Origin of the sequence: Alteromonas sp. 5E99-2, assembly GCF_017368475.1 — a bacterium.
Classification (GTDB): domain Bacteria; phylum Pseudomonadota; class Gammaproteobacteria; order Enterobacterales; family Alteromonadaceae; genus Alteromonas_F.
Map to the genome: position 1 here is coordinate 115,344 of NZ_JAFNJE010000001.1, position 115,343 is coordinate 230,686.

General features: G+C 40.3%; 103 protein-coding genes and 1 tRNA gene (1 of these 104 only partly in view). 37 read left to right on the forward strand and 67 right to left on the reverse strand.

What is annotated here, in order from left to right; genetic code table 11:
* From mutS to J3L16_RS00595, 9 genes are all read left to right on the forward strand, one after another.
* Window positions 1–2,290, forward strand: partial view of a DNA mismatch repair protein MutS gene (gene mutS / locus J3L16_RS00555; protein ID WP_242698580.1) — the 3' portion only. It extends 299 nt beyond the left edge of the window; only the last 2,290 of its 2,589 coding nucleotides appear in the window; its start codon lies beyond the left edge, outside the window; it ends in the stop codon at window positions 2,288–2,290.
* A 126-nt stretch (window positions 2,291–2,416) separates the two neighbouring features.
* Complete coding sequence (locus tag J3L16_RS00560) at window positions 2,417–4,048, forward strand: CTP synthase (RefSeq protein ID WP_207610920.1); 1,632 nt, start codon at window positions 2,417–2,419, stop codon at window positions 4,046–4,048.
* Between the two features lie 25 nt (window positions 4,049–4,073).
* Window positions 4,074–5,366: a phosphopyruvate hydratase gene (eno, locus tag J3L16_RS00565; protein WP_207610921.1), complete on the forward strand. Its 1,293-nt coding sequence runs from the start codon at window positions 4,074–4,076 to the stop codon at window positions 5,364–5,366.
* A gap of 15 nt (window positions 5,367–5,381) precedes the next feature.
* A complete protein-coding gene (locus J3L16_RS00570; RefSeq protein ID WP_207610922.1) occupies window positions 5,382–6,038 on the forward strand; it encodes a hypothetical protein in 657 nt (218 codons plus the stop codon).
* A gap of 459 nt (window positions 6,039–6,497) precedes the next feature.
* Entirely contained in the window at window positions 6,498–8,054 is a 1,557-nt protein-coding gene (leuA, locus tag J3L16_RS00575) for a 2-isopropylmalate synthase (protein ID WP_207610923.1), read from the forward strand.
* Between the two features lie 2 nt (window positions 8,055–8,056).
* A complete protein-coding gene (gene leuB / locus J3L16_RS00580; RefSeq protein ID WP_207610924.1) occupies window positions 8,057–9,151 on the forward strand; it encodes a 3-isopropylmalate dehydrogenase in 1,095 nt (364 codons plus the stop codon).
* Between the two features lie 3 nt (window positions 9,152–9,154).
* Entirely contained in the window at window positions 9,155–10,555 is a 1,401-nt protein-coding gene (gene leuC / locus J3L16_RS00585) for a 3-isopropylmalate dehydratase large subunit (RefSeq protein ID WP_207610925.1), read from the forward strand.
* Window positions 10,556–10,570: 15 nt separating this feature from the next.
* Window positions 10,571–11,182, forward strand: a complete 612-nt coding sequence (leuD, locus tag J3L16_RS00590) for a 3-isopropylmalate dehydratase small subunit (RefSeq protein ID WP_207610926.1) — start codon at window positions 10,571–10,573, stop codon at window positions 11,180–11,182.
* Between the two features lie 76 nt (window positions 11,183–11,258).
* Window positions 11,259–12,440 (forward strand): HD domain-containing phosphohydrolase, encoded by a 1,182-nt coding sequence (locus J3L16_RS00595; protein WP_207610927.1) that lies wholly within the window; start codon window positions 11,259–11,261, stop codon window positions 12,438–12,440.
* Window positions 12,441–12,495: 55 nt separating this feature from the next.
* On the opposite strand, the gene J3L16_RS00600 is transcribed toward J3L16_RS00595, so the two are convergent.
* Together J3L16_RS00600 and J3L16_RS00605 are read right to left on the reverse strand one after the other, a co-directional pair.
* Window positions 12,496–13,512, reverse strand: a complete 1,017-nt coding sequence (locus J3L16_RS00600; protein ID WP_207610928.1) for a general secretion pathway protein GspB — start codon at window positions 13,510–13,512, stop codon at window positions 12,496–12,498.
* A complete protein-coding gene (locus J3L16_RS00605; RefSeq protein ID WP_207610929.1) occupies window positions 13,505–14,416 on the reverse strand; it encodes an AAA family ATPase in 912 nt (303 codons plus the stop codon). Before J3L16_RS00605 ends, J3L16_RS00600 begins: the two co-directional genes overlap by 8 nt.
* A gap of 118 nt (window positions 14,417–14,534) precedes the next feature.
* Here J3L16_RS00605 and J3L16_RS16375 point away from each other — a divergent pair, with 118 nt between their 5' ends.
* From J3L16_RS16375 to hemW, 4 genes are read left to right on the forward strand one after another with little or no spacing between them, the layout of a single operon-like run.
* A complete protein-coding gene (locus J3L16_RS16375) occupies window positions 14,535–15,680 on the forward strand; it encodes a CCA tRNA nucleotidyltransferase (RefSeq protein ID WP_207610930.1) in 1,146 nt (381 codons plus the stop codon).
* 32 nt (window positions 15,681–15,712) lie between these two features.
* Window positions 15,713–16,900, forward strand: a complete 1,188-nt coding sequence (srmB, locus tag J3L16_RS00615; RefSeq protein ID WP_207610931.1) for an ATP-dependent RNA helicase SrmB — start codon at window positions 15,713–15,715, stop codon at window positions 16,898–16,900.
* The gene (gene rdgB / locus J3L16_RS00620; protein WP_207610932.1) at window positions 16,897–17,496 is read left to right on the forward strand and encodes an RdgB/HAM1 family non-canonical purine NTP pyrophosphatase; all 600 of its coding nucleotides are present in this window, start codon (window positions 16,897–16,899) and stop codon (window positions 17,494–17,496) included. Before srmB ends, rdgB begins: the two co-directional genes overlap by 4 nt.
* On the forward strand, window positions 17,489–18,640 hold the full coding sequence (gene hemW / locus J3L16_RS00625; protein ID WP_207610933.1) for a radical SAM family heme chaperone HemW: 1,152 nt from the start codon (window positions 17,489–17,491) through the stop codon (window positions 18,638–18,640). Before rdgB ends, hemW begins: the two co-directional genes overlap by 8 nt.
* Window positions 18,641–18,689: 49 nt before the next feature.
* Here hemW and J3L16_RS00630 read toward each other — a convergent pair whose 3' ends face one another.
* The 6 genes from J3L16_RS00630 to J3L16_RS00655 form a co-directional block, all read right to left on the reverse strand.
* Complete coding sequence (locus J3L16_RS00630; RefSeq protein ID WP_207610934.1) at window positions 18,690–19,397, reverse strand: DUF2884 family protein; 708 nt, start codon at window positions 19,395–19,397, stop codon at window positions 18,690–18,692.
* Between the two features lie 67 nt (window positions 19,398–19,464).
* A complete protein-coding gene (locus tag J3L16_RS00635) occupies window positions 19,465–19,947 on the reverse strand; it encodes a hypothetical protein (protein WP_207610935.1) in 483 nt (160 codons plus the stop codon).
* Window positions 19,948–19,949: 2 nt separating this feature from the next.
* Window positions 19,950–20,948: a response regulator gene (locus J3L16_RS00640; RefSeq protein WP_207610936.1), complete on the reverse strand. Its 999-nt coding sequence runs from the start codon at window positions 20,946–20,948 to the stop codon at window positions 19,950–19,952.
* A gap of 227 nt (window positions 20,949–21,175) precedes the next feature.
* Window positions 21,176–21,505, reverse strand: coding sequence for a hypothetical protein (locus J3L16_RS00645; protein WP_207610937.1), 330 nt, complete (start codon window positions 21,503–21,505; stop codon window positions 21,176–21,178).
* 150 nt (window positions 21,506–21,655) lie between these two features.
* Complete coding sequence (locus tag J3L16_RS00650; RefSeq protein WP_207610938.1) at window positions 21,656–21,913, reverse strand: DUF3081 family protein; 258 nt, start codon at window positions 21,911–21,913, stop codon at window positions 21,656–21,658.
* Between the two features lie 62 nt (window positions 21,914–21,975).
* Complete coding sequence (locus tag J3L16_RS00655; RefSeq protein WP_207610939.1) at window positions 21,976–22,560, reverse strand: outer membrane beta-barrel protein; 585 nt, start codon at window positions 22,558–22,560, stop codon at window positions 21,976–21,978.
* 286 nt (window positions 22,561–22,846) lie between these two features.
* Between J3L16_RS00655 and J3L16_RS00660 the strand changes: the two genes are divergently transcribed.
* From J3L16_RS00660 to J3L16_RS00715, 12 genes are all read left to right on the forward strand, one after another.
* Window positions 22,847–25,111 carry an acyl-CoA dehydrogenase gene (locus tag J3L16_RS00660; protein ID WP_207610940.1) on the forward strand — a complete coding sequence of 755 codons (2,265 nt, stop codon included), beginning with the start codon at window positions 22,847–22,849 and terminating at the stop codon, window positions 25,109–25,111.
* Between the two features lie 71 nt (window positions 25,112–25,182).
* Entirely contained in the window at window positions 25,183–27,207 is a 2,025-nt protein-coding gene (locus tag J3L16_RS00665) for an EAL domain-containing protein (protein WP_207610941.1), read from the forward strand.
* Window positions 27,208–27,789, forward strand: a complete 582-nt coding sequence (locus J3L16_RS00670) for a thymidine kinase (RefSeq protein ID WP_207610942.1) — start codon at window positions 27,208–27,210, stop codon at window positions 27,787–27,789. It abuts the gene before it with no gap.
* Between the two features lie 123 nt (window positions 27,790–27,912).
* Window positions 27,913–27,989 (forward strand) — tRNA-Ile (locus J3L16_RS00675).
* Between the two features lie 613 nt (window positions 27,990–28,602).
* Complete coding sequence (cyoA, locus tag J3L16_RS00680; RefSeq protein ID WP_207610943.1) at window positions 28,603–29,454, forward strand: ubiquinol oxidase subunit II; 852 nt, start codon at window positions 28,603–28,605, stop codon at window positions 29,452–29,454.
* Window positions 29,441–31,528 (forward strand): cbb3-type cytochrome c oxidase subunit I, encoded by a 2,088-nt coding sequence (locus J3L16_RS00685; protein WP_207610944.1) that lies wholly within the window; start codon window positions 29,441–29,443, stop codon window positions 31,526–31,528. The genes cyoA and J3L16_RS00685 overlap by 14 nt, the downstream gene beginning before the upstream one ends.
* Before the next feature lie 85 nt (window positions 31,529–31,613).
* Window positions 31,614–32,228: a cytochrome o ubiquinol oxidase subunit III gene (gene cyoC, locus J3L16_RS00690; protein ID WP_207610945.1), complete on the forward strand. Its 615-nt coding sequence runs from the start codon at window positions 31,614–31,616 to the stop codon at window positions 32,226–32,228.
* The gene (cyoD, locus tag J3L16_RS00695) at window positions 32,228–32,563 is read left to right on the forward strand and encodes a cytochrome o ubiquinol oxidase subunit IV (protein ID WP_207610946.1); all 336 of its coding nucleotides are present in this window, start codon (window positions 32,228–32,230) and stop codon (window positions 32,561–32,563) included. The genes cyoC and cyoD overlap by 1 nt, the downstream gene beginning before the upstream one ends.
* Window positions 32,564–32,580: 17 nt before the next feature.
* Window positions 32,581–33,459, forward strand: a complete 879-nt coding sequence (cyoE, locus tag J3L16_RS00700) for a heme o synthase (protein WP_207611213.1) — start codon at window positions 32,581–32,583, stop codon at window positions 33,457–33,459.
* Window positions 33,460–33,469: 10 nt separating this feature from the next.
* On the forward strand, window positions 33,470–34,093 hold the full coding sequence (locus J3L16_RS00705; protein ID WP_207610947.1) for an SCO family protein: 624 nt from the start codon (window positions 33,470–33,472) through the stop codon (window positions 34,091–34,093).
* 38 nt (window positions 34,094–34,131) lie between these two features.
* Window positions 34,132–34,632, forward strand: coding sequence for a hypothetical protein (locus J3L16_RS00710; RefSeq protein WP_207610948.1), 501 nt, complete (start codon window positions 34,132–34,134; stop codon window positions 34,630–34,632).
* Between the two features lie 11 nt (window positions 34,633–34,643).
* On the forward strand, window positions 34,644–35,075 hold the full coding sequence (locus J3L16_RS00715; protein WP_207610949.1) for a copper chaperone PCu(A)C: 432 nt from the start codon (window positions 34,644–34,646) through the stop codon (window positions 35,073–35,075).
* Here the strand turns inward: J3L16_RS00715 and J3L16_RS00720 are convergent.
* On the reverse strand, window positions 35,072–35,485 hold the full coding sequence (locus J3L16_RS00720; protein WP_207610950.1) for a TlpA disulfide reductase family protein: 414 nt from the start codon (window positions 35,483–35,485) through the stop codon (window positions 35,072–35,074). The genes J3L16_RS00715 and J3L16_RS00720 overlap by 4 nt on opposite strands.
* Window positions 35,486–35,636: 151 nt before the next feature.
* On the opposite strand from J3L16_RS00720, the gene J3L16_RS00725 reads away from it, so the two are divergent.
* Entirely contained in the window at window positions 35,637–36,074 is a 438-nt protein-coding gene (locus J3L16_RS00725; protein ID WP_207610951.1) for a hypothetical protein, read from the forward strand.
* Here J3L16_RS00725 and J3L16_RS00730 read toward each other — a convergent pair.
* From J3L16_RS00730 to J3L16_RS00740, 3 genes are all read right to left on the reverse strand, one after another.
* Window positions 36,064–37,167, reverse strand: a complete 1,104-nt coding sequence (locus tag J3L16_RS00730; RefSeq protein ID WP_207610952.1) for a pyridoxal phosphate-dependent aminotransferase — start codon at window positions 37,165–37,167, stop codon at window positions 36,064–36,066. The genes J3L16_RS00725 and J3L16_RS00730 overlap by 11 nt on opposite strands.
* A 26-nt stretch (window positions 37,168–37,193) precedes the next feature.
* Entirely contained in the window at window positions 37,194–39,314 is a 2,121-nt protein-coding gene (ovoA, locus tag J3L16_RS00735; protein WP_207611214.1) for a 5-histidylcysteine sulfoxide synthase, read from the reverse strand.
* Between the two features lie 311 nt (window positions 39,315–39,625).
* A complete protein-coding gene (locus J3L16_RS00740) occupies window positions 39,626–42,688 on the reverse strand; it encodes a TonB-dependent receptor (RefSeq protein WP_207610953.1) in 3,063 nt (1,020 codons plus the stop codon).
* 339 nt (window positions 42,689–43,027) lie between these two features.
* Here J3L16_RS00740 and modA point away from each other — a divergent pair, with 339 nt between their 5' ends.
* From modA to modC, 3 genes are read left to right on the forward strand one after another with little or no spacing between them, the layout of a single operon-like run.
* Window positions 43,028–43,741 carry a molybdate ABC transporter substrate-binding protein gene (gene modA, locus J3L16_RS00745; RefSeq protein WP_242698603.1) on the forward strand — a complete coding sequence of 238 codons (714 nt, stop codon included), beginning with the start codon at window positions 43,028–43,030 and terminating at the stop codon, window positions 43,739–43,741.
* Window positions 43,742–43,755: 14 nt separating this feature from the next.
* Window positions 43,756–44,454, forward strand: a complete 699-nt coding sequence (modB, locus tag J3L16_RS00750) for a molybdate ABC transporter permease subunit (RefSeq protein ID WP_207610955.1) — start codon at window positions 43,756–43,758, stop codon at window positions 44,452–44,454.
* Window positions 44,451–45,533 carry a molybdenum ABC transporter ATP-binding protein gene (modC, locus tag J3L16_RS00755; protein WP_207610956.1) on the forward strand — a complete coding sequence of 361 codons (1,083 nt, stop codon included), beginning with the start codon at window positions 44,451–44,453 and terminating at the stop codon, window positions 45,531–45,533. Before modB ends, modC begins: the two co-directional genes overlap by 4 nt.
* Before the next feature lie 9 nt (window positions 45,534–45,542).
* Here the strand turns inward: modC and J3L16_RS00760 are convergent, their stop codons facing one another.
* From J3L16_RS00760 to gpmA, 6 genes are all read right to left on the reverse strand, one after another.
* On the reverse strand, window positions 45,543–46,883 hold the full coding sequence (locus J3L16_RS00760; RefSeq protein WP_207610957.1) for a sigma 54-interacting transcriptional regulator: 1,341 nt from the start codon (window positions 46,881–46,883) through the stop codon (window positions 45,543–45,545).
* On the reverse strand, window positions 46,883–47,476 hold the full coding sequence (locus J3L16_RS00765; protein ID WP_207610958.1) for a hypothetical protein: 594 nt from the start codon (window positions 47,474–47,476) through the stop codon (window positions 46,883–46,885). The genes J3L16_RS00760 and J3L16_RS00765 overlap by 1 nt, the downstream gene beginning before the upstream one ends.
* Window positions 47,477–47,485: 9 nt before the next feature.
* Window positions 47,486–48,883, reverse strand: a complete 1,398-nt coding sequence (locus tag J3L16_RS16505) for a HAMP domain-containing sensor histidine kinase (RefSeq protein ID WP_207610959.1) — start codon at window positions 48,881–48,883, stop codon at window positions 47,486–47,488.
* Window positions 48,884–49,025: 142 nt separating this feature from the next.
* Window positions 49,026–49,247: a hypothetical protein gene (locus J3L16_RS00775; protein ID WP_207610960.1), complete on the reverse strand. Its 222-nt coding sequence runs from the start codon at window positions 49,245–49,247 to the stop codon at window positions 49,026–49,028.
* A 348-nt stretch (window positions 49,248–49,595) separates the two neighbouring features.
* Complete coding sequence (locus tag J3L16_RS00780) at window positions 49,596–49,901, reverse strand: hypothetical protein (RefSeq protein ID WP_207610961.1); 306 nt, start codon at window positions 49,899–49,901, stop codon at window positions 49,596–49,598.
* A 75-nt stretch (window positions 49,902–49,976) separates the two neighbouring features.
* Window positions 49,977–50,723 carry a 2,3-diphosphoglycerate-dependent phosphoglycerate mutase gene (gene gpmA, locus J3L16_RS00785; RefSeq protein ID WP_207610962.1) on the reverse strand — a complete coding sequence of 249 codons (747 nt, stop codon included), beginning with the start codon at window positions 50,721–50,723 and terminating at the stop codon, window positions 49,977–49,979.
* A 249-nt stretch (window positions 50,724–50,972) separates the two neighbouring features.
* Here gpmA and J3L16_RS00790 point away from each other — a divergent pair, with 249 nt between their 5' ends.
* Window positions 50,973–53,054: a TonB-dependent receptor gene (locus J3L16_RS00790; protein ID WP_207610963.1), complete on the forward strand. Its 2,082-nt coding sequence runs from the start codon at window positions 50,973–50,975 to the stop codon at window positions 53,052–53,054.
* A 169-nt stretch (window positions 53,055–53,223) separates the two neighbouring features.
* Here the strand turns inward: J3L16_RS00790 and J3L16_RS00795 are convergent, their stop codons facing one another.
* The 18 genes from J3L16_RS00795 to rfbA form a co-directional block, all read right to left on the reverse strand.
* The gene (locus J3L16_RS00795) at window positions 53,224–55,422 is read right to left on the reverse strand and encodes an acylase (protein ID WP_207610964.1); all 2,199 of its coding nucleotides are present in this window, start codon (window positions 55,420–55,422) and stop codon (window positions 53,224–53,226) included.
* Between the two features lie 95 nt (window positions 55,423–55,517).
* The gene (locus tag J3L16_RS00800; protein WP_207610965.1) at window positions 55,518–56,060 is read right to left on the reverse strand and encodes an NTP transferase domain-containing protein; all 543 of its coding nucleotides are present in this window, start codon (window positions 56,058–56,060) and stop codon (window positions 55,518–55,520) included.
* The gene (locus J3L16_RS00805; protein ID WP_207610966.1) at window positions 56,060–57,070 is read right to left on the reverse strand and encodes a glycosyl transferase family protein; all 1,011 of its coding nucleotides are present in this window, start codon (window positions 57,068–57,070) and stop codon (window positions 56,060–56,062) included. The genes J3L16_RS00800 and J3L16_RS00805 overlap by 1 nt, the downstream gene beginning before the upstream one ends.
* A gap of 43 nt (window positions 57,071–57,113) precedes the next feature.
* Window positions 57,114–57,959 (reverse strand): uroporphyrinogen-III C-methyltransferase, encoded by an 846-nt coding sequence (cobA, locus tag J3L16_RS00810; protein WP_207610967.1) that lies wholly within the window; start codon window positions 57,957–57,959, stop codon window positions 57,114–57,116.
* A gap of 26 nt (window positions 57,960–57,985) precedes the next feature.
* Window positions 57,986–60,688 (reverse strand): nitrate reductase, encoded by a 2,703-nt coding sequence (locus J3L16_RS00815; protein ID WP_347564621.1) that lies wholly within the window; start codon window positions 60,686–60,688, stop codon window positions 57,986–57,988.
* A complete protein-coding gene (gene nirD / locus J3L16_RS00820; RefSeq protein ID WP_207610968.1) occupies window positions 60,685–61,035 on the reverse strand; it encodes a nitrite reductase small subunit NirD in 351 nt (116 codons plus the stop codon). The genes J3L16_RS00815 and nirD overlap by 4 nt, the downstream gene beginning before the upstream one ends.
* On the reverse strand, window positions 61,032–63,581 hold the full coding sequence (nirB, locus tag J3L16_RS00825) for a nitrite reductase large subunit NirB (RefSeq protein WP_207610969.1): 2,550 nt from the start codon (window positions 63,579–63,581) through the stop codon (window positions 61,032–61,034). The genes nirD and nirB overlap by 4 nt, the downstream gene beginning before the upstream one ends.
* A gap of 11 nt (window positions 63,582–63,592) precedes the next feature.
* Window positions 63,593–64,786, reverse strand: a complete 1,194-nt coding sequence (locus tag J3L16_RS00830; protein WP_207610970.1) for an alginate export family protein — start codon at window positions 64,784–64,786, stop codon at window positions 63,593–63,595.
* Window positions 64,787–64,831: 45 nt separating this feature from the next.
* Complete coding sequence (locus tag J3L16_RS00835) at window positions 64,832–65,674, reverse strand: ABC transporter ATP-binding protein (protein ID WP_207610971.1); 843 nt, start codon at window positions 65,672–65,674, stop codon at window positions 64,832–64,834.
* A 38-nt stretch (window positions 65,675–65,712) separates the two neighbouring features.
* Entirely contained in the window at window positions 65,713–66,702 is a 990-nt protein-coding gene (locus tag J3L16_RS00840; protein WP_207610972.1) for an ABC transporter permease, read from the reverse strand.
* Window positions 66,699–68,057: a CmpA/NrtA family ABC transporter substrate-binding protein gene (locus J3L16_RS00845; protein ID WP_207610973.1), complete on the reverse strand. Its 1,359-nt coding sequence runs from the start codon at window positions 68,055–68,057 to the stop codon at window positions 66,699–66,701. The genes J3L16_RS00840 and J3L16_RS00845 overlap by 4 nt, the downstream gene beginning before the upstream one ends.
* A gap of 201 nt (window positions 68,058–68,258) precedes the next feature.
* Window positions 68,259–69,350, reverse strand: a complete 1,092-nt coding sequence (locus J3L16_RS00850; RefSeq protein WP_207610974.1) for a CmpA/NrtA family ABC transporter substrate-binding protein — start codon at window positions 69,348–69,350, stop codon at window positions 68,259–68,261.
* A 1-nt stretch (window position 69,351) separates the two neighbouring features.
* Window positions 69,352–69,945, reverse strand: coding sequence for an ANTAR domain-containing protein (locus tag J3L16_RS00855; RefSeq protein WP_207610975.1), 594 nt, complete (start codon window positions 69,943–69,945; stop codon window positions 69,352–69,354).
* 298 nt (window positions 69,946–70,243) lie between these two features.
* Window positions 70,244–70,735, reverse strand: a complete 492-nt coding sequence (locus tag J3L16_RS00860) for a low molecular weight protein-tyrosine-phosphatase (protein ID WP_347564623.1) — start codon at window positions 70,733–70,735, stop codon at window positions 70,244–70,246.
* 12 nt (window positions 70,736–70,747) lie between these two features.
* A complete protein-coding gene (gene rfbB, locus J3L16_RS00865; RefSeq protein WP_207610976.1) occupies window positions 70,748–71,836 on the reverse strand; it encodes a dTDP-glucose 4,6-dehydratase in 1,089 nt (362 codons plus the stop codon).
* A 19-nt stretch (window positions 71,837–71,855) separates the two neighbouring features.
* Entirely contained in the window at window positions 71,856–72,725 is an 870-nt protein-coding gene (rfbD, locus tag J3L16_RS00870) for a dTDP-4-dehydrorhamnose reductase (protein ID WP_207610977.1), read from the reverse strand.
* 14 nt (window positions 72,726–72,739) lie between these two features.
* Window positions 72,740–73,285, reverse strand: a complete 546-nt coding sequence (rfbC, locus tag J3L16_RS00875; protein ID WP_207610978.1) for a dTDP-4-dehydrorhamnose 3,5-epimerase — start codon at window positions 73,283–73,285, stop codon at window positions 72,740–72,742.
* Window positions 73,286–73,297: 12 nt separating this feature from the next.
* Complete coding sequence (gene rfbA / locus J3L16_RS00880; RefSeq protein ID WP_207610979.1) at window positions 73,298–74,176, reverse strand: glucose-1-phosphate thymidylyltransferase RfbA; 879 nt, start codon at window positions 74,174–74,176, stop codon at window positions 73,298–73,300.
* Between the two features lie 203 nt (window positions 74,177–74,379).
* Between rfbA and J3L16_RS00885 the strand changes: the two genes are divergently transcribed.
* Genes J3L16_RS00885 through J3L16_RS00905 form a run of 5 tightly spaced genes read left to right on the forward strand, consistent with a single transcriptional unit; the run spans window position 74,380 to window position 79,817 of the window.
* Window positions 74,380–74,790 (forward strand): 3-phosphoshikimate 1-carboxyvinyltransferase, encoded by a 411-nt coding sequence (locus tag J3L16_RS00885; RefSeq protein WP_207610980.1) that lies wholly within the window; start codon window positions 74,380–74,382, stop codon window positions 74,788–74,790.
* 23 nt (window positions 74,791–74,813) lie between these two features.
* Window positions 74,814–76,001, forward strand: a complete 1,188-nt coding sequence (locus J3L16_RS00890) for an outer membrane beta-barrel protein (protein WP_207610981.1) — start codon at window positions 74,814–74,816, stop codon at window positions 75,999–76,001.
* Between the two features lie 13 nt (window positions 76,002–76,014).
* Complete coding sequence (locus J3L16_RS00895; protein ID WP_207610982.1) at window positions 76,015–76,554, forward strand: polysaccharide biosynthesis/export family protein; 540 nt, start codon at window positions 76,015–76,017, stop codon at window positions 76,552–76,554.
* A gap of 15 nt (window positions 76,555–76,569) precedes the next feature.
* Window positions 76,570–78,768, forward strand: coding sequence for a polysaccharide biosynthesis tyrosine autokinase (locus J3L16_RS00900; RefSeq protein WP_207610983.1), 2,199 nt, complete (start codon window positions 76,570–76,572; stop codon window positions 78,766–78,768).
* A gap of 32 nt (window positions 78,769–78,800) precedes the next feature.
* Window positions 78,801–79,817 (forward strand): nucleotidyltransferase family protein, encoded by a 1,017-nt coding sequence (locus J3L16_RS00905; protein WP_207610984.1) that lies wholly within the window; start codon window positions 78,801–78,803, stop codon window positions 79,815–79,817.
* Here J3L16_RS00905 and J3L16_RS00910 read toward each other — a convergent pair.
* The 11 genes from J3L16_RS00910 to J3L16_RS00960 form a co-directional block, all read right to left on the reverse strand.
* Window positions 79,814–80,557 carry a WecB/TagA/CpsF family glycosyltransferase gene (locus J3L16_RS00910; protein WP_207610985.1) on the reverse strand — a complete coding sequence of 248 codons (744 nt, stop codon included), beginning with the start codon at window positions 80,555–80,557 and terminating at the stop codon, window positions 79,814–79,816. The two genes, J3L16_RS00905 and J3L16_RS00910, sit on opposite strands and share 4 nt — an antisense overlap.
* 15 nt (window positions 80,558–80,572) lie before the next feature.
* Complete coding sequence (locus tag J3L16_RS00915; protein ID WP_207610986.1) at window positions 80,573–81,874, reverse strand: oligosaccharide flippase family protein; 1,302 nt, start codon at window positions 81,872–81,874, stop codon at window positions 80,573–80,575.
* A gap of 41 nt (window positions 81,875–81,915) precedes the next feature.
* Window positions 81,916–83,022, reverse strand: a complete 1,107-nt coding sequence (locus tag J3L16_RS00920; protein WP_207610987.1) for a DUF1972 domain-containing protein — start codon at window positions 83,020–83,022, stop codon at window positions 81,916–81,918.
* Window positions 83,012–84,013 carry a sulfotransferase gene (locus tag J3L16_RS00925; RefSeq protein WP_207610988.1) on the reverse strand — a complete coding sequence of 334 codons (1,002 nt, stop codon included), beginning with the start codon at window positions 84,011–84,013 and terminating at the stop codon, window positions 83,012–83,014. The genes J3L16_RS00920 and J3L16_RS00925 overlap by 11 nt, the downstream gene beginning before the upstream one ends.
* 13 nt (window positions 84,014–84,026) lie before the next feature.
* Entirely contained in the window at window positions 84,027–85,238 is a 1,212-nt protein-coding gene (locus J3L16_RS00930; protein WP_207610989.1) for a glycosyltransferase family 4 protein, read from the reverse strand.
* Window positions 85,235–86,557: a hypothetical protein gene (locus J3L16_RS00935; protein ID WP_207610990.1), complete on the reverse strand. Its 1,323-nt coding sequence runs from the start codon at window positions 86,555–86,557 to the stop codon at window positions 85,235–85,237. Before J3L16_RS00935 ends, J3L16_RS00930 begins: the two co-directional genes overlap by 4 nt.
* Window positions 86,551–87,462 (reverse strand): sulfotransferase domain-containing protein, encoded by a 912-nt coding sequence (locus J3L16_RS00940; protein ID WP_207610991.1) that lies wholly within the window; start codon window positions 87,460–87,462, stop codon window positions 86,551–86,553. The genes J3L16_RS00935 and J3L16_RS00940 overlap by 7 nt, the downstream gene beginning before the upstream one ends.
* Window positions 87,452–88,855, reverse strand: a complete 1,404-nt coding sequence (locus J3L16_RS00945; RefSeq protein ID WP_207610992.1) for an undecaprenyl-phosphate glucose phosphotransferase — start codon at window positions 88,853–88,855, stop codon at window positions 87,452–87,454. The genes J3L16_RS00940 and J3L16_RS00945 overlap by 11 nt, the downstream gene beginning before the upstream one ends.
* A 172-nt stretch (window positions 88,856–89,027) precedes the next feature.
* Window positions 89,028–89,993 carry a hypothetical protein gene (locus J3L16_RS00950; RefSeq protein ID WP_207610993.1) on the reverse strand — a complete coding sequence of 322 codons (966 nt, stop codon included), beginning with the start codon at window positions 89,991–89,993 and terminating at the stop codon, window positions 89,028–89,030.
* A 43-nt stretch (window positions 89,994–90,036) separates the two neighbouring features.
* Window positions 90,037–90,183: a lasso RiPP family leader peptide-containing protein gene (locus tag J3L16_RS00955; protein ID WP_207610994.1), complete on the reverse strand. Its 147-nt coding sequence runs from the start codon at window positions 90,181–90,183 to the stop codon at window positions 90,037–90,039.
* A gap of 19 nt (window positions 90,184–90,202) precedes the next feature.
* Window positions 90,203–90,799, reverse strand: coding sequence for a hypothetical protein (locus J3L16_RS00960; RefSeq protein WP_207610995.1), 597 nt, complete (start codon window positions 90,797–90,799; stop codon window positions 90,203–90,205).
* A 405-nt stretch (window positions 90,800–91,204) separates the two neighbouring features.
* Here J3L16_RS00960 and J3L16_RS16510 point away from each other — a divergent pair, with 405 nt between their 5' ends.
* Window positions 91,205–92,992 (forward strand): asparagine synthetase B family protein, encoded by a 1,788-nt coding sequence (locus J3L16_RS16510; RefSeq protein ID WP_207610996.1) that lies wholly within the window; start codon window positions 91,205–91,207, stop codon window positions 92,990–92,992.
* Here J3L16_RS16510 and J3L16_RS00970 read toward each other — a convergent pair.
* From J3L16_RS00970 to J3L16_RS01010, 9 genes are all read right to left on the reverse strand, one after another.
* Complete coding sequence (locus J3L16_RS00970) at window positions 92,989–93,381, reverse strand: lasso peptide biosynthesis B2 protein (protein WP_207610997.1); 393 nt, start codon at window positions 93,379–93,381, stop codon at window positions 92,989–92,991. The genes J3L16_RS16510 and J3L16_RS00970 overlap by 4 nt on opposite strands.
* 55 nt (window positions 93,382–93,436) lie before the next feature.
* A complete protein-coding gene (locus tag J3L16_RS00975) occupies window positions 93,437–93,700 on the reverse strand; it encodes a PqqD family protein (protein ID WP_207610998.1) in 264 nt (87 codons plus the stop codon).
* A 31-nt stretch (window positions 93,701–93,731) separates the two neighbouring features.
* A complete protein-coding gene (locus tag J3L16_RS00980) occupies window positions 93,732–95,393 on the reverse strand; it encodes an ABC transporter ATP-binding protein (RefSeq protein ID WP_207610999.1) in 1,662 nt (553 codons plus the stop codon).
* A gap of 16 nt (window positions 95,394–95,409) precedes the next feature.
* Entirely contained in the window at window positions 95,410–96,318 is a 909-nt protein-coding gene (locus tag J3L16_RS00985) for a hydrogen peroxide-inducible genes activator (protein WP_207611000.1), read from the reverse strand.
* 7 nt (window positions 96,319–96,325) lie between these two features.
* Window positions 96,326–97,597 carry an inorganic phosphate transporter gene (locus J3L16_RS00990; protein WP_207611001.1) on the reverse strand — a complete coding sequence of 424 codons (1,272 nt, stop codon included), beginning with the start codon at window positions 97,595–97,597 and terminating at the stop codon, window positions 96,326–96,328.
* 95 nt (window positions 97,598–97,692) lie between these two features.
* Window positions 97,693–98,412: a phosphate signaling complex protein PhoU gene (phoU, locus tag J3L16_RS00995; RefSeq protein WP_207611002.1), complete on the reverse strand. Its 720-nt coding sequence runs from the start codon at window positions 98,410–98,412 to the stop codon at window positions 97,693–97,695.
* 15 nt (window positions 98,413–98,427) lie between these two features.
* Window positions 98,428–99,234: a phosphate ABC transporter ATP-binding protein PstB gene (gene pstB, locus J3L16_RS01000; RefSeq protein WP_207611003.1), complete on the reverse strand. Its 807-nt coding sequence runs from the start codon at window positions 99,232–99,234 to the stop codon at window positions 98,428–98,430.
* Window positions 99,235–99,253: 19 nt separating this feature from the next.
* The gene (gene pstA, locus J3L16_RS01005; protein WP_207611004.1) at window positions 99,254–100,795 is read right to left on the reverse strand and encodes a phosphate ABC transporter permease PstA; all 1,542 of its coding nucleotides are present in this window, start codon (window positions 100,793–100,795) and stop codon (window positions 99,254–99,256) included.
* Entirely contained in the window at window positions 100,788–102,872 is a 2,085-nt protein-coding gene (locus J3L16_RS01010; RefSeq protein WP_207611005.1) for an ABC transporter permease subunit, read from the reverse strand. Before J3L16_RS01010 ends, pstA begins: the two co-directional genes overlap by 8 nt.
* 103 nt (window positions 102,873–102,975) lie before the next feature.
* On the opposite strand from J3L16_RS01010, the gene J3L16_RS01015 reads away from it, so the two are divergent.
* Window positions 102,976–103,485 (forward strand): ACT domain-containing protein, encoded by a 510-nt coding sequence (locus tag J3L16_RS01015; protein ID WP_207611006.1) that lies wholly within the window; start codon window positions 102,976–102,978, stop codon window positions 103,483–103,485.
* A 30-nt stretch (window positions 103,486–103,515) separates the two neighbouring features.
* Here J3L16_RS01015 and J3L16_RS01020 read toward each other — a convergent pair whose 3' ends face one another.
* From J3L16_RS01020 to J3L16_RS01070, 11 genes are all read right to left on the reverse strand, one after another.
* Complete coding sequence (locus tag J3L16_RS01020) at window positions 103,516–103,806, reverse strand: S24 family peptidase (protein ID WP_278252729.1); 291 nt, start codon at window positions 103,804–103,806, stop codon at window positions 103,516–103,518.
* Between the two features lie 7 nt (window positions 103,807–103,813).
* A complete protein-coding gene (gene sodN / locus J3L16_RS01025; protein ID WP_207611008.1) occupies window positions 103,814–104,314 on the reverse strand; it encodes a superoxide dismutase, Ni in 501 nt (166 codons plus the stop codon).
* A complete protein-coding gene (locus tag J3L16_RS01030; RefSeq protein WP_207611009.1) occupies window positions 104,314–104,523 on the reverse strand; it encodes a hypothetical protein in 210 nt (69 codons plus the stop codon). The genes sodN and J3L16_RS01030 overlap by 1 nt, the downstream gene beginning before the upstream one ends.
* Before the next feature lie 274 nt (window positions 104,524–104,797).
* Window positions 104,798–105,160 (reverse strand): hypothetical protein, encoded by a 363-nt coding sequence (locus J3L16_RS01035; RefSeq protein ID WP_207611010.1) that lies wholly within the window; start codon window positions 105,158–105,160, stop codon window positions 104,798–104,800.
* Entirely contained in the window at window positions 105,157–105,609 is a 453-nt protein-coding gene (locus J3L16_RS01040) for a hypothetical protein (protein ID WP_207611011.1), read from the reverse strand. The genes J3L16_RS01035 and J3L16_RS01040 overlap by 4 nt, the downstream gene beginning before the upstream one ends.
* 163 nt (window positions 105,610–105,772) lie before the next feature.
* Window positions 105,773–106,876, reverse strand: coding sequence for a DUF1513 domain-containing protein (locus J3L16_RS01045; protein ID WP_207611012.1), 1,104 nt, complete (start codon window positions 106,874–106,876; stop codon window positions 105,773–105,775).
* Window positions 106,866–109,049, reverse strand: coding sequence for a TonB-dependent receptor (locus tag J3L16_RS01050; RefSeq protein WP_207611013.1), 2,184 nt, complete (start codon window positions 109,047–109,049; stop codon window positions 106,866–106,868). The genes J3L16_RS01045 and J3L16_RS01050 overlap by 11 nt, the downstream gene beginning before the upstream one ends.
* 1 nt (window position 109,050) lies before the next feature.
* Window positions 109,051–110,244, reverse strand: coding sequence for an imelysin family protein (locus tag J3L16_RS01055; protein WP_207611014.1), 1,194 nt, complete (start codon window positions 110,242–110,244; stop codon window positions 109,051–109,053).
* An 11-nt stretch (window positions 110,245–110,255) separates the two neighbouring features.
* Window positions 110,256–111,668 carry a di-heme oxidoredictase family protein gene (locus tag J3L16_RS01060; RefSeq protein WP_207611015.1) on the reverse strand — a complete coding sequence of 471 codons (1,413 nt, stop codon included), beginning with the start codon at window positions 111,666–111,668 and terminating at the stop codon, window positions 110,256–110,258.
* On the reverse strand, window positions 111,668–113,350 hold the full coding sequence (locus J3L16_RS01065; RefSeq protein ID WP_207611016.1) for a di-heme oxidoredictase family protein: 1,683 nt from the start codon (window positions 113,348–113,350) through the stop codon (window positions 111,668–111,670). Before J3L16_RS01065 ends, J3L16_RS01060 begins: the two co-directional genes overlap by 1 nt.
* 47 nt (window positions 113,351–113,397) lie before the next feature.
* Window positions 113,398–114,813, reverse strand: a complete 1,416-nt coding sequence (locus J3L16_RS01070) for an imelysin family protein (protein ID WP_207611017.1) — start codon at window positions 114,811–114,813, stop codon at window positions 113,398–113,400.
* Between the last annotated feature and the right edge of the window lie 530 nt (window positions 114,814–115,343).

Below are 115,343 nucleotides of genomic sequence, written 5' to 3' on the forward strand. Positions count from 1 at the left end.
AAGTAAAGGCCCAGTAGAACGCAAAGTACAACGTATTGTTACCCCAGGTACAGTCACTGACGAAGCGCTCTTAGAAGAAACAAAAGAATCATTATTGTGTGCTTTTAATTATTCTGGATCACAGTTTGGTATTGCATCGTTAGATATTTCATCGGGCCGTTTTACTATTACAGAATGCCGTGATACTGATAGTTTCCTAACGGAAATTCAGCGCTTAAACCCGGCAGAATTGTTATACCCAGACGACTTCGCCGATGTGTCATTAGTTAATCACGTAAACGGCTTAAGGCGACGACCACAATGGGAATTTGATGCTGACACATCCTCTACCCAACTTTGTAACCAATTTAATGTTGCGTCACTAGATGGTTTCGGTGTTACCAATGAAGTCCTCTCCATTGGCGCAGCAGGTTGCATTTTACAATACGTTAAAGATACTCAACGAGCGAATTTACCCCACCTGCGCTCGCTAACCGTGGAACGCTCTGAACAACGTATCCACTTAGATGCAGCAACCCGCAGAAATTTAGAACTCACGCAGAATTTGTCAGGCTCACAAAGTCATACGCTGTTTTCAGTATTAGATGAGACGAAAACGGCTATGGGCAGCCGTTTACTGCAAAGAAAAATCCACAACCCCACTACTAGCCACGAAAAATTGAATCAGCAATACGATGCTATTCAATGCTTGATGGACCAAAATTACCCTGACTTGCAAGAACAGCTTCGTCATATTGGCGATATTGAACGGGTCATGGCTAGACTTGCTTTGCGCTCTGCCCGCCCAAGAGATTTCGCAAAACTCAAGTTTGCTCTGTCCCATTTACCTCAATTACAAGTATTGCTGGGTGAATTAATAGAAAATCACAACATTCCCGTTCTGCGCCAAAGCAAACTCGAGATTGCTGAATACCCTGATTTATGCGAGTTATTGCAGCGGGCGATTATCGACAACCCTCCCGTAGTGCTGCGCGATGGTGGAGTGATTGCTGATGGTTACAGCAGCGAGCTAGATGAGTTAAGAGATTTAGCTACAGGGGCAACGGATTATTTAAAAGAACTGGAAGAAAGAGAGCGCACCCGTACAGGTATTTCATCGTTGAAAGTAGGCTATAACAAAGTCCATGGTTTTTATATTGAAACCAGCCGCGCCAGCGCCGACCAGATCCCAGTGGAATACATACGCAGACAAACCCTAAAAAATGTCGAGCGCTACATTTTACCTGAACTTAAAGAACACGAAGACAAAGTTTTAAATAGCCAAGGCCGCGCATTAGCGTTAGAAAAAAGACTCTATGACGAATTGTTCGACGTATTTCTGCCTCAGTTAAGTAATCTAATTCAAACCGCCAGTGCGCTAGCTGAGCTCGATGTTTTACTTTGTTTTACCGAAAATGCTGAAACCTTAAATTTATCTAGGCCCATACTCACCAATACGCCACAGTTGAGTTTTGAAAACGGACGTCACCTTGTAGTGGAGTCCGCCCTCGACAGTCCGTTTATTGCGAATCCACTAACCTTAAATGATCAGCGAAAAATGCTGGTTATTACTGGCCCAAACATGGGTGGTAAATCTACGTATATGCGACAAACTGCACTGATTGTACTCATGGCTCACATTGGCGCCTTTGTACCTGCTGACAATGCGTTTATTGGTCCCTTTGATAGTATATTCACCCGTATTGGTGCGTCTGATGATTTGGCTTCAGGTCGCTCTACGTTTATGGTAGAAATGACCGAAACCGCAACCATTTTGAACAACGCCAGTGAAAATGCCTTAGTACTGATGGACGAAATAGGACGAGGTACCAGTACCTATGACGGTTTATCTCTCGCTTGGGCGTGTGCAGACTATTTAGCGAGTCATTTACGTGCCTTTACCCTGTTCGCAACGCACTATTTCGAATTAACTGCATTACCGGAAAAGCTCGATAAAGTCGCAAACGTACATGTAAATGCGAAAGAATATAAAGATACAGTAAAATTCATGCATACCATTACTGATGGCGCAGCCAATAAAAGTTATGGATTGCAAGTGGCAAAACTTGCCGGTGTTCCCGACGTCGTGATCCGTTCAGCGAAGCAACAATTACAAAAACTTGAAACAACTCAAGGGGCTAGCGGAGAAAGTGCACAACTTGATTTACTTCAAACAACAGAAGAAATACCGTCACTTCCACCTCATTGGCAAGCACTACAAGCGCAGCTAGACGTGTTAGATCCCGACAGTTTAACGCCCAAAGCCGCATTAGACTGGGTTTATGAAATTAAGCGATTGTTTCAAGGCTGACACTTGCGTATACTTATGCGCCGTCCAAACGCCAAATTTTTACCTCTAAATCAGAGTGATTGTTCTATACTCTTTTACACAGAGGCATATTGCGTTATTGCCGTTCAATCATAGCCTAGGTTTTGCATGACACATTATATTTTTGTCACCGGTGGTGTTGTTTCATCATTGGGTAAAGGCATTGCAGCAGCTTCGCTTGCAGCCATTCTTGAAGCACGTGGTCTTTCAGTTACCATGTTGAAGCTCGACCCTTACATTAACGTAGATCCCGGCACCATGAGCCCGATCCAACACGGAGAAGTGTTTGTCACCGACGACGGTGCAGAAACTGACTTGGATCTCGGTCACTACGAGCGTTTTATTCGCACGCACATGACTCGCCGTAATAACTTTACCACAGGTAGAGTATACGAAGAGGTATTAAAAAGAGAACGTCGAGGCGACTATTTAGGCGCCACAATTCAAGTAATCCCTCATATTACCAATGAAATCAAACGCCGTGTTATCGATGGTGCTGAAGGTCATGATGTTGCTATTGTTGAAATTGGCGGCACTGTAGGTGATATCGAATCTCAACCTTTCTTAGAAGCCATTCGACAACTAGGTACAGAGTTAGGCCGTGATGCAGCAATGTACATGCACCTTACGCTAGTTCCTTATATGGCGGCATCAGGCGAAGTCAAAACCAAGCCGACGCAACACTCAGTAAAAGAGCTGCGTTCTATTGGTATACAGCCTGACATACTTGTTTGTCGTTCATCAGGTGCCCTTCCAGCCGTAGAACGTTCAAAAATTGCGTTGTTTACCAATGTTGCAGATAAAGCCGTTATTTCGTTGAAAGATGTAGACAGTATTTATCGCATACCTGCCATTCTAAAAGCACAAGGTATGGACCAGTTGGTTGTTGACCGCTTTGGTCTGGAATGCGAAGAAGCAGATTTATCTGAATGGGAACAAGTGCTCTACGCTGAATCAAATCCAACCGATGAAATTGACATTGCCTTGGTAGGTAAATATGTGGAATTACCCGATGCGTATAAATCGGTCAATGAAGCATTAAAACACGCAGGGTTGAAAAACAGACTCAGCGTTAATATACATTATGTCGACTCTCAAGATATCGAGAGTAAAGGGAATACTATCTTAAGTGCCTATGACGCAATACTTGTTCCCGGTGGTTTTGGAGAGCGAGGCATAGAAGGAAAGATAGCCGCAGCTCAATATGCCCGAGAAAACAAAGTCCCTTATTTAGGTATTTGTTTAGGAATGCAGGTTGCGTACATCGAATATGCCCGTAATGTCGCTAAGATGGAAAACGCAAATAGTTCTGAGTTTGATCCTAAGACACCGTACCCTGTGGTCGGTTTAATTACTGAATGGCTTGAAAGCGATGGCAGTACTGAAACACGGGATCAGAATTCAGATTTAGGCGGCACTATGCGCCTTGGAAAGCAATTGTGTCATTTGCTTCCCGATACTAAGGTACATGAAGCGTACCAGAGTGAAGAAATTTATGAGCGCCACAGACATAGATACGAAGTTAATAATAACTTGCGTGATAAAATTGAAGCGGCGGGATTAAAAGTAAGTGGTTTGTCTACCGATAAACGACTAGTAGAAGTAATAGAAATACCCGATCACCCTTGGTTTGTTGCAGGTCAATTCCACCCAGAATTCACCTCCACACCTAGAGATGGTCATCCTCTTTTCACTGGTTTTGTAGCTGCGGCAGGACAAAACCATAAAGAAAATAACTGATACAACAGACTGTTGAGGAAATAAAATGGCGAAAATCGCACGCATTGTAGGTCGTGAAATAATGGACTCTCGTGGTAACCCCACTGTAGAGGCAGACGTTTATCTTGAAAGCGGCGCAATGGGCCGCGCTGCTGCTCCAAGCGGCGCATCAACGGGTTCACGTGAAGCACTTGAATTACGCGACGGCGACAAAAGCCGTTATTTAGGTAAAGGCGTAACAAAAGCTGTTGCCGCTATAAACGACGTTATTGCACCAGCACTTCTTGGTAAAGACGCAATTGCACAAAGCGACGTAGACCAAGTGATGCTTGATTTAGACGGCACAGAAAACAAAGAAACTCTAGGCGCAAATGCAATCCTAGCAGTATCACTTGCCAATGCAAAAGCCGCAGCTATCGAAAAAGGCGTGGCACTTTACGAGCATATTGCTGACTTAAACGGTACTCCTGGAGAGTACAGCATGCCAGTACCTATGATGAATATCATCAACGGTGGCGAGCACGCTGACAACAACGTTGATATTCAAGAATTTATGGTTCAGCCTGTTGGCGCGAAAAGCTTTAAAGAAGCATTGCGTATGGGCGCTGAAATTTTCCACAACTTGAAGAAAGTGCTTTCGGCTAAAGGTTTAAATACTGCAGTAGGTGACGAAGGTGGTTTTGCTCCTAACCTTGCGTCTAACGAAGAAGCATTATCTGTAATTACTCAAGCCGTTGAAGCGGCGGGTTATAAAATGGATGTAGATGTCACTCTTGCATTAGATTGCGCATCATCTGAATTCTTCAAAGACGGCAAATACGACCTATCTGGCGAAGGAAAAGCGTTTGATCCATCTGCGTTCACTGATTACCTAGCAGACCTTGCTGCACGTTACCCTATCGTGTCTATCGAAGACGGTATGGATGAAAGTGATTGGGCGGGTTGGAAAGAACTAACTGACAAAATCGGTGATAAAGTTCAATTAGTGGGTGACGATTTATTCGTAACTAACACAAAAATCCTTAAGCGCGGTATCGACGAGAAAATCGGCAACAGCATTTTGATTAAATTTAATCAAATTGGATCATTGACCGAAACCTTGAATGCAATCAAAATGGCAAAAGATGCTGGCTTTACAGCGGTCATTTCACATCGCTCTGGCGAAACTGAAGATGCAACCATTGCTGACCTTGCTGTAGGTACTGCTGCAGGTCAAATTAAAACAGGTTCTCTTTGCCGTTCAGATCGTGTTGCTAAGTACAACCAACTACTTCGTATCGAAGAGGTGTTAGGTAGCAAAGCTGTTTACCGCGGCCGAGAAGAAATTAAAGGTCAATAATTTGTTAGTGGGGCTATGAGCGATAAACAAGCTGATATTTTTTCTGTTGATCAATCGCCTAGTCCCGAACTTGCGGATTTTGCTGAGCTGTGCAGCGCTTTATACGAGCGAGAATTGCATAGCTTAGCGCATTCTTCTATAGGTCAACCTTCGCTGCTCAAACGAAGACTCGCTGGTTTACCGTACCACGTAAAAAATATTGCTCATTACTTATGCCAGCATAATAGCCCTCTAAACGTCGATGTTCACAATGCCAGCTTTCAATTTAAACAAGCTGTAAAAGTTCCGACTCGTACCGCAAATGCAGATAAAAATTACGCTTGGTACTCACAACACGCAACGCCCGGTCTTGTCGTTCCTATTTATGTAGAAGATATAGATGGCCATCATATCGAATTAGATTGTGTCGACCGGATCGATAAAGAAACGAAAACACTGCACACCAACAAATTCGGCTGGTTTGATTTCTATGGAAAACCTACCGAGCAAATCCGCGGTATCCTAGCTAAACAACTCAACAAACCCAGCAAAGCCATCATGCAATCAGCATGTTGTGGGCATGTGTGGAACCATAAAAACCGCGTATTACCTCGGGTACTCAGTTTAAGAGAGTTGCTATTGTCATCACAAATTGATTGGAAACGATTTACACTACTTAAAAAATCAGGTTAAGCCTTTATTTAATTAAATTACCCACTTAATCGCGATATCACTCTATCCAATATTCAGCCTCCCTATACCAACGCCCAATAACAAAGAAAGTGATAAACCAAGGTTAATGACTAGGGGGTTAACCTTCAAAAATTGCGCTTTTTTGTGAGGTTTCTTTAGAACAAATCCGTTCTTTTAAAACAAAAAAGACATTAATTCGAAATTAATAAACTAATTTTTCAAATTTAGCCCTATTTGAGCAAAAAAATTCCCTTTAAGCATTGATATTAACGCCAAGTTAAATTAAAGTTGCGCCAATTCGCGATAAGATCAAATTAACTGATGAAATTAGTGTTTAGCCTCCTTCTAATCCTGACGGCAGCAAGACTGCACGGGTAGAATGCGACTTTCGCGAAACACATTCTATAAAACCCGTGCACAGCACGGGTTTTTTTTTGCATTTAACATCAAGGAAAAACAATGAGCGACCAGATCATTATCTTTGACACTACATTAAGAGACGGTGAGCAAGCCTTGCCTGCCAGCTTGAGCATGAAAGAAAAAATTCAGATTGCCCTTGCACTGGAACGTCTGGGTGTAGATATCATAGAAGCTGGTTTCCCTGTTTCTTCACCGGGTGATTTTGCGTCTGTCCAGGAAATCGCAAAAGTAGTGAAATCGTCTACCGTATGTGGTTTATCTCGCGCATTAGCAAAAGACATTGATGCCTGTGGGCAAGCCTTGAGTGTTGCAGAGCAATTTCGTATTCACACCTTTATTGCAACATCAGATATTCACGTCAGTTCTAAACTTCGCAAGTCTCAAGAAGACGTTGTAGAAATGGCAGTAGCCGCGGTAAAACATGCCAAGGGTTACACCAATGATGTTGAGTTTTCTTGTGAAGATGCAGGGCGTACCCACATTGATTATTTATGCCGTATGGTTGAATCCGTTATTAATGCAGGTGCCACAACGGTTAATATTCCCGATACCGTAGGCTACACAACACCTTCAGAGTTCGGTGGAATTATCGCTAACTTGTTCAACCGTGTTCCCAATATAGATAAAGCAGTTATTTCCGTGCATTGCCACAACGATTTGGGTCTAGCGGTTGGCAACTCACTTGCTGCAGTGGAAAATGGCGCTCGCCAAGTTGAATGCACAATAAATGGTATTGGTGAACGCGCTGGAAACTGTTCATTAGAAGAAATTGCCATGGTTTTGGAAACCCGCAAAGCAAAATTCGGATTACAAAGTCGCATTGATACCCAAGAAATCAGCCGCACATCAAAGCTAGTCAGTCAGTTGTGTAATATGCCCGTTCAAGCCAATAAAGCTATTGTTGGCGCAAATGCGTTTAGCCACTCTTCAGGTATTCACCAAGACGGTGTTTTAAAAGCACAAAATACATACGAAATAATGACACCTGAAAGTGTAGGAATAAACAAAAACAACCTAAATCTAACCTCTCGCTCGGGACGTCATGTTATTAAGCATCGTTTGTCCGAACTTGGATACCAAACAAGCGACTACGATTTAGATAGTATTTATGATTTATTTTTAAAATTGGCCGATAAAAAAGGCCAAGTTTATGATTACGACCTTGAAGCCTTGTTGTTCTTCGATCAACAACGCCAAGATTATGCACACTACGAGTTAGTTTCTTTACAAGCCACATCTGGCAGAGAAATTATTCCAAGTGCAACGGTTCGCCTAAAAATTGGTGAACAAACAGTAACTCAATCTTCTGTTGGCAATGGTCCTGTTGATGCGTCTTTTAACGCAATAATGACAATGCTCGGACATGAAGAATTAACCATAGTCGACTTTAAACTTGATTCAAAAGGTGAAGGTGCAGACGCTCTTGCTCAAGTGAGCGTTATCGCTGAATATCGAGGCCGCCGATTCCACGGTATTGGCCTTGCAACTGACATAGTAGAATCCGGTGTAAAAGCACTAATTTACGTATTAAATGACACCTATTTGGCAGACCAAATAGACGAACAAAAGCAGCAAGTTCGCGTCGCAGGAGAATAAAATTGAAGACTTATAATATCGCCGTTTTAGCAGGGGACGGAATTGGCCCAGAAGTAATGCATGAAGCCAATAAAGTGCTTGATGCTATTGAGCAGAAGTTCAACCTCGGTTTCAACCGAGAAGCCTTTGCCGTGGGTGGCTACGCCATAGATACTGAAGGCGAGGCTTTACCTGCTAATACGCTTTCTGGATGCGAAAACGCCGACGCCATATTATTTGGTTCTATTGGTGGGCCAAAATGGGACTCTCTGCCTTTAGAGCAACGTCCTGAGCGTGCTGCATTATTGAAATTACGTAGTCATTTTGATTTATTTTGTAACTTGCGCCCTGCTCAAATTTATTCTGGCTTAGCACAGTTGTCTCCACTCCGTGAAGATATCGCGTCAAGTGGCGTGGATGTAATGGTGGTAAGAGAACTCACTAGCGGTATTTATTTTGGTACGCCAAAAGGCCGTGACGATAACAACGGCAACGAAATGGCATTCGATACCATGCGTTACAGCCGCAGTGAAATAAGTAGAATCGCACGTATTGCCTTTAATTCGGCTATGTTAAGAGACAAGAAAGTATCTTCTGTAGACAAAGCAAACGTATTAGAGTGCAGTCGCTTGTGGCGAGAAGTCGTAGAAGAAGTTGCAAAAGACTTTCCTGATGTTGAATTAGAGCATATCTATATTGATAACGCGGCAATGCAACTCATTAAAAACCCTGCGCAGTTCGATGTCATGCTGTGTTCAAATTTATTCGGTGACATTCTTTCCGATGAATGTGCAATGATGACAGGATCTATGGGCTTACTTGCATCAGCCAGTATTAATGAAGACAATTTTGGTATGTATGAACCTGCTGGAGGCTCTGCTCCAGATATCGCGGGCCAAGGTATAGCCAATCCAATTGCACAAATATTATCTGCCGCTATGATGCTTCGCTATAGTTTCAATGAAGTAGACGCTGCAGACGCTATACAAAGAGCTGTTGTTGCCACATTAGAGGCCAACATTCTTACTGCCGAATTGCGTTCAGCTGACGCCACTGGAAGTGCAGCAACAACGTCTGATGTTGGTAATGCAATTGTGAAACACATTTTAGCGGAGTAACTCATGAGCAAAACTCTTTACGAAAAAATATTCGACGCTCACACTATCGTTGAAAAAGATGATGACTATTTATTATACATAGACAGACACCTTATTCACGAGGTTACGTCTCCTCAAGCTTTCGCTGGCTTGGAAGAGAAAAACAGAAAAGTACGCAGACCTGATCGCACTTTCGCAACTATGGATCACAGTATTTCAACCCGCTCATTGGCATTAGATGCCTGCGGCCCTGAAAACCATAAACAACTGCGAACTCTTGCCCAAAACTGCGAAAAACACGGTATAACCTTGTACGATGTCGGCCATAAAAAACAAGGTATTGTACATGTTATGGGGCCAGAACTTGGCCTAATATTACCGGGTATGACAGTGGTGTGTGGTGACTCTCACACAGCAACCCATGGCGCGTTCGGCGCACTTGCATTCGGCATAGGTACCTCTCAAGTAGAACACGTATTTGCTACCCAAACATTAAAACAGCCAAGAGCAAAAACAATGCGTATTACCATAGAGGGTGAATTACTTGACGGTATCACGTCAAAAGACATTGTTTTAGCGATTATCGGTGAAATTGGTCATGCTGGTGCCACAGGGTATGTTATCGAATACGCAGGTAGCGCTATACGCTCATTGTCGATGGAAGCCCGTATGACGATTTGTAACATGAGTATAGAAGGCGGCGCGAAAGCAGGATTGATTGCCCCTGACGATATCACTATGGATTATTTGAAGGGACGAGATTACGCTCCTAAAGGCCAAGACTGGGAAGAAGCAACCCGCTACTGGCAAAGCCTTTATTCAGATGATGATGCCGTGTTTGACGCAGAAGTTGTTTTAAAAGCAGAAGATATCGAGCCTCAAGTCACCTGGGGAACCAACCCAGGACAAGTGATCGGAGTAAATACCCCCGTTCCTAATCCCGATGACTTTAATGACAGTGTCACCAAAACATCAGCGGTTAATGCCCTTGATTATATGGGGCTCGAACCCGGGCAGTTATTGACTGAAACACCGGTATCTCATGTATTCATTGGTTCGTGTACAAACAGCCGCATTGAAGATTTACGAGCTGCTGCGGTTGTTGCGAAACAAGGTAAAGTTTCTAGCTCTGTAACCGCTATTGTAGTGCCCGGCTCAGTACAAGTTAAGCAACAAGCAGAACAAGAATCTCTAGACAAGATATTCATTGAAGCTGGCTTTGAATGGCGTTTACCCGGATGCTCTATGTGTTTAGGCATGAACGACGACTTACTAAAAGAAGGCGATCGCTGTGCATCAACCAGTAACCGTAATTTTGAAGGTAGACAAGGTCGTGGCGCGCGTACTCACCTAGTCAGCCCAGCAATGGCTGCGGCAGCGGCGCTAAAAGGCAAGTTTGCTGATATCAGAGCATTTCAAGAATAAGGTAAGGGTCCAAATATGACAGCAGAAGCTCAAGGGTTCAAAGCCCAAACCGGAACAGTATGCCCATTGGATCAAGCCAATGTAGATACAGATCAAATTATACCAAAACAGTTTCTTACCAGTGTTTCTAGAAAAGGCTTCGGTAAGCATTTGTTTTTTGATTGGCGCTATAACAAAGGTGAGCCATTAACTGTAAACAACGACTTTGTGCTGAACTTTCCGCAGCATCAAGGTGCAACTGTGTTGTTAACCCGTGAAAATTTCGGCTGTGGCTCTAGCCGAGAACACGCTCCGTGGGCGCTCACAGACTATGGGTTTAAGGTTATCATTGCCACCAGCTTCGCCGATATCTTTTACGGCAACTGTATTAACAATCAACTTTTACCGGTAAAACTAAGTGACGAGCAAATACAAGTTTTGTTTGACGCTGTTGCAGCGTCTTCTTCAGTAGAAATTACTGTAGATTTACAAGCTCAAACCGTTTCTTGTAATGAACATGAGTTTGCATTTGAAATTGGTGATGCTCATAAATTCACTTTAATTTCAGGTTTGGATTCTATTGGCCAAACCCTATTAGATGAAGAAAAAATCACTCAGTTCGAACACGCTCGGCAGACTTGGCAATAACTTTAGACTTTTTCTACACTTTTTTAAATTTGTGTTAGACTTTTTATTATCTACAATAAGAAGTCTAACGCACAAAATGTTAAAAACCCTTACGATTGAAGAACTTAAGCTCGGTCACTATGTCACTCAAGTCATCGAGCAACGCGGTGATATTTCTATCAAATCCAAAGGAAAAGTGAAAAGTGAGCAGTTTTTACAAGAGCTAATTAACAAAGGTGTAAAACGCCTTGAAGTTGACTTATCAAAAAGTGAGCTAGTTACAGACGATATAGAAATAAGCTCAGAAGAAATTATCACCGATAGCAAATCTGTCGAACCTGATGGTTATAGCTTAGAAGCTGCGAACGATCTGTATCACCAAGCAATAAAGTTGCAAAGTGAATTCATCGATGACTTGCAAAAAGGCGCTGTTAACGATTTATCCTCAGTAAAAACAATGTCGGCGCAGTTAGTCGAGAATTTACTCGATAATCCAAATGCTTTGTCATGTTTAACCTTACTTCGAGGCGAAGACGACTACCTGTTAGAGCACAGTTTGAATTGTTGCATACTCATGGCCATGTTTGCGGAGCATCTAGGTTATGACACTGAAACTATCGAAGCTCTTTCCTTAGGTGCATTGTTAATGGATGTTGGGATGGCGAATGTGCCTAATGAACTCCGCTTAGCCCAAGAGCCGCTTTCTGAAGCAGATTGGGCAGTCATAAAAGCCCATGTAGAAGACGGCATTGAAATGATTGAGCAAGCTGAAGATTTAGACACTCTGACCAAAACAGTCATTGAACAACATCATGAGCGCACAGACGGAAGCGGTTACCCAAATGCCCTTGTTGATTCAGATATTTCTGTTTACGGAAAAATGGCGGCTATTGTTGATACCTACGACGCGATGGTTTCTCAACGTTCACATCAAAAAGCCGTCACCCCAGCAATAGCGCTAAAGCGGCTGGCTCGTGCTCCAGGACTAGACGATGATTTGGTTATGCAATTTATTGCTAGAATTGGAATTTACCCAGTAGGCTCGGTGGTTAAACTTAAAAGTGGTAAGCTTGCTATTGTTGCAAAATCCCATCCAGTAGATATGCTAAACCCCGTTGTCATGACGTTTTATAGTGTAACAGGTAGTCACTATAACGATGTTCAGCGTATTGACTTAAGTAAAATTGAAGACGAAATAGACGCCAGTGTTCAACCTGCTGATTTCAGTCTAAATCTAACTAAATTCTTCAAAGACGTATTTATTCCAAAAACTAAATAAAAGAAGATTAATTGGCTGTAAAATTTAAATGCATAGTTCATCTATGCGTTCAACTTTACCAATCGGTCAACGCCGCCATCCCGAAAATTTCGCCTTGATAACTCAGTACGATACGTTGGGGTTCAATAGCAATAATTTGTACTTTGTCACTAATAACATCGCCTTCTTGAAGGCGTTGGCCATTAACTCTAACCCACCTATCTGTTTCTCTTGACGCATACATATGTGCAGTAAAAGCCATTGACGGTAATGTTGTCATATAACGCACAGGTAATTGATCAATCCGTTGAATATCATCAAATTCCACAACAGACTCAGTAGCATCATCACCCACAGAAAAATTATTATTGCCGAATTCAGCGACAACTTTGTTAAATCGTGCAAGTAACTCAGGAGAAACATTTACAGGTTCATCCTGTTGAACACCTGTAAGTTCAACTCCCTCTTCGTTTGCATCTACATCATCAACGTCTATTTGAGTATCGTCTTGTACAACTGTTTGAGTTTCCACTTCTGTGGTCACAATATCCGTTTTGGCTGGTTCAACTTTGGGTTCGTGTTCAACCAAACTAGATTCGGGTTCAACGACCTGTTCGATCACAGGTTCAGTAACAGCAACTTCGTTAGCCCCCATATGCCAAAACAATAAACTCTGTGGATTTGCACCAACAAACCCTAACCCTAGTCCAATCAGAACAACAGAGGCAAAAGTAACACTTTGGCGTAAATACACACTCCAAATTGAAGGTATTCCTTGCACACTGGGTAAAAATAAATTGCGATTAAATTGGTCCGACAACTGACTATCGTAATGTCCTGGAGAATCATACTTTCCCTGGAGCAAAGCTTGGGTTTGAGTTTGTGATGGTAAAAGTGCTTCGGCAGATTCAAGTTCGACGGTTTGGTCAAGATCAACTTCGACCTCAATAACTCCCATCTCAGTCAAGCCCCTGACCATATCAGTACTGCTGACTAAACCTGACTTTTTAATTTTTACAGGCCCAACTTGCTGAGAAATACGTGTAATGACCATTCCAGGGCATAATTCCGCAATTGGTATTAATTTAAGCATTCATTACTCCCAATGCGTACCCCAGTGTAACCGATATAATAAAGGCCCCAATTAAGACATATTTGGTTTGGCTTCGAATACGCTGCCCCACCACATCCGCGCCCAATATTTGCTGTGCTGCGGCCAGAAAAATGGTTTTGTTAATCACTACATCTTGTTTCGTAAAGGCTAAGGTTAATGCTCGGTCACACAATAAATTGATCACTCTTGGAATACCGCCAGATATGGCATAAACAGCGTTTAATGTGCTAGCTTTAAAAATATGAGCGTCGCCACTAGCCACATTCAATCGATGAGCAACATATAACTTCACTTCATTTTTAGTAAGAGGCAACAAGTGGTACCTAGCGGTAATTCTCTGTGCCAATTGACGCAGTTCATTGCGCTTCAAGAGTTGTTGTAATTCAGGCTGACCAATTAAAACCACTTTCAGTAGTTTTTCTCTATTCGTTTCAAGGTTCGTCAATAGGCGTAGCTGCTCTAATACTTCTGGCATTAGGTGCTGCGCCTCATCGATAATTAACACGGTATTCAGTGCTAATTCGTGATTATCCGCTAATTTTTTCAAAATTCGATCTGTGAAGCCTTTTAAACTGGTAGTATTCACGTCATATTGAATTGCAAGTTCATCGCAAATAGTCGCCAAAAGTTCCAACGCCGATAACGCTGGATTTAAGATCATAGCCACTTGTGTATTATCGGGTAACTGTTGTAATAACTTGCGAGAAACGGTGGTTTTGCCCGTACCTACTTCACCGGTTAACATGACAAACCCGCCAGACTCACGAAGCCCAAAGGTTAAGTGGGCTAACGCCTCTTTATGACGCGGGCTCATGTACAAATAATCGGGATTAGGCGCTATCGAAAACGGATTATCAGACAAGCCAAAATAATTCAAATACATGGAAATTCAATACACCAAGGTTAAAACTCGAGGTTAAACTAACGGTATGTGAATTTGATGTCAAAGAGTAAACAAAGTTCGCATAATTTATTATGTCGAAATAGGAAAAAAAGCGACCATGAGCAATAATTTTGAGGTTTATTTAGTCGGAGGCGCAGTAAGAGACCGACTGCTCGGTAGAACTGTGACTGAAAAAGACTGGGTTGTGGTTGGCGCAGAACCCAATGACTTAATTCAACTAGGCTACACCCAAGTTGGCAAAGATTTCCCTGTTTTTTTGCACCCAAAAACGAAAGAAGAGTACGCGCTCGCACGTATCGAGAGAAAAATGGGACAAGGATATACCGGCTTTGTTTGCGACAGTTCAAAAACAGTAACACTAGAAGAAGACTTGTATCGCCGAGACCTCACCATAAATGCAATGGCACAAGACGCAAATGGCGTTATTACCGACCCCTATCAAGGTCAACAAGATATTGAAAAAAAGCAACTTCGTCATGTCTCACACGCCTTCACAGAAGACCCTTTGCGGGTTTTACGTGTAGCTCGCTTCGCTGCACGTTACCACTATTTAGCATTCTCTGTAGCAGGTGAAACCATACAGTTAATGCAAACAATCAGTCAGACAAACGAATTAAGTACACTGCCCCCAGAGCGAGTTTGGCGAGAAACGGTCAAAGCCCTGAGTGAACGCTCTCCCTATGTTTATTTTGACGTTTTGCATCGTTGTGACGCTATGGCTACATGCTTTCCTGCACTGAGTTCATTCTCTGTTACAGAAGAACTACAACTTGCAATGAAAGAGGTTGTAGCAAACCAAGACCAAGACGCTCATTTAGCTCATTGTACGCTTATTAGTTTGGCTCTTATGAATGACGGTGATGAAACACCAACAGCTTGGCTGAGTAATTTGAAAGCGCCTAATGCTGTCATCAACTTAGTAACTACTGCGCTTAAAATTAAGCCTTACCTAACATTATCAAGACTCGATGGTGAGTCAATTCTGGCTCTGTTTAACAGTACTGATGTGTGGAGAAAAGAAACGGTTTTCCTCGAAGCCTTGAATATACTAAGTTATGCCAAAACACTGTGTGGATTATCCAAGGTCAATAAACATATTGAGTGTATTACGGCTATGCTTAAAGTTGCTAAAACGGTAACCGCACAATCGGTGATCAGTGACAAGGTTCAAGGCGCGCAAATAAAGCAAGCAATGACGGATAAACGACAAGAGTTGATTTGCGACGCCCTCAAGCTCTGGTAAACTCCACAACAATAATCAATCAGGCGTAAATAATGCAATTTAGTGACTTAGAATTAGACGACGCTTTGTGTCGCGCTGCTGCCGAAATTGGCTTTAGTACGCCAACCAGTATTCAACAACAAGCTATTCCGGTAGCGATGGAGCAAAGAGATATTCTTGCATCTGCTCCCACAGGGACAGGAAAAACCGCTGCGTTTCTTTTGCCGGCTTGTCAGTATTTGCTCGACTTTCCCCGTAAAATTCCCGGTCAAACACGAGTATTGGTACTTAGCCCTACCCGAGAATTAGCTCTGCAAATTTTCGAACAAGCGCAAAAAATTACACAATTTACTGACTTGCATTGTGGTTGTATTACCGGCGGCATCAATTACGGTACCGACAGAGAAACTCTAGCAGGTAACCTAGACATATTGATTGCAACGCCAGGCCGCCTTTTTGAGCATATTCAAAACGAAGTCGCTGATTGCAGAGACATTGAATGCCTGATCTTAGATGAAGCCGATCGCATGTTAGATATGGGATTTTCAGCCATAGTCAATCAAATTGCATCAGAAGCTCGCTGGCGGAAACAAACCATGCTTTTCTCAGCAACATTAGAGGGAAAAGGTGTACGCACTTTCGCTGAAGAAATATTACAAGAACCGGCAGAAATAGAAGCAGTTCCTTCCAGAAAAGAAAAAGCGAAAACCTTGCAATGGTGTCACCATGCCGATGATTTAAAGCATAAAACCGCCTTGCTCGTGCATATTTTGCAAGAACAAGTAACCAATGCCGTAGTCTTTGTTAAAACCCGCGAGCGAGTGCAATGGCTAAAAGACACCTTACAATCAAAAGGTATTGAATCCTGTTGGTTACAAGGAGAAATGCCCCAAGACAAACGCAACCAAGCACTCTCTACATTTAAATCAGGTAAAGTCAAAATACTAGTAGCAACAGATGTTGCGGCCCGAGGCATAGACGTACCCAACGTATCTCATGTAATCAATTTCGATATGCCCAAAAAAGCCGATACTTATGTTCATCGCATAGGCAGAACCGGTCGCGCAGGCGCTAAAGGTGTCGCAATATCGCTAGTAGAGGCCCATGATGTTGAGGTGTTAGGAAAAGTCAGTCGATACATTGGTGAACCCATCAAGCCTCGTATGATTGCCAGCTTACGTCCAAAACACAAAGCGCCGAAAATCGTTAAAAAGAAAAAGAAGAAGAAAACTAAAAAATGACAAACAAGCGCATTGTTTTAGCATCAGGTAATCAAGGTAAACTCCGTGAGTTTTCGCAATTGTTTTCACAATGGTCTGTGGACGTGGTATCCCAAAGTCAGTTGAATATTGATAGCGTCCCTGAAACCGGCACAACCTTTGTGGAAAACGCCATAATTAAAGCTCGCCATGCTGCTGCAGAATCGGGTCTTCCGGCGTTGTCCGATGATTCTGGACTCGTTGTTAATGCATTATCAGGCGCGCCTGGCATTTACTCGTCTCGCTACGCAGGAGAAAATGCCTCTGACGCTGACAATATCACTAAGCTACTTCAGGTTTTAGAAGGGAATGAACAACGAGCTGCCCACTTTCAATGTGTACTTGTTTATATGCGCAGTGCAGACGACCCTGTTCCTCTAATAGCTCAAGGTCAATGGCATGGCCATATAGCTACATGTCAATCAGGCTCAGATGGGTTTGGTTACGATCCTGTATTTATTTGCCCTGAATACCATTGCTCAGCAGCAGAGCTAACTAAAGACGTTAAAAATACATTAAGTCATAGAGCTAAAGCATTAGAGCTACTTACTCAGCAAATGGCGAACTTGTTTGACTGATTTACCCTTATCTCTGTATGTGCATATTCCTTGGTGTGTGCAAAAATGCCCTTATTGCGATTTCAATTCTCATGGCCAAAAGCAACAAGCATTGCCCGAAAAGGAATATGTTGCTCATCTCTTAGACGATTTATCCGCTGATTTACTGACCTACTCTGAGCTTTCAAGGCGAGAAGTCACTTCCATATTTATTGGGGGTGGCACCCCTAGCCTTTTTAGTGCACAAGCCATAGCAAGTTTATTAGAGGGTATAAAACAGCGTTGCAATTTAGCTGTTCAGGCTGAAATCACACTAGAAGCAAACCCTGGAACCGTTGAAAGTGGCCGCTTTGCAGCCTACGCAAACGCGGGTGTTACTCGATTTTCTATTGGCATACAAAGCTTCAATTCCGCTCACCTCAAAGCCCTAGGGCGTATTCATTCTGGAAATGAAGCTCTATTTGCGATATCACAAGCTAAGCAAAGTGGCGTGACTACTTTTAATACCGACCTAATGCATGGTCTACCCAATCAATCTATCGATAATGCACTCGCAGACTTACATAAAGCCATAGCGCAAAATCCGCCTCATCTCAGCTGGTATCAATTAACGATAGAGCCAAACACACCGTTTTACAGCAAACCGCCTGAACTTCCCGCAGACGATGTATTGTGGGATATTCAGCAACAAGGCCACGCTATTCTTGCAAAAGCAGGCTATCAGCAATACGAAATATCAGGCTATAGCCAAGTTGGTCACCAGTGCAATCACAACCTCAATTATTGGCGTTTTGGTGACTACATTGGCATTGGTTGCGGCGCTCACGGGAAAATAACAAATGCTAGCAACGGAACTATTACCCGTACGGTTAAAGTCAAACACCCTCGAGGTTACATGAGTCTGGATAGAGCTTATCTAGATCAAACCACAAAGGTAGAGGAAGCAGAGCGTCCTTTTGAATTTTTCATGAATCGTTTTCGCTTGGTTGAAGCCTGTGACACAGCTGAATTTGAACGCTATTGCATGATGCCCATTGACTCATTAACACAGACTCACTTGGACAAAGCCATCGATAAGGGCCTTTTAACCAACTCAAATCAAAGCTGGCAAGTCACGCCAATGGGAAGGCGCTATTTAAATAGTTTGCTGGCTGAATTTGTTTAATGAAATATTGAGCATAATAATTGGGCAAAATTTGAATAACACACAAGTACTATCTAGCTTCAATCACATTTAATTTTTTTAATGCGGGAATTTCGTTTTGTAGCTTTGTCTCTATGCTATTTAATTCCTCAAGTTCTGCGCAGGTCGATTTAGCTCTTTTTTTGAGCATAAATTCATCTTCGTTACCTTCAGCTGAAACATTAAACGTACCGATAGCGGTCAATATAGCACTGACATTAGAAAACCCCGATGTAATTTGCTCTCTCAAACTCGCATCAACGCCTTCATTCATTTCTAGTTGACCAGGGTTTATAAAATAATACTCGCCATTAAAACCGTACTTCTCACGTACACTGTTCTTAACATTTTTCATCGCAGATTGTAATTGATTCAGCCCTTCGATATCACCTCCGACTAGGCCTGAGTATATTCGCGTAATATTATCAGTAATTAAGCCCAAACCATCCTTCGCAAGTAAGGTTATTTCAGGTGTAACCGCGGTCAACCCATTGGAATAGCGGAAAATTAAGCTTTGTTGGTTTGTAGTAAGATTAATTAATCTACCATCAGCAAACAGCTGCTTGGCTTGATTAATTTGATAACGAGTTCTAGATTCATCGAGTATACGAACAGTATCATTTCCTACGACGACTCCACGACGCAAGTCATAATCGCAGGAAAAGTCAGCACTAGCAGGAAAGCCAAGAAGCCCAGCTAAAAGCAAACTCCATTTAAATATTGCACGAGTTTTTTTCATATTGACAGTGTGACCAATCTATTCAGATCTGTCAGATATTAAGAGACCGACAACACAAAAAATGCGTTTAGCGCGCCTTAGCCTGATTTCTTTCAAACTGAATAACTTGTAACGATTCCAACTGTTTTTGACTACTAGCAACATCTGTCATGTCATATATCATCATACAAATATTTTCTACTTTTCCTGTCGCTGAGACTAATGGTGAAAGTGTAATATTTTGGTACATGAAAGGTTCAGCCCCAGTAATTGGCCGATAGTTCGGAAATTTAAACAAATAAGGTCGTTGTTCCCAAGTAATAAAAGTACGTGTTTTCAGTTCAAACACTGGCCGACATTTTTGTGCAAACCATTCCGCTTTAATATCAGGGTATAATGTAAACAAGGATTCTAAGCGCACGTCACTGGGTAGTCGGCCACTATGGCTTTCCATAAACCCGTTCCATACTTTAATTTTGAAATCTCGATCTAACACTACAATACCAACATCAACAGTTTGCAGCATATCCATCATCCAATGGAATTCGAGTAGTTCTTCTAATGAATCCATACCTAACACTCGTCGTCTAGTAGATGGGAGAGTTTGGAATTCATTGTTTCCATAGACTCTTCAGTGAATAATAGGATGAGATCACAATGTACATCAAATCCCTCTAAGCCATAACTTAATTCAATTGCCAGTGTTCTTTTCCAGGTTATCTTATTCGACTTAATAATTTCGGATACGCTTCTGTGCTGACCTAAAACAATAGGGTGGCCCTGCGAAAAGTGCAGATCCATCTGGCTACCAAGGCCTGTAAGACAGGTTCCAATAAGTATACTTGCAACATCCATTAACAATTCTAACTGTAGCTGGTCGTCAATCACACCGTCTATTTTTAAAATTTTTGCGACATCTTCAAAGCTACTGTCGCTTAAAATACAAAGCGCCTCGCCACTCACTCCAGCCCCAAGAAAACCTTGGCAAACTGCAGTCACTCGTTCATGCTCTTCAATGTCAGTTAGCATCATGTGCAACTCTGACGCTTCAATAAGGTTGACGTTAGGAATTGGTAAACGAACAAATACATCCATAATACGAGCAAGGTGATCTCCAGCTCTTCCCATGGCTACATTAGTAATTTCTTGATAACAGTCTCTAATTTCTGAAGCTAATACTGCTTCGTCTTGTTCAATATCTTTTTCCTGGGAGAGGATCCCATGCTTGTTTAAAACCTCATTCAAATTTCCAGCGTTCACCGGTTTTTGAATAAAATCAATAGCGCCTAATTTGCGAACACGTTCATTTGCTTCAGGTTGGATATCTCCTGAAATAACAATGGTTTTTACTGCAATACCTCGATCTTGAATAGCGGCTAAAGTTTCATAACCATCGAGTACTGGCATATTTAAATCAAGCAGTAAAAGCTGTCCCTTCCCGTCCTGAAGTAAATCTAATGCTTCTTGGCCATTTTTTGCAAAGTGCACTGCAACGTCCCAATCTTGAGGCAAACTTTTAGCAACTTGCTTTCTAGCAACCAGTGAGTCATCACAAACTAAAACAGAATACATGTAATTCGCAAACCTTTTTATTCTTCATAATTAACAATGAATATCGGTAAATTTAGTTTTTAAAAAAATGAAATTAAACTATTAATACAATGTAATTAAAGCTAGGGAAACCGGTTCTGTCAACGCAACTAAGAAATAATTATCGCAAAAAAGGAAAGGTATGAAAAAAGTAAAAAAAAGCAAAATGAGGGTTTCCCCTCATTTTTCATGCAACAAGTAAAACTTAGTTAAAAGGCACTGCCTTGGTGCATTCTAATAAACAATTGAGTGCCGACTTTACTGTAATCAATTTTGTATTCTTTACCATTTAAGGTTTGAATAAATACTAGTGTTTTTTCATCACCAAAGATATCTCCAGAAGTAATATCCACCAGTTCCATGTCTAACGCTTTTGCATCACGGCGATTTTCTGGAACAGAACCAGTGTATTCTTTAAGCCCTCTATGGGTGACAAGAACAGGAGGATATTCATCACCATTCATAATTAAAAGGTCTACTTTACGCATCTTATGAATTAGTGTGTTTCGTCCACTAACAAGGTATGGCTTTTCAGTCATTGACATCTCCAAACATGAAACTAAAAACTCAAAACAATTTATTTACTCATTTGAAGATAGCAAAAGATTTTAGTTTTTGCAGTATTGTAAAAAATAATGTTTAAATTTGTGTCAAATTAATCTGTTACGGAAAAATTAGTCTCCGAAATATTAACTATTTCTGTCGATGTAATGAAGCTTTTTTAAGAAATCAACAAAATCCGAATTTGAGGCATAGTCAAAATGGTAAGTATTATGGAAACCATAGCTCATACTAACTTTTGCATCTTTTAAGTACACAGTGTATCCGTCAAAATCAGAAAACGCGATTACGCCTTCAAAACTATGACCTTGACTGCTTTTATTACCTAAAGTAGTAATTTTTTCATACACCCGTAACAACATTTTAGCGTCGATATCATTTTTCATAATGAGTATTACTTTTGTAACAAACGTTTCATAGTAATACCCTTATATAGCATAAATAAGATCTAAAAATTGTACTTATAATTGACGAACAATGCTGTGGATGAATATTGATTGTCAGCAAGTATATATTCAATTTCAAACCTAAGCTCGTTTCTCAAGTCAAGATAGTAATCGTAACCTAACCCCAAAACTGCGCCAACGCTACCTTCATCAACACTACACAAACTAGATACTGTAGATAAGGAGCCAACATCACAGGACCCCGAAGTAGATATATTCGTTTGCCCTGAAAAATCAACGTAAGCCAAACCTACGCGATAAAACAATTCACCTTTTCTACTTACCGCTCTTCCAAGTAACGAAACAGAAAGCGCTTGCGCTGAATAACCTTCTTCAGATTCACTTCCTTCATCATCGACAATGCTTTGATACCCTAACTCGACCAGCCATTGTGGTGTTAGTTCATAACCTATAGCAAAGCGATATGCCACTCCACTTGAAGAGGTATTATCCACTTCGCCATCGGAAAAACCGACTCCAATTACACTATAAAAACGGTCCGACTTCACATCAAAAGGTTTATCTAACGCAAAAGCGTGTCCACACATTAAACAAGTAAATAAAAAAACTAAAAATTTGTGATTCATTGGAGCGCCCTTTAGATAGCATCATCTTTTTTCAAAAAGAAATATCTTTTATATTAGTATGCATTTAAGAATACTCTAATTTTCTTCATAGTCCATGAGACCGTAAAATCTGTGTCCCCATTTATGCGCCGACTCAGTTATAATTACCACTTTAAAAATTGACCTGCTTTCTATCCAAGACTATCGTTAGAGTATATTTTTTAATCAAAATAAAGAAAAAAATTGAACTTTCCTGTTTAAGAGGTATTCTTACCTCTTAACTGGTCAGATGAGCGGACATGTAAGCATGAGTATACGAACTAATCTTAAAAAAGTACTACCCCCTATTTCTGTTACCGAGCAAGAAGCTCTTGATGCTGGCGATATATGGATAGAGTCTTCAATTTATCAGGGTAAACCGGATATGCAGGTTCTTCGCTCAATCCCAAGTGCAAAGTTAAGCACAGAGGAACAAGAATTTATTGATGGTCCCGTTCAGCAATTAATGGAAATGATCAATGAATTTGAACTTGCCAATCAGAAGCACATACCTCAAGAAATATTAGACTTTCTTGGCAAAAATCGCTTCTTTTCAATGATTATTCCGAAAAAATTTGGCGGCTTAGCATTTAGCCCTTACGCCAACTCTACGGTTGTAGCCACAATAGCAACCAAGAGCGCAGCCCTTGCAGTGACAGTAATGGTACCTAACTCTCTTGGTCCTGGCGAGCTTCTAATGCACTATGGAACGGAAAAAGAACAGGATTATTGGTTACCTCGTTTGGCTGATGGTACAGACATTCCGTGTTTCGCATTGACAAGTCCTGAAGCCGGTTCTGATGCCGGTGCTATTCCAGATGCAGCAATAGTAACAAAAGGCATGTATGAGGGCGAAGAAGTTATAGGCTTAAGAGTCAGTTGGGATAAGCGGTATATTACCCTTGCGCCTATCGCTACGGTTTTGGGTTTAGCGTTTAAAGTGTTTGATCCTGACGGCCTGTTGGGGGATGAGAAAGAGCTGGGTATTACTTGTGCTTTACTACCTAAATCACATCCTGGTGTGGAGCTAGGCAATCGTCACGATCCTATGGGAACACGCTTTTATAATGGAACAACTCGAGGACAAGATGTATTTATCCCAATGGAATTCATAATTGGGGGCCAAAAGAATATAGGCAGAGGTTGGCAAATGTTAGTCAGTTGCCTAGGTGCTGGACGAGGTATTTCCTTACCAGCAATGGGTGTAGCCACCGCTCAATCTTCTTTTAAAAGCACTGCCGAGTACGCATTTATTCGCGAACAATTTGGGCTTCCCATCGGCCGTTTTGAAGGTATTCAAGAAAAACTAGCTGATATAGCAGGAAAAACATTTTTACTTGAAGCAATGAGAGTACTCACAACTGAAGGCCTAGGTATAGGATTAAAACCATCCGTAGTGACCGCAATAGCAAAATACCATATGACAGAACTAAGCCGAGACGTGCTCAATTCGGCCATGGACGTACAAGCGGGAAAAGCAATACAACGAGGCCCTCAAAATACGCTAGCAAGTGGTTACCAAGCACTTCCCATTGCAATTACCGTTGAAGGTGCAAATATATTAACTCGAAACTTGATGATTTTTGGTCAAGGAGCGATGCGCTGCCATCCTTATTTGAAAGAAATGGTTGATTTAATTCACAGTGAAGACAGTGATGCTGATACACAATTTAATAACGTCCTGAAGAAAACCGTTAAATTTAGCGTTAAAAATGGACTTCGCAGCGTAACAAACAGCTATTTATTTCCTTTACGCCATGCGCAAAGTACCTTACCTGAAGTTCAACCTTATGAGAAACGCGTTAATGCCCTGTCAGCAAAGTTAGCGCCTTTAGCTGATTTATCACTTGCCACACTAGGCGGAGATTTAAAGAAAGCGGAATTACTTTCAGCTCGTTTAGGTGATGTAATGAGTTATTTATATGGCGCTATGGCAGCAATACGCTTTTATGAACAGCGAATTGAAGATAGACAACAAGCCTTGCCTTATTTTCAATATGCTATGGAGTGGTCTTTACAACAAGCTGAACAAGCTATAGTTAATTTCATATCGAACTTCCCTAATTTCGCCGTTAAAGGATTGATGCGATTATTAACTAATACCTATACAAGAAGTGTATCTGGTATTAGTGATGATCTTATTCGTGAGTTATCTGCCGCAGCAATGCAAGACAATAGTGTAAAAGATCAACTCACTCACCTAGTGAAAAAAGTATCCGGTGATGGAAACGACATTAATGAACAAGCATTCAAAGCTAAACACGCTGTATTACCGCTATTAAGTAAAGTAAAAAAAGCATTGCGGAAAGAACCTGTAGTTCCTTATATTTCATTTGAAAATGCGTTATCAAAATTGGTTGATAAAGGTATTGTCTCAGACACGGAAGCTGAACAACTCAATGAGTACAACGAAAAACGTAAAATAGCCATTCGTGTAGATGAGTTTTCTTTCGATATGGAGCTGTTAAGTGCAGAAGAAACTGACCCAACTAAAAGGCAGCAAAAAAAAGAAAGTGAAAGAAACGCTGCATAAGTCGTTTTTTGTTGTATCTTTAAAGGTAACCAATAGCGTTACCTTTTTTTGGTTCAAGGAAATCTATACTTTTGATCAATTACATTAAACACCTCGATCAGGAGGCCATAGCTCGCCTTAGAGATGTCACCAATTTTCTATATCGATACGCAGGTATAGGTATCGTAATGATTTTTCTTTCGATAACTGTACACACGTTTGTTATTGCAAATGAAGTCCCTAATAATGAAAAAGTGACATTATGGGCGATAGTGGTTGGGATTCTAGCGATTAGAATTGTAGACTTAGGCTATTGGTATTTGTTTTTGCGTACAATTGATTACAACCCAACTTCGGCTTTTACCCGATTTTCACTTGGCCTACTATTTACATCCACAGGATGGGGTTTGTACTGCTATTTCTTGTTTTACAAACTTGATTTGGTCACCATCTCTTCCACATTAATAATTTCCTGTGCAATGGCATGTGCGGCCATTTCTTCTTTATCGTCAAGCAAACGACTATGTATGATTTATTCATCAATAGTTATTGTTCCCCTGTCTCTATTAGCATTAACAGGTGAACAATATGAATTATCAATACTCGGGATATTGGGCTTATGCTATTGGCTGGTAATCTTATTCATTGCTCATAAGAACTGCGATATCTTCGCAAGCACTATTCAACTAAAACAATCCAATTATCAACTAGTTCAAGAGTTACAATCAGAAAAAGAAGTAATATCAAAGATAAACAACGAGTTAAGTCGCTCCAATGAAGCCTTAGATCACGCAAATGCATCTTTAGAGTTAGAAGTCAGTAAACGCACTGCTGATATTCATCGATTATCCAACCGAGACCCTCTCACGGGGTTAATGAATCGCAAAGGTTTTCTTAGGTTGATCAACAAACAAATCAGCGCCTCTCAGCAAATGAACAATCGCTTTGCATTGTTATTTATTGATCTCGATGGATTTAAGCAAATTAACGACAGTCTGGGCCATCAGATTGGCGATGGTGTACTAGAAGAAATCGCAGAGCGCCTAACTAGGTATAGCGATATACAGAATTTAGGTCGATGGGGGGGAGATGAATTTGTCATGCTAGTACCCTATGCGAATACAGACACAGCCATTGCCGTTGCTCATGCAACTCGCAGTAGTATTGCACTACCGATGGAGGTTATGTCAAACCAAGTATCCCTTAATGCGACTATTGGTATCGCTCTTTTTCCAGACCATGCCACCGATGCACAAGAGCTCATTCAGCTTGCCGATTTAACCATGTATGACCAAAAGAAAAGTAAACCAGGTTCCTTCGGGTTGTTTAATGAAGCCTTGTACACAAAATTACAGCAAGATATTACGTATCGAGATGGGCTCAGAAATGCAATTACAAACAATGAGCTAACTTTGGTATACCAACCCCTTGTACACGCAGATGACCTAAGCGTATGGGGCTTCGAAGCCCTACTTCGTTGGACATTTAATGGCAAACCTGTTTACCCAGATAACTTTATTCCTCTAGCAGAAAAAACAGGCCTAATTATTGATATAGGTATGTGGGTATTACACAGAGCGTGTATAGATGCTGAACAGTGGTCATCAAAAACCCACACCGTATCGGTAAATGTATCAATTATTCAGCTCATGGACGATGGCTTCGTAAGTACATTGGACAATGTAATACAATCATCAGGCATTGATCCCAGTCGCCTACACTTAGAAATAACCGAATCTGTATTTGCTGATAACAAAAAGAAAATTCGCGCGCAAATAGAAGCAATAAAGCTACGTAAAGTCCAAATATCCATAGACGATTTTGGAACGGGTTTTTCTTCCTTAAGCCAGCTTCAATCTCTTAGTTTTGATCATATAAAAATTGATCGCGCTTTTGTACAAGGCTTAGAAGAAGGAAGTGACACTATTATCAGAGCAACACTCTTAATGGCTAAAGAGTTTAATTGCGTTACTGTTGCCGAAGGTATAGAAAGTCTTGCCGATGCAACTAAATTAAAATCTATGGGTGTTAATCTATTGCAGGGGTATTATTTTTCCAAACCCATGCCAAATAGTTTACTATCTGACTGGTTACAAAAACATCAAGATAGATATTAAATGGCACAGCTTTATTTTTACTACTCTGCAATGAATGCAGGAAAATCAACCTCCTTGTTGCAATCAGCTTACAATTATCAAGAAAGAGGTATGCATGCGGTTATAGTTACTGCAGCATTAGATAACCGTTTTGGTAAAGGCAAGGTAGCATCTAGAATTGGACTAGAAGCTGACGCAATTCTCTTCCACAAGACAACAGATTTATTCCAGCAGCTATCTGCAACTCATAACAAAAAGTTCGTTGATTGTGTTTTCATTGATGAAGCTCAGTTTCTTACAAAAGAACAGATCAAACAGCTCATAGATATTGTTGACGACTTGCATATTCCGGTTTTGGCATATGGGCTGCGAACTGATTTTCTAGGCGATACTTTTGAAGGAAGCCATTATTTATTGGCTTGGGCAGATAAGCTTGTGGAGCTAAAAACCGTATGTCATTGCGGTAGGAAAGCAAATTTTGTCACAAGATTAGATGAATCAGGTCAAGCCATTTGCCATGGGGACCAAATAGAAATAGGGGGTAACGATCGATACGAATCCGTCTGCAGGAAGCACTTTAAATCCTTAGTTTGGGCTAAATAAATCGTAAATTTCTTAGAAACCGGAATTATAATGATTAAAAAACCATCGAATAAACCCAGTATCGTTTTTTCAGGATGACAACAATTTAAAAAGTGCTTATACTGCGCACCGCATTTCCGAAATGGCCCTTTAGCTCAGTTGGTTAGAGCACCCGACTCATAATCGGTAGGTCCCCAGTTCAAGTCTGGGAGGGGCCACCATTTCGATTCAGCAAAGTGGTGCTTGAATAAATGTTTAGTTCTCATTTATTCCACGTCAACATTACCCTACAGCTCTACCCCATAAAAAGGCATAACGTTGTTTTGCGGTTTTCGACATTCAGACCTTGTTCTGAGACATTGCCCAACTATCTAAAACTCGTATCCTGTGATCGCAAAGTACAACACAGTAACCAGTTCATTTATTAGACAGTCCTTCGGTATATTTGATCTTAATCAAATTTCGTCTCGTAAAAAGAATGTAGCATTCAAATAAGGATTATGTATAAGCAATGAGCAGTGCGAAGAAATCATTAACTGTTGTTAGTGAATTTAACGACCGCTGTAGTAATTTACAAGATTTAGCAAGCCTATAAATTGTAAGTTAACGGTTGTAAAAGTCTCATTCCAAAAATATAATCCACTCGCTTATCCATCCCCCTCATATTTGTGTGGGAATTATGGTGACTGATAACTATAATAAAGAAATCACAATAAATTTAAGCACTCAACTAAGTTTTCATAATTGTACTAAGCTTGTATGAAATCTATGTGTTTATGTATAAAACGCCTAGTCCACTTGCGAAACTTGCTCTAGGATATTCTGAGGTTACAGATGAAGAAAAAACTGTTCCAATCTACGTTAATATTATCTTTGGTATTTATACTTAGTGGCTGTAAGCTAGCTCTATTCGATTCTAGCGGTGTCACAGGTAAAGAAATCGGCGATACTATTTTACTAACAATGGGCCTTATGCTTATTGTAGTTATTCCAACCTTGATTTTATCAGTTTGGGTTCCTTACAAATACCACGAAAGTAAAGCAGAAGATGACTACGACCCAGAATGGGAACATTCTACTAAAATAGAATTTTTTGCTTGGGGGATTCCAGTTTTAATTATTGTTGTTTTAGCAACAATAGCGTACTTAACGTCTTATTCACTTGATCCTCGAAAAGAACTTGTTTCGGATAAAGAACCTATTACCATTCAAGTTGTTGCTATGGATTGGAAGTGGTTATTTTTGTTCCCCGAAGAAAAGATCGCAACAGTTAACGAGGTTGCCTTCCCCGTAGATAGACCTGTTGAGTTCCTAATTACTTCTCAATCAACCATGAATTCCTTTTTTATTCCTAAGCTAGGCGGTCAAATTTATGCTATGGCAGGAATGGAAAACCGCATGAATATTATGGGGAATGAAATTGGCGAATATCGCGGCATTTCTGCCAACTATAGTGGCTTTGGATTTGCAGGCATGCGCTTTACAGCCAAAGTAACTTCAGAAGAAGATTTCCAGAATTGGATTGCTGACGTGAAAGCGTCAGGTCGAGTACTGACAGACGAAGAATATGACCGCTTGATCGAAAAGTCACGGGACCATGAAGTAGAGTATTTTTCGTCCATCGATCCATTGCAATTTAAAAATATAATCGAGTCGTTTGTTGGAGCCCAAAATGGTTCATACTGATTTAATCAAAGATCCTCATGTACTAACTGGTAAGTTACACTGGGGGGTGATTCCCTTCACGGACCCTGTTGTAGCACCCGTAATGTTTGCCGCCATATTCATTGGTATTGCCTTAGTCCTATTTGTCACCTACAAGAAACTGTGGGGATACTTATGGAGTGAATGGTTTACCTCAGTAGATCATAAAAAAATTGGCATAATGTACTGTATAGCTGCGTTAGTGATGTTAGTGCGAGGCTTCTCAGATGCCATATTGATGCGAACACACCAAGCTCTTTCGACATCGGATTCATTTGGGGCTGGGTACCTCCCCCCAGAGCACTATGACCAGATATTTACGGCTCATGGTGTGATCATGATTTTCTTCGTGGCTACGCCATTAATGATAGGGATCATGAATGTTGTTATGCCACTACAGATAGGCGCCCGGGACGTTGCCTTTCCGTTTCTTAATTCACTAAGTTTCTACTTATTCCTAGTAGGCGCTCTATTAGTCAATATTTCACTTTTTGTTGGTGAATTTGCGGCTGTTGGTTGGCTAGCCTATACCCCACTTTCGGGGATAGAATACAGCCCTGGGGTCGGGGTCGATTATTGGATATGGGCACTGCAAATATCAGGGATAGGAACGACATTAACAGCCGTTAACTTTATCGCTACAATCCTTAAAATGCGTGCACCTGGTATGACATTAATGAAAATGCCAGTCTTCACTTGGACAACCTTTTGCGCCAATGTTATTGCATTAATTATATTTCCAATATTAACCATTGCGATATTACAACTCACTTTAGACCGTTATTTGGATTTCAACTTTTTCACCAATGACGACGGTGGTAATCAAATGATGTGGGTTAACTTAGTATGGGCTTGGGGACATCCTGAAGTTTACTTCTTAGTATTACCAGCATTCGGAATGATAAGTGAGGTTACCGCTACCTTTTCAAGAAAAAAACTTTTTGGCTATGTATCCCTAGTTTGGGCAACAGTAGTAATTATGATCTTGTCGTTCCTCGTTTGGTTGCATCACTTCTTTACAATGGGATCAGGAGCTAGTGTTAACGCATTCTTTGGTATTATGACCATGATCATAGGAATACCAACAGGAGTGAAACTCTACAACTGGATATTCACTATGTACAAAGGCCGCGTTGAGTTAACTGCCTCAATGTGGTGGGTTATCGCTATGCTTATTACCTTTACCATAGGTGGTATGACAGGGGTCATGTTGTCGATTCCTGCTAATGACTTTGTATTACACAATAGTATGTTCGTACCTGCTCACTTCCACAATGTAATCATTGGTGGTGCAGTTTATGGTTACTTTGCGGGCTTTACTTACTGGTTCCCTAAAGCAACAGGTGCCAAACTTAACGAAACATTAGGTAAATGGTCTGTAGCATTATGGTTCTTTGGTTATTTCTTTGCTTGGGTACCGCTTTATTATACAGGCTTTGATGGGATGACTCGTCGTTTACAATATATCGACAACCCTGATTGGCAGTTAAGTATGTATGTTGCCTTAATTGGTGTAGCGCTTATTGCTGCTGGCGTTGCTATTCAAGTATTCAATATCGGATGGACGCTATACAAGCGCAACGATCCAGAGTATAGAGATGAGACAGGTGATCCTTGGGACGCACATACTTTAGAATGGTATACCACGTCGCCACCGCAATTTTATAACTTTGGTCAAGTACCTGTCATAAACGACAGAGATCCATTGCTTGATATGAAGCAGAAAGACGCAGCATACAAGCGTCCAGAGAAGTACGAACGTATTCATATGCCAAAAAACACATGGGCCGGCCCAGTATTGGGTCTACTAACACTTCCTATGGGATTTGGCTTTATCTGGCACATTTGGTGGATGGTTATTGTCTCTATCACAGCTATATTTGCATGCTGGATGAAGCTTAGTTTTGAGCGTGACAAAGATTACTATGTAGAAGTACCTGAAGTAGAAGATTTAGAAGATAAATTCTTAAAGAGTAATGAAAATAGAAGTTACTACTTTGAGAAAAATGCTAAATATTACAAAAAATGGAAACCTACAAAACGAACAGATGGTTAGTTTTGTTAAGTAATCAATAGAATGTATTTACGGCGCTGTTTGAACCAGCGCTATAAATTAGAATTTAAAATTTTGGATAGTATTTATGACAGAATTAACTAACGATCACGATATTCATGATGATCACCATCATCACGAGGCAGAGACCGCTGATCGGTATATGTTTGGTTTTTGGCTATACGTAATAACAGATTGCTTGTTGTTTAGTACTTTATTTGCAACATATGCAGTAATGAGTCAAAGCTTTGCGAATGGAGTAACTCCTCACGAGTTATTTAATTTAAAATTTGTCGCAGTTGAAACCGCACTCTTATTACTCAGTAGCTTTACATTTGGCATGGCTATGCTGGGCGCAAATAACAGTAACATGGCTAAGATGAAATTATGGCTAATGATTACTGCAGTATTGGGGCTTGGTTTCCTTAGTATGGAATTATACGAATTCGTGCATTTTAGTCACGAAGGTGCGATACCTCAAACAAGTGGATACTGGACTGCTTTCTATAGCTTAGTAGCAACTCACGGTATTCACGTGACTATTGGTTTAATTTGGATGCTTATTTTGTCTATCCACTTTAAACGTGATGGTTTTTCCAATGAGAATAGAATTAGACTATCTTGCTTAAGCTTATTTTGGCACTTCCTTGATATTATTTGGATTTGCGTTTTCAGTTTCGTATATTTAAGAGGTGCTATGTAATGTCATCATCTGAAACAGGCCACGGTGGTCAAGCTCACGGTAGTGTTAAAGAGTATGTAACAGGACTTATTTTATCTATCGTTTTAACCATTATTCCATTTTACTTGGTTATGTCTGGTGTCGGTAGCGATACCCTTACAGTTGTTGCTATTGTAGTAGCCGCTGTCGCTCAGGTACTTGTTCAAATGGTGTTTTTCCTTCATATGAACGGTTCATCAGAACAAACATGGGTGACCACAAGTGCAATATATACAATTTTTATTGTGCTATTTATATTAATTGGTTCTATGTGGATATTTGAACATCTGAATCACAATATGCTGATGGGACATTAACATTAATTGTGAAAAATATACTTAAAGATTATGTTTCTCTGACCAAGCCAGGCATAATCTTCGGAAACCTAATAGCCGCTGCCAGCGGCTTTTTCCTAGCTGCAAAGGGAAATATAGACTGGTTTGTCTTCATTATATTAATACTTAGCACCACATTTATTGTTGCTTGCGGTTGTATTATTAATAATTATGTCGATCGTGACATTGACCTGAAAATGCGAAGAACCAGAAATCGTGCACTAGCTCAAGGCCGTATCAATACAGCTTCAGCTTTGCTTTTTGCACTTATTCTTGGAATTGTTGGTTTTGTTTTACTGCATTACTATACAACGACTTATGCCGTATTGTTTGGCGCTATTGGAATTTTGGTGTACGTGGGCCTATACACTCTAAAATTCAAGCGCAATTCAGTATACGGTACCCTTGTCGGAAGCCTGTCTGGTGCCTGCCCTCCGGTAATGGGATATGTAAGCGTTAGCAACGGGTTTGACACAGGTGCAGCTTTACTTTTACTGATTTCTTGTTTCTGGCAAATTCCGCATTCTTACGCAATTGCTATTTGCCGCTTTGAAGATTACAAAGCAGCAAATATTCCTGTTCTCCCAGTAAAATACGGTGTTAAAGCATCAAAGCTCCATATGTATGTTTATATCATCGCATTTGTAATCTCATCATTATTACTTTTTACAGAAGGCTATGTCGGGATTGTGTATGCCTTGGTAATGACCTGTATGAGCGCTTACTGGTTATATTTAGTTAAAACCGAGAATCGCTTTGATAACGAGCAACTATGGGGTAGGAAACTGTTTGTTCTTTCCATCATTATCATCACTGTGTTCAGTGTTTTGATTTCCGTAGACTACGTACGCGATGAGCCAATTTTGTCAATCCAATAGGTTACTTATTATGAACGAGTCCAAATTTGCAAAGCTATCTATTTTATTAGCACTTTTCTTATCCATTGGGATTGTTGTTTTTTATTTAACGACTTCGACTCAGCCAATTGGTCAAAAATATCGACCCATTAGTGAGTTGGGAGGCCCTTTCACATTAGAAACCAAACAGGGCAAACTTTCGTTATCAGATATAGAAGGTAAAGTTGGTGTACTTTATTTTGGTTTTCTAAGTTGTACAGAAGCCTGCCCAGCGTCCATCGGTGTTGTTCAAGCAGCCTATAAGCAACTCACAAAAGAAGAGCGAAATAACGTACAGTTTCTATTTATCAGTGTTGATCCAGAACGTGATTCGCTGAATGATTTGTATGATTTTGGCGAATACTACAATAACGACCTTGTAGCGCTTACAGGCACTCAAGAAGAAATTGACAAGGTAACATCAGATTATGGTGTGTTTTTTGAATTAGCAGATTTAGAAGGCTCTGCGCTTGATTACACAGTAGACCATTCATCACGATTTTACATGATAGACAAATCAGGCGATCTGTTTACTACCATGAGTCATAGTACAACTCCTACTGAATTAGCTGCTCGAATTAAACAATTGATGAATACTAACACTACATCGTCGTAGTTTTAGTTTCTTATCCACTTTACTATATGGAATTTATTATGTTTTCGTTTAATCGTATTTGCTGTGCCGCTATCGCTTTTTCTTTGTCTTTTGCAGTCAACGCAGAAACGTCGATGGAAAAAATTGTAGAAGAACACAATATACAACTGTGTAAGCTACCTCTACTTGCGATAGCCAATGAGGTTATTGGCGAAAATTCACATAGACTACACGTTGACCAGCCCAAAAATCATGCAGACAAATACCCCTTCACTGTTGTAGGTATAATCTCCTACAACGACCAAGATGCACAAATTCAGTTTAACGCATCGCCTATGGTTAATGGAGAGTGTGAAGTGTCATACCAAGAGGCTTTTGCTCTACCGGAAACCTGCATAGATGTACGTGAGCAAGTTTTCAAAAAGTGGGAATATGTTGGCAAACTAAGTAAAGACAGTTTTTTCTTGCGACACAAAGAACGTTTCACTAAAAACGCAACATTAACAAATATAAAATCAGGTTCTGAGTGTTTAGTCACTCGACGTCACAGCGGTATTTAAAAGGTCACTTTATGAAAAAATTTCTATTTCTTTTAGCTATTCTAATTTCTCCTTTCGCTTTTTCAGCACAACTAGAAATAAGCAACAGTAAAGTCAGAGCAAATATCCCTGGTAGCGATAATACAGCTGGGTATATGGTTGCAGCGAACTTTACAAAAGACGACATTAGTATCATCGGTGTGGAATCGGATATTGCAGAATTTACTGAACTTCATAGCCACACTATGAAAGGCGACAGAATGATTATGCGACACGTTAAAAAAGTCGATATTGATGCAGGAGAAACAGCCTATTTTGCACCTAACAAATATCATATTATGTTCATTAATCTGAAAAGCAGAGCAAAACACGGTGAATCAGCGAAAGTTACTTTTCATTATAACGATGGTACGTCACAAACAGTTGCATTCGATATCATAGATCCAAAAGAGATTAGTGGCTAATCCATTTCTTCAAGTAGGTTATGAATGTCTTCTTGTGTAATTTTTCCTTTTATAACATGCATAATGTCGCCATTTGGACCAAGAAGATAAGTAGTCGGCAACACAGTCGGTAGTGATAGTGGTAGAGACGCCAAGGACGACGTCTTCAAAAGAGGGAATTTTATATTGTAATTTATGACTAAAGCATTGATCTCTTCATCTGACAGACGATCATAACTCACTCCAAAAACCCGTAAATTTTCGTTCTTTGCAATTTCATTTAATTCAGGGATTTCTTCCAAACAAGGCTTGCACCACTCTGCAAAATAATTAACCAAGGTTAATTTTTCACTTTTAAGTGTATAGGATTCACCCGAAATTGTTTCAAATGACGTCGTTTTGTATAAAGAAATCAGTACGATTAACGTCATGATCAATAATGACGCACATACACTCGATTTAATTACTAAGGACTTCTTATTTTCCCGCATGTTAGTCTTAACCCCCTTTTGGATACAGGTAAAAACATGAGTTGCTTTAACGCAAAAATAGCACCCCATAGTTTACTTAATATAATACACCATGAATAAGTCTTTTATTGTCGAACTTGTCTTAATTATCTTGAGTATTATGCTGTTCACGGCTTTGTCGACAACGCTTCCGACCAGTGTAAACCTAGGCTGGCTCATGGTCTATTTTGCACTGACGTTACTCATCCACGGATTCTTTCGAGATATGTATCTGCTCTACAAACAAAAAACGTCAGTAGACGATAACGCACCTATTGCAATGCGTTGTATGTGTTTAGAGTCTTCCATTGGCTTACCCACGGTGTTTTTAGGTATAGGCTTAGCATATTGCTTTTCAAGTTGGTCAATCACCCTCACGGCGCTTGAGTGGACAATACTATTTAGTTTGACCTTGTTATTCGGGTTTGCAATTAAAGACCTGATTATTACCTTTAAACCTCTGGGAATCCGCAAAGAAAAAAACCATGGCAATATCATTTTTAAATGGTAAAAATTGCCTCGTACAAAGAGTCAGCATTACGCTTACCTAGTGTAAGGCGAAAGCCTTGTTGATCAGTTAGAAATGCAGGGCTTGGCATAGTAAAGATACCTTTGTCTTTCAGTAAGTTATGACAAAACGTTTCGGCGCTTTCAGATGCTTCTTTGCACTGTACAAATAAAGTCGCAGAGGCTTTTGACATAACAGCATGAAAACCTTCGTTGTTTGTAAGCCATTTTGAAACTAAGGCTTTGTTGCGATGAATAATCTCATTATTCCGCTGCCAAATAAGATGGCTAGCGGGCAATAGTTTCTCGGTAACAGCGGCATCTAAACTGCTCTGGCAAATGGATATTTGCGACTTAACATTAAGACATTGTTGGATTAGTTGTGGATTTTTAGTCGCAAGCCACCCTAGTCTAATTCCAGGCAATGCCATAGATTTAGACATCACCCCCATAGAAATACCTTTGTAGTAATGCTCAGCCACAGCAGGAAGGCGAGTATTGTCATGCTCTAAGCCACGAAACACTTCATCTGAAAACAACCAACAATCATTTTCACGACATAGCTCAATCAGCCTATTTAGCTCAGAGTCACTAATTGTTGCACCGGTAGGGTTATGAGGGAAGTTAATCACCAACAGCTTTGTCTTTACTGTCACTGCTTGTAATAGTTTATCCCAAGGAATAGACCAGTTATCCGCTGCATCTAATGCCAGTTGCTTAACCTGTGCGCCCGCATCTGCAAATACGCTCACTAAAGGTTGGAAACAAGGGGTAAACGTAACGACTTCATCACCAGCTTCGATTAAGCTGTTGGCAATCAAGAATATGCCTTCTTGCGCTCCAGACGTTAACGCTATATTACCAACATCAAGAGATGGGTAATACGAACTGCACAACGCCTGACGAACACCTAAATGGCCTTGTGTACTTTCATAACCAAGGGAAACATCTCTCAACACCTGCTGAAATTCCAGCTCTGTTAAGGTTTGCAGTTCTTGCCATGAAAAAGGCTCTGGATTACTACTGTGCATATTAATTGCGCCAGTAGTATTCCAATCTTGCCCATAAAAGGCCATTTTAAACGGTGTGAATTTCACAGCTTTACATTATCCCTATTTGGTATTTAAGAATGTTTCTTCCAAATGGTTAATTGCGCTACAGTATGCTGATGTTTTCGAGCTGTTTCACGGATCACGAAAGGCACATCTTGCGGTTCAGTAACCAAAGTGAAATGGCTTTTTAATTCGTCGGTTAATGCATCAAGGGTAGTGTAGTTTTCACCATTTACCTTAACTCCACCTAACCAGTTTTCTTTATCAGTAAACTCTTCTAACCAAGTATACGGAGACGTAATCACCAAATATCCACCAGCATTAATGCGCTCTTTTATGCTTTCTAAAAACAGTTTTGGCTGGTACAAACGGTCAATCAAGTTACCTGCAAAAATCAGATCATAATTATCATACTTAGATTTTAAGTTGCAGGCGTCGCCTTGGCTAAATTCAATATTGTGAACTTTATCACCTAAACCTAGAGCACTAAGTTCAAATGTTCTCGGCTCAGACAGCTCTCCTTGGATTGGGATCATGTATTTCACTTCGCCATGCTCAACTAGGTTAATCGCATTGCGAATAAAACGGGTTGAAAAATCTAATCCGTCAACGTGCTCAAAGTAATTTGCCAATTCAAAGGAACTGCGACCAACCGCACAACCAAGATCTAACGCTCGTTTATTCTGAGACAAATCGATATGAGGGATCAAGGCATTGATACATGCTTTTGGGAAGTTAGGCACGCCAAAATATTCGCTGCCATAATGAAACTCTAAATATTGCGCGATTAAATCGTCAGTTTCATAAGTATTAAAAGTTTGATCCACGTGTTGCTCCGATTCTATGTATCTAAAACCAGCATGCTGAAAGAAATGCCTACGAAATGCGTACCTTGAATCAATATGCGCTTCGTTTCCGGTGCTAATCCAGCTGCCGCCTTTTATTAAATTATGTTTTCCATCAAATGTAGGGACCGAAAAATCATCATATGCAGGATGTACTTTAAACCCGCTAAAACCATCAATGGCCGTTTCGGTCCATTGCCATACATTGCCAACAACGTCACCTAACTCATCTTTACCAAATATAAACTGGTCCACCGGAGCTGAAGATGCAGCATAGGCTAAATCAATATTGCCTGGGGCTTTTTGCCAACTGGGGTATTCATCAGTGCCTTCCATTCCATGTTCATACAAACGGTACCATTCTGCTTCCGTTGGTAAACGTATGGCCTTGCCATTACGCGCAGATAACCAATTACAAAATGCTTTTGCTTCAAGGTAGTTTACATCTACAGGCCAACTCCAAGGCATAGGTATTTCTTCGGTCATACAGCGATACAACCAGTCATTACCACTTTTTAACCAAAACACAGGATGTACCGCGTTTTTATATTGACACCACTGCCAACCTTCGTCGGTCCACCATTGCTGATCTAGGTATCCACCATCTTCAACAAAAGCTTTAAATTCGTGATTAGATACCAAAAACTGACTTGCTTTGAACTCACTTACCTTCGTCGATAGAGCTCCGTACTCATTATCCCAACCATAGGTATTACCGCTAGCCGCCCTTCCCTGCTCAACGACACCAGCGTCAATAGTGATCATCTTATTCGATACTATAGGGTTGTCAGTTAAAAACCGCGGCCAATCTGATTGCGGTTGAACATAATTTATGTCCATTTGGCGTATTAGCACACTAGATGTCTCTAAATGAATACGCTCATGCTCTATGCCCATTAAAATAATCCAAAACGGATCTCGCCATTGAATGGGTAAGGTTAAATTAATGGTATCAATAAGATTCAATACAAGAGATTTAACTTTATCGCGATAAGCTTGTACCACGCTAACACTGGGCCAATTGTAATTCGCATCGTTTAAATCGTCCCATGACATTTCATCAACGCCAATCGCCATCATTGACTCAATATCAAAACTGACATTATCTTCAATGATTTTTGCTACTCGTAGCTTGTTCACAAAGAAAACTGCAGTGTGGGCATAATAAAAAATAAGAGGATGACGAAGAGATTCAGGCTTTAAATAATACGCCTCTTCGTTTTTTAAACAGGTAAACAAACTTTCGTATGTTTCGTAAGTACTAATGAAGTGCGCTTTAATTTCTTCGCGTTTGGCGTCAACGTCACCTTTATCAATAAAAGGCGTCTTAGAAATCGTTGGTAACATTGGTGACTCTGGGTTGATGTTCCGAATTGTACTCATAATATACTTATCTTGATGTGAACAGGAATGCGTTACTTTTTTAAAGTATAACGCCTTTATCTACTTATTGATAGGTAAGGTTAAGGAATTGTTATTTTATAAGTTATACGCTGAGATTATATAAGAGAGGGCAAGTAAAACTATCAAAATTTGTAAACAAAAAGCTACTCTCTTCAATACCAAATTATTCTTAATATTGAAAAAGAGTAGCTTTATAGAAAGGTGCACCCAATACAGCTCTGTTAAAGTAACTGCTTTGGGTACTAGACCTTGAATTAAATTGTAAAGTTTAACCCTACAAAGTAGAAACGACCTCTAGGACCAGCAGGCCTTGAAAGCGTTGCTATAAAAGGGTCTTCTTCAAACGCGTTGTTTACACCACCATATATTTCAACTGTTTTACTGTAGTTATACGAAACAGAAAAATCATGAACAAAAGCAGTTCCTGTATTTGCTATACTAATGAAGTCGGGATTATTAGCAATATCATCATTCTCAAGACCTGGAAGTAATTGGTTGTCTTCAAAACGTCCAGACCAACCAAATACAAAGTCGCCTACCGAATAATCAATATTAAAATTCATAATCCATTCAGGGTTATTGAATGTCCCTAGTACATCTGTAACCGCTTCTGGCGCAGACACGTCTCTTACTTCATCGTTTTTAATAAAGCGAGTGCCGTTCAACGACAAATCAACTTTGTTGCCTTTAGCAATTTCAAAACCATAGCTAGCACTAAAGTCAACACCAGAAACACTTACTGCTGCTAAATTAATGAATCCCGATTGGAAATCAGTAATAAAGCCATCTGTCGCGTCTCGTTGAATTGCATCACAGAACACGTTATCGATTGTTGGCGCATCTACACAATTTTGCGCAATATCAAAGCCATCAAGACTATCAATTAGGCCATCGATATCAATTTCGTAATAATCAAGGCTAATGGATAATCCTTCGAAGAACCCGCCTAATTCAGATTGAGGAGCCCACGCAATACCCACAGTTAACGTTTCCGCTTCTTCAGGATTCAAATCTGGGTTACCTCCAGTCGTACCAGGTACAAATGCAGACAAGAAATTAGTCGAATCATAGGTTCCGTCAGCAACTGTATTACCTATTAATGCAATACAGTTTGCTTCTCTGAACTCACTACCAGCTTCAATGAAGTTTTGATTACAAGGGTCATCTGATGCACCTAAAGTAGCCAAAAACGTTGGCGCAAATGCTTCATTAATATTAGGCACGCGCACCGCTTCAGAATACGTGCTTTTCACTGTCAAAGTGTCTATTGGAGACCATAAGAAACCATAGCTGTATGTATCAAATGAACCATAAGGGTCGTAATCTGAAATACGATACGCTGCACGTATATCTAATTTCTCTGCGAACGGTTTTCCACTTAAAATAGGAATGTCGACTTCAGCAAAAAATTCCGAAACATCATATTCACCATTGGAAGGATTAGTAGGCCCAGCTTGCGAATCTTGGGTTTCAAACGTAAATCCTGCTGCTGAGAAATTACCAGGAGTAAAAGAACTTGACTCTTTGCGGTACTCATACCCCACCGCAAAGTTAACAGCGCCCGCAGGTAATTCAAACAAATCGCTTGAATCGCCAGAAATGGCTGCTAAGAAATTTCTTTGTTCAATGTCAGTGCGCTCAGTTTCAGACTGAAAAATAAATGCGGCACCTTCAGCACTAATTGAATTCTCGCCAAAAATACTAATCGGTACACACTGTCCGTCGCCAGCATCAAATGTAGTAAAAGCAAAATTCTCGTTTGCAACAGGGAATGGAGACGATGGGGGTGTAGCACTAGAGTCTATATCAGAACGACACACTGTATTCCCAGTTACTGGGTCAACAACAGCATCAATAGCAGCAAAGTACCTGTCTTCTAATCGTTCATTAGAAGTGGTGTCTGCATCAGTACGGCCGTAGTTGTAAAACACTTCGAAATCTAAAGATGTACCCGGAATATAACCTTCAAACCCAGTGACGACCCTAAAAGTTCTTCGTTCTGCCAGTGGATTTGAGCGAGCAGTAATGTCTAATACATCTCTGGACACCACCAAGTTAACATCGACACCTTCTGCAACTAAGCCGTCTATTTGGTTAGCTAATTCATCTGGAATAAACGGGTTGTCTAACAAAATAGGAATATCATCGTTAAAACCGTTGACCTGGTTAGTTTCTTGAGTATCGCTAGTAACATATTTTGCATCAACAAATACGTTTACGAAATCAGCGAGCTCATAACTACCGGATGTTTGAAATAAAAGGCGTTTGGTGTCAGGTAAAATTAGCTCTAAATCAGGCTCCGTCGCTACACCATCACCACCACTTGCAGCAAAGGCGTCAACAAAGACATCACCAGGATTAAACGCCCTTAAGCCATCTTCAGCAAAAAACTGACATGTGGGAACACCGGCTGAACCAAGGGCAACACCGCACCCCGTTGCACCACCTGAAGAAAACACATCACCAAATGCACTCCCGCTTAACGAAATTACACCACCAGCACTAGAAATAGGTAACCTTTCATCAGGTACAAATGTATTTGCAAAACGAGAGTCAACACCAAAGGCATTTTGTGTTGCTTCATTATTAGTAACTTGTCCGAGTAATCCCGAGCCAGCAAAACTTCTATCACGTGCAAAAACGGGGCTAGTTTGTTGGTATTCTACTGCGAAAACCAGATCGCCTTTATTCGATGCGATACCATTTGCTACTGATATAAAGAATTCATTTGCATCCCCGTCATCAGTTACGCCTGTTTGCGTGCGAACTTCAATACCATCAAACGATTTACCATCGCGAATATTAAAGTTAACCACGCCTGATACAGCATCAGCGCCATAAATCGCCGACGCACCACCAGTTAGTATTTCTACATTTTTTAATAACGCTGTCGATATTGTATTAACATCTACCGATGCCGTACCCTCAATACCTGAAATATGACGACGGCCATTTTCCACTACCAGAGTACGTTCTTCGCCTAAGTTTCTTAGGTTCAACAAACTCGCACCTAAAGGTGAACCATTAAAAGCAGAGAAAGATCCAGGAAGTGAACCTTGAAGCTGTGGAGATTCCCTTAACAAGGCGCCAATATCAATTTGTCCTGACAACTGAATATCTTCACCACCAATAACAAAAACTGGGCTGGTTGTATCTAATGCGCTGTCTCTCGAAATACGAGAGCCTGTCACTGATATCTTTTCTACGACGGTTTCATCTAAATTATCTTGAGCCCAACTAGGTGCAGAAGATAGAGCTAATGCAACAGCACATGCCAGTGACGTAGTATTAACCACTTTGTTGTGTAACGTTTTCATTTGTGTCTCCGAAAATCATTATTATAATTATGTTTATTGCTTATACATTTAAGAATGAATAAAAAGTGAATACTGCAAGCATAAATCATGCATAAATCAAACCATGCCAAATATTTATGCAAAATGTCACTAGGATAAGCTCCATCAGTCATTTTTATTCACTAAAAAACATATGAAACTCATAAAAGTAGAGTTACATTGTCTAATAATTGCATCATTTAAGTGCAACTAAAGTGTAATTAAGTTGTCTAATCTTAGTTATGTTGTTTCAATATTAGCATTTTTTACAAATAATGTTTAAACGAGGCTAACCTGAAATATATACTATTCACATTAGTGATGTTATTCACTGTGCTTGCAAAGGCCGAACAAACCCATATTGCGGTTGCAAGTAATTTTGTTAAGCCAATGAAGGCTTTAATTAAAAAGTTTGAACAAGAAAACGACCATACTATTCAAGTGTCTTTTGCTTCATCAGGAAAGCTATATAGTCAAATTCGCAATGGCGCGCCTTATCATCTATTTTTTTCAGCCGACCAAGAAAAACCAAACCAGCTGGTTACTGATAATTTAGCGAGTGCAGATAAAGTATTTACTTATGCATACGGTAAACTTGTGCTTTGGTCTAATGACCCTAATTTAATTCAAGATAATGAAACGTTACTTACTGATAATTTCTATAAAATTGCCATCGCTAATCCCAAACTAGCGCCTTTTGGAGTGGCAGCACAACAAACAATCGAGTCATTAGAATTAACATCACAGCTAACCCCGAAAATCGTACGCGCTGAAAATGTCGCGCAAGCTCACCAGTTTATCAGTACTGGTAATGCCGAATTAGGCTTTATTGCAATGGGTCAAGTATTTGCCGATAATCATTTAGTAACTGGTTCAGTTTGGGTCGTTCCATCCAATCTATATGAACCTATTCAACAAAGTGGTGTTCTTCTTACGGCAGCAGAAAACAACGTAGCGGCTCGCGCATTTATGTTGTTTCTTCAATCCAACGAAGCTAAACACATTATTCAAGGTTTTGGTTTTAAAACAGAGTGAATGATAGAAATTTAATGAGCCTATATTCCGCCAATGACATGCAAGCAATTGTGCTAACGCTCAAATTAGCAAGTGTAACCACAGTTATTCTATTGTTAATTTCAACGCCAATTGCACTATGGTTAGCTAATACTCACTCACGAATGAAGGCTTTAATAAGTGCATCTATTGCACTGCCCTTAATATTACCTCCCAGTGTTTTAGGCTTTTACATGTTATTAGCTATGGGACCAACTGGCCCAATAGGGGCTGTTACTCAAGCATTGGGTTTACATACCCTTGCATTTTCATTTACAGGATTAGTATTCGCCTCAGTGATCTATTCTTTGCCTTTCGTTGTGCACCCTATTTACAATGCGTTAATTACAGTGGGTAGGCGCCCTCTAGAAGTGGCTGCTACTCTTGGTGCATCACCTGTAGACAGTTTCTTTAATGTTGTATTGCCTTTAGCCCGTTCCGGTTTTTTAACTGCTGTTATTTTAGGGTTTGCGCATACGATAGGCGAGTTTGGTGTTGTACTTATGATTGGAGGTAATATTCCCGGTGTTACTCAAGTAATCTCGGTACAAATGTACGAGCACGTCGAAACATTAAATTACGATCAGGCTCATATCCTTGCCGCGACTATGGTCATTTTTTCGCTTGTTACCTTAACACTTATTTATAGTATTCAACGCCCATTTAAACACCAAAAGCCTTCATTCAGCTCATGACAGGTTTATTTTTAGAACTACACTTACAGCAAAAATCATTCACACTAGAAGTTGATATTACTTTGCCTTCAGAAGGTGTGACTGTGCTGTATGGCCAATCTGGTTCAGGTAAAACAACCCTACTACGATGTATTGCAGGTTTAGAAAAAAACGTTAGAGGCACAATCGAATTTAAACAAGAACAATGGCACACAGATAATAAGTTTGTCCCTACTTATAAACGCAATATAGGTTATGTATTTCAAGAGCCAAGTTTATTCGAGCACTTAACAACACAACAAAATTTAGCATTTGCCTCAAAACGAGTGAAAGGCGATAAACAAAATAACGAAGATCACATTATTAAGTTATTAGGTATTGAAGCCCTATTGGATCACTACCCTGATCAAATGTCTGGTGGCGAAAAACAACGAGTTGCTATTGCGAGAGCCCTGTTGTCGAATCCCAGTATGTTATTGATGGACGAACCCCTTGCTTCATTAGACACCAATAGAAAAAATGAGATTTTACCTTACCTTGAAGCACTAAAAACTAAATTAAACATTCCAATTATCTACGTGACCCATTCTCCTGACGAAGTTGCTCGTTTAGCCGATCATTTAGTCGTAATTGATGATGGTGAAATTATTACTTCTGGTCCGTTATCGGAAACGCTATCGCGTTTAGAGTCCCCCAATCACCTCAACGCGGAGCTAGGTGTAGTAATAGATTCGACCATATCCGAACAGGACAAGCAGTGGAAGATGTCAAAAATATTGATGTCTGGGGAAGAATTGTGGTTTCACGATGATATTCATAAAAATGCAAATGAAGTGGGAAGCCTTGTCAGAATACAAATATTAGCCAGCGATGTAAGTTTAAGTTTAAGTGCTCGGCTGGGAACAAGCATCACCAACTGTTTACCTGCAACTATCACAGAAATTAACGATAACCTCGACACAGGAATTACTTTGGTAAAATTGATTATTGGAGACACGGCTGTAATATCCCGTATTAGCAGTAGATCGGCTCATACCTTAAATATACATATAGGCATGAAAATTTGGGCTCAAATCAAATCTGCGGCAGTCATAAGGTAGTGTTAATACCTATCGATATTGTTCAGCATTAAGCTCATATTTTTTTAGCAACTTATGTAAGTCTGTTCTGTTTCTTCCTGCCAAATCAGCTGCTCGCGTTACATTACCTTCTGTCATTTTCAGCAACTTAATCAAATACTCTCTTTCAAACGACACCCGCGCTTCCGCTAACGTTGGCCATGTTTGGCGGGTTGAAGATAGCGCTTGTTTAACTAAATGTAGGTTAATCGTTTTCGTATCAGTTAATGCTACACATTGCTCCACAGTATTAACCAATTGGCGAATGTTTCCAGGCCAAGAGGCGGTAACCAGCGCTTGCATTGCATCAGGCGCAAAACCGTTCACCCGAACCCCTATTTGTTTTGAAATCTGCTGTAACAGGTGTCGAGCTAGTAACGGAATGTCTTCGGCCCGCTCAGTCAAACTGGGCAGCACCAAATTAACCACATTAAGCCGATAGTATAAATCTTCTCTAAAACGTCCTTTTTCCATCTCTTTCGTTAAATTTCTATGGGTAGCAGATAATACCCTTACATCAATTGAAATCTCAGTTGTTGCGCCCACAGGGCGTATTTTTCTTTCCTGCAAAGCACGTAATAATTTCACCTGCAAAGGAATTGGCATATCTCCAATTTCATCTAAAAATAGCGTCCCGCCATCAGCCTGTTGAAATAAGCCTTTATGCTGCGACACGGCACCAGTGAATGCTCCTTTGCTATGGCCAAACAGCTCTGATTCAAGTAAGTTCTCGGGTAAAGCACCGCAATTAATAGGTACAAAGGGCTTATCTTTTCTTGGACTAGCTTGATGAATTGCATTAGCTAATAGCTCTTTACCAGCGCCACTTGGCCCAGAAATAAGAACACTAATATCTCTTTGTGCAACGCGATATGCCTGTTCGAGAACAGACTGCATACAAGGTGACCGAGTAATAATATTCGTTGCCCACCCTTTTCCCTGCATTGGCGCTGCGGCTAGAATTGCATTCTCTAATGTTTGCCTTAGTGCATTGTGATCAATTGGCTTAGTTAAAAATCCAGCGACGCCTTCTTTTGTCGCGGCTACCGCATCTTCTATGGTGCCATGGGCAGTCATCAAAATAACAGGAGTGCTTTTACCTAAATCCACCAACCTTTTAAACAGGGTCAAGCCGTCCATACCCGGCATTCTCAAATCAGTTAAAACCACATCATAGTCATGTATTTTCAAGGACTGCATTGCTTCGTTTCCACTGCTGGCTGAAACAACTTGGTAACCCTCTGAAGTAAGTCGAATACTTAATAGGCGCAATAAACTAACGTCATCATCCACTAACAACAGTTTTTGAGTTTGTTTTTCTTCTGATGACATCAAGGCTGCTCATTTATAGGTTTATTTACTATGCTTTTTTCTAACTGAAGAAGCTTATCAATTTGACGCGATTGCTCTTGTATACGTTCACCTTGCTGATCTAACTTAGCTTGTTTAATTTCAATATTTTTATTGTGCTCAGTGTTAATACGAGACAAAGTTGCAATTGCGGATTCAAGTTCTAATTTACGTTGCGCTGGCGCTAGTATTAAATATCGAATGAAATTTACCATAATGTCATCTTGGCTTTTTAATAACTGTTCACCATAACTTTGTGCTCTAAGTCGAGTTTGGTAAGGTGTATCATTGACATTACTCAACAAAATTATTTTTAATGTTTTCACCTTGTTTCTATCCTTAGATAACTCTGTAATCATGCCTTTTCTTACAGACCAATTCAGCTGACTTACTGACACCCAATAGTCAAGCCAAGCTCCTAAGTCACACTCTTTCTGTTGGTTTGAGTTATCACTTGCGTTAAGTCGTTCACAAGTTTCTAAACTTTTACTTTCTTGTTCAATTTTTTGAACAAAAGAGACGAGTTCACAACCACTCAGTACAACCAGAAAAAACAGAATAACAATTAATTTCACGTATCTTCCTTAAGTAACAGGTATTTTTACACGAATACAGATATCGGCGAAATCCGAGTCAATAAAACGGGCATTCCCAAGCATCAACGCCGCACATTCTGACACAATAGAAAGTCCCAAACCTGAACCCGAAACTCTATCGTGCCGAATTTCCTGTCCTCGATGAAATGGTTTAAACAATAACTCTCTGTCTTGCGCAGGAATAGTTGTGCCCGCATTTGAAATGTCTATAACTTGGTCTTCACCCTCTTTATAGATATTGATTACAATCGCATCAGATGTATCACCATAAGCAATGGCATTAGACAAAACATTGTCGAAAATTCGACGCAATAACACTTCATCAGCATGCACTGTGTCAATGTCCATTTTCACTTCAACAGTATGCCCATTTTGCTGTAAGGCAAGTTTATTGTCAGTAAGGAAATGTTCTAAAAATACCGATAAATCTATAGCTTCTAAATTCGGTTCAGTTTGCTGTAACAGCACAGTGTAATCTAAAAGCTGGGCAACCAAACTTTCTAATCGCACACTGCTTGTATGCAACAATGTCACTACTTCGTTTTGCCTAGGATTAAGTTCTCCCAACACTTCATCGGATAAAAGCGAACACCCTTCTTTGATGCTCGCAAGAGGTGTTTTTAATTCATGAGCGGCGTGTCTCAACATGGTTTGCCGTAATGTTTCTAATTGATTTAGACGCTTAGCAAGCTGGTGAAGTTGCTGTTCTAACTTTATGAGTTCTGCCGGCCCGGAATGAGAAATGCTAGAAAGATGGTGTTTTTTATCTGTTAATTGACCAATTAGTTTTTCTATTTTTTGTATCGGCTGTAAAATTTTTCTACTGCTATATAAGGCTAATAGTAACGACAGTGATATTAGTGTAATCGTAAAAAAAGCTTGTTTTGCTTTTACTTGCTCCATATGAGTTTGCTGCGTCGCTAACCTTTTATCTAGTTGAGAATAGGTCATATCTTTAAGCCGATTCAATGATAACCGCAGTTTCGATAGAGCTTGAGTTAATTCAGCTTCATTTCCCGAATATACTGTAGTCAGTGAAATCAATAACACTTCATTTTCACTACATAAAGCCGCTAAAGACGTGGCTTTACAAAGCCTCTCTAAATTCACTTGATAACGCTCAATATAGTTGAGCACCAAATCTTGAACTTCAATTTTTCGGACAATTTGATACTGTCTCGTTGCGCGTTCAATATCTAAAGCTAAACGATCTAATTGGTGTAAATTGCGGGTGACGCTCACCGCATGAATAGGCTCACTTGCAGCGACTCTTGCCATGCTACTCAGAGTAGAGTTCGAATACCATAGCAATGCAACTAATGGAATAAGAACCAAAGAAAAGCTAACAACAAGCAGTTGTTTTAACGATTGGATTTTAAATAACACAACAACAACTGTATATTAATTATCACAGCTATACACCATAGAGACAGTTGGTCTAAGAGTAAATAGAAAGAAAAAATGCCATCCTTGGCCTTCAAGCATGTGGAAATGCTCAAACAGTGAAAATGTGGACTGATTAATTACTTTATTGAGCTTCAAACTCGGACAGACTTAAGTATTGATCGCCATTCACATCTAATTCATCAAACATAGCAATAAGTGCTTTTACTTTGCTCGCCTCATCTTTATTTAACAAACCATTTCTATCTACATCAAGCTGATCAAATAAGGGTAAGGTTTGTCCTGTGGCATGTAATATAACTGCGGGAATAAAAAGTAATACAACGAGCAACATCAGCTTTCTCACGAAATTTCTCCTAAAAATAAACTAGCAACCTATCTGAATTAGTTTTTTGGGTTGCATATAAACCGGTTCTAATTTTACTTATCAATATTAATGCCAAAAAATATTATCATTTAAAATCAAAGACTTACAAAAGATATAGACATACTGGTTCATTTTAGTGTCTGTAAAAGGAGACAGCTTTATTTGTTCGAAGAGTAAATTGGGAGGTTTTTTACAAAATAGTTATTAAAAAAGAGGCGCTTGGCCATAGAATTAGGCTATTAAAAGTGAAACCAACCAAAAAACAAGCGTGTCTCTTTCTGCATACACCCAAGGTGTATTGGTATTACCTAAAAATAAATTGCAGCGTTAGGTTTCATCGCGGAAGGCTTCTGGGATCTGTACTTCTACTTCACATACGATCATGAGTGATTGCCTATTCACACTAGTATCAACTCTCACATTAGAATCGACGAGTACTAAAGGTTCATCATTAAACTTTTCTTTGGCTTTTAATAAGGCCTCTTCAATGCAAGCCCCATCAAAAATAGATATGGTTTCTCCTCTATTTGGCGTATAGCTGTGTTTAATTGTCTCCGTAGGAATGGGAGTCACGCCACAGCCTCCCAGAATAACGACATTTAACAAAAGGAAAAAAACAAACGATTTTTGCATAGAGAACACCTAAAACAACTAACAACGTATCAATAACTATAAAGAAAAAAGCGCCTCAAGGGCGCTTTAGATTGTTTAGCTCGCTTTACCTTGATTGGCAACAGCGTCCATTTTTGCCTTCAAGGCAGCTTGGTCGCCCAAGTAGTTTTTAGAAATGGGCTTCATGTTTTCGTCTAATTCATACACTAAAGGCACACCAGTAGGTATATTTAGTTCAAGTACTTCTTCGTCACTCATGCCATCTAGGTATTTCACTAGAGCACGTAAACTATTACCGTGAGCAGCAATAATCACGTTTTGACCACTTTGAATTGCTGGACGAATTGCGTCATGCCAGTATGGTAGAACACGTTCAATAGTGAGTTTTAAACTTTCTGCACGAGGCAAAATAGAACTATCTACATTGTTATAGCGACGGTCCTGACCCGGAAAGTACTCACTGCTGTCTTCAATGGCTGGAGGTGGTGTATCAAAACTTCTACGCCAAATTTTAACTTGCTCATCACCGTGTTTTGCAGCCGTTTCCGCTTTATCAAGACCGGTAAGTGCACCATAATGACGTTCGTTCAAACGCCAGTGACGTTGAACGGGAACATAGGACTGTCCCATTTCTTCAAGTGCAATATTCAGCGTTTTAATCGCACGAGTCAGTACAGAAGTAAACGCCAAGTCAAATTCAAAACCAGCCTCTTTCATTAGCTCGCCGCCGGTTTTCGCTTGTGCGATACCCGTGTCGGTTAAGTTTACGTCATGCCATCCAGTAAATCGGTTTTCTAAATTCCACTGGCTTTCCCCGTGTCGAATCAACACTAACTTATACATGTATTGCCCTCTATTATGTTCGATGGTGAATTACCCCAATATTGTGCGTGATAATCCCGTAAATTTCTATGTTTAACGCATTTAACCGAAAAAAAGTTGATTTACAGACATACATTAATAGAATGAGCTTGATTTTTTCTCTGGCCCCTTCATTTTAAAAAGGATTTAAACAGGTTTACCATTATTTTTGCGCTGATTCTGCGCATTTTTTCGCTATTGTTATCGAATTTCAACCGAAGAGTATTCCCCTTGAAGCATCCACATTTATTATTCACCTTATTCGTTTTAGCAGGTCACTCATCATCAACTTTAGCTCACCCAGACTCTGAAGAAAATACGTCTGAAGAGCTTGAAATTTTGACCGTAAAAGGCAGAGACGACAGTTTATTTGGTGAGGCAATATCCGCCTCAGAGGGTTATATCAGTCAAGAGGAAATCGCTAAACGTCCACTATTACGCACAGGGGAAGTACTTGAACTAGTTCCTGGAATGGTGGTTACCCAACACAGTGGAAGCGGCAAAGCGAATCAGTATTTTTTACGTGGTTTCAACCTTGACCACGGAACTGATTTTGCGACATTCGTTGATGGTATGCCTGTGAACTTTCGAACTCACGGCCATGGTCAAGGTTACACTGACCTCAACTTCATTATTCCTGAACTTGTTGGCTCACTACAATACAAAAAAGGCGCATATTACACCGAAGTCGGTGACTTTAGTGGTGCAGGTAGCGCGCACTTATCCACGGTTTCCAAATCGCCTAATTCAAAAGTGTCTGTTACTGCAGGCGAATTTGGCTATTTACGTGGCTTTTTCATGCAAGATACGCAAATTGGTGAAGGTAACTTAGTTTATGCCATTGAGCACCAGAAGTACGACGGCCCATGGACTGATATTGAAGAAGACGTAAACAAAACCAATGTGTTTGTTAAATACAGCCAAGCGGTACTTGGGGGAAATTTATCGGTTTCTTTTATGGGCTATGACAACGAATGGAATAGCGCTGACCAAATCCCTCTTAGGGCTGTGGAACAAGGGCTTATTTCTCGCTTTGGTTCTATCGATACAACACTTGGCGGAGAAAGCAGCCGCTACAGTCTAAATGCGATTTGGGAATCCGATACCTTGCGTATTTCTGCTTACGCCATAGATTACGATTTCACCTTGTATTCTAATTTTACATTCTTTTTGGAGAACCCAGAATTTGGCGATCAATTTGAGCAAGTTGATAGTCGCAGAGTATACGGCGGTGAAATAAATAAAACCTTATACGGCACCCTAGGTCAATACAATACAGTTAACACATTCGGTCTACAATTTCGCACCGACGACATAGACGAAGTCGGTTTATTTGAAACCACAGAGCGAGTGCGCAGAGGAGCGGTAAGGTTAGATACAGTGAATGAATCAAGCTATTCTGCATTTTGGGACAATCAAACCCTATTGAGTGACAAACTTCGCGTTAAAATCGGTGCTCGCTACGACTTCTTTACCTTCGATGTGGACTCTCTTATCGAAACCAACATAAACAACGTTAATGTAGGCCAAAACAACGGCACTGAAAACGATGGTTTATTGTCTGTTAAAGGCAGCATTATTTATAGCATAAATGACCACTTCGAAGCCTACGCGTCAGCTGGCCAAGGATTTCATTCTAACGATGCTAGAGGCACCATATCGTCATTGGATCCTGTTTCTGGCGATACCATCACACCAGTAGACCCGCTTGTGTCTTCATTTGGTTATGAGCTTGGCCTAAAAGCGAATATCAACCATAAAATTAATGCTTCACTGGCACTGTGGACCTTAGATTTAGACAGCGAACTGGTTTTCGTTGGTGATGCGGGTAACACAGAAGCAAGTGGTGCGTCTTCTCGCTATGGCGTTGAAGCCACAGTCTATTATCACCCAACAGAAGACTGGACGGTAAACCTAGAATACGCTTACACCGACTCAGAGTTTTCAGATGAACCAAGCAGTGCTAACGCTATTCCTGGTTCAATTAACGAAGTGTTTCAAGCAGGCGTAACCTATGAACAACCAACGTGGTTTGCCAGTGCACAGTATCGCTATTTTGGTGATCGCCCGTTAATTGAAGATGAAAGTGCGGTTTCAGATCCTAGTCGATTAACGAACTTGAGACTTGGCATTACCTTGTCGCCGCAAACCAATCTGACTTTCGATATTTTGAACGTGTTTAACAGTAACGATTCAGACATTGATTACTTCTATGAAAGCCAGTTACCCGGTGAAACAGAACCTGTTGAAGATATTCACCTACATGTATTACAACCCCGCTCAATTCGAGTGGGAATCGAATACCAATTCTAATTTAACCTGAATTCTGTTTAAGGAACGGTGCAAGTGTTTGTTTTAAAGTGCTAATTTTAATCTTGACACTCGGTGCTGTTAGAATTGAGCAACGTTTCTTAAACAGGATTCAGGTTAACTTAAACCGTCAACTGACAAGGTTCTCAACAGAGCACCTTGTCAGTTCGTGCTAGTTATTCACGCTTACCGTGTAACGTTTGCCGGGCTGATAACGCTCTACCTCTCGTTTCACCACATCATCTTTATAATACGCCACGTCTTTGAATTTCCCTTGAGCATAGCGCTCGGCCTGATCATAGAAATGAGGCGACGCTGGATCGCCACTTTGACCACCCGCTAGCAGTGATTTCGCTTTTACTTTTTCACCAAATTCCACCACGGCGACAAAACTATTTCCACGGTACCCATACAATCGCTTACTGCCGTTAACACTACGAGCACCAAATGCAGCTAATGCTCCCCATCGCCCCGAAGCAAGACCAATAGGAACACTTGGCTGGAGATCATCAACTGGCAGCTTTATATCTCCAGTTAATCTTTGTAAGCGATTAATGTTGCCCCAAGGCGTATTCCACTGGCCAAAATCCGCAGTTAATTTATTCACTGCTGACATGAATACATTGACTCTTTCTTCGGGTAATGAATCCGTACCGAAATAGTCAATAATTTCCATAAAGCTCTTATTTTTCGGACGCTCGCCATCAGCTAAATACTGCATGCCATAAAAATGAGCTAAAGACATTGCGACTGAATTCTCAGAAACACGGTAATCCCATTGGCGCAATGTATTAATGGGCTCGGCTAGTGCAGCCGACGGGTTACTAGACCCATCATAAGCTTCTATTAACCCAGAAATTAACTTTTCAAATCCGGGTAAATAAGGGTCATAAGCAATTTCAATCAGTTTATCTAGAGTGAGGTTTGATACCCCCGTTAGTACTTGAACCGCGTGGATCCCTCTAAAGTTTTCATCATCAGGTGCCATATAAGCAGGGTAATCTTCTCTTTTAGGGCTAAACGCGCCAGCAGCAGTAAAAGGCGTGGAATTTGCGTTTTGGATCCAGCCATTTTCAGGGTTTAATAAAGTAATAGCTTCATCAACAGTGTGTAATCCATTCCAATCCGTTTTGGTGCTCGAACCATCTACTGGCTGCGAGTAATCGAAACTAGGGTCCCGCTTCGGAATAAAATTACCGTGATAATAGGCAATATCACCATTGGCATCGGCATACACTGTGTTGTTAGACGAATTAGTACGTATATTCATCATACGGCGAAATTCATCATGATTGCTGGTTTTGGTGCGTATAAAAGACTGTTGCAACGCATTGACTGGGTCCCAGTTGATTCGAGTCGTTACCCACTTATCATCAATTTTATGTGTAACCGGTCCGTGATGGGTATGAAAAGCGGGAAAGGTTTTCTCTTTCACATCGTCGCCATCTCGGTATTTTAAGGTTATTTTTGATGTTTTAACTTTGCGCTCTTCCTCTCCGTAGGAATAATATAAACCATCTTCACGTTTAACCATGGTTTCTAAATATTCGTCCATAAAATCTACATAGGTTGAAGTGTGCATCCAACCATTATTTTCATTAAACCCCTGATAAACAAAAAATTGTCCCCATGTCACTGCACCGTAGGCATTTAACCCTTCTTCACTGACTACATGTACTTCGGGTCTAAAATAGAAGGAGGTATGTGGGTTGATCAATAACATAGCGTTTCCCGATTCAGTTAGCTTGCCTGAAATCGCAAAACCGTTAGAACCACTGGGCTCTACCATAGCCAAATCGGGTGTATCGAAATTATCGGCTCGCCCCTCATAGAAGCCCTCAATTCCTTTAACAGAAATTTGCTCAATGTCACCACCAATTGAACCTTCAGAAAAGAACATAGGCATCCAAGGCTCAAACCGCGTGAGTAACGCAGGTTTAACTTCAGGGTGGGTTGCTAAATAATAATTCAGTCCATCAGCGAACCCATCACACAAGGCTTTAAGAGACTCAGGTGCATTTTGATATGCTAACTGAGCTTGTTCTACCGTCATAAACAAGCGCGCTCTAAGGTCACTGTACAGTGCGCTTTCGCCTTCCACTTCTGCTAATCGCCCTGTTGCCCAAATATAATTTCTTTCCACTCGTTTAAAGTCGTCTTCCGCTTGGGCATATAACAAACCAAAAACCGCATCGGCATCAGTCTTACCGTAAATATGAGGAACACCAAAGTCATCACGAATAATTTCAACTCGCTCTGCTCGGGCCGCTAACCGTTCTAGTTCACTCGAGCTTTGAGGAGAGGAACAAGCAGTGGCGAAAGCAACCAGAAAAGCCGCTATAAATAGTTTACATTCAAACCGTAAAGACATAATTAATCCAAAAAATTTAACTTAATCAAGTATGCTATTAAGCTGTTTAAAAGAAGTACAATAACGTTGAATTGTATACTTCTCAAGCTAAGCAACTACTCTAGTTCTGTTACATCTTCTGGTGTATTAAAGTTATCTAAAGGAAGGGAGGTAGTAATCTGTATAGCGTTAAACTGGTGCCATGCCGAATAAAGGGATTTTCGGGCAGTGTCGTCTGACACTATGTTTTTTATTGTCTCTCGCTGTTGAGGTGTGTTTTTTAGATAACAGGGTAGCGGTGCGCCTTCAAAATACACACACTCTTTATTCTCTCCAGCGTCGACTAAGGCTTGCAACTGCCCCGTAGTTAACGTTGGCATGTCTACGGGGACGATCAACATTGGCTGCGTCGTTGCCATTAACCCCGCATAGATCCCCGAAAGTGGGCCTTGATCGGGAAAGGGTTCAGTGACTTTTTTATGGGGTGTATCAAGGTGTGTATTCACCCAGCACGGAGTTGCGCCCGCTTGAGTCAACAAGTTCACGGCATTATCAAGCCAAAGCTTGCCCTTATAGGTTAGCATGGCCTTGTCTTTGCCCATTCTAGTACTGGTTCCACCAGCAAGGACTAATCCAGAAAATGTGTTACCTGTAGACATTACTGAACATTTGGCCATACACCACTGCGGCTGTGCCACAAGGATGTTGCCTTATCAATAGATTCAGAAGTTGAAAGTGAGTGCTTACATGCTAAAGCAACTGCTAGAGTACCAATAACCGCTTGTTCGCCGTATTTACACACTTTATTTCTTGTCCATGTATCTTTTAAACCTGCCGCCCCTAACTTTCGAGTTTGCAATGCCCAGTTATCTAAAAGTATAGGATATTCTCGCTGATTGCTGTGCCCGTCTTCGTAACTGTGCATCATAAATGCTTTTTCAGGTGTAGCTTCTACTTCACCACTGTCACCTCGAATACAGGCCACATTGGTATCTTGTAACAAATGAGCGACATCGATATGCATGCTATCTAAATCTCGGTGGAAAATACCGTGAACACTGCAGCTTGCCTTTGCGGGATTTAACATTTTTGATAACGAATGCATGCAAGAACGCAAGCCTAGGGTGTGCCTAGTTTGCATTAACGTGGTCATAGACGGGTGAAAACAACTAATACTCATGTAACTAAAACCAAAGGTGTCTAATTGCGTATTTGCGTGAGACGACGATGAGGCCATAGACCAGCCTAAATCTCGGTATATGGAATCTAAGTACACGCGATTAGAGTCTTGTTCTTCTAAACCATGTATAAACACTTTTTCACCTGATTCAGCTAAGGCCATCACCGCAAGTAAAAACCAAGGTAAATGCCTGCGCTTGCCAGCATAGGCACCAAAGTCATAACTAATTGCGTGATTTAAAGCCAAAGAGGATTTGTTTCTGCATGCTTTTAAAAACCCTGCAAGTTCATCGGCAGTTTCTTCGCGCATACGCAACAACATAAGTATTGCGCCCATTTGCTCAGGTAATGCTTTACCTAATAGCAATTCTGACATCAAATGTTCAGCTTGATTTTGGCTAAGGGTTTTGCCTGATTTTTGGCCACGGCCAACTAATGAAATATAGCTTTTTATATTTTCAAACAGTACCGAATCGTCACGGACAGACATAGTTATACTCTCGACATTACCAAATAGTTGGGTCAATCATTCACTAAGCAGTCTGATATAAAAGTGCCAAATCTACTGCTTGTCTACGACTAACCACTTCTCCTACTACGATTAAAGCGGGTCCGGCGAAGTCTTTCAAGGCTTCCTTGGCATTTAAATCGTCTAAGGTAGAACAAACAACCTGTTGATTTTGAGTCGTACCTTGGTCAACTACAGCAATAGGCATAGTTGCACGCATACCGTGCTTGACCAAAGCGTCTTGAATTTGAGATACGCGATTTAACCCCATATAAAATACCAATGTGCTGGGGTCTTTGGCTAAATGGGACCAATCTGCCCCCATACTTCCGTCTTTTAAATGGGCGGTAACAAACTTAACCGATTGCGAACACTCTCGATGCGTCAAAGGAATACCTGAATACGCTGCAACACCTGATGCAGCAGTGACACCTGGAATAACAGCAAAAGGAACACCACACTGAGTAAGGGTATCGGTTTCTTCTGCTAGACGACCAAAGATACTGGGGTCTCCCCCTTTTAATCGAACAACCGTAGCACCAGATTGGGCCTTTTTAACCATGAGTGCATTAATGTCATCTTGTTTCATACTGTGCTTACCGCACTTTTTACCAACAAAAATTCGCTCAGCATGATCGGGAAACAAAGGATACAAAGCGTCACCAACAAGCCAATCAATTAAGATCACGTCGGCTTGCTGAATTAGTCTGTGGGCTTTAACCGTTAACAATTCAGGATCACCAGGGCCGGCACCAATTAAATAAACTTTACCCTTAGTTTCTTCTTTAGAATTACAATCGGTAGAATGACGTCGGTTATCTAAAACAGCACCAGAATCCACGTCGTTCGTTTCAAAAAAATTGCCAAACATTTTTCTAAAGTGAAGTACAAAGGTCACTAGCTTACTCTCCGTACTGGAATAATATTGTCATCGATAATTTGTTGTAGTTCACTTTTACACGAGCCACAATTGGTACCACATTTTAAGGTGTCGCCTAACGCAGTAACCGTATTTGCACCGGCAATAACAGCCTCTTCAATGTCTTTTTCATGGACTTTAAAGCAACTGCAAATTAATCGCCCTTTTAAGAAACTATCGTCCGGTTTTGCTTGTAGCAGAGACGTAACAGTAGAGAAATCTAATACTTTCTCAAAGCACTCATTCACCCAGTCTGCTGGTAATGCTTGCTGAGCTTCTCGGTCAGTAAAAAGAAAACTCGCCCAAAGCAGTTTTTTATCTTTCATCAAAATTGAAACTTGCGCGTTACCTTGGCTGGCACTAATCCACTCACCTTGCAAGCTGTCATAATCTCTAGTCTGAGATTGAGACCACCCATGCAGTGAAAATATTTCGTCATTAAGCGCCATTTCGTAATGAAAAGAGTTCTGTCGAAGAGCTTTTACCCAGAATGCTGCATCGGTTGAAATCCCAACATTTGAGAAAACAGAAACATACTGTTTGTACATTGCCTTAGTCAGGGAGACGGGTACCTGTTTACTCTCGGGTTGGCCAGATATCGGATCGGCGACAGAACTATATAAAGCGCTAACGGATGCACTAGATGAAAACTGTTTATTAAAATGAATCGGCATAAAACAGCCATCTTCGCGCACTGAGTCTGTAATTTGTGCATAAGCTTGAGCTTCGCCAAACTCACTTTTAGCAACAACAATGTCGCCATTTCTAATATTCTTTTCTGAAGCAGTACTTGAATGAAGCTGCAAAATGGAAAACGGCGTATGCTGACTTAGTGCGGATGCTCTTCCTGTGCGCGTCATGGTATGCCATTGGTCACGCATACGACCCGAATTCATAACGAAAGGATACGCTTCGCTCGTGTCCAACTTGGGTAAACGTGGCGTAATAGCAATAAATTTCGCTTTACCACTAGGTGTACTAAAACGTTTGTTCTCAAAAGGTCTAACGGATTCGCCGTTTTTATTAAATGGCCATTGCACAGGCGATAACTGATTATATTCTTGCAACGACAAACCAACCAAAGGCGCTAAATTAAGCTGCATACTGTCTTTATTAACACTAGCGGTCATTCTTGCCCATTCATCAAAGACTTCACTTTGATGATTAAAATCAAATCCATCAAACCCCATTTTGGTTGCAACATCACACATAATGTCCCAATCATGACGTGCATTACCAAAAGGTTTCATAATTCCACGTTGTCTGGAAATTCGTCTTTCTGAATTTGTTACTGTGCCATCTTTTTCAGACCACCCCGTAGCAGGCAACACAATATCGGCAAACTCAATAGTATCGTTCTTACTTACGCAATCGGAAACAATCACGCATTCGCACTTTGATAACGCGTCTTTAATCGCGTTTAAATTGGGTAAGCTCACTGCAGGGTTTGTGGCCATAACCCATACTGCTTTAATTTTTCCACTGGCGATATCATCGAACATATCAACCGCTTTTGCGCCTTGTTTGTCACAAAGCGTTGGCGACTGCCAAAACGATTGCACTTTTTCTCTGTGCTCAGGGTTTTCTATATCTAAATGAGCAGCAAGTTGGTTAGCTAAACCACCCACTTCTCTGCCACCCATTGCATTTGGTTGGCCGGTAATAGAAAAGGGCCCAGCACCTGGCTTTAATAACCGCCCTGTAGCCAAATGGCAATTTATGATGCTGTTACATTTATCAACACCAGAGCCGGACTGATTAATTCCCATAGAGTAAAAGGTAATGACACGTTGGTTTTCACAAAACCATTGATAAAAACACGCTAAATCGCTTTCAGGCAAATCACAAAATAGCGCTGTTTTTTCAATAGTCCATTGCTCGGCTTCCGCCAATGCACTTTCAAATCCTTCGGTGTGTTTCGCAATAAAATTCCGATCTAGGGCATCATTTTTTTCAATAAAATGCAAAAGACCATTAAATATTGCGCCGTCACTGCCCGGTTTAATGGGTAAATGTAAGTTTGCTAATGAAACAGATGCGGTTTTTCTGGGGTCAATAACAACAATTTTTAAATTAGGACGCTGCTTTTTCGCACGTTCAACCCGTTGAAACAATACAGGGTGTGTCCAAGCTGCGTTTGAACCAACAAGCACTAGCATGTCGGTTAAACCTAAATCTTCGTAATCGCAGGGGACTACGTCTTCACCAAACGCACGCTTGTAGCCTGCGACTGCGGAAGACATACATAGACGAGAATTGGTGTCTATATTAGCGCTGCCAATATAGCCTTTCATTAACTTGTTTGCGATATAGTAATCTTCAGTAAGCAATTGACCAGATACGTAAAACGCTACCGCATCTGGTCCATGCTTTTTTATTATAGAAGAAAGTTTTTCTGCCACTGTATCAGTGGCATCAGACCAACTGCAAATCTCACCATTTACCTTGGGAGAATGCAGCCGGCCACTTTCTTTGTCACTTGTACTCACCGTGTCCAAGAGGTGTGTGCCTTTAACGCACAAGCGACCATAGTTGGCGGGATGTTCCTTTGTTCCTTCGAGTGAAACGGGTGTGCCATCCTGGCTAAGGTAAACATCCACACCGCACCCTACCCCACAATATGCGCATGTAGTTGAAACTAATGCTTGTGGTTCGGGTGAGTCGAGCAAAATATCTTTCACCAGCACATCTCGACTGAGTTTCCATTTACACGAACATCGTAAGCTTCAATGGAAACTGACTCATCTTCGGTGCACTGACCACTTTCTAAATCGAAATGTTGCTTGTAAAGAGGCGAAGCGACAACATAGCGCCCGCCCAACGAACCTACAATACCGCGGTAAAGCACATTGGCTTTACCAAACGGGTCGTAATTACTAACAGCAAATAACTTGTTTTCACCAATACAGAATAATGCAATTTGTTGTTCGTCTTCTGTATCTTCGTTGATAAGAACACAAACCCCTGAATCATTGATTAAATCTTCAACGTTACAGACAGGGCGCCATTGTTTTTCTTGTTGGCTCATTGCACTTCCTTAATATCGATCTCACTAAGTTTTTCAGCTTCTGTGGCAGGGCGAATTTGTCCGCGCTCATCCACAAATTGTATATTTGTATCTGTTTTTTTAGAGTTAACAAACTGGCGAAAACGCTTCATAGAATCTGGGTTACCTATGGTGGTTTTCCATTCACACTGGTACGTTTCAACAACATTATCCATTTGTGATTCAAGTGTTTCACCAAACCCAAGTGAGTCTTCTATAACCACTTCTTTTAGGTAATCTAGACCGCCTTCTAGGTTGTCCATCCATACTGATGTACGTTGTAAACGATCAGCAGTTTTTACATAAAACATCAATACACGATCAATATATTTAACTAATGTTTCGTCATCTAAGTCTGTTGCAAACAAATCACCATGACGAGGCTTCATCCCACCATTTCCACATACGTATAAGTTCCAACCATTATCTACTGCGATTACGCCTATATCTTTACTTTGTGCTTCAGCACATTCGCGAGTACAGCCAGACACAGCAAATTTAATTTTATGTGGAGCCCGCAGGCCTTTGTAGCGATTTTCTAGGAAAATAGCCATACCTACACTGTCTTGAACACCGTAGCGACACCAGGTTTTACCTACGCAAGATTTCACCGTACGCAGTGACTTACCATAGGCGTGTCCCGTTTCCATTCCAGCAGCAATGAGTTCTTCCCAAATGCCTGGAAGTTGGTCGATACGAGCACCGAATAAATCGATACGCTGACCACCAGTAATCTTGGTATAAAGATTATATTTTTTCGCTACTTCACCAATAACAATGAGCTTTTCAGGAGTAATTTCACCACCTGGAATACGGGGAACTACAGAATAAGTACCGTCTTTTTGCATATTGGCTAAGTAGGTATCATTAGTATCTTGAAGAGGAATATGTACTGGCTCTAAAACGTAATCATTCCATACAGAGGCTAAAATTGAACCTACTGCAGGCTTACAAATTTCACAACCTAATTCGCCTTTACCATGACTTTCTAATAAACCTTCAAAGGTTCTAATTTCATTCACTTTGATGATGTCATAAAGCTCTTGACGGCTATAAGCAAAATGCTCACAAATGTCTTTACTTACTTCAACACCACGACCTTCCAAATCAGCATCAACAACAGACTTAAGTAAAGCCGCACAACCACCACAACCCGTGGCTGCTTTAGTACATGTTTTAACGTCACCAACACTACACGCACCTTCATCAATAGAACTAATGATGTCGCCTTTGGTTACGTTGTGGCATGAACAAATTACCGCGGTTTCAGGTAATGCATCTGCACCTAAACCTGGTTTGTTATCTGCCATTGGCAAAATAAGTGCTTCAGGAGAATCTTCCAATGCAATGCTGTTAAGCATGTATTGTAAAAGCGTATCGTATTCTGAGGTATCTCCGACTAAAACAGCACCAAGTAGTGTTGTTTTATCTTCAGAGATTACAATCTTTTTATAAACGCCTTCCGGCTGATTTTCGTAGATGTAAGCTAGCGCGCCTTCAGTTTTACCGTGGGCATCACCAATACTACCTACTTCTACACCGAGTAGTTTTAGCTTAGTACTCATATCAGCACCAGCAAACTCAGCATTTTCAATATCAGTTTGAAGAATGTGACGTGCAGCGACTTTTGCCATTGAATAACCTGGCGCAACCAAGCCGTAACAGAAGTTATTTAGCGCTGCACACTCACCAATTGCATAAACATCCGGAGCCGATGTCTTACAAGATGCATCAATCGCAATCCCGCCTCTTTCGCCTACAGCCATTTCAGCATCTCTGCCAAGTTGATCGTAAGGGCGAATACCAGCAGAAAACAAAATCATATCGGTTTCAAGATAACGACCATCCGCAAAATTCATGCGGTAGCGACATGTTTCACCTGCTTCGATTATTTGCGTCGCACAGCCCGTATGCACTTGAACACCGAGTTCTTCAATTTTTGAACGCAATACTCGGCCGCCCGCCTCATCTAGCTGAACGCCCATCAATTGAGGGGCAAATTCAACGACATGAGTTTGTAAGCCTAGGTTTTGCAACGCGTTTGCTGCTTCTAAACCAAGTAAACCACCTCCAACAACGACGCCAACTTTACTTTGCGAAGCCGATTCTTGAATATCTACTAGATCTTCAAGGGTGCGATAAACTAAACAATGTGGTTGTTCATGGCCTGGAATAGGTGGAACAAACGCGTAAGAGCCGGTCGCCATGACTAAGTGATCATAGGAAATCGTTTTATCGGTGTTAGTAGTAACCGTTTTACTTTCCGTATCAATATTAGTCGCAAGCGTACTCGTGAGCACTTCAACATTCCATTCGTCGTATTGCTCTTGTGTAATCATAGCTAAATCTGCAGCAGTTTTACCGCCGAAGAACTCTGACAAATGTACACGGTCATAGGCAAGATTTGGCTCCCCACAGATAACAGTAATACGCGTATCTGTAGATTCTCGAAGTTTTACCACTTCTTCGACGAAGTGGTTACCCACCATACCGTTGCCGACTACGACAATGTGTTGCGAAATGCTCATTTAAAAGCTCCTTAGAAAGTTTTACCTACCCATAGCCAAACCGCATCTTCATCTACAGCAAAATCGTCAGCAGAGTAAAATGAGGCTTTTATGCCAGAGTAAATACCATTTTTGAACTTCTTGGTGTATTGAAGTTCTAATTCTGAACCTAGCTCATCAAGTGTTTCACTTGCTGATTCGGCATTAAAGTCGTGATAACGAACTAACCATGAGCCACCCCACACTTTACCAGCCAAAGATACGTAAAAATCTTCAAGGCCAACAGCAGGTGTACCTAGGAATTGGTCAGTCCAACCATTAAATTTATGTAACGTTGCTAAAGGTGTAGAAAAGCCAAACTGGCCGTCATCAGAACCCAAAGATTCAAAACCAATTTTTGCATTCAAACCACTAAAGGCTGCACCACCTTCAAAACGGAAAAAGTCTGCATCAAACTCGCCTGCAGCAGTCTCTGATGTTTGCGTAGCAAACTCGGCTAAATAGGTTACTGACACATTGTCATTTATTGGCTTTCCACCTCTAAATGCAACACCATAAGTATCAAGGGTGTTGTTTGTTTCGTCTTCATCTAATAAATAAGAGTAAGCTGTGATTTTACCCGCAGATGTTTTGTATGAAGCGTTAATGAAAATGTCATTCGAATCTAAATCTGCATCTTCTGCGAAAATACGATTACGCTGAGTAACAAGAGCTGCGGTAACGTTTATTTCTTTAGTTGGAGTGTAAACTACAGACGCAGCATCAAATGTCTGCTTGTCTTGACGCCATGCTACATGACCAATAAAGCGGTGATCGTCCAGCGTTATTACTTGGCGACCGATTTTAGCCGTTACTTGGTCACTTTTATACTGAATATAACCTTGATCTAACTCGGTTGTTTCTGGGTCAGCTATGATAGAAAAACCAGGTGTGCCTTGTCCGGTGATTGGAAATGCTGCATTACGAGAATCAACGCCAAGAACGCTTCGCACGTCTTCTAGCTCAACAAAACCAGACCAACCATTAATATCTTTAGACTTCACACTGATGGTTGTACGAAGTGTCAATGAATCTGCCGTTCTATTTGCATCATCATTTGTAATGTTTTCATAGCGGAGGCGAAAATCAGCTTTTGCGCTTAAGAAATCTTCAGCAGCAACATTACCCGCAGCTAAAATTGAAGCACCTAAAATGGCGCAAGTAATTAAATTTTTGGTGTTTTTCATAGTGTTTAAATCCAATTTAATTTTTAGAAATTTTTTAATAACGTGTTATGCCACATGTGAATTAGTCGACACTACACTAGGCTTTTTTTTTGCTTTCACCGGCTGTACCTTGGCTTGCTTTTCATACAAGAAAGTTAAAACCTCTGAACGTAAATGGTTATAGTGCGGATCGTTTGCGAGTGCAAGTCTGTCTCTTGGCCGAGGCAAATCCACATCTAAAATTTCACCCACTGTTGCAGCAGGCCCATTGGTCATCATCACTATTCTGTCAGACAACAAAACGGCTTCATCTACATCATGGGTAATCATAACCACTGTATTTTTCAGTTCGTCTTGAATTTCCATGAGAGAGTCTTGTAGATGTGCTCTAGTTAACGCATCAAGTGCACCAAAAGGTTCATCCATTAGTAACACTTCAGGTTGCATCGCTAGGGCTCGTGCAATACCAATACGCTGCTTCATACCGCCAGACATTTCATCGGGTCGTTTTTGCATTGCATGGTCCATGTACACAAGCTTTAAGTTATGCTCAATCCATTCCTTAGTTTCAGCTGGTGACTTGCTTTTGCCAAAAACTTGTTTAACAGCAAGTTCAACATTTTGGTATGCCGTTAACCAGGGTAGTAACGAGTGGTTTTGAAAAACAACTGCACGTTCAGGGCCTGGCTCATTGACTTCACGTTGGTTTAGAATCACACCACCGTTTTTAGCTTGAACCAAACCGGCTATAACGTTTAACACAGTTGATTTACCGCAGCCTGAATGACCAATGAGAGAAACAAATTCACCTTTTTGAATTTGTAAGTCCACTTCTTTTAATGCTGTGAACTCTCCCTTTGGAGTAGGAAACGTTACATCAATTTTGCTGATATCTAAAAATGATTTCATTTTAATGCTTCTCTTAAATTAGTTTCCGTTAATTCAGTTTATCTAGCAGCTTGAGACTTATCCCAAGATACCCAACGCTGAATCATTAACATGCCACGATCTAATAGAAACCCGATAACGCCAATCACCAACACTGCCGTCATTATTCTGCTCAATGAAGACGAACTACCATTTTGGAATTCATCCCATATGAATTTACCTAGACCTGGGTTTTGCGCTAGCATTTCTGCCGCAATCAATACCATCCAAGCAATACCTAATGACATTCTCATACCTGTAAAAATAGCTGGAATGGACGCAGGTAAAACGATCTTTTGAATATTTTTCAAAGGTGACAAACGAAGTACTTTGCCTACATTTACCCAATCAGAATTAACACTAGAAACACCTATAGATGTGTTAATGACCATTGGCCAAATACAGCACAACATTACAGTGATAACCGAGTTAACGAACGACTTCGCAAAAAAGGGGTCATCCGACACATATAAAGCGCTCACAACCATAGTTACCAAGGGTAACCAGGCTAAAGGAGAGACGGGTTTAAATATTTGTATGATTGGGTTAATAGCTTCGTTAAGTGGCTTACTCAGACCCACAGCAATTCCCAAAGGAATAGCGAATGAAGCTGCCAATAAAAATCCACTCATAACGGTAACTAAACTAGTCCCAATTTGATCAAGAAACGTCTCTTTACCTGTGTAAGCACGAACTTTAGGTACGTAGTTTGGATCTTTCGCAACACGATCAGCATTTCTTTTTTCCTGACGCTCGTAAAATGCGTCAGCTTTAGCACGTTCAGCGACATGTTCTTGGTATAAGTTTTTTACTTGTTCAGCAACTGATGCCGGCCCCGGAAAACTACCTAAAGACGTATCAACCTGTTTTGCCAATAATCCCCAAAGTAACAAGAACGCAGCTATCCCCAAAACGGGTAAAGCAACTTGCTTAAGAATAGCCAAGGCCTGTAGAGGCAGGCTTTCGCCTGACTCCGCAGCACCTGTAAATCGCTGAATCAATGCATTCATAGCTTGTCGCCTTTCTTCAAGCCAATCGCAAACTTGTTGATATAAGCGTTAGGCGCTTTACCGTCATACACTATGTTGTCAATGAAATGTGTTTGCGGAGGTCTAAACCCATCTTCTGTTGCAAAGTCAGGGAATTCGCTTGCAGAAACTAGTTTTTCTTCAATAAGAGATTCAGCCGCCTTTTGATATAAATCAGGACGATATACTTTCGCGGCAATATCTTTGTACCAGCTATCAGGCTTGTCTTCGCTGATTTGTCCCCAACGGCGCATCTGAGTTAGGTACCAAATTGCGTCTGAGTAGTAAGGGAAAGTCGCGTTGTAACGAAAGAACACATTGAAGTCAGGTACAGAACGTTTATCGCCTTTTTCATATTCAAATGTGCCCGTCATACTATTTGCAATTACGTCGTAATCTGCACCAACATAGTTAGACTGAGACAAGATTTTAACTGCCGCAGGGCGGTTAGCATTATCGTTTTCATCTAACCATTTAGCCGCACGGATCATAGCTCTAACTAAACGGATAGTGGTATTGGGGTATTTTTCAGCAAACTCTTCTGTAATACCGAATACTTTTTCTGGGTTGTTTTTCCAAATTTCGTAATCAGTCACTACTGGAACACCGATACCTTTAAATACGGCTTGTTGGTTCCACGGCTCGCCTACGCAATACCCGCTAATCGTTCCAGCTTCTAACGTAGAAGGCATTTGCGGTGGAGGTGTTACTGAAAGTAAAACATCAGCATCTAGTTGACCTGAAGTATCACCTTTATGAGGTGCATAGTAACCAGGGTGAAGACCACCAGCAGCTAACCAGTAGCGCAACTCATAGTTATGGGTAGATACAGGGAAAACCATCCCCATGTTGAACGGTTTACCCGCTGCATGAATTTCTTCAACTACAGGCTTAAGCGCATCAGCTTTAATAGGATGAACAGGCTTGCCATCCGCTTGCTTAGGAATATGTTTCTTCATTTTTTCCCAAACGTCATTTGAAACAGTAATACCATTACCGTTCAAATCCATTGAGAAAGGAGTGATTATGTTTGCTTTAGTTCCATAACCGATTGTAGCGGCGATTGGCTGTCCAGCTAACATGTGCGCGCCATCTAAACGGCCAGTTACTACACCATCTAACAACACTTTCCAGTTTGCTTGCGCTTCAATTGTTACGTAAAGGCCTTCGTCTTCGAAATACCCGTTTTCATAAGCCACAGCGATAGGCGCCATATCTGTCAGTTTGATAAAGCCAAAAGTAAGCTCTTCTTTTTCGGGGTAACCCAATTCATCTGCCGTGGCCGACACTGCCAACGTACATGCAGCGGCGACGATCAATTTGCGAAGTGATAACATTTATTTCTCCCAATAAAAAAGCCCACTGCACGCTGTTGCTTTTAAAACAGTTGCTAGTGAGCTTCGATGCTAAATATCAAATTTTTAATGTTACAGAAAACTACGCCGTTGCAGTTTTTGATTTCGAAAACTATTTATACACAATTCATGCCAAATTACAAAACCCTTTACAATCAAAAGCTTGAATTAAGGACGTAGTCATCACACACTGATCTCTTCACTCTTTGGGTGCATCGTTTGCGCATTAACAGCGCAATGATAGATATCTTCGCGAAACACTGACGCAATAAAAGATTGAGACCTTACATCCTCTTTTACATGGCCGGCGGATATCATTTGATTTAATACCCATTCACCTTGAGATATTGAAGGGCAATTATCATGAGTACCATTTTCTTGACCAAATAAATTGTACAAGGGCACCGAGCGTGGATTTTGACCAACTTGCGTTAAACAACTTCCTAGCAAAGATGGAGTAAGTACGTCTAGCTGAGTATCTAAGTAGGCTTTATCCGATAACATACGTGCCGCTTCAAAACGATTTGGTAGAGGCACTAACCATGCACAGGCTTCTCTAAGAGCACCAATTAATGCTACAACAGAAGCTTCATTTTCTTCGCCCCAAGTACGCTTTAACCCTAACACTTTCTCAGGCATCGCCGGCCATATATCGCAGGATGTTACCGCAGTAACTCCAATACCTGAGCGAACGGCTTGCGCATTCCAAGGACTCCCTACACAAAATCCATCTATATCACCTCGTTTCATTGCATCTACCATTTTAGAAGGTGGCACAACAATGACATTAACGGCATCAATAGGAATATGATATTGAGCTAACCAACTACGGAGCTGATAAAAATGGCAACTATAAGGAAATACAGTAGCAAACGTCAGCTTTTTCCCTATTTGAGCTCTGTCATCTATTAACCTTGCAAGACGAGATGCAGGTAATGGCAATGAATACTCAATACCTGCAGTATGTTTACCAACACATTCTTCAAATACGTGATTTGAAAGTGTAATCCCATTACCTTGGCGGCTCAGTACAAAAGGAGTAACAACATCTACAGCTTGTCCCCCAAGGCCCAATGCACTCGCAAAAGGCATAGGCGCCAACATGTGAGCGCCATCAATTAAATTCGCGTGTAACTTGTCTCTTAGCGTTGCCCAAGAATTCTGGCGACATAAAGTGACATCTAGTCCCCACTTTTCAAAAAAGCCAAGATGCTTAGCGACAACTAATGGTACGCAATCGGTAAGAGGCATAAAGCCCAGAGTTAAGGGAGTCATGTTACATATCCAGCATGGTCGCGACCGACAAAATATTTTTCGCGACGTGTTCTATAGTTTGGCTCATGTCCATAGCGTTTTTACGAAGTAAAGAGTAGGCCTCTTTCTCAGTTAGTCCTTTGGTTTCCATTAGCCATATTTTTGCTTGTTCTACGGTTTTTTGCTTAGTTAACTGCTGTTGCGTAGAGGCGAGTTCATTCTTTAATTGCTGATGTTCATCAAAGCGCGCTAAGGCAATTTCAATAATCGTGCGCACTCGCGTAGGGTCTACGTCTCCTACAATATATGCACTAACCCCAGATTTAACTAACGAATTAATTGTGTCTGTATCTTCATTTTGTGAAAACATCACCACAGGCTTCGGGTTCGCCGCAGACATAACAGATAAGCTTTCAACAATATCTCGGTCTGGCGATTCAACGTCCATTAAAATTAAATCGGGCTGATACTCTTCAACCAAACGCAAAAAAACGGCGCTACCAGAAGACAAGTGGGTCACAGAATATTTTTCGGGATCCAGTGCGTTTATCATTTTTTGCGCTTTTTCGGCGTCTTTTTCAATGAGAAGCACCTGAAGACAAGAATCGAAGGCCATACAACAATTGAGCATCAAGAAATTAACTTATTCGGTTACACAAGCAAAATCCTATCCACTTTGATGAAACCAAGTACTCCAAGGGAAAACATTTTCTCATTGGACAAAAAAAACCAAAGCAGTGCAATGTCGCACCAAAGCAGTGCGTGAATTGTTTTTTATTAGGAATTACAGCAACCAGTTTCGTGACCGAAAGAAGTCTTACAAGAGGTCGTAGTACGAGCTTTTACTATTCTCGATATTCAAAGCAGTTTGATAACCTATGAAATGGGGCTTAGCTTGTTAGCGTAAAACGTTTTCAGCGTGTTTGATTAATGTGATTAATTAACCCTTCACTAGCATATTCAATTAACTCTAATACGATTTCAAAACCTCTCATTCCTCCCCTATAAGGATCAGGAACATCAACGACTCTACTTCGAATATTTTCATTTGCATAACTCATAAGTAACTGCGTTTTTTTAGCAGTTTCTTCATTGCCTAAAGCAATCAGGTTATCAAGGTTAGAAGAGTCCATAGGAAGGATATAGTCGAAGTTTTCTAAGTCTTCCATTACTACTTTACGACTTTGAATTCCAGCAAAACTATAGCCTTTATCCCTTGCCACTTTCTGCGACCTTTTGTCCGCAGGCTTACCGGGATGAACACAATGTGTGCCTGCCGAATCAACTTTACAATCGAGACCTGCATTCAACGCCTTATGCCGAAACACAGCTTCTGCCGTAGTGGAGCGACAAATATTGGCGTAGCATACAAATAAAATTGATGGTTTCTTAATATTAGCAGACACAGCTATTTCCCTTTAATGACCTAAACGCTCTCGTTGGTAACTGCCATCTTGCACTCTTTGGCACCACTCACGGTTGTCTAAATACCACTGTACCGTTTTACGAATACCCGATTCAAACGTTTCTTGAGGTGTCCACCCCAATTCTTTTTCTATCTTAGCCGCATCAATTGCATAGCGCATGTCGTGGCCAGGGCGATCTTTTACGTAAGTAATCAAGGCTTCGTATGAACTAGACTTGGGCACTAGATCATCCAAAATTGTGCAAATGGTCTTAACCACGTCCAAATTTTGCTTTTCGTTGTGTCCACCAATGTTATAAGTTTCACCTATTGCGCCTTTTGTCGCCACTGTGACTAAGGCACGAGCGTGATCTTCAACAAATAGCCAATCTCTAATTTGGTTACCTTTGCCGTATACAGGTAATGGCTTGCCCTCAAGCGCATTCAAAATAACTAAAGGCACCAACTTTTCTGGGAAATGATAAGGGCCATAATTATTTGAGCAATTGGTAATCAAAGTGGGTAGTTTAAATGTACGCAACCAAGCACGTACTAAATGATCAGATGCAGCTTTAGACGCAGAATACGGAGAGCTTGGTGCATAAGCCGTAGTTTCAGTGAACAAAGGTAACTCGGTATTATCATCTTCCACTTCATCCGGGTGTGGTAAATCACCATAGACTTCATCAGTGGATATATGATGAAAACGAAACGCTGCTTTTTTCTCGTCATTTAGACTATCAAAATAGCCTCTGGCCTGCTCAAGCAACTGATAAGTTCCTATGATATTGGTTTGCATAAATTCACCGGGGCCATCAATGGAACGGTCTACATGAGATTCAGCTGCAAGATGCATAATTATGTCAGGCTGATGCTGCGCTAATACTCTAGCCACTTCCTTACCATCACATATATCGACTTGTTCAAAATGGTAACGGGAATTGCTGCTTACTTCTGTCAAAGATTCTAAATTTCCAGCATAAGTAAGCTTATCAAGGTTAATAACCTTATAATCTGTGTCATTAATTAAGTGGCGAACAACCGCTGAGCCGATAAAGCCTGCACCACCTGTTACCAACAAAGTTTTATTATTCTTTTCCATTCGCTTTAATTCCAATAAATTAGTTTGCCGAAAGCTCATCTAGCATAGAGCTGAGTTGCGCTTTCCAATGATGTGTGGGCGAATCTGCAAACACGCGCCGAGTAACGGTTTTATCCAGTACGCTATACAAAGGACGACTCGCGGGAGTGGGGTAATCTTTTGTGGGTATAGGTTTTATAGGGATAGCTTGAGACAACAATCCTTTTGCAATGCCTAGCTCTTGAATCGCTATTGCAAAATCATACCAGCTAGTCACTCCTTCATCAGACCAATGATAAACACCTGATAATGATTTTGTAGCCGCTTCAACACAGGCTAACGCTAACCCTTTTGCCCAAGTAGGGCTGCCTACCTGATCGTCAATAACTGTCAGAGCCGGTTTCGAGGCCATTAACGTTAGCATTGTTTTTACGAAGTTATTCCCCGCCGCAGAATACACCCACGAGGTACGTATAATACAACTCGACTCTGGCAATACTTGCTGTATTGCTTCTTCCCCTGCGGCTTTGGATGCACCATAAACCCCTTGAGGATCTCGTACGTCATCAACTTTATAAGGGCTGCCTTTGTCCCCTTTAAAAACATAATCTGTAGACACATGTACCATAGAGATATTGGCTAGCTTACATGCGTTTGCCAACTTAGATACTGCTTCACTATTTAAAGCAAAAGCGCCTTCTTTCTCACTTTCCGCCTTATCCACAGCTGTATAGGCTGAAGCGTTTATCAATGCGTCCGGGTTGTATTTTTCAATGACTGAACGAATACTCTCATCAGACATAACATCAATGTCATTTCTACCGACACAAACGACGCTAGCCGAACCTATTTTGCTAAGCTCTACAGCTAACTGACCACTTTTACCTATAACAAGTAATGTTTTATTCATTCTTTCATTCGCCCTTAAAATTTAGGCGCATCGGGAAATGCTAAGCCGTCTTCATCTTTACCCGATAACGAAGGTGCCTTCCCATCGACTAATGGCCATGTGATATTCAGCGAAGGATCATTATATTTTAAAGACACTTCAGATTCAGGGTGATAATAATCTGTACACTTATATACAAATTCAGCGCTTTCTGAAGTCACATAAAAACCATGAGCAAAGCCCGCGGGAACCCATAATTGACGTTTGTTTGATTCAGATAATTCAACACCAACCCACTGACCAAAAGTAGACGAGCTTTCGCGCATATCTACAGCAACATCGTATACACTTCCACGTGTAACACGTACGAGCTTTCCTTGAGTTTGCTCTAACTGATAGTGCAAGCCTCTTAATATACCTTGTGATGATTTAGAATGGTTATCTTGAACAAATTCGACATCAGCACAGTTTTCCCGAAACCAATCATTGCGAAATGTTTCCAAGAAGAAACCGCGCTCATCACCGAATACACGAGGTTCAATAATTTTCACATCAGGGATGGCCGTTGTAATCAACTTCATTTCGTTTTAATCCTACTTCACTTTATCTGTAACAATTTTCAGTAAATATTTACCATACCCACTTTTAATCAATGGCTTTGCTAGACCTTCTAAATCACTTGCAGAAATATATCCCATGCGAAAAGCCACTTCTTCAGGACAACAAATTTTTAAACCTTGTCGCTTCTCAATTGCCGATACAAACATTGATGCATCTAACAAGCTATCTAATGTTCCCGTGTCTAACCAAGCAGAACCTCGTCCCATCAATTCAACTTTCAAACTACCTTCTTCCAAATAGAGGTTGTTTAAATCAGTAATTTCCAATTCGCCTCGATGAGAGGGCTTCACTTGTTTTGCGAAATCCACAACACGATTATCATAAAAGTAAAGCCCAGTAACGGCATAATTTGATTTTGCAACTGCAGGCTTCTCTTCAATCGATAATGCCTTCCAGTCGTCGTCAAAGTCCACTACTCCATAACGCTCAGGGTCGTTAACATGATAACCAAACACAGTGGCGCCAGTAGTCAGGTTACTGGCGTTTTTCAACGAAACCTTGAGGTCGTGGCCATAATAAATGTTATCACCCAAGATCAAGGTACAATTATCATTACCAATAAACGTTTCACCTATCAAAAACGCTTGCGCTAAACCATCAGGAGAAGGCTGCACTGCATATTGTAAGCAAATACCCCATTGACTACCGTCACCCAACAATTCAACAAATCGCGATTGTTCTTCAGGAGTAGTGATAATCAGAATATCCTTTATCCCTGCCATCATCAGAGTGGCCAAAGGATAATAAATCATAGGTTTGTCATAGACAGGCATAAGTTGTTTACTAACGACTTTCGTTAGTGGATGAAGCCGAGTACCGGAGCCCCCTGCTAAAATGATTCCTTTGCGCATTATTAACCCTATAATTATTCGTTATAAATAAATTAGCTCTAAAGTCGATATTGTAAACTATACCTTACTAAATACCAGCCATCTGAATATCTCGCTATTAGCATATCTATCCACAATACTATTAGAAAAACAGATAATGCAAAATGCAGTAAATAATGCCATATTACTAGTAAGAAAAATTATACCAAATAATGAATCTACACATGGAAGAAACTCCCTCGGTAAAAGTGGCTTCGAGTAGAAGCCAAAGTTTTTTAAATAGAATACCCAAAGAAATATTGGCGACCTTTACTGAAGAGCAACTCTCTCACCTTCACTCCGCCCTAGGCGCTGGAAGTTGGAAAAAGCACAATGTAGACATAAGAACTACATTTCCCATTCCATTTGTTAAATCTAGGCTCTACTTAGTACTGCTTATTGGCCGCAACCGCCGTGATTTATCAAGAAAAGAAAAACAAATTTCTGCTTTCACTATTACTCTGGTTATTACTGGCTTTGTTCTTGCTTCCAGTTTGTTTGGACTGTTGGTGCTATATCTTATAAAATCAGCATTAGGTATTAATTTGTTTCAGAATTTCTCTCTTGGAATATGGGATTGGTTTAAAGGGCTGTGAAAGTGATAATTGGAAATCATCGTATGAAAATAAAAAATAATGTAATTTATACCGCTATTGTACTAAGCACACTATCTGGACATAGCTTTGCACAAGTCGAAAATAAACCCGGTTTAACTGCATCTTTAGAAGCGAATTTAGCGTACGACGATAATATATTCCGCGTAGTTGATGAGCTTGCAGAGTCGGATTCATTTATACGGGCGATACCTGAAGTGAATTTTGTTACGGCTTTAGGTAAACACAGAGTTATTCTTGGCTACCAAGGCGACTATGCTAAATTTTCCGATGTAGATAGCGCAGATTACGACGACCACATCTTAAATGCTCAAATTCAATTTGATCATAGCCTGCGTTTTTCTACTCTTGTAGGCGCAACATATCAAGATTTACACATAGATCCAGGTAGCTTAGATAGAATTGAGCTTGGGGTCACTGAATATGACCAATTTAATAGAACAAAGTTTGAAATTGGTGGCAGTTACGGTAGTGCAGGTAGTATAGGCCGCCTAATTGGACTCTATGAATACTCTGATACCAACTACACTAATAATAATTTAGACTTTCTTGATAACGAAGCAAGCCAGCTTTCACTGCAATTCTTTTTAAAAATAGCGCCATCCACAAGCGTTTACCTGAGTACTTCTTTTCAAGATTCAGACTACAATGCACTTGACGGCTTTACCGAAATAGACAATACCTATATTCGTTATGTTTCCGGAATTTCGTGGAGCATATCAAACCTTATCGATTTAGATCTAAGCATTGGATATCAGGAACGTGATTATGATAATGAAACGTTCCTAGATATTGACGGCTTAGCCTATAGTGGTGAGGTCAGCTGGCAGCTAACGGAACATACTGTTATCGAAGCTTCAGCATTAAGAGAAGCTCAAGATTCTACAACAGCAGACGTAGGTGGATTCTTACGCACTGAATTTACAACATATATCAATCACGAGCTGAGTAGTTTAGTTACCCTTAAAGCAGGCTTGTTGTTTGGCCAAGACGATGTATTTTTTGCAAATACCGATGGCGCAATTCGAGAAGATGATCGCCTTGCTTACGAACTTGCTGTTGACTATAAGTTACGCAACAATTTAACTGTTGGTGCAGGATACACTCATCAAGAACGTACTTCAGATGTTAGTATCGCTGAATTCGACGATAACTTGATTGAATTAACAGTTAAATACGATTTTGAATATTAAGAGGTTATCGCATATGCGAGTTAGCTTGATTAGTTTATTGATTAGTTTATTGTTTAGCTTGTTTTTTACTACATTTGTTGCAGCTCAAACTCTCGATTCCTATACATTAGGAACCGATGATGTCATTTCTGTCACAGTGTTTGACGAGCCTGATTTAAGTTCTCAAGAATCCAGAATATCCTCTGCTGGAACTATTTCTATGCCCCTCATTGGCCAAGTAAGCGTTTCAGGGCTAACTATCGCTGAAGTTGAAGAAAAGATACGACTTGGTTATTTAGGTGACTACTTAAAAAAGCCAGATATCAATGTTGCCATAGTAGAATATAGGCATTTTTATGTGAATGGTGAAGTTGAAGACCCTGGAAGCTTTAGTTTTCGCGAAGGAATGACTGTTCAGCGTGCGATATCCTTGTCTGGGGGCTTTTCTGAACGCGCAGCACGTGGAAAAATAAGAATAGTACGAGAAAATAATAACGGTGTAGAAATAAAAGCCGATCTAAATACGCTTGTTCGGCCCGGTGATGTAATCACTGTTGATGAGAGTTTTTTCTAAGGAATTTGAAAATCTATGCAATCCGAAGACTATAGTACAAATTGGTCGCCTGAGAACAATGGTGACACAATCAACATATCGAATTACATAAGAATATTGAAAAGGCGAAAGTGGGCCATATTTTTCATAATATTAATCAGCTTTTTTCTAGGGTGTTACTATTTATCAAAAGCAACACCGATATACCAAGCATCTGTAAAAATTCAAGCCGATCCCATTCAGCCAAATTCGAATTCTCAAGACCAGTTTATTATGAATAGCATGGTCTTTTTGTTTTATGAAACCCAATATGAAATTATTCAATCAAGATCAGTCGCTGAAAGCGTAGTTGAAAAACTCAATTTAGTTGAAAAATACAAGACTAGTATTTTAGAAAACGGTGATGTTGAGGATGAATCTACATTCAGCAAAATCAAAAATACTATCAAATCACTTATTTCAGCAGAAGAAGTAAAAGAGGAAACTGCGCCTCTTACTAATACACAAATACAAATCATGCTAGCCAAAGCAATTCAAAGTTCACTCAAAGTTGAAGGCGGAACACAAAGCCAAATCATTAATATTGCATATGAATCTGACGATCCAGAACTTGCAGTAAATATAGTTAATGCAGTGGCCGACGCTTATATTGAGTTTGGTTTAGAGTCTCGTTTTGACCAAGTGCAAGATACTTCGGAATGGCTTTCCGAACAGTTAGAAGAACTCCGTACAACAGTTCAAATTTCGGAAGAAAAGCTAAAAACGTATAGGCTATCAGCAAATTTAATCGACACTGAACAACAGGCTCGTATTTCTAACTCACAAATGCAGAGTTTAAATAATGAACTCATTCGTGCTCAATCTGAATTATCACAAGCCAGTGAGTTATATACACAAGTTCAGCAAATAGAAAAAGAAAACGGCGATTATCGTTCTCTTAGGCCAGTCATAACAAATAACACAGTAAGAGATCTAGTCCGAGAAGAAAGTACACTTACTCGAAGAGTCCAAGAGCTAAGTGAAAGGTATGGTGAAAAACATCCAACAATGATTGCAGCCCGTTCAGATTTAAAAAGTGCTGAAGACAATTTAGTGAGAGAAGTCACTAAAATTGTTGATGGTATCGAGCGTGAATACAAGCTTGCAGATGTTCAAGTGGAAAATATAAAAGGTCTAATTAACGAAACAACAAAAGAACTTCAATCATTTCAAGGCGATACGTTTGAATTAACTCGCTTAGAGCGAGAAGTCGAAAATAACCGCCGAATTTACGAGTCATTCGTGGGTAGGCTTGCAGAAAATGATGTTTCAAGTGATTACGATGCCTCCAATATCCGCATTATAGACAAGGCAACTGTACCCGAATATCCAATTAAACCTAGAGCCTTTTTTATTATTGTGTTGTCTATATTCTTTGGTAGTGCTGTCGGTGTTTGCTATGCATTTTTTAAAGAGTTTTTAGGCAATGTATTTAGAACTCCTGAACAATTAGAAACAGAACTTGGAATTAGCACCCTCGGCATTACTCCGTTAGTGTCCAAAAAAGAAGGTCAACCTGAAATGCAGTACATTCTTGATCAAAGAAGTACATTTTCAGAAGCCATAAACACCATTAGGACAGGTCTTATTTTCAGTAACATTAATAAGCCACCTAAAACGATTTTGATCACCTCAACGTCAGGGTCTGAAGGAAAAACAACCCTTGCTATCAATTTGGCTGTTGCCTTTTCTCAGCTCAATAAATGCCTGCTTATAGAATTGGATTTAAGAAAACCTGCAGTATCAAAAGACTTGGGCTTAAACGCCACAGTTGGGCTCAGTGACCTTTTAACTGGCAACACTGAAAGCCACGTTTACCATCAAGTAGAAGGCGCACCTAATTTAAGTGTTATTACTTGTGGGACTATACCTCAAAATCCAATGGAGTTGATTTCCAGTGAACGTTTTGAGAACCTATTAGCTGGCTTCAAAGATAGGTTCGACCACATTATCATTGATAGCCCGCCTACTTTGCCTGTCAGCGACAGTTTAGTGCTATCTCAATTAGTTGATACTGCAGTGGTAGCAGTAAAAGCTGAAGATACAAAACATTCAATGGTTAAAGAAACGGTTACTCGATTACAAAAAGTAAACGCAAAAATAGCTGGTACTGTCTTAACCCAAGCCTCCGCTAAGAAAATGGGATATTACGGTGATCACTATTACCAAGAAGATTATTATGGAGTCAAAGACTAATCGCTTTATCTTAGACTCTTTAATAACTCTGAATGAGAACCCAATCTCTTAAAATTTATAGGTACTGTCTTGAAACAGACTGTACCTATATTACAAATGACTTAGTAGAATTTGTCATTAAAACCCCTGAACTTCATCGCTTAGGAAGTATTCTTTATAACAAAATAGATACTGAATCCATTTCTTCCAACAACGCCTCTTCACTGAAAAAACTTGCAACCATGTGCAACATTCAGAACTTAAAACACACTGCTTTTATTCAAGACTTTGCAAATCGATTGGAATCTAAAAATGCTAAAATTACGTTACTGAAATCTAGCGCATTGAATAACTATATATACTCAAAAAACACGCCAAGAGGCAATTCAGACTTAGACATACTGCTAGATGATGACTCTTCTGGACATGTACTTACTGAACTGAATATCATTGCCAACGAGCACACACCAAAATCTACTAACCCATTTGATCAGCTATATGAAAAAACCTGGATATCAAAACAACAGCCAACGACCTATATTGATGCCCACTTTACATTAACAAATCCATTCTTAGTCAACATCGAACACCGTGAACTATTTGATGGCTCAATTAAACACCCTTACTACAATAGCGAAAGTATTCGTTGTCTTCAGCCCGAAGAAAATTTAATACATTTAGCTTTGCACGTTTTTACCGACGGGTATTATTTCCATTATTCTATTTTAGATGCTGCGCTACTGATCCAAAAATGCGATATCGACTTCAACAAGATGGTTGAATTAGCGCAGCGATGGCACTGCAGTAGAATTGTTTTTTTCTTACTTTTTTTGATTGAAAGAGAATTAAAAGTCAGCATCCCGCAAGAAAAAATGAAAATGAATCACTCCTTCAGGTATTTTGTAGCCAAAACAATAATGATGAAAAAATTTAAGAAGCAATCTGTTCTTCGTCGATGTCAGCAAATACTTTGCCAGTACACATTAAGTGATCAGTTTACGTCTGTAATAGCCATTCAACTCAAATATATAATAAGCCGCATCGCCTATATTTTCAAAATCGAAAGCTAACTCGTAAATCGTCCGCTACGCAACAATCGAAAAATTTTAGGGCATGATACGAAATACCTATTAAATCGTTTTATAGGTGATTGCAGGAAGCGATAAAGCCACTCTAAAGAAAGTGCCTGTACAATATCTGGCGCTCTCTTTTCTTTTCCTGTTAAATAATCCAGTGACGCCCCAACGCAAAGAATACTGCCTTTTGCTATTTTACCTTTCAATCGATGAGCTAAAATTTCTTGTTGAGGGCTTCCCACTGCCAAAAATATGATATCTAATGGAGTACTAGATAGTGCAGATACTATTTCCTGAACTTCGCTTTCTTTATGAATAAAACCGTAAGAAGGATTTACATGTAAAGCCGGAAAAGCAAGCCCATATTTATCACAAAGAAGCTTAATTTGCTTACTATCACAACCAACAATACCAAGGTTAAGTTTATTGCCATAGCCTTGCTCAAAAAACGCTTGGGTAACATCGCTTCCTGTAATCGTCGCTAGTGACGTTGAAAAAAATCGCTTAATAATAATGCTAAAAATTCTGCTGTCATTAATACACATGTCTGCGTCGGAATAGAGCTTAGCAATGTGCTTATCTTGATGCATCCTTACTAAATGGTCGATATTCGGCGTCATTAAAATAGTTGTTTTGCCAGCTAGTGCGTGTTGCACCATATGGGTCAAACAATCATCTACCGATTTATCATAAAAATCGATATTGACGGCAAATTTACTATTAGAATAATTCAATTGCTGAAATCTGATTCACACGTTGCGATAACGCCACTCGCTAAAAGCAAGCAGCATATTAATATTCAATCTTTTCTTAACATAAGTTAATGCTAGTACATTTTGTAAGGAAATTGCAGTAGCGACCGATATCGCAGCACCAAGTCCCCCATAAACAGGAACTAAGATGACAGATAAAAGAATAACCGTGCCTCCAGCCAATAGTGCGGCATTACGTAAATCCCGCTCATGACCAGACATTGATAATAAATAACCAACAGAGCCCGTTAATGCGTTCACAAACTGCCCAAAGGCAAGAATTCTCAAGAAGTTCGCCGCGCCGCTATATTTATCGCCAAACAACATCAAAATGGTCTCTGCGCCTACTAACATAAGTACGAACACAGGTGTAGCAAAAAGCGTAACCAGCCTAACTGACGCAAAAGCTGTGCGTTTTAAACTCTTCATATCTTTTTGTTTGTAAAAGCGCGCGAATTTTGGCGCAACAATAACATTTACCGCAATTAGAACAAAAACAGTCAACATGGACGTTCGTTGTGCAGCAGAAAAAAGAGCGACAGACTCAGTATCCGACCAAATCCCTAAACTAAACTGTCCTGACCATAAGATTAGTTGCCCTATGGCGGTAACAAGCCATAATGGAAGACAGCTTTTTAAAATCTCGCTCCATTTGTAAACCGTGTCGGCTTTACTTCTTTGAGTTTTCACACCAACAAATGAATACCATAAGATAAGAGCCGCCAACAAGGTTACCCCAGCGGATAATGACAACAGCAAAGGCACATATTCTCTTAATGAAGGAATCAGCAGTAATAAAGCAACGGAGAGAATATTCACCAGAATATTCAAAATTAACACTGAACTGATGGTTTTACTCAAAGCCTGAAGACCAAATGCAGTAATACTCGATAAAGAGAAAAACAGAATGTAAGGGCTCAAATACCTAAGGGATTCAGCTAACGCCATTTTATCAAAAAGGTAACGGGATATAATATCTGCGCCCAAATAAACTAATCCTGCTAGTAGCCCACTTCCTATAAAAACGAGCAATAAGGCTTTGTGCATAACGTTATTTATTTTTAACCGATCATCAGTTAACTTCAGTGAGCCTACAAAGCGCAATATTGAGTTATCTAACCCGACTCTTGCTACAACACATAAAAAACTTGCAATACCAAAACCTAAAAAGAAAATTCCTGCTTCAGCGATCCCCAGGGTTCGTGTAACTGTAACCGTTAGTAAAAAGACGGATATAGCCCCTAAACCTCTGACTCCTGCACTAATGACCGACTGAATTAACAAACTTTTATTTTTCATAGCAAGCACATATAGGTTTTCTCATAAGGGTTAGAATGTGATCACATCAAATAGTCGATCATAAGATCTTCATATTCAGTCAATATCTTATCCCATTGAAAATTAGTAACAAAATTATCCTTAGTGTTACCTTGAAGCTGCTTTGTTAATGTATCGTTTTCAAATAAGGTATCAAATGCACTACTTATGGAATCAATATCAGTAAAGTAAATCGCTCCCTCTTTCGCCACCCAACGATTAAATTTATTATCGTGGGCAATAATGGCATTTCCCGCGCCAATGGCTTCAACTAAAGAAGGGTTTGTGCCTCCCACGGTGTGCCCATGAACGTAACATCTTGCAAAAAACCGCAAGGCACTTACTTTTTCAATGTCGTAAATCGCGCCAGGAAAAATAACCTCATCCGACGCAGAATTTTTAATCTGTTGATGATATTGATTATTGTCGAAATCAAAATTTCCTAATACGACTAGTTTTTTGTTTCTTTTTGAACGACTAAAGCCCTGAACAATCTCGAGAACTGAATTTTCAGGCTCTGGGCGCGCAATCACGATTCCATAAGTATCAGGCTCTAATTCAAATTCAGTGAGATATTCGCTGTCGGCCTTTGTGACTTCTAAGCCACCATATGCAATCGTTGTGATTTTTTGTTCAGAGACCCGTGTTGCTAAGTGTTTTTTAATTTCTGGATGGTCAGATACCAAGTGATGACCAAACCAGCATCCACATCGTTCGTTCAACCAAAACCATGTTTTAGCCAAAGCGCCCCACTTATCTCGCTTCCACTCAATGCCGTCCATATTAATGAGGTTTTTAATACCCATTAACCGATAGACCAAGTTAAACGATGCTGTATTGTAACCTAAGGTTAATACCGTGCACTTATGCCTTGTAGAGTGGACTATGGTTTTAAAATCAAAAATCATAGTACCTAAAGGGCCCTGTCGCTTTTCAGGGATAGTAATTCGTTTTATGCCTCTCCATTCGTCCTCAACAAATTCACTATCTGGCTCTCCTTGGCAATAAACAATGACTTCCCAGCCTTTTTTCACCAAATAAAGTACAAGGTATTCCGCAAACGTTTCAAACCCGCCATGACTAGCAGGTATGCCTCTTATTCCTTGTATCACTATTTTTTTATTTTTCATGGTTTGCAAAATCCTTGTAACCTAATTCTTTCTGTACCCGATTAAAGGTGTCTAGTATTTCTGAAGGAAGAAAGAACTCACCATGAGAAACCGGTTCTCGCAGTGCTTTTTGGCAGTAATCGTTATATGTGTCGCTGGTAGGTAGATTCAGAAAATCAAGCAAATTCGACCTGACTTGCTCATCAGTTACATACTCTTCATAACGCAACGGGTAAAAGTTACTCAGCTCTTGTTGCTTTAGTTGGAGTCCTTTTTTCATCGTGACAATCCATTCAACTGCAGCTCTGTGCTTGTGATCCGTATACGCTTTAATATTTTGGATACTAGCTTTTAAATCATCGTCATAAGCAACAACATGATTACACAGTAATGTCCATTTGCGATCATCTCTTCCCCACCAATCATGGGTTTCTCCCGCTTTTTTTTCGCCTTTGCGTTCAGACCAATGACTAATAGAAGAGACGATGTCTTTCCCATTTCTAAACAAAAATATAAATTTCCCATCGGCAAAAATCTGTTGAACGTAAGCCAGTCTGAAAATCATTTCTGGGTATTTATCTAATATTAAACCGCAATTTGAAATTCGCTCATATGCTTTATAAATAGCAGTAATTTTTTGTGCCGAATCTTGATTGAAATCAGATTCTGACATTGAATAAAGCGCGTCGGAGTCAGAATAACTGCCAATAACGTCATCTAGGCTATTAGAGCAATACCAAGGTAGTTTTGGTTCATTCAAAAAACCCACACTTTCATGTGCAGCTAAAGACACACCCAGTATAGTAGTTCCACTTCGGCCTGTTCCCAGTATAAACGCAGGGTCCCGTTTCAGTTTGCTTTTGGAGAAAGCACTACACGTTGAATAAAAAACTTTCAATATTGGGTTAATAAACTGCCCTTTAGTAGTAAGGGGTCGACCTTCAAATAAAAGGTAAGACATCAGTCTACGAACACGCCTATGTATAGGCAACGCTTTGAAATGCGAGTCCATTTGAGCAACCATACTATAATACCTTCTCGTAAATAGTTTTTAATTTTGCGTAGTGAACATCAGCACTATAACGATTTTCTAAATCGTTTCTGCTTTCCTTGCTCATGGTTTGATATTCTTCATCTGAAAGTGAGTTCAAGCGCTCTATCGCATTATTCAATGAGTCCGGATCTTTAGGCTCATGTAAATAGCCATTTACTCCATCTACGATTTGCTCGGTAATCCCTCCAATACGAGCAGCAATAACAGGTTTACCATAGGCTTTGGCTTCTAGTACTGTCATTGAACAATTCTCATACCACTCGGATGGAACCAATACCGCTTTACACTCTTTTACCAAGGTCCATAATTCATCTCCGCTTTTAAAACCTAGATATTCAACATTACTCAGAGTCCCACTTTTCAAGCTTTCTAACATTTTGGTTTTATAGGGGCCATCGCCAACCACTACAAATTTGACATCTGGCATACGCCTAGCAGATTCTAGTAAGGTATCCATTCCTTTAAGTGACTCTAATCGACCAAAGTACAATAAATAGTTGTTGTGTGTAAAACTAACAATATCTCGGTTAACATCGACAAAATTGTAAATAACATTGAGCTTGTGATCGGGAATGCCTGCCCGTTTCATTAATCCAGCTTGAAACTTAGAAACACATATAAATTGATCGACTTTATCTATGTCGCCCATTTGTCTTGAAAAAGCATACTCTGCGTAGCGTACCGCCGACGCAACCAAACTATCATTCTTACAGCGTTTTATTACCGCATTGAACGCATTTCCATCAATACACTTTTCGCATATTTCGTTATCGTATAAGTGGGTATAAACAGGGCATGAGAATTTGTATTCATGGAGTGTTTGAACAATGGGAATACCCTGTTGCTTAAGCAAATCTATAATTGCCACCGTCAGGTGCCCGTAGTAAATCTGGAGGTGTGCGAAATCAGGTTTACCTAAATCGGTAATTAGAGATGATAACTTCCTTTTAGCATCCTTATTATATAAGTATTTTGCTAAGTTCATCGGATTAGAAGAGCTAAAATTTACCTGTTCGGGGAAGTATTTCGAAAACGCTGATTCCCCTTCCAACTCGCCCTTTGCGGCGAATTCGATTACATCGTAGCCTCTTTTAGAAAGCAGCTCGTTCAAATTAAAATAATAACGATCTGATCCACCCAATACTTGAAAAGTTTGGTTAATTGAAAGTACTTTATTTGTCATTTAGCATTCTTGCAAAAATAGTTATGCTGATAATAGCTTAAACACATCCCTAAAAAGCCCATAACGATAAAGACTTGAGGGGAACGAGAGAGCGCTGGAGATGAGAACGATTCGACAACAAGCTCTATAAATAAAGCCACAGCAATGGCAAATACAAAGCGAAAATCAGAGTTAATGTGCTTTATTTTTATTAGGCAACTATAGGAAAACCCAATAATACTAATAAATAAAACGAAAGCGGCTATATAGCCCATTTCAGCAATTATCATAGGCCAATACGTATCGGTAAGAAACCTATTGTCATCTGGTGTCATCCCCCAATAATCACTTAACCCATATATATGATACAAATCACTATAGTTAACACGGCTCATCCAGCTACCAAAGGTGCCAAAACCTGTACCTAAAGGAAAATAATCTTCAGCAATTTTTATAGACGCTTCAGATATTAAAACTCTGGGGGCTTTGTTCGTAAGTATTGAGCCTTCCGATCCGTATTTTGAAATTGCATCTTCATACAAAAAAGCAAGTTGGTCGTTAAATACAAAACCAATTCCGAAAATCAACAAAAATAAATACATATAGCTTTTAATTGAAGATTTCTTACCTGACGACAAAAAGAATTGAATCGTCACTAGCGTCGCTACCAATGCAATAATTGATTTACGCCTTAATGTCAGTAACAAGAATATTGTGAAGACAATACCTAAAATTAAATAAAGTAATCGTTTATTTTTAAAGTACAGACAAAAGCAACAAATAATACAAGTCGTTAAAAACCAAGAAAACTGCCCGGGATGAGAAAAGAAGCTTTGAAGGGATTTGAAACTACCTCGAATTACTGCTTCGTCGTGTATTTTCCCTGCATGAAATACATTTATAAAGGTTGAAGGAATCAATATCTCAATAATGGCCAACAGACAAGAAATAACGCCTAACACCAACAAAGCGTTAATAAAAGATTCGAAGTGGGCCGTTTTGTAATTAAATTGCGAGGCAAAATATAGGAAGAGAAAGCCTTGGAAAGTCAAAAATACTTGAATAACCGTTGCAGTTGAAAAATAACCACTAAACACAGACGAAACTAAACCTACTAGTACGCAGAACACCAAAGGTAAAACAGGAAATGTAGGAATAAATCTTTGATGATTAAAAAACCGAAGTACTACTAAAAAGCCTGCAAATAGAATAGCGACTTTATCAATTAATGAAACGTAGGAGGAAATCGACTCTCCAAAAGATACAGTTAACCCAGATAACAGAGATACAATACTCGCTATTAAAAAAAATCTAAAATTGAAAGTCGTTAAATTTAGCATTCAGCTTTCTTCACCCACATATTTAACAGTATATCTCTTTCATCAGCATAGATATTTTCAAGTTCAGTAATGGTCGCATTGTCAAATTCAAAATAAACATCGGGTTCGTTGTTCATAGAAAGGTAAACTTTATCAAACGCAATACGGCACTTTTTCCCGATCCTGTGAATAAATGGAAAAAAAGCCGTTTTACCATTTAAGTAGCGCCTTAACGCCAAATATCGTTTATGAATACTTTGATTCTTCACAGCAACAGACTCATTTTTAACGCCATACTCAATTAAGTTCGTATTTACATTAATATTTAAATGTGAAAATATATTTTCAACAACTGAATCAGGACTTCGTTTAAGTTCCTCAAAACTTACAAGTAATAAATTCTCTTTGCACTTAGTAGGGAAGTCATTTATAGCACTACTATAAAAACCTTGAGCTAGAGCTCTTAAATGTTGAGGCGTGGAATTTATTGGTTTAAGCACTTGCATATCAAAAAACTGATTAAACGAAGTATCATTAGATATAGCTCCGATTTGCCTTGCAAACTTGTACCAAGATTTAAACCTCTCAACAGGATCCCTAAGAACTAAAACAATTAAAAACTCATTTAAATCTTCAGCGATTCGAGACATTGCAGCCTTGCAATACATATAGTCAGGGGTTGCATCCAAGTTAACTTCTGCTTTACTGGCCCCTACATTGATGAAAAACTTTTTATATACACTAATATCTTTGCTGTATGGAAAAGAACGAGGCAACGGATAATGCTCACTTAAAAAAAATCTCGTTTCCTTTCTCGCGGCTGGGCAAACTAAGTCAACCTGTGATAAGTAATCAAATAAAGAGGTCGTACCGCATTTTGTACTTCCCGAAATTAAAAGATATTTAGGATTCATATTAATAGACATTCTTTCCTACAAAACCTTTAAATATAGTAAAAACAACAATTTTAAAATCTAGCCAAATTGACCAATTCCGAATGTAGTCTAAATCGTACTTTATCCGCATTTCCATTTTGTCATCGGTATCCGTTTCACCGCGCCAGCCGTTGACTTGAGCCCAACCAGTAATACCGGGCTTCATCTTATGCCTAAGCATGTAGTACTTAATTTTCTTGCGGTATTCTTCATTGTGGCTAACGGCATGAGGCCTTGGCCCAACAACAGACATACAGCCTTGTAATACGTTAAAAAATTGAGGGAGCTCGTCCAGCGACGTTCTTCTTAAGAATGCTCCAATAGGCGTTATTCTGGGGTCGTTCTTAGTCGCTTGTTTAACTACATCCCCATCATCCATTACGCCCATTGTGCGAAACTTCCACACTTTAATTTTCTTACCATCTACACCATAACGAGATTGCTTAAACAACACGGGTCCATTGGAGGTTAGTTTAATTGTAAAGGCAATAAAAAGCATAGGAATTGCAACAATAGTTAAAATACTCAACGACAAAATAACGTCTTCAAGCCTTTTCATTAATGAATAGCCACCTTTCATCGGGGTATCATATACACTGATGGTCTGAATTTCGCCTATGTGGCCCATTCGTGAATGTAGTAATTGATAGGTAAACATATCGGGAATAAGGTGAACATCAACAGTTGTGTCACCTAATTGTTTTAGAATAGAGTCAATACGCTCTTTTGCAGTAATAGGCAGCGCAATAAATAAAATTTCTATTTTTCCCGCTTGTGCCATTTCGACACCTTTTTCTACGCCGCCCATATAGAGATGGTGATATTTTTCTGACACACGATTTTTACTTCGAGGGTCAAATACCCCGACTAGCTTATAACCCGTTTCAGGATGCCCATAAACCTCATCAGCAAGGGCATTGCCTCGAGAAGTCATACCGATAACTCCAACCGACCGAGTGTTATACCCCTTTAACCTTAAATTTTGGAGTATCTTCCTGAATCCACCTCGCCATGCACATAGAAATAAGAGAGATGACAACATCCACAAGCCGAGAGTAACTCGTGAAAATTCTTCACTTTGTTTTGTAAAAAATAAAAAAGCTAAAACCGGAAAAACAGTTAAAGACCAACTAGCAGCAGTATAAAACAGCATTTCTTTAAACGAACCAGCTCGCCAAGAACGATATAAAACAAAAAGCTCAGCAAAAAACAAATAGGCCATATTTGCGATAAGCGCTAGAAGAAAGTAATCTCGATTGAAACTGCCCAAGTAAAAATAACAAGATACAATTAGACACACCTGTATAATTACAATATCGACTAGGCGATACATAAACGCAAATTGGTTTAAATTGTTTCGAATAAAACTGTCTGATTCGCTCATTAATATCCTTTGATGTCCTACATCCAACAAAACAGCTTACACACAGCTTCAAACAAAGCAAAATACATTCCAACTTTTAAAAATTGCCGTGTACTACACATTCACTGAGATAAGCAGCAATAATATTACACCATTCTAAACTTTATGGGAGTAAAAACACGTTAAATTATTACTATTTTGGACCTGCGCTATGAGCGGATATTTTCTCAGCAACAGTATTGATGATATCGAAACCAGACTTATAGTTGACTTGATAAAAAGGGATAGTTTCAATGTATTTTGCTATTAACGCCAATCGCTTAATTTCCTGACCCAAAGCTCTGTATGCGTCAGCAAGCATACTATTTTGCATAGTTATAATAGCGGCATTACTTGGGGCTATTGGTTCGATACTTGTTTCATAACTTGTATCATCACTTTGAATTCGGTTAAGTAAATAAGCCCCTTTAATTTTAACGGCTTGATTTGGATCCACCTTGGAATGAACCATAACTTCAGTTTTTGAAAATCGCGAATGCACGGACTTTGTAGACTGAACGTCAATATTAGACAACATAGATTCCGTACTGTCCGGCCATAACCGTAATTTCGACCAGCTTGGATAAGTATGAAAGCCTAAATCACGATTGTGATAAAGGGCTGCCATATCATCGGTTAATAAGGTGTAACCGGTGCTAACTAAAGCTGCACTTAAAGAACTTTTCCCCATACGGCTAGGCGCAATTAACAGTATAGCTTCTCCACCTTTTTCTAAAGCATTGGCATGTATGCAGGGTACCCCGTTTAATTCTAAAAATAACGAAGCGCCGAAAGTTTGTAAGTAATGTTCAAAACTTGTACCATCCTTCTGCCAAAAAATACTAAGGCTAGATTCGTCAAAAACAAATTGCCCTTTCCCTTCGCAAGCAATATCTAAAACATGTTTATCGTTACACTCATACAGATTAACAAGAGTTGAGTAACGCTCTCCTTGATCATGCAATGACCAAATAGGACCACTGTCAACTTTTAATGGTGTGCTGTGCTGATGCAATTCAATTGAAAACGGTAAATTATTTTCAATCTTATCGTTAGAATGAGCTAAAAACTGAATTCCGTGTAAAGGGGTCATTATTTTATTTACATATAAATTAAGCATAAAAAAACCCCGCAATAAGCGAGGTTCTCAATTAAAACTGCGATTAACCTTGGAAAGGATTTCGCTTAGCACTTCCGCCTTGCTCATCTGGGATACTACCAGCAAAACCTTGAGTAAGTTCTGCTAGGCTTCCTGCTTTTTTAAGCTCAGGTGAACGATATTCGCGCTTCTGTGATGTCTTCTTGTTCATAATATCTACTCTCCTAAAATTAAGCTTTGTTACGGCGAACGACTAATCCACCAAGTACTAACATGATTAATGAAAACACTGCTGGTGCCGGCACACCTGTTACATCTGATTCAATATCAGTATCAACAGCAAATAAGAAGCTATCTTCAAATGCACCAGTAATTGTTAATGTATTGAATAATTCACCATCAACAACTGCGTTAGTGAACACGCCAAGTAAACCTGCAATATTAGCAACAAAGTCACGCCCTGCTCCGCCCGGCCCGTCGACACCATCAAAAACAGGATCGAATACTGCGTCAATAGACAGCAAATCTATAACGATTGATGTTACAGGGTTAGCACTAAAATTATTAGTAAACGACCAAAAACCTTCTCCAGTCGCAAATTCACCGAAAGTTTCGCCCGCCAAAGACAAAGAGAAACTATCTGCACCAGTCTCAACGGCCTCGGTATCTACCACTTCAAAAACTGAAGTTTCAGTAAAACCAGAATCGAACGTAACCGTTATTTCGGCACCAGCTAATTGATCTGCTGTAATAACGTCGATAAATGATGCGCTAGCATTTGCACTTGCTAGTACCATAAGAACACCAGCAATGATAAATTTCTTCATATTTCCTAACCCCTAAAATTGAGTTTAACAAAAAATAATTTTCTACTTAAAAGTAAAGCAATTATTATTCCAAAAATAAATAAACCTTTACAATCAACAAACTAAAAACAAAACCATCTTATAAACACAAATCAAATGGTAAAAAAACAGCAGGTTTGTAAAAAAAGCTGACATCAAATTGCTTTAAAAACCCAACAAAACCAAAAGATACCGACCGATATACAGCTACAATCGCCATATAATTCATATTGTTACAGTTAATTACAATCATATTCATAATGTTTAATTCACTATGAAACAAAATGGTGAAACCTGCGTCATTTTAGCTTTACATACTAAATATTTTATTCTTTGCAGAATAAATTATATAGTCTTTTATCTTCAAACTGTACCCATTAAGTTACCGTGATTTTTACTTTTTCCTTAGTAAGCTCTAATCCCAACCAAATTAAACAGTGGTTAACTAAGCTAGAAGCCTTATATAGCCTAAGTTTAACCGTTCTTGAAGAGCGATGCGTTATTGGATTTTATCAAAAAAAAGTCCAGTCGCAGAACGATGTTAGTAGTTCATTTAATCAGCGAACTAGAAACTCTGATTCAGATTTTCACTTTATTAGCCACAATGCTAGCGTAGAGCATGCCATTAACCGTCACTCCTCTGATTTTGAAAGAATATTATCTGACTCCGAAGGACCATTTACTCTTGTACAATGGAACCGAACCTCGGAAACCCTCAGAACAGCTTGTGACCCATTAGGTCAATATACTTTACATTACGCTCAAAACGACGATGGTTTTATATGTAGCAGCGAAGCCTCATTCATAGCAACATTAATTAACGTTAATCGACTTAAGGAAGAAGGGATTAGTTGTTGGTTAGCAGGACAGCCGAACCCCAGCACACAACTTTTTGACGTTATACGCCCCTTGCCTTTCGCTCATTATATAGAGCTAACTCACAACGCACTTAAAGTTAAAGAGTTTTGGTCAATCAAGCCTTCAAATCACAAAGCAGCCTCTGATCCCGATGCGACAGCCCAGTTTGAACACTTGTTAAAACAATCAGTAACACAGAGTATTGGAGTTGATCATTCCAGTGTTGTCAGCCAAATGAGCGGCGGTATGGACTCATCTAGTGTGACCGCGCTTGCAATAGAGCATCAGCACAACAACAGTAATAAGCTAATCTCGCTTTCTCATTTTTACAGTAAAAGCCCCGAATCTGATGAAAGCGACCTGATCAAGCTGCTTAATAATTCGCTCGATTGCGATGATCATATTCTAATGGCTGCGGACAACGACCAATACAGTGACTTCTTGTCGTTATACCCAACGGATTTTGATAGCCCTGGTACGGTTTTGTCACCCCGTTACCACCATGAATTCCAACATTGCCAGCATCACAATGCGTCATTGCTATTAACCGGCAATGGCGGCGATGAAATGTGCTGGGGGCATGCTTCAGCTTATACTCAACGTTTTATGAGGGGTGACATTTCGGTTATAAAAGAGGTTTTTCTCGGGTGTAAACAAACCGGTATACCTTTTCGAGCGGTCGCTAAAAAGCTGTTTATTAAGCCCCTAGTGCCCAATTACATTATGTCATTGTTAGGGAAGCAAACTAGATCAGAGACAATAGATTTACCGAATTGGCTCACGCCACAAGGACAAGGTCTTGCCAATGCATCGCTAACAATAACATCGCCATATTCTCAAGCCGAAAACTCAGTGCATTTTGCTCGTCATCATACACTTAAGACAACCGCGACTTTTAATTCTCTGCGATCTTATCAAAAGGTTGGCGCGCAATACGGTATTAAAGTCGCCCACCCCTTTTTTGACAAAAACATTGCTCAACACAGCTTTGATGTAAGCCCGAAGCAACTTATACGAGGCGCATACCCTAAATGGTTGTTACGTTCTGCAATGGACAAGTATTTACCTAAAGAAGTATGCTGGAATACACATAAAACAACGTTTGATCAACACTTTACTAAATTAGTTAGGGACAATGCTGTTCAATTGAGAAATGTACTTTCCCATCCCAAACTAGCCGATTTGGGGCTTTTAGAGCCTGGCCCTTTGTTAGCTCAGTTTGACAATGTTGTTCAAAATAAAGCGGGATATGTCACTGTGGATTTACTTTACGCCATTTTAACTCAAGTATGGATAACTCAGCATCATAACGATTAACTCTTTAGTACCTTTAAAAGCTGTTTCCCATGCTCAGAACCTACTAATTTGGTATAAGTACTCACAGTTTCCTTGCTATCGTTAACGGGGTCACCTTGAAACTCTAGCCAACTGTGCGCTTTCAATTCGTTGCTCTCTTCTGACCGCTTTACGCCAATACAAAGAGCTAAATCAACGCCTTTTCGCAGTAGTATTTGTCGTGTAACCAAACAACGACGTAAGCAATTCATATGGCCCCAATGCGCTCTTCCTGCTTTTTCTATAATGCGAATTAGTGAGAGAATATAGGTAAGATCTTGGTTTTGCCTAGAAATGGCACTGTTAAATAAGGCTTTACTCCACCACTCATAAGGGGTGAAGCGAATAGCTAAGTCCCATTTAGCAAACATCAACCATGCACCACAAAATTGGGCTTTTTCTAATAATGAAAGCTTCAGAAAAGCCTTAAAGGCGTGCAGCAAGGCCTTGTTCCACTAGTTGCTCAAGTAAACTCTCGGTATCAATTTTTGCTTGCTCTGCACTCACTTCATAGGTTTCCAGTAAGGTTTGAGTTATTTTAGCCTCGTCATGTCCAGATTGACATTCCTCTACAATTAATGCGCCGACTTCATTCAACGTAAAGTATTCCCCAGAAGCGGGTTCAAGTAATACCATTTCGTCAGCCACTCTTTGTAAAAGTACGCCAGGCTTGATTTGGATCTGAGCCATAAGAGTATGTCTTCCTTTTTAATTTTTATAGTTAACGCGCAATTAAACTACCACTATTTAGCTCAAATGCATACTCAGCCACATCCTCCAATGAGGGATCGTGAGAAATCATAATTACTGTATAGCGTGAAAATAAAGATGCAAATTCTTCTTTAAATGTTTTTCTTGCAACACCATCTAACATAGAAGTAGGCTCGTCTAGCAACAATATCTTGGGTTCAAGTAATAACACTCTAGCCAATGCAATACGCTGACGTTGACCCCCAGATAATTTTAAGCCGCCTTCACCCACTTGAGTGTCGTACCCCAAAGGCAGCGACTTTACTAACTCATGTATTCCCGCTTGTTTTGCAGACGCTATAATGTGTTTTTGTGACGGATTAGCTATACCATAAATAATATTGTCGTAAATGGTACCGTTAACCAACATGACATCTTGAGAAACTAAACCAATTTGCGAACGTAATGATGATGAGTTTATCTTTTGAATATCTTGACCATCAACCAATATGCGCCCATTAGAAGGTTCGTAAAAACGCATAAGCAAATGCAATAACGTAGTCTTTCCACCGCCATTTTTCCCCCAAATCAGCATCGATGACTTCGCAGGTAAAACGAACGAAAGGTTAGATAATACAGGTTTATTATCTAGATAACCGAAAGATACATTTTCAAACCGAATATCGCTATTGCTAATGTCTATTTGTGAGCCTGTATCCTCTACTGATTCTCCGTCTACATGATATATAGTAAGTAATCGCGACGACGCACCCACAACTTGCTGCACTTGCCCATACAAGCTCGCAAGACTGCTTAATGGCCGGGTAAAAATAAACCCGTATAAAAGCAAACTAATAAGATCAGAAACAGTGAGGCCACCACTTTGAAACTTCAACAAACAAATTACAATCACCAGTAAAATAGCCACCGACGATAGAAATTGCACTAATGGCGAAAGCATCGACTGAAGACGAAATTGCTGTGAGCGTAAATCTAAAATATCGTCATTATGCTGTTTGAATTTGATTGATTCACTGCTCTGGCGATTAAAAGCTTTTATCAATGATATTGCGCCAATATTTTCGCTGGCAAGTGCAATTGAGTCTGCCTGTCGTTGGACTAATGCCTTTGAAATAGGGTGCATATTGCGGCCAATCAATTTGATAATAATATACACCGCAGGAGCAAGAATACAGATTGCGAGAGTGACAAATGGATCGATGAAATACATAAGTATTACCGCTCCAATCAACACGAGAAGATTTGGTAATAAATTGGTAAATACTGACGACGCAAAGAAGCTAACTATAGCTAAATCATTACTTAGCATGCTAAGCACGTCGCCCCTTTTGGTATTTTTAAAGTACTGGATAGGCAATAGTTGAATATGGTCGTAAAGGCGGCAACTTAACTTTGCCATAATTTGCGCACCTAGCACGTTTACCTTATAGCTAGACCAAAAACGAAATAGTCCCTGTAGCGCAAATAAACCAACCCACGCTCCTAAAATTTTATAGTGTTGGTTTCCAAATACGGTGTTGTCTTGTAAAAACAATTCTGATTGTTTACCTACAAAGTAGGGGATGGCTAGGCTGACTACGGTTTCAAAAAGCATAAGTGCGGCAGCTACGAGAAACGCCGACCTATGCTCTTTAAAAACTTTAATACCGTAATGTAGCCTAAGATTAGTCACGTATTAATTTTAAAAGCTAGTCGATGGCGGGAATAGGCATAAGGGGGGATAATATCTCCCCTACTCGCCTGAATAAACGCATACGCGTAGTGCCCATTCTCCACACAAGGCCAATTTCTCTATATGCCATATCTTCAGCAGGTAATGCATCTAGCTCTGTATTTGCAAGAATACCTTGGTTCAAAGCAAGCTCAGGAACAAAAGTATATCCTAATTTACTATTGGCAAGTTGTACTAATGTATACAAAGAACTGGCTGCAAGGGAGCTTACTACGTCTCTGTGCTGCAAACTACAAGCACTTACAGCATGCTCTGTCATACAATGTTCTTGCTGCAATAAGAAAACACTTCGGTCTGGTAATGCATCTAAATTCATTGGTGAGGGCAAAGTTTTCGACACTGAATTGTGAGCTACCAAATGAAACGGATCATGGCCGATAACCATTTGCTTACAACCAGGCGTTGCCATAGGTAAAGCCAAAACCAATAAATCTAGTTCACCATCGTTCATTTGCTCTAACAAATTAGCGGTAGTGTCTTCTTGCAGTTCTAATGTGATATCGGGAAGAAAAGCCGAGAAAGCACCGATCATTTGCTGAAATAAAAATGGCGCAATGGTCGGAATAACACCTAAGCGCAGTTGGCCTCGGTCCCATGTACCTGCATTTTGCGCATATTCAATAAGTTCACCAGCTTCTTGTAGTAGCTTTTTACTTCGTTCAACTATTTCAATGCCTAAAGAGGTGAAAATAAATGTTTTGTGATCTCGTTCTAACAGCTGGCAACCAAAATGCTCTTCTAAATTTTGAATAGCAGTACTTAACGTTGATTGACTCACATTACATCGAGCCGCAGCACGATTAAAATGCTGTTCTTGATATAAAGTAACTAAATAATGTAAGTGCTTTAAATTCGGCCATTTCATAAATAAATCATCCTACGCCAAATGCAATTTTTAGCGCGAAAAAGAAAATAATTGATAGCAATGCGCCCGCCGGTAAGGTAATTACCCACGAAACCACAATTTTTCTAACAACACCTAAATTCAATGCTGATACGCCACGGGCTAAGCCAACGCCTAAAACTGCGCCGACTAAAGTTTGCGTGGTGGATATAGGCAAACCTGTACCAGATGCCAATACCACGGTTGTCGCAGCGGCTAATTCAGCAGCAAAACCTTTACTTGGAGTTAGGTGTGTTATGTTTTCACCAATTGTTTTTATCACTCTATGACCAAACAATGCAAGTCCCGCAACAATACCAATGCCACCAAGAGGTAAAATCCAAGGGGCAAGTGTTGCACTACTACTGATTTCACCGCCTGATTTAACAACGCTAACAACGGCCGCTAACGGACCAATTGCGTTGGCAACATCATTTGAGCCATGAGCAAACGCCATACAGCATGCAGTGATAACCATTAAAATGGCGAATACTTTTTCAACATTTGCCGTTTGCGTTTCTGTGTCTTGGTCATCGGAAAATGTTTGCCGATTAATAAAATAAACACCTACAATCGCAACTGCAATTGCCACAGCGATAGACACCAAATAAGCATCCGTTGAAGTGAGCTCTAAACCAAGGTGTTTAAGCCCTTTTTTCATGGTCACAAGAGCCATAACAAACCCAGCGGCAGCCATATAGAAAGGCACATATTTTCGCGCTTTTTCAAACGGGTTTTGAGTATCAAATATAAGTTTGTGAGCGCTGAGATAAATTAACGCAGCTATAATGCCTGAGATAGCGGGTGTAACAACCCAACTTCCTATTATTCCACCTACTTTCGCCCATGCAACCGCATCAGGACTAATACCGATTGCTGTAAAACCAACAATGGCTCCCACAATACTGTGAGTGGTTGAAACAGGCCAACCTTTCCAAGAAGCCATTGCCAACCAAATGCCTGCAGCCAACAACGAAGCAATCATACCTAACACCAATTGTTCAGGTATGGCGCTAAAATATTGCGGGTCAATGATGCCTTTGCGTATGGTTTTCGTTACTTCACCGCCGGCTAAATACGCCCCAGCAAATTCAAAAACCATCGCAATAACAATCGCTTGTTTAATTGTTAAAGCTTTAGAACCTACAGAAGTTCCCATTGCATTGGCAACGTCGTTCGCGCCAATACCCCATGCCATAACAAAACCGACTACCGCAGCTAAAATAATTAATAGCGTGCCGTAAGTATGTAACAAATCCATCAATAATCGCCTTTTTTAAAACACCGCATTTTTGCAGCGGGGGGATAATAACCGATTACGCTTTTATTCCCAATAAATCCGACATAAAAGAGCGTTTATTTTCCCATTTCATCGATTTTTCGGGTCAGTGTTTCCAATGGAACGTGCCTAACATCGCTTCCTCTAGCTAGATACACCACATATTCACATATATTTTTACATCTATCGCCAATACGCTCTAAAGAACGCAATGCCCATAAAACTTCCAGCCAGTCTTCCATATCGCCGGTATTTTTTTTCATTTCTGCAGCAATATGAGTAAGTAGCTTCTTATATTCACTGTCGATAATATTGTCACTATCGTAGACTTCTAACGCTGAATCGTCGTCCTGACGAGCAAAGGCATCAAAGGTTCCTCGCATCATATGAATAACGCGGTCACCAATATTTGCCATGCTACTTTTAATATCCTCAGAATGAGGAAGCTTGTTTTTCGTTACTAGTTTTGCAATGCGCTCTATTTCATCACCCATGCGCTCTATATCTGCCGTGGTTTTAGATACCGTCATAACCAAACGCAAATCAGAAGCTGTAGGATGACGCTTAGCAATAATGCGCATGCATTCTTCGTCGATTTGAATTTCCATTGAATTGATTTTTATATCATTCAAAATAACTTGTTCCGCTAACCCTGCATGGTTATGACGGATGGCATATAAGGTATCCACCATTTGTTTTTCTAGTTCCCCTCCCATGGTCATCACCGAATGCCTGAGGTTTTCTAGTTCAATATTAAATTTCGCAGATATATGGGTGTTAAATGCAATACTTTTCATTTCAGCGCCTCTCGATTAACCATAACGGCCTGTAATGTAATCTTCCGTTTTTTTCTTTTGAGGCATAGTAAACAACGTGTCACTGTCACTGAATTCCACAACTTCACCTTGATGCATAAATGCCGTGTAGTCAGATACTCTAGACGCCTGTTGCATGTTATGAGTAACAATAATTACGGTGCAACGTTTTTTCAATTCCACCATAAGCTCTTCAATAATTAAGGTGGTAAGAGGGTCAAGTGCAGAAGTAGGTTCATCAAGCAATAGTATTTCAGGCTCCAAAGCAAGAGCTCTCGCTATAACAAGACGCTGCTGTTGACCTCCAGATAAAATAGAAGCGGGTTCAAACAAACGATCTTTCACTTCCTCCCACAATGCAGCATCGACTAATGCTCGCTCTACTGCATCATCCATTTTTCTTCGTTCTTTTAAGCCCTGTAAACGCAAACCATAAGACACGTTGTCATAAATATTCATAGGAAAAGGGTTTGGTTTTTGAAATACCATGCCTACGCTGGCCCGAAGACGAGACACATTTTCTTTTTTACTATTGATGTTGCGTTTATTGATGAAGACTTCACCACTGACTTTACAGTCAGTAGCAAGTTCATTCATTCGGTTAAAGCACCCCAATAAAGTCGATTTACCACATCCACTCTGGCCTATAAAAGCAGTTATCTGGTGCTTTGGTATACGTAAATTAATATCCCGAAGCACAGGCTTTTCGCCAAAAGACAGATTCAGGTTATTTACCTTGATAGCTGTTTGTTCGTCACTAAGTTGATAAACATTGGGTTTATCGTAATTAAACAGTTTAAGCATAAATGTTATATCGCCAATATTATTGGTAACGTTCTCGAAGTCGTGCACGTAGGGTGACAGCAACGATATTTAAAAACAATACAACCAACAGTAATAAACTGCACGTTGCAAACATCATTGATGCACCTTGAGGGTTAATCTGAGTGGAAAATGCACCATCGTATATAAACACCCCTAAGTGCATAAATTGCCTCTCTAAGTGAACAAATGGAAACTCGCTATCCACCGGCAACTGGGGTGCAAACCTCACAGCTCCAAGTAACATCAACGGAGCGACCTCACCGGCTGCACGAGCAATAGCTAAAATAATACCGGTTATGATACTTGGACTCGCAATGGGTAAAACCGTATACCAAATGGTTTCACTTTTCGTTGCGCCTAAAGCATAACTGCCTTTGCGTAACCCTTGTGGGACCCTATTCAAACCTTCATCTGTGGCCACGATAACTACAGGTAAGGTCAATAAAGCCATGGTGACCGACGCCCAAAAAATACTGGGCGCTCCCATAGTGGGTGCAGGTAAAGCATCAGAAAAAAACAAAGCATCAATGTTGCCACCGACTACATACACCAGAAACCCAAGACCAAATACGCCATAAACAATTGCGGGTACCGCAGCCATATTGCTAATACACACTCGCATAGCGGTAACAAGTAAATTGTTAGGGGCGTATTCGTGAATATACACCGCAGAAAGTACACCAAAAGGCGCTACGATTAATGTCATTAGTAACACCATAACAACTGTTCCAAACAACGCGGGAAAAATCCCTCCTGCTGTATTGGATTGTTTAGGGTTTTCACTTAGAAATAACCACAGTAGGTTAAAAGCATGCTTAATTTTTCCAATCCAAGTCATATTAGATGGAAACGAAATTGAATGAATATCTGCCAAAACAATAGCAATCGATTCGCCTTTAACATCCGCCATATTTAACGAAAACGTGTCCCGTTTATTTTCTAATTCGGCAATGGTCTTTTGCAGTGATTGATACTTTAGCAAGGCGCTTTGCTGTATAGGATTTATTGAAGGTGAGGATTTATCGACGCTTGCCAGAATTTTATCTATTTCTGTCAGTTCATTTTGTTTAATTTCATCAATTTCTTCGCGAATATCGTCAATGATATTAAGGTATTTATCGAGTTCGGATAAGCTGACTTTTAGGTCCTTGGAAGAACGAATGTGTTGAGGAACAGCAAACAGTTTTCGACCGTCTATTAAACTAATATTAGCGACATCAGACCTTTTTTCTATATTGCTAATTTGGCGACTATGCAGCGGTAATTGAGCTTGATAAATAGTATTTTCAGTAGATGCTGTTACCCGTCCTGAAAAATTCTCAGAGTAACCACTTGGAAATTGAGCAAACACAATGTGTTGCTTACCGTTATCATCCTTATATGACACTTGATAGACTGGAGGTGACAAAAAATACCCACTGCCCTTAGTAAAAACAAACGCCAGTAAAGAGAGAAGCACTAGAAGCAACAAGGTTGTACAAAATGCACATAAATTCACAATAAAAGAATGATTTTTACTAGCAGGTAACCACTTAAACATACTTCACCTGTTTACGCATCTTGTACCTTAAGCCTTCGGCAACTGTGTTAAAACAGAAGGTAAAAACAAACAACAAGGTTGCGGTAAAAAACAACACTGTATAAAGTGCACTACCTACTTCTGCTTCGGTGAGTTCAATAGCAATATTTGCGGTAAGAGCACGCAAATTTTCGAAAAGGCTCCAATCAGATATTGGTGAATTACCTGTAATCATTAATACGATCATCGTTTCTCCAATAGCACGACCAAAGCCAAGCATAATCGCAGCAACAAGCCCAGGTATTGCAAACTTAATTACAACACTTTTTAAGGTTTGTAACTTTGTAGCGCCTAAGGCAAAAGAGGCATTTTTTAACGATGTAGGAACAGAGTAAATGGCATCTTCCGCTAAGGTATAAATAGTCGGAGAAATCGCGATGCCAAGAGCAATCGAAACAATTAGCGTTGTTTTAGTTAAACCAGAGAAGACCGTTGTCACTGACATAACCTCTGGCGCAAGACTAAAGCAAATAATCGCCCATAAACTTACGCTTAAACAAGCCAAAAGCGCTTGCACACTGAAACGTAAAGGCCGAGGTAACCGATTAGCGTACACATTTTGTAAAAAAGCTAAGCCCAATGCTAAAAGAGGTACCGTAAGAATAAATAACCCAATACCTATCAACAACTGTTCAGCAATAGGAATCAAAAACACTGCGGCGATAAATCCCAGCATTACAGATGGAATAGCTTCTAGCATTTCAATCGCTGATTTAATTCTGTTTCGCCAATGATTTGGTGCAAAATACCCTGTAAAAATAGCCGCGCCAAGGGCAATAGGAAGCGCAATGATAAGCGCACTCATCGCTGCTTTTATGCTTCCGATAAACAAGGGAACCAAGGCGTATTTTGCTTCGTTAAAGTCGCTTCCTGTAGTGGTTTGATAAATATACTGTTCGTGCTGGTAACCTTCATACCTCTGCTTTGCGAACAAGGTATTAAGGGTAACGATACCAGCCTTGTTTTCTAGGTGAAGTATTTCGGTTTTGTTTGAGTACATCAGATAAACAGTATCATCAATAAAAGAAAGCGTTTTGGGTTGAGTAGCTAAGGTTACACTATCAAATATTTCTCCTGACACTCGATTAAACAACAAAACTCGTCGTTGATTGGTCAGAATTACGGCTCCATTAGTTTCGCCATGAGCTTTAACGGCTACAGGAACTTCGTTGGCGTTAAGTTCCATAGTATAGGTAGGTGAATACAAAAACTCCCCATCTTTGTTAAACATAACCCAACGTGAAAGCGAGTGTTCACCACTTGCCAAGAAAATACTTCTGTTTTCTTCAAGCGGTAATATAGCCGTAATTTCTTTATCGACTTGGTAGTATTGCGTCAGTTCGTTTTGTTCGATTTGAATTTCAAAATTATTCTCGAAATAGGTTATTTTCCCTTGATATGCTGGGAGAACAACTAAACCGGCTCCTGATGCTTTTGGTATAATTTCAGTACCTTGTAAGTGGGCCGAACCATGGCTGAATTGTCCCCAGAATATAACTTGCCTAGTACTGTCAGACGCCAAAATAGCGAAATTCGGTTCTGAGACAAATACCTGATAAGAAGGCGTAGTTTGCCAATCAGAATAAAACACAGAAAGTACAGCACTATCTAAAGAATACACACCTTGGGGAGTTATATTAGAAATAGTCAATTCACCGGTTTGAGCAATATCAAACAACCAACGTTTGTTTTTATTTTCGGCGATAAGCAGTGTATTAGCACACTGCGCAAAGTAACGAGTTTCAGTCTTGTTTAACTCAGTCGCTTTAAAAAAGTCTAACCCGCATTGACTATTACCTGTAATGACCAGCCCATTATCGCTTAGGTTTCCAGTACTAACCAACTGAGCCTGACTCATATACACCGTATTTTCATGGGTCAGATAGGGGGGCATGAAAAGTGGCATAGTTTGCGACAACAAATGCCATATCATCACTAACAGAGTCGCCAACACACTGATACCAAAAAACGTGATCATCCTGCGTGCAATGACGTCTTTACGCGTTCTATTTTTTTGGTGTTGTGCGGGTGTTTTCATTCATTGGACTGTTGCAATAAATTCCTGTTCAGCAGTGTAAGTTGTGTTAGCGTAATATCAAGTAATTTGACAATATACTTATAGAAAAATCCTGTGAGGTAACATGAAAACTATCGTTATAACTATTCTTGGTAAAGATCAGCCCGGTCTCGTGGATAATTTAGCCAAACATGTTTTTGCGCACAAAGGCAATTGGCTTGCGAGTAATTTTGCGCAAATGTCAGGGCAATTTGCAGGTTTTGTAGAAGTTCATGTTCCACATGATACCCATGATGCGCTGATCAATAGCTTAAACACCATTGAAGATATTCATGTCCAATCAGTATCTGCCATAGAAAAAACATCGCCAATGCCACAGCAAAGCATGGTCATTAATGTTCTAGGCAACGACAAGGCAGGTATAGTGCAAGAACTAACTGCCGTACTAAATCAACAAAAACTGAACATTCGCAGTATGGAATCATGTTGTGAAAGTGCGCCCAATTGGGGTAGCTTGATGTTTAAAGCCACGATTGTAATCGATGTACCGGAAGAGTTTGATGGTGACGATTTAATTGAAGCATTAGAGGCTGTAGCCAATGATTTAGTGGTAGATATCTCAACTTATACGTAACTAACAGGATTCAGGTTAACTAGATGGATGTTATTTTTTAAATACGGCTATGACTTTGCCAATAAGAGCATGCTTATCAACTAACCCCATTTGTTCAGAAGAAACACTTTGTGGGTTATCACCTTGTAGCAATAAAGACTGTGGTTTAATAATTTCGCGAACGCGCTTTACAATCACACCATAACTCGGGTGGTTAACTACAACAGCATCACCTTTTAGTGTCTTCATGAAGGGCCATTTCGCTACAACAATATAATCACCTTCAGAATAAGTGGGAGTCATACTCACTCCCACTACTCTTATTATCTTAAAACCAAGCAAAAAGTAATTAGCTTAGTTTAGGATATACAACTTGTGCAGCAGGTGGGTAAGGGCATGTTGCTTCAAAAGTCTCAACACCTTTAGTTGCCCAAAATGCAGCCGCAAATTCATTAACTAATTTAAGTAAATTCTCTGCTTTTTCTTTATCAACGTGCTGTTTACATGCAGAACCAGCAAGCATAATAGAATGCACTAAGCTATGAATATCAGGGAATTGCTCAAACTGAGGCGCTTTGAAGTAATCACCCCAAATAGTACGTACTTCAGCTTTCGCTTTTTCTGCATGAATTTCTTTTTCGCGTACAAGGCGAGAAAGTTGAGCTTGATCAGCAATAGACAGTTCGCCTTTGCTACCTAACTCAGTAATAAGGTCACAAAAACGGATGACGCTAAGTACTGCGATTTGCGCAGTGCTAGGATCATAAATTTTGCAAGGAATATCACAGTGAGCAGACGCAGTTTGAAAACCAAACAGTGAATCAAGTGCTTTTACGATAGAATGGCTCATTATTGATTCTCTCCTTGCTTACGAGATTTAGTGTATTTAGTGGCTGCAAACGTTAGTGCAGCTACTGCCGCTAGAATTGAACCATAAAACAAAACGTGCATCATGCTGCTAGTCCAGTGGCCGTGGTCATGACCTTCGTGAGCAAAAGCAGGCAATGACGCCATTGTTAAAAGTAGCGATTGCATGACGTATTTTACGTATTTGTTCATAGCTTTCTCCAAATTGATTGAATGTATGCGTGTTTAGAATTGCGTTAAAGAAGGCAGCCCAACCATAAGGTCGCCCTGACGCCTATTCGATATAGTAATGTAAAAAACAAAATATCAAAGTGATTATGATAGTTAAATTACATAGTAGCAACTGCTGGTTTACAGTCATTTGAATCTTTGTTCACAGATTAGCCAAATTGAAGCCGTTTATCCCGTTCAAATAAGCCAAAGTGAGTACCTTTTACGAGTATAGGTAAAATTGGGTTCAGTTTGTTTACCTTAAAAAATACCCAGCCATTAGCTGAACTTCTTTTCTACATTGCATTAACTGCTGTTCAGAATGCAAACTAGTCACTAAACGCTGAATAGTAAACAAGGGACGAGAAATATTATCAAAACACAAACTTCGCCAATGACCATCAATATAAGTGTCACAAATAGCGTCGAGCAATACATTAACCACACGGTAATGTAGCCTTCTTTTTTGCACTACGCTTACAATGTTTCCGGCTTTTTCTTCGCTTAATAAAATGTAACGGTTCAATAAGCTAGGATTATCAGGCTCTTCGCCATGTCGCACTGCCGCTTCAACAGCGTTAAATAGCTCTTCCATTTCGCTATTTAGGCCTGTATTCAATGGGTAACCCTAACACTTGCAGGAATCATATTGCCTTGCCCATAAACTTTGCTAGTTTTACCCGTTAACGACTCGATGCAGTTTTTTAGAAAGCTGATCTTGTTAGGTTCAGTTGCAGGATCGCGAACAGCTGCATCTAACCAACGCAGTGCACGGTTTGATATAGACGAGGTGTATTTTTCCGATCCTGTTTCTTTTAAGCAATCTTGAAGCTGAATAGCAAGTAAAGTAAGTTCGGTTAACAGCCATGTTTTGTCTTTACCATATAATTCTAAAAGAATTTCCGTAGCTTCAAACGCACACCCTAAAAAAGGCACTGCTTTTTTCCATGATTCTTGCTGTACTAGATACTCCCCCTTACGGTGTGCATCCTCTATAAAATCAATACCTTGTTCAGAATGAAAATATAGCCAATCTTTATGAGTCGGGCATAAGAATGTCATTGCCATGGTTTACCTTCTCTATGTCATTTTTCATGTCATTAATAACAACGATAGATCAGAACAAATACTTATGCAAATGATAATTATTACTATTTATTAAAATTTTAATACATAAAAAAATGGAGCCTATTAAAGCTCCATCGGTATAACTCTAATGTAAAATAATTTGCTAAGCCGAAAACATCAATGTCATATGATTATCAAATTGAATATCACTGATACTCGCAATAGCAGTTTCATGCTGCAATTTACCATTCAAAAGCTTTCCCGCACCCGATGACATAATGACGCGATTACTTTCCAATGCTAAACCCGCGGCATCTTTTAACTCAAAGAGTTTTTGCATATCGCGGCTATGTCTATCCCACACCGCGACCCGGTCGCCTCTGGGGCAAGTAACATAAAGCGTATCGTCAGTAACACATAAACTTGCAATATACTGATGCATACTCTGCCATTGTTCTTCAGTGGCTTTCATGGCAACAAGCTGCTGCCCACGTTTATGATGATAAACCAAGGGAAACTGCAAATTGTAATCACCATTAAACTGCATGCCTAAATACACGTCACCTTGTTGACTAACTACCAAGTGCCTTGCACTTTGTTGGTGGTGCTCTGGATAAACCTGCTCTACCACTTCACCTGTATGCCTGTTTACATAAGACAAATTAGGCTGCATAGACTCTAAGTTTAACTTTAATCTAGGCATATCTGGATGAGTAATGATTCCGCCATTAGCGATAACCAAATGCTCTTGGTCCGGCATTAAAGCGAGTTCATGAGGCCCAATCCCGCCTGAACTGAATCGGTTGACCACCTTATAATCGCTGGTTTGCCGTACTACTATCTCACCAGTTTGTGCCTCATAATTATTTTCTGAGGTATACAAAAGCGCACCGTCGGGAGAGACAACACCATGGCCATAAAAATGACGGCCTTGTTCGCTGTTAAACGTATTGGTAATGTCACCGGTAAGCACGTTTATTTCTATTGCGAACGTATCTGGACGGCGAGCCAAAACTAAAACATGATTCGGCTTATGAGGCAACGCCAATGAGTCGTGTGCCCGTTTTGGTAACCGAGTTTTACTCACTAGATTACCGTCTAAATCAAGGGCCGCTAGAACATAGTGCCCTTTTACGTCCCTAGCGGCGCTCACAATTAACTGTGGTGATTGAGCCATGGCTGTATTCACCACTACAGGCAAAGCCCCAATTGCTCCTATAGCAGCAGCGCCGAATAAGAACTGACGTCTAGATACATTAGAAGGCATATTTCACACCTACAATGGCTTGCCTCGGCTTATTAGGACGGGCACCAAAAGGTCTACGAGATACAATTTCTTGTTCGTCGGTCACATTATCTAATTTAGCGTAAAGACTAAGTTGATTGTTTACACTGTAAGTTCCGCTTAAATCGAAAACACTTAAGCTTTCAGTAGAGGCGCCGCTTAATGCTTCCCCTAACCCCGCAGTTTCAATCATTTCGTCGATATATTTATACGCTAACTCAACCCGTAAATCGTTCCAGTGTGCGCCAACTCGAATAGCCAAGATATGATTGGGTAAATAAGGTAACTCGTCACCTGCGGTTACACTCCCCCATTGTGAAAAGTCGGAATCGAAGGAGGTTTGGAATTCAGATTCAGTGAAGGTATAAGCAACATTGAATGGAATTTTCACTGCACCCACTTCAAAGGTTTTGCTTAATTCAAATTCAGCACCGTAAACATCAACTTCCCCGCCGTTAAATTCACGATCTATGTCTTCAAGACACCCACTGGAAAACGTACAAACACCTAACAAGTTTTCATAGTCGTTGAAAAAACCGATAAGCGATGATGACCATCCCGCGTATTGCCCCCTAACCCCTAGTTCATAGTTCCAACTTTCTTCTGGATCTGCTTCTTGGGTACCAGCATCCAAAATATCCGTTGTGGGTGAATTGGGAACAAAACCACGGTTAACTCCAGCTAATAACCCAATATTGTCATTGAACTGATAAAACACCCCAGCGCCGGGCAATACCACAGTATCAGAATTGTCTGTTTCGGTGCCTGTTAATAAGTTTTTTGCATTGCCGTCTATGTATTCAACTCGGGTACCTACCGATGCAGTGAGCTTCCCTTTTTCAATTTGAACATCAGTATAAGCTGCTACCGCCGTAGTTTCGTCTCGGTTTTCCGTGGTGACTATGTCGCTATTACCATCTCGCTCAAGAATACCTGAACGGATGACAAATGAGCGGTCTCGGTGTAAACGCTCAACTTGATCTTGATGCACTCGTAACCCCGATTCAATTTTCACATCAAAATCGCGGTATTGAGTTTCAACAATCAACTTGGTTTGTATACCCTGAGAGAAAAATTCTCTGTCGTTTAAGGTTTGAAATAAAACATCGTCATCAAATAACGAATCTCGCTCACCGGTTAAAAGTGCCAATAACGACTCGTTAAAACCTGTGGTTGGAGACGCAAGTACTTCCGCAATAGGTCGTGTGCTACCAAAGCGGTTTAATCTGTCCCAGTCTCTATCGAAATCTCTGCGATAAGCTTGAGTAAACAAGGTCATAGAGGGAGATAATTCAATATAGTGACTCAACGAAATAGACGTATGTTCGGAATCAAATTCATCGAGTTGACTTGCCGCATACCGGCGATTTGGGTTTATTGCAAAGTCTTCGTCTGTTAACCCTAAATAGGTTTCATTAGACACTTCGTCAGAATAAGACACTTTTAGTAAAAAACGTTGATAGTGATCAGTGTCGGTAATTTCATACGCTACTTTTCCGACAAGCTCTGATTTATCAAACCCCGTATCGCCGCCGCCATCGAGTTCTTTAAAGCCGTCGGCACCAATATAAATACCTTCAAGTTGTGCGTCGAAGCCATAGGCACTTTGACTAACTCGGCCATACGCTTTGCGGTAGCCTTGCTCTCCACCGGCTAAATCAATATCACCGGTCCCCGATTCACCGATAGGTGTAGACACTAAATTAATGGTGCCTCCTACCGTGTTTGGCCCAAATCGAATAGCCGATGGCCCTTTAAATACCTCTACTTTTGATATACGTGAAACCACTGGGAAAAAATAAGCCGCAGGTGCTGAATAGGGGGCAGGCGAAATTAAAATGTCGTCTTCTAGCAACGCAATTTTACTGCTTCGCTCAGTGGTCGCACCTCGTAATCCTATATTTGGTCTTAGGCCGTATCCGTCTTCTTCACGAATATACACCCCGGGAACAGCCTGCAACACTCGGTGAATATCGTCGTATTCAAACTGCTCTAACAACTCTTGATCAACAATGCTTGCTGATCCTGTCGCTTTGAGCAAATCGTTTTTTGAACCAAATATTTCCACTAGTTCTACATTTTTTTCTTCTTCAGCAAGCGCATAAGGTGCACAAGACATCGCGCAAGCAATCAGAGACAACTGGAGACCTTTCACATTAATCTCCATCGTTTGAGTTAAAGCCGATAGAAATATCCAAGGCTTGAATGAATTCAATGGAAATAAAATCGCGAATAATACGTAAATCTTCGATGATTACATTCACCTGAGCGCGTCCAGCGTCGCTGCTTAATGCTTGTTCTAGTGAGTCAAAATCAGCATTTAACGCTGCAACACTAGCTTGAGCAGTATCAATTGCAGATTGCATATCTTGAGCAATTTCATCTTGTTCAAGTATGTCGGTTAAAATACTGTCGTAACCTAAACCGTCTGCATTCACAAATAGAGTTTCTATAGCGTCTAGGTTAGCAGCAATAGCGGCAATGGACTGAGCACTTCTAAAATGCTCTGAGATATCAATAATACCTGGGCTCTCAGTACCAAGCGGATCTAACAGTTTGTCGTCTTTTACACTTTCAACGTGTTCAAGCCAATTGGTAACAAGTTCTTCAATGGCATCTCGTATTGATGTAAATTCACCAGTGCCTGTAATAAGTTGCTCTTGAAAGTTTCCACCTGTAGGTAGCCAAGAATCCAAAACCTCTGTGGAAATATTTTCTACATTTTCGGCTACCGCTAACAACACCTCACATCGCTTGGCAGCATCCGTCGCAGTCAGCAATGAATCACTTTCATTATCTGGATAAAGCAATAATTCTAATGCCGGTAAACCTTGTCCGCCTACATTCTGCGTTGCAACAAAATCAGCAGTCACCACATTAGGGTCATCTAATAAATCTTCTACCGCTCGAGTAACAACATCTGACGAATCAGGGAAAAACTGAATTCTAAAATCAATGGGATTAATACCAGAGGCTATACCACCTACGCCAACCCATTGAATAGATTGCCACGCTAAATTTGTCTGCGCCCATTGTGCTCTAACCGCATCTAAATCACCTGAACTAGGAGATGTTAAAGCGCAAAAAGATTGAGTTCCAGCGAAGAAATCTTGCGCTTCAGACGTCAAATTCTCGTACCCGGGAATAATTACATTGGCAGATAAATCTGTTAAATATTGAACAAACCCTTCATCAATCGTCAAAGCATCTGGAGTTGGATCTACGGGAGTTGTAGGCTCTGTTGGCGTAACGACAGGAGTATCATCACTGTCGGAACCACCGCCTCCACCACAAGCCGTTAACAAAAACGCGGCCGTTGCCGCAGCGCCAGTAGAAGTGAATTTATTCATCGGTATTTACCTTAAATTGATTTTAAAAACACGACCAGTGCGTCACGATCATGTTTGTTCATATTTATAAATGCTTGTTTACTTTGCTCGCCTTCACCACCATGCCAAAGAATGGCTTCGGATAGCGTATTCGCCCTGCCATCGTGTAAAAATGTGGCAGACGATCTGTAATTTATTTGTAACCCTAGCCCCCACAATGGCGGCGTTCTCCACTCATTGCCATTGGCGTCATTTTCCAGCGTATTGTCGGCAAGCCCTTCACCCATGTCATGTAAAGCAAAATCCGAGTAGGGATAAATTTTTTGTCCTGACAAATAAGGATCAGCGTAATCCTGCGATGTGGTGAAACTAGGTGTATGACAGTTTACGCATCCAGATTTAAAGAATAGTTCTCTGCCATCCTGCGCAACACCTTCAGTTAGCTGTCTTGCAGGAGGCACCCCTATCCATCGAGAAAAATCCATAACTAAGTCAAGTAACTTATCAGGAATTTCAGGCCCTTTCTGACCGCCAAACTCCGACGCTTTTTCGCACGCCACTTGTGTCTCAGTGCATACATCACCGGGGAAAATTGTATTGTTGATTCCAATATCATTTTTAAAGGCACCAGCCACTTGTTGACGCAATGTACTATGCAGCCCTTTTAAACCAAAACGCCCAATCCGCGTTTCCCCAGTTTGCGCATCCTGAACACGGTTATATTTTGCAGAAATACCATTGTTATCTTCATCATTCACATCTTCCAAAGCGATGAAATCGCTTTCATCAATGGCGTCGATTAACCCTGCGCCATAAATAACAGGTGCAAATCGAGGAGAGATACCTATTCCCTTATGTAATTCACCGTAATTTAATTCCACCAGCTCATAACTAGGTTTACGCAGACTGTATTTTTCGCCATCTGCATAGGCCCCTTCGATTTCACTATAAGACAGTTTAAGTTTACCTTCCCCCAACAATTTTGCTCCCCAAGAAGCATGCTGTAGCGGGATTGCTCTGGGTTGAAACTGCCCGCCATAAACAGGATCAACTAAATTTCTGTCCTCAAACGGGTTCAGCCTAATAATAAGTGCTGATGGAAGAACAATGCCTTCGTTTTCGGCGTTCCCACGAGCACCATCTAAATGACAACTAATACAAGAACGGGTGTTAAATAATGGCCCTAGTCCGTCTCTATCTTTAGTAGTACTAGGAGCAGTAACCCAAGGATCTCTAAATAAAGAAAAACCAGTCCAAAAGTTCAATTCAGCCATAGAAGGAATGCCTTCTCCGGCATTCACAAATGTACGTTTAGACACCCGCTTTGATGTCATTTCGCCACCGGGCTTTAATTCCGACTCATCAAATGGAGGAGCGTGTTTAGTTTCACCACATGCGACTATGCACAATATCAAACACGCCCAAATAACCCCTTTTCTTTTCATTACAAAGATTCAACAAACGCCAGTAAATCCGCTCTTTCATCCGCGGTGAAATTCATAAAACGTTGCTTGCTCTGTTCCGCTTCACCACCATGCCATAAAATAGCTTCTTCGATAGTACGCGCTCTGCCATCATGTAAAAATGTAGAACTTGCATTCACGGTTTGAACGAGTCCAATTCCCCATAAAGGTGGTGTTTTCCACTCGCTACCAAATGCATCGCCTTGAGCTACGCCGTCCGCTAAACCGTCACAGCGCTGCACATATTGGCATTCTTCACCTGCGCTGCAAGCCAAGCCTTCAAGAGTTTCTCGAGTGACTTCACAGCTACCGCCCATATCGTGAAGAAGCAAATCTGTGTAAGGGTAAATAACTTGATTCGACAAAATTTCTATCGGTTCTGCACCATCGCTTAAACCTACTAGTGATAATTCACCTAAAACACTGCCCGCTGCTTCTCCGGTAACATGCCTTGCAGTATGACAACCTGTACAGTTGGCATCGAAAAACAGTTCTCGACCAGCAACAAGATTATCATCAAAAACCGCATTTGCTTCATCAAAGCCACGACGAACCGGCACGCCTAGTACACGATTATAAAATTCTACGAAGGCGAGTTCTAAATCGGCAAAATCAGTGACATCATCAACTTCAGTTTCTTCTTGTGCTCGTTGGAGGCAAGCAATTTGCGCATCAGTACAGTTCTCATCAGGAAAGACTGACGTGGTAATGCCCATATCACCTAAATACGCGCTGGCTGTTTGTTGTAAAACACTGGTTGTTTGCGCTTTATAACCAAAGCGGCCTAATGTGTCTTCACCAGTAAATAAATCGCTAACAATAGACGCTTTCCCTGAAATTCCATCGTTATCTTCATCTGACTCATCAACCAAAGACAAGATGTTTTCCGCAGGGATAGCACCAAGTAAACCAGCACCAAAAACCTGAGGCGCTATACGTGGTGAAAATTGAATGTCATCGACAAAGGGCCCATAACTCAACGTTTTAACGCGGTATGTTGGTTGTCTCAGTGAATACGTCTGTCCATCAGGGTAGGTTCCAGTAACTTCTTCGAAAACAATAAACGGGAATGCTTCACCAAATAATGCGTCGCCATTTACTGAACCGTCAAACACTGGAAAACCTGATTGAAAATCAGACGTAGTAAAGCTTTGCTCAGCAAATGTTTGCAACTGACTACCATAAGTCGGGTCGGCATTGCCATTTGAATCTGACAGCTTCATTAAAATACTGACAAAAGGATCATCATTTGACGCGGGTAATACACCACGGCCGTCGTTTAAATGACAGCCTTGGCAACTATTAGAGTTTAATAAGGGGCCTATGTTTGTGTGCGAACTTCGAAACAGTAGGTCTCCACTAGTAAAATTGGCATCTAAACTAAAATCAGCGGCTATGGCATCAGGGCGAGTTTCAAATGCTTGAGCGTTTGCCAAAAAGACGCTTGTATCACCACCAGATAAGAACTCTTGTGCTAGCGGAGTAGAAGAATCCAGAGGCTCTAAACCACTGTGGTCGACAACAGGGTCAGTAGGAACAGGATCGGAAGGCACGGGATCAGGAGTTGGAACAGGTGTTGCAGTTGAGTCGTCATCAGACCCTCCTCCACCACATGCAAATAAAAGAGTGCTGCTACAAGCTATTACAATAAGTTTTTTGTACATAAAATTCTAGTTTTGAAAGCGGGCTATACGCCCGCTATAAATTGATATTAACCAAGATTTTCCTCAGTATCTTGACGAATATCATTGGTCGTTACATTGAGCGCATCAATAACTTGCTCAATAACGTCAGTTTGTTCAACTAAGTTAACTATAACAGCAACAACGTTTGGTTGTGTAATACCTTCTTGAATAAGTACATCAAAAGGGGTACCTGTATTTGCTAACGTATCGATAACTGTCGCAGAAGCCATAGTTGCTTCTAATGCAGCGCGCATCGTATTCGCTAGTTCAGGCTCACCTTCTACAACTAATAAATCGTTGATTGACGCGCCTTCAACAACAGAACCATCTACACGAGTATAGCTACCTGTGTACATAATTTGTACGCTTTGAGCATCTAAGAAAATATCTCTGTGCGTGTTGTCACTGAAACAAGAATGCTCATCTTCTTGAGAATCTGTACGAAGTGCAATATTAATACGCTCTCCGGCCAATTCACCAAAGCTTAAACGGCCCATCCCTTCTAAAATTAAAGCAAGAGAGGTATCACCGCCTTGAACAAATTCAGTGTAATGTACGCCCACTTCAGGCGCCCATGCGTTTGCTACCGCTTGAAGGTCATCTACTAACACTTGTGCTACAGACAATAAGTACTCTCCGCGACGCTCACAAATTTCATCCGCAGCAGCTACGTCACCTGATGTACAAGTATTCACACCTGTTGTGCTTGCTGTAAAGTAGTCAGAAGCTGGACGCTGACCCGCAGTTGCGTCACGCTCACCTGAACCAGAACCATCTGCGTTCAAATCTTGTCCCCACAATAAAAATTCTATTGCGTGGTAACCCGTACCAACGTTGCGCTCGTCACCATCTAATTCATTGAACGTTGCAACAACTGTAGGGCTTAAATCTGGAAAATCAGTGGTATTTGAAATAATGTTTCCAGTTACCGCTGTCTCTGAGCTAGTTGCCTCTGAATCACCATCTACTTCAACAGCAACATAATCAATCAACGCCTCTCCCAATGGCCACGCATTGATTCTACCCTCAGGACCTTCGCCATCTTCGCCAATAGTGCCATCGTCTAACAATGCGTCAATTGGACCACCACGGAATCGGTACGCTTCTGTTTGAACATAAGGTTCGCGAGACGCTAACCATGCTTCTCTCGCAGCAGCTAATGTTGCTTCACTTGGGTTTGCTACTAAAGTTTCTAGCGCAGTCATTAATTCTTGTGCGGTAAAGAGTGAATCGGAGTACATTGCAAATGCGATATTGGCATTGGTTGCAACTACATCGTCTACAGTAACAAAACTGCTAACGCCATCAGTACCATCGGAACCTGCGACACCATCGACACCATCGACACCATTAATGCCATCAATACCATCGTCGCCGTCATCTGAACAAGCACCAAGTATAAACGTACTAGCGACTAGTACGGCTAAGAGAGATTTTTTCATGTGTTTTCCTAAATGTTTATGCGTAATCTAATGATAATCATTCTCATAACTATAACAAGAATAAGCAAGGGTTTGAACTTATTTTTAGCGTTGTCAATACCAACCTTCGTTAGCAATGGCAGCCCTACTTTTATAGTGAACAAGCGTAGAAATGAAACTTTTATTCATACTCAAAATAATATGAATATTGGAATTCAATTACTAAAAATGGGTTAACAATGAATTGAATTAACGTATTTGGCTAAAATAAACTTCAGTAACTGATAGCAAACAATCATAACCAACACACATATGATGTCGAATATGATAAATATCAGATACGCATCTAATTCCGCTTGGTGCTCGCTAGCAACGCTTAAGGTTGAAACAGATACTATTATTAAAGCTAAGAAACTACGTTTTAAAATGCACGTCCAGTTCATTTAATCGCTCCAGTCTATGCTAGTATTTGAAGTATAATTACACAATCAAACGCAATTGAGAATCATTTTTATTTAAAAAAATTAAATTTGACCCCCTTAATATGTGTA

Bases quoted from the DNA above. Each gene is read 5' to 3' on its own strand.
- J3L16_RS00560 (WP_207610920.1), top strand. From the start codon at position 2,417: ATGACACATTATATTTTTGTCACCGGTGGTGTTGTTTCATCATTGGGT.
- eno (WP_207610921.1), top strand. From the start codon at position 4,074: ATGGCGAAAATCGCACGCATTGTAGGTCGTGAAATAATGGACTCTCGT.
- J3L16_RS00570 (WP_207610922.1), top strand. From the start codon at position 5,382: ATGAGCGATAAACAAGCTGATATTTTTTCTGTTGATCAATCGCCTAGT.
- leuA (WP_207610923.1), top strand. From the start codon at position 6,498: ATGAGCGACCAGATCATTATCTTTGACACTACATTAAGAGACGGTGAG.
- leuC (WP_207610925.1), top strand. From the start codon at position 9,155: ATGAGCAAAACTCTTTACGAAAAAATATTCGACGCTCACACTATCGTT.
- leuD (WP_207610926.1), top strand. From the start codon at position 10,571: ATGACAGCAGAAGCTCAAGGGTTCAAAGCCCAAACCGGAACAGTATGC.
- J3L16_RS00595 (WP_207610927.1), top strand. From the start codon at position 11,259: ATGTTAAAAACCCTTACGATTGAAGAACTTAAGCTCGGTCACTATGTC.
- J3L16_RS00600 (WP_207610928.1), bottom strand. From the start codon at position 13,512: ATGCTTAAATTAATACCAATTGCGGAATTATGCCCTGGAATGGTCATT.
- J3L16_RS00605 (WP_207610929.1), bottom strand. From the start codon at position 14,416: ATGTATTTGAATTATTTTGGCTTGTCTGATAATCCGTTTTCGATAGCG.
- J3L16_RS16375 (WP_207610930.1), top strand. From the start codon at position 14,535: ATGAGCAATAATTTTGAGGTTTATTTAGTCGGAGGCGCAGTAAGAGAC.
- srmB (WP_207610931.1), top strand. From the start codon at position 15,713: ATGCAATTTAGTGACTTAGAATTAGACGACGCTTTGTGTCGCGCTGCT.
- rdgB (WP_207610932.1), top strand. From the start codon at position 16,897: ATGACAAACAAGCGCATTGTTTTAGCATCAGGTAATCAAGGTAAACTC.
- J3L16_RS00630 (WP_207610934.1), bottom strand. From the start codon at position 19,397: ATGAAAAAAACTCGTGCAATATTTAAATGGAGTTTGCTTTTAGCTGGG.
- J3L16_RS00635 (WP_207610935.1), bottom strand. From the start codon at position 19,947: ATGGATTCATTAGAAGAACTACTCGAATTCCATTGGATGATGGATATG.
- J3L16_RS00640 (WP_207610936.1), bottom strand. From the start codon at position 20,948: ATGTATTCTGTTTTAGTTTGTGATGACTCACTGGTTGCTAGAAAGCAA.
- J3L16_RS00645 (WP_207610937.1), bottom strand. From the start codon at position 21,505: ATGACTGAAAAGCCATACCTTGTTAGTGGACGAAACACACTAATTCAT.
- J3L16_RS00650 (WP_207610938.1), bottom strand. From the start codon at position 21,913: ATGAAAAATGATATCGACGCTAAAATGTTGTTACGGGTGTATGAAAAA.
- J3L16_RS00655 (WP_207610939.1), bottom strand. From the start codon at position 22,560: ATGAATCACAAATTTTTAGTTTTTTTATTTACTTGTTTAATGTGTGGA.
- J3L16_RS00660 (WP_207610940.1), top strand. From the start codon at position 22,847: ATGAGTATACGAACTAATCTTAAAAAAGTACTACCCCCTATTTCTGTT.
- J3L16_RS00670 (WP_207610942.1), top strand. From the start codon at position 27,208: ATGGCACAGCTTTATTTTTACTACTCTGCAATGAATGCAGGAAAATCA.
- cyoA (WP_207610943.1), top strand. From the start codon at position 28,603: ATGAAGAAAAAACTGTTCCAATCTACGTTAATATTATCTTTGGTATTT.
- J3L16_RS00685 (WP_207610944.1), top strand. From the start codon at position 29,441: ATGGTTCATACTGATTTAATCAAAGATCCTCATGTACTAACTGGTAAG.
- cyoC (WP_207610945.1), top strand. From the start codon at position 31,614: ATGACAGAATTAACTAACGATCACGATATTCATGATGATCACCATCAT.
- cyoD (WP_207610946.1), top strand. From the start codon at position 32,228: ATGTCATCATCTGAAACAGGCCACGGTGGTCAAGCTCACGGTAGTGTT.
- J3L16_RS00705 (WP_207610947.1), top strand. From the start codon at position 33,470: ATGAACGAGTCCAAATTTGCAAAGCTATCTATTTTATTAGCACTTTTC.
- J3L16_RS00710 (WP_207610948.1), top strand. From the start codon at position 34,132: ATGTTTTCGTTTAATCGTATTTGCTGTGCCGCTATCGCTTTTTCTTTG.
- J3L16_RS00715 (WP_207610949.1), top strand. From the start codon at position 34,644: ATGAAAAAATTTCTATTTCTTTTAGCTATTCTAATTTCTCCTTTCGCT.
- J3L16_RS00720 (WP_207610950.1), bottom strand. From the start codon at position 35,485: ATGACGTTAATCGTACTGATTTCTTTATACAAAACGACGTCATTTGAA.
- J3L16_RS00725 (WP_207610951.1), top strand. From the start codon at position 35,637: ATGAATAAGTCTTTTATTGTCGAACTTGTCTTAATTATCTTGAGTATT.
- ovoA (WP_207611214.1), bottom strand. From the start codon at position 39,314: ATGTTACCAACGATTTCTAAGACGCCTTTTATTGATAAAGGTGACGTT.
- J3L16_RS00740 (WP_207610953.1), bottom strand. From the start codon at position 42,688: ATGAAAACGTTACACAACAAAGTGGTTAATACTACGTCACTGGCATGT.
- modA (WP_242698603.1), top strand. From the start codon at position 43,028: ATGTTATTCACTGTGCTTGCAAAGGCCGAACAAACCCATATTGCGGTT.
- modB (WP_207610955.1), top strand. From the start codon at position 43,756: ATGAGCCTATATTCCGCCAATGACATGCAAGCAATTGTGCTAACGCTC.
- modC (WP_207610956.1), top strand. From the start codon at position 44,451: ATGACAGGTTTATTTTTAGAACTACACTTACAGCAAAAATCATTCACA.
- J3L16_RS00760 (WP_207610957.1), bottom strand. From the start codon at position 46,883: ATGTCATCAGAAGAAAAACAAACTCAAAAACTGTTGTTAGTGGATGAT.
- J3L16_RS00780 (WP_207610961.1), bottom strand. From the start codon at position 49,901: ATGCAAAAATCGTTTGTTTTTTTCCTTTTGTTAAATGTCGTTATTCTG.
- gpmA (WP_207610962.1), bottom strand. From the start codon at position 50,723: ATGTATAAGTTAGTGTTGATTCGACACGGGGAAAGCCAGTGGAATTTA.
- J3L16_RS00795 (WP_207610964.1), bottom strand. From the start codon at position 55,422: ATGTCTTTACGGTTTGAATGTAAACTATTTATAGCGGCTTTTCTGGTT.
- J3L16_RS00800 (WP_207610965.1), bottom strand. From the start codon at position 56,060: ATGTCTACAGGTAACACATTTTCTGGATTAGTCCTTGCTGGTGGAACC.
- J3L16_RS00805 (WP_207610966.1), bottom strand. From the start codon at position 57,070: ATGTCTGTCCGTGACGATTCGGTACTGTTTGAAAATATAAAAAGCTAT.
- cobA (WP_207610967.1), bottom strand. From the start codon at position 57,959: ATGTTTGGCAATTTTTTTGAAACGAACGACGTGGATTCTGGTGCTGTT.
- nirD (WP_207610968.1), bottom strand. From the start codon at position 61,035: ATGAGCCAACAAGAAAAACAATGGCGCCCTGTCTGTAACGTTGAAGAT.
- nirB (WP_207610969.1), bottom strand. From the start codon at position 63,581: ATGAGCATTTCGCAACACATTGTCGTAGTCGGCAACGGTATGGTGGGT.
- J3L16_RS00830 (WP_207610970.1), bottom strand. From the start codon at position 64,786: ATGAAAAACACCAAAAATTTAATTACTTGCGCCATTTTAGGTGCTTCA.
- J3L16_RS00835 (WP_207610971.1), bottom strand. From the start codon at position 65,674: ATGAAATCATTTTTAGATATCAGCAAAATTGATGTAACGTTTCCTACT.
- J3L16_RS00840 (WP_207610972.1), bottom strand. From the start codon at position 66,702: ATGAATGCATTGATTCAGCGATTTACAGGTGCTGCGGAGTCAGGCGAA.
- J3L16_RS00845 (WP_207610973.1), bottom strand. From the start codon at position 68,057: ATGTTATCACTTCGCAAATTGATCGTCGCCGCTGCATGTACGTTGGCA.
- J3L16_RS00850 (WP_207610974.1), bottom strand. From the start codon at position 69,350: ATGACTCCCTTAACTCTGGGCTTTATGCCTCTTACCGATTGCGTACCA.
- J3L16_RS00855 (WP_207610975.1), bottom strand. From the start codon at position 69,945: ATGGCCTTCGATTCTTGTCTTCAGGTGCTTCTCATTGAAAAAGACGCC.
- rfbB (WP_207610976.1), bottom strand. From the start codon at position 71,836: ATGGAAAAGAATAATAAAACTTTGTTGGTAACAGGTGGTGCAGGCTTT.
- rfbD (WP_207610977.1), bottom strand. From the start codon at position 72,725: ATGAATAAAACATTACTTGTTATAGGTAAAAGTGGTCAGTTAGCTGTA.
- rfbC (WP_207610978.1), bottom strand. From the start codon at position 73,285: ATGAAGTTGATTACAACGGCCATCCCTGATGTGAAAATTATTGAACCT.
- rfbA (WP_207610979.1), bottom strand. From the start codon at position 74,176: ATGCGCAAAGGAATCATTTTAGCAGGGGGCTCCGGTACTCGGCTTCAT.
- J3L16_RS00885 (WP_207610980.1), top strand. From the start codon at position 74,380: ATGGAAGAAACTCCCTCGGTAAAAGTGGCTTCGAGTAGAAGCCAAAGT.
- J3L16_RS00890 (WP_207610981.1), top strand. From the start codon at position 74,814: ATGAAAATAAAAAATAATGTAATTTATACCGCTATTGTACTAAGCACA.
- J3L16_RS00895 (WP_207610982.1), top strand. From the start codon at position 76,015: ATGCGAGTTAGCTTGATTAGTTTATTGATTAGTTTATTGTTTAGCTTG.
- J3L16_RS00900 (WP_207610983.1), top strand. From the start codon at position 76,570: ATGCAATCCGAAGACTATAGTACAAATTGGTCGCCTGAGAACAATGGT.
- J3L16_RS00905 (WP_207610984.1), top strand. From the start codon at position 78,801: ATGAGAACCCAATCTCTTAAAATTTATAGGTACTGTCTTGAAACAGAC.
- J3L16_RS00915 (WP_207610986.1), bottom strand. From the start codon at position 81,874: ATGAAAAATAAAAGTTTGTTAATTCAGTCGGTCATTAGTGCAGGAGTC.
- J3L16_RS00920 (WP_207610987.1), bottom strand. From the start codon at position 83,022: ATGAAAAATAAAAAAATAGTGATACAAGGAATAAGAGGCATACCTGCT.
- J3L16_RS00925 (WP_207610988.1), bottom strand. From the start codon at position 84,013: ATGGACTCGCATTTCAAAGCGTTGCCTATACATAGGCGTGTTCGTAGA.
- J3L16_RS00930 (WP_207610989.1), bottom strand. From the start codon at position 85,238: ATGACAAATAAAGTACTTTCAATTAACCAAACTTTTCAAGTATTGGGT.
- J3L16_RS00935 (WP_207610990.1), bottom strand. From the start codon at position 86,557: ATGCTAAATTTAACGACTTTCAATTTTAGATTTTTTTTAATAGCGAGT.
- J3L16_RS00940 (WP_207610991.1), bottom strand. From the start codon at position 87,462: ATGTCTATTAATATGAATCCTAAATATCTTTTAATTTCGGGAAGTACA.
- J3L16_RS00945 (WP_207610992.1), bottom strand. From the start codon at position 88,855: ATGAGCGAATCAGACAGTTTTATTCGAAACAATTTAAACCAATTTGCG.
- J3L16_RS00950 (WP_207610993.1), bottom strand. From the start codon at position 89,993: ATGCTTAATTTATATGTAAATAAAATAATGACCCCTTTACACGGAATT.
- J3L16_RS00955 (WP_207610994.1), bottom strand. From the start codon at position 90,183: ATGAACAAGAAGACATCACAGAAGCGCGAATATCGTTCACCTGAGCTT.
- J3L16_RS00960 (WP_207610995.1), bottom strand. From the start codon at position 90,799: ATGAAGAAATTTATCATTGCTGGTGTTCTTATGGTACTAGCAAGTGCA.
- J3L16_RS00970 (WP_207610997.1), bottom strand. From the start codon at position 93,381: ATGTTTGCTAAATGGGACTTAGCTATTCGCTTCACCCCTTATGAGTGG.
- J3L16_RS00975 (WP_207610998.1), bottom strand. From the start codon at position 93,700: ATGGCTCAGATCCAAATCAAGCCTGGCGTACTTTTACAAAGAGTGGCT.
- J3L16_RS00985 (WP_207611000.1), bottom strand. From the start codon at position 96,318: ATGAAATGGCCGAATTTAAAGCACTTACATTATTTAGTTACTTTATAT.
- J3L16_RS00990 (WP_207611001.1), bottom strand. From the start codon at position 97,597: ATGGATTTGTTACATACTTACGGCACGCTATTAATTATTTTAGCTGCG.
- phoU (WP_207611002.1), bottom strand. From the start codon at position 98,412: ATGAAAAGTATTGCATTTAACACCCATATATCTGCGAAATTTAATATT.
- pstB (WP_207611003.1), bottom strand. From the start codon at position 99,234: ATGCTTAAACTGTTTAATTACGATAAACCCAATGTTTATCAACTTAGT.
- pstA (WP_207611004.1), bottom strand. From the start codon at position 100,795: ATGTTTAAGTGGTTACCTGCTAGTAAAAATCATTCTTTTATTGTGAAT.
- J3L16_RS01010 (WP_207611005.1), bottom strand. From the start codon at position 102,872: ATGAAAACACCCGCACAACACCAAAAAAATAGAACGCGTAAAGACGTC.
- J3L16_RS01015 (WP_207611006.1), top strand. From the start codon at position 102,976: ATGAAAACTATCGTTATAACTATTCTTGGTAAAGATCAGCCCGGTCTC.
- sodN (WP_207611008.1), bottom strand. From the start codon at position 104,314: ATGAGCCATTCTATCGTAAAAGCACTTGATTCACTGTTTGGTTTTCAA.
- J3L16_RS01030 (WP_207611009.1), bottom strand. From the start codon at position 104,523: ATGAACAAATACGTAAAATACGTCATGCAATCGCTACTTTTAACAATG.
- J3L16_RS01040 (WP_207611011.1), bottom strand. From the start codon at position 105,609: ATGGCAATGACATTCTTATGCCCGACTCATAAAGATTGGCTATATTTT.
- J3L16_RS01045 (WP_207611012.1), bottom strand. From the start codon at position 106,876: ATGCCTTCTAATGTATCTAGACGTCAGTTCTTATTCGGCGCTGCTGCT.
- J3L16_RS01055 (WP_207611014.1), bottom strand. From the start codon at position 110,244: ATGAATAAATTCACTTCTACTGGCGCTGCGGCAACGGCCGCGTTTTTG.
- J3L16_RS01060 (WP_207611015.1), bottom strand. From the start codon at position 111,668: ATGAAAAGAAAAGGGGTTATTTGGGCGTGTTTGATATTGTGCATAGTC.
- J3L16_RS01065 (WP_207611016.1), bottom strand. From the start codon at position 113,350: ATGTACAAAAAACTTATTGTAATAGCTTGTAGCAGCACTCTTTTATTT.
- J3L16_RS01070 (WP_207611017.1), bottom strand. From the start codon at position 114,813: ATGAAAAAATCTCTCTTAGCCGTACTAGTCGCTAGTACGTTTATACTT.